The sequence below is a fragment of the Rhodococcus baikonurensis genome, from assembly GCF_040489275.1.
GTDB lineage: Bacteria > Actinomycetota > Actinomycetes > Mycobacteriales > Mycobacteriaceae > Rhodococcus_F > Rhodococcus_F baikonurensis.
This window is the reverse complement of the sequence record NZ_JBEUOQ010000008.1, coordinates 171,449-284,655: the sequence shown is the minus strand read 5'-3', so window position 1 is coordinate 284,655 and position 113,207 is coordinate 171,449. Positions and strand designations below refer to the sequence as shown.

Sequence of the window (113,207 nt, the reverse complement as noted above, 5' to 3'; positions counted from 1 at the left end):
GGAGAGTAGGCCCGACGCTGGCGTTCGCCGCGCGCAACTAGGACCCCGGTGGCGGCAATGCCCATGGCACCAGCGAGGCCGACCAGTTTCCAAACGTGCGAGGCGCGCAGAGGAGTAGGGAGTTTCATCCCTCTACGCTAGAGGCATGGACCGACGATTGCTTTCGCAGGTGAGTCTCGACGAGGCCGCCGCGGCGACCCGCACGGGCGACATCTGGATCTTCCGCGGAGAGTCGACGGCCGACCGGGCCATCCAGACGTTGACCAACAGTCCGGTCAATCACGTGGGAATGTCGGTGGTGATCGACGACCTTCCGCCGCTGATGTGGCATGCGGAACTCGGTCACTCGCTGCAGGACATGTGGACCGGACGCTTTCAGCGTGGTGTCCAACTGCACGATCTGAGGTCGGCGGTTCAGGTGTGGGGAGCCAAGTATGGGCAGCGCGGATGGTTGCGCCAACTCGACCACGAGATCACCCGTGAGCAGGAAGACGCTCTGCTCAAGACGATCGCGCGACTGGACGGCACACCGTTCCCGTCGACGGCCAAGCTCGCCTCACGCTGGTTCGGGGGCCGAATCCCGAAGCTGCGCAAGAAGTCCGACGTATCGGCAGTAGCCGCCGAGAGCGCCTACTGCGCCGAAGTGGTTGCCAAGACCTATGAAGCGATGGGTCTGCTTGTCGGTAATCGTCGGATCAACTGGTTCGACCCGGGCAAATTCTGGAGTGGAGATCAGTTGCCCCTCGCACCGGGAGTTGCGCTCGGTGACGAGATCTCGGTGACTCTCAGCCCAAGTGACCTCGAGGCCGGACGCAATCCCGCCGGGTACTCACAAGGTTCGTGACGGCTCGGCGACGACGCGGCCGCCGACTTCGAGCCACCCTTCGGGGGAGAAGGTGGTGTGAAGCACCGATCCGCGTCCCTGGGTGATGAGCAATGATTTCCTCAACCGGTCCGTGATGCGTAGCGCTGCCGATCCGGTGGCCTCGTCCTCGGCGATTCCCATCACCGGTGCGAACATGCGTGCGCGGATGGCAGCTTCGAGCTTGTCCTGCCATGCCCACAGATACGAATGATCCGCCTCGTAGTCGGACGGATCGGCGTCGATGACGTCGTCGACCGTGTCCATCGGATAGATCGCGAATTCCGGTGCCCACTCGGCACGCGCGCGTACCCATGTGAGAGCGCCGGATTGGCGGACGTCGACACTGCCGGCGGGAACGTCGAGGGCGGTCACGCGGCGGCCCTGCTCGCCCAGCCACCACGTGGCACCGACGGTCGGGTGCCCGGCGAAGGGGAGTTCTACTGCCGGAGTGAAGATCTGGACCCGGGCACGCGAGGCGCCGTAATCCGGAACGTCGATGAAGATGGTCTCGCTGTAGTCGAGTTCCTTCGCGACGGCTTGTCGATCCGATTCTGCAACCGTGGACGCGTCGACGATTCCCAGCGGATTGCCGTGCTTGCCGTTCTCGTCCGTGAAGACCCGGACCACACTCACCTCGATACCCATCGGTCCACCCTAGCGCGCGAAAAGCCCTCCCCACCTTCACGGTGGGGAGGGCTCGTCGAACTGCAGCCGGGTCCGAGTGATCAGACCTGTGCGGCAGAGAGGATCTCGTTGGCTTCGACAGCCTGTGCGACGCCCGCGACGATGGAACCGGCGCGGATCGCTTCGAAGATGACCTCGCGGTCGACACCTTCCTGGCGGAGGGTGTTTTCGTGAGCTTCGAGGCAGTGGTTGCAGCCGTTGATCGCGGACACTGCAAGCGACCACAATTCGAAGTCGGCCTTGTCGACGCCCGGGTTGCCGATGATGTTCATCCGCAGGCCGGCACGAAGGTCGTCGTACTTACCGTCGAGGTAGCCCTTGGTGCGGTAGAAGACGTTGTTCATGCCCATGATCGACGCTGCGCCGAGAGCGGCGTTGTACGCCTCTGCCGACAGGTTGTCGGCAGCCTCGGATGCAATCTCCTTGAGCGTGGACGCAGACTTGGTGGCTGCGGCCGTTGCGAGGAGCGTTCCCCACAACTGCTGCTCATTCAGGACCGTCGTGCGCGCAATGGAACTCAGGTTGAGCTTGAGGTCCTTCGCGTACTCGGGAAGCGAGTTCTTGAGGTTCTCGACGCTCATACTCAGACGCTCGCAGTCAGGAGTTCGCCGGCGTTGATGGTCGGGTCGCCCTTCTTCCAGTTGCATGCGCACAGCTCGTCGCTCTGGAGAGCGTCGAGGACGCGGAGAACCTCGTCGACGTTACGGCCGACGGAACCGGCTGTGACGGAGACGAACTGGATCTCGTTGTTGGGGTCGACGATGAACGTCGCGCGGTCTGCAACGCCGTCGGCGTTGAGGACGCCGGTGGCCTCGGCAAGCTCGCGCTTGAGGTCCGAGAGCATCGGGAAGGGGAGGGTCTTGAGCTCTTCGTGCTGTGCACGCCACTGGAAGTGCACGAACTCGTTGTCGACGGAAGCACCGAGAACCTGAGCGTCACGGTCTGCGAACTCGTCGTTGAGCTTGCCGAATGCAGCAATCTCGGTGGGGCACACGAAGGTGAAGTCCTTGGGCCAGAAGAAGACGATGCGCCACTTGCCTGCGTAGTCGTCGCTGGTGACGGTGGTGAAGTAGTCATCGGGCTGCTGGGCATCGACCTTGGACAGGTCGCCGCCGATGACAGCCGTGAGGTTGTAAGCGGGGAACTGGTCGCCGATTGTGAGCAGAGCCATGTGTCTCATTCTCCTACGTGTCTCGTGAACAGGAATTTCTTGCGCACACGATCCGGCTGTTCGGATTGTGACGGCCGAACGTGCTGGATCGAGAGGGTTTGTCACCGTCAGCGGGTCGGACGGTTTCGACTGGAGTGTCGAGGTTGTGACCGGCGCTTTTTGGTATGAGTCCATTCTGCATCAAACCGTTCAAAAGGTAAAGGTGATGGGTGGCACTACACTGATAGGCATGTCTGATCAGACTTATCAACCTTCCTTGTCACAGCTGCGTGCCTTCGTGTCGGTGGCCGAGTATCGGCACTTCGGTACTGCCGCAGCACGTTCCGGTGTGAGCCAACCCACACTGTCCCAGGCGCTGGCGGCGCTCGAGGCGGGCCTGGGGGTCAAGCTGATCGAACGGAGTACGCGGCGCGTGCTCGTGACTGCGGACGGGCAGCGCTTGCTCGGTCAGGCCAAGCAGATTCTCGAGGCTGCCGACGGTTTCGTCGCGAGTGCCGCCGGCTCCGGCGACTCTCTGACCGGACCGCTCCGCATCGGGTTGATCCCGACCGTTGCGCCCTACATTCTTCCGGGGTTGTTGCCGGAGCTGCGCGACAAGCTGCCGTCGTTGGCGCCGCAGATCGTCGAGGATCAGACGGCGCGCCTACTCGATGCACTGCGATCGGGAGCGCTCGACGTAGCTGTGTTGGCGCTTCCTGCCGGAACGCCCGGCCTGGTGGAAGTTCCTGTGTACGAAGAGGATTTTGTGATGGTCGTGCCGGACGATCACTCCTTGGCCGGACGTGTCGATCTCACGGTGGACGTGCTCGACGCGCTGCCGTTGCTCTTGCTCGACGACGGCCACTGCCTGCGCGACCAGACGTTGGATCTGTGCCGTTCCGTAGACGCTCATCCGCTTGCCGGCGACACGCGGGCGACGTCGCTCGCGACGGTCGTGCAGTGTGTGGCCGGGGGACTCGGGGTGACTTTGGTCCCGGAATCTGCTGTTGCAGTGGAGGTTCGACGCGGAGATTTGTCGACGGCGCGCTTCGCGTCGCCGGCTCCAGGTCGTACGATCGGCGTCGTGTTCCGCTCTTCGAGTGGCCGAGCAGAAGGATTCCGTCAGCTGGCCGAGTTGGTCCGTTCGGTCAGCCCGACAGTTCCTCGATGACGTAACTCGTTCGACGTCGACGTGAAAGCTAGTCGAGAGAGCCTTCTTTCACGGCAATGACGGCTCCGGGATTGAGAATTCCCAGGGGGTCGAGCGCATCCTTGACCTTGCGATTGAGGGTCATGACGTCGTCACCCAACTGTGACGGCAGCCAGTCGCGCTTGAGTCGACCGACCCCGTGTTCGCCGGTGATCGTGCCGCCCAGCGCGATGGCGAGATCCATCACCCGCCCGAATGCGATCTGTGCGCGTTCGGTCATGTCCGGATCGGCGGGGTCGAAAACGATGAGCGGGTGTGTATTTCCGTCTCCGGCATGCGCCACCGTGCAGATCAGGACATCGAGGTCGTCGGCGATGGCTTCGACTCCGGTTACGAGCTGGGGGAGTGCGCGCATGGGAACGCCCACGTCTTCGAGAAGCAGACTTCCCATCGCGAGCACTGCCGGGAACACTGCCCGCCGTGCCGCCGCAAAAGCGTCACCTTCGGCCTGGTCGTCGGTGGCGAATACCTCGGTGGCTCCGTTGTTTTCGCACGCCTGAACAATCGTCTCGATTTCCAGCACGCCTGCCGCGCCGGGTGCGTCGGACTGCGCGAGCAGCAGTGCGTGAGCCTTGCGGTTCAGACCCATGCGTACCGAATCCTCGACGGCATTGATGCTGGCATGGTCCATGAACTCGAGCATCGCCGGACGCATGTTGCCGGTGATCGCCAAGACCGCGTCGGCAGCCTCTTGTACCGAGTCGAACGACGCGACGACGGTTGATGCGGGCGGCTGCGCGGGAATCAAACGCAGGGTGATTTCCGTGATGATGCCGAGAGTTCCCTCACTACCCACGAACAGTTTCGTGAGTGAGAGTCCGGCGACGTCCTTGAGAAGGGGGCCACCGAGGCTGACCGCTGTCCCGTCTGCCAGCACGACCCGAAGTCCGAGAACGTAGTCGGTGGTTACTCCGTACTTGACGCAGCAGAGTCCGCCGGCGTTGGTGGCTGCATTGCCGCCGATGGAACAGATCTCGAAGGACGAGGGGTCCGGCGGGTACCAGAGTCCGTGCTCTGCGGCTGCTTTCTTGACCTCCGCATTCATCAAGCCGGGCTGAGTAACGGCCACACGGGCAACCGGGTCGATCGTGATCTGTCGCATTCGCTCGGTGCTGACCACGATGCAACCGTCGACGGCGCTGGATCCACCGGAAAGGCCCGAGCCGGCACCTCTGGGAACCACCGGTACGCGGTTGGCGGTTGCCCATCGCATGACTGCTTGGATGTCTTCCGTGCACGTTGCGCGAACCACGGCAGCGGGGTGGCCGGCGGTCGGATCGGCAGCCCAGTCCTGGCGGTAGCCCGCGGTCAGGTCAGGATCCAGCAGGACGGCTCCCTCGGGGAGTGCCGCTACCAATTCGTCGAGGGCTGAAGAACTCGCGGGAGTCATACTCTCATCATGCTCGACGGAGTTCGACGATGCGCCGTTTCGCGGCCCGCAGCGCGGTTCACTCGCGGCTGAACAGTTCAGCGATGTCAGGCAACGATCTTCCGAGTTGCCGGCTGAATCCCTAGCGGCCCTTCTGCTTTCCGGAGAACCGGCCACCCGAACTCTTGGTCCCACCGGACTTCCCGCTACCCGATTTGCCGCCGGCCTTGGCCTTACCGGAACCGGCGTTGCGTCCGGAAATGTTCTTCGCGGTGCCGGCGCCCTTTGCCTTCTGACCGTTCTTGGCAGCTTCTGCACGACGCTCACGGGCCGCGATCTTGGCTTTCACGGAACCCTTGATCTTCTCGGCCGGCTCGCCGTTCCGGCCGCGGGAACTTTGTGCCGTGCGGCCTCGCACGATGCCGATCAGTTCCTCGACGAGATCTGTGGTCTTGGACTCCATCCATGCCAAAGCCACGGGAGCCTCGGGCGCACCGTCCACCGGACGGTAGGTCAGGTCCTTGCGATGGTGGAACCGCGCCAGCGAATGTGGCACGACGACAACGCCGACGCCGGCGGCCACCAACTCGATCGCGTCAGCGATGCTCGCGGGCCTGTCGGCGGCAGCTTTTCCAGGACGTGTCGGCCAGCCGAGTCTGTCGTCGAGTGGATCGAGCACTATCTCGTCCGCCAAATCGTCGACGGAGATCTGATCGACAGTAGTGAATACGTGATCCTTCGGTATCACCACGACCGGGGTTTCCGCATACAGCGAGATGGCGCTGATGCCGGTCCGGTCGATCGGCAGGCGAACCAAACCTGCATCTGCTTCACCTGCGCGAAGTGCAGCTTCGAGTTCGAGAACCGGGAACTGAACAAGTTCCAGACGCACCTCGGGAAGCCGCTCGTGCCACACCCGGACCCACTTGGTGGGCGTCACCCCCGGGGCGTACGCGAGTCGAAAAATTGCCTGACTATCCGCGTCTGTCACCAGGCAAGGCTACCGCCTTGGTAAAAGCACCCGTATCGGCTGGTTACTCTTGTTGCATGACGTCGAACAAAACTCCCCAGACGATGAAGCCGACGACGGCTGCCAAGAAGCTGGGTGTGTACCTGGAAGCAACACCTGCGCAGTTCCAGGAAGGCGACGTGACTCGTGACGAACTGACCGCTCTGCAGACCGATCCGCCGGAGTGGCTGCTGGAGCTGCGACGCACCGGACCGCACCCTCGCCCGGTCATCGCTGCCAAGTTGGGCATCTCGATCGCCGGTCTCGCTCGCGGCGGCGTCGAAGAGGCACTCACCACGGATCAGATCGCCGCACTCCTCGAAGAGAAGCCCGACTGGCTCGAGAAGGAACGCGCTGTTCAGGCCGACGTGCGGGCCGAGAACGTTCGCATCAAGGAAAAGCGCGCTGCTCGTCGTAATCAGCCGCGGAAGGCTCGAAGGGGCTGAAAGCCCCCTGTGCGCCTCACTGGTAGCGACCACTATCAGAAAGGCGCACAGGCGCTAGCCTTCTACGACGCTCAGCTCGTCGAATACGATTTCACCCGCGGCATCCGATTCCGGGATGTCGACGACGGCAAGCAGTGCCCATCCGTGATCGCCCTCCGGGTCCTCGAGCACCTGCCGCACCCGCCAGAACTCACCCTCTTCGGTGACTTGGAAGAGCGCCGGCCCGCGCGCCGACGGTCCGGTTCCGATGGTTGCGTACTCCTCGAAGTACGGGAGTAGTTGCTCTTCCCACTCAGCGGCGTCGATACCGTCCTCGAGGTTTTCCAGCTCGTTCCACTGCCGACGCGATGCGAGATCGATGCGTCGGAACATCGCATTGCGCACCATGACGCGGAATGCGCGCGGGTTCGCCGAGATGGGCCGGGGAATGTCGGCGCCGAACGCCACCTCTTCGGTGTCTGCTTCGGCTCCGGGATCGGTAAGTGACTCCCACTCGTCGAGAAGGCTCGAGTCGACCTGACGGATCAGCTCGCCCAACCACTCGATGATGTCTTCGAGTTCCTCGGTGCGTGTCTCCGTCGGGACGGTTTGCCGCAGGGCGCGGTACGCGTCGGCGAGGTAGCGCAGGACGAGGCCCTCGGATCGGGTGAGTCCGTAGTGGCTGATCAATTCGGCAAACGTCATGGCGCGTTCGATCATGTCGCGCACCACGGACTTGGGGGAGAGGGCGAACTCCGTGATCCACGGGTGGCCGCCGCGATACATTTCGAAAGCCGGGAACAGCAAGTCCGACAACGGTTTCGGCCAGGTGACCTCTTCGAGAAGCTCCATGCGCTCCTCGTACTCGATGCCGTCGGCCTTCATCTGTGCCACCGCTTCGCCGCGAGCGAAGTGCTGCTGCGCCATGAGCACCTGACGCGGATCGTCGAGCGTCGATTCGATGATCGAGACGACATCGAGTGCGTAACTGTCGGATTCGACGTCGAGGAGTTCGAATGCCGCCAAGGCGAACGGCGACAGAGGCTGGTTGAGCGCGAAGTCGCGCTGCAGGTCCATCGTCAACCGTGCCATCCGGCCGTGCTCGTCAGGTTCGTCGAGGCGCTCCACGATGCCGGCGCTGAGCAATCCGCGATACAGCGAGATCGCTTTGAGGATGTGCTTGCGCTGCGCCGGCCGCGATTCGTGGTTGTCTTCCAACAGGTGCCGCATCGCGTCGAAGCAGTTGCCCGGTCGGGCAATGACATTGAGCAGCATCGAGTTGCTGACCGAGAATCGTGACACCAACGGTTCGGGCGATGCCGCGACCAATCGGTCGAACGTCGCTTCGCTCCAGGACACAAACCCCTCGGGAGCCTTCTTGCGTTGAATCTTCTTGATCTTCTTCGGATCGTCGCCCGCCTTGGCGACGGCCCGCAGATTCTCCACCTCGTGTTCCGGTGCCTGGACGACAACGGTGCCCATCGTGTCGTAGCCCGCACGACCCGCGCGGCCGGCGATCTGATGGAACTCGCGGGCTTTCAGATGCCGTGTGCGGACGCCGTCGTACTTGGCGAGACCGGTGAGCAGTACCGTGCGGATCGGGACGTTGATGCCGACGCCGAGGGTGTCGGTACCGCAGATGACCTTGAGAAGTCCGTCCTGCGCGAGAACTTCGATGAGCCGTCGGTACTTGGGCAGCATGCCAGCATGGTGAACGCCGATGCCGTGCCGGACCAGGCGAGAGAGTGTCTTTCCGAACCCGGTGGTGAAGCGGAAACCGCCCAGTGCCTCGGCGATCGCTTCCTTCTCTTCCTTGGAACAGAAGTTGACGCTCGTCAGTGCCTGGGCGCGTTCGAGAGCGGCGGCCTGCGTGAAATGCACGATGTAGACGGGGGACTGGTTGGTGGTCACCAGATCTTCGATGGTTTCACCGACCGGCGTGGTCGCGTACGAGAACATCAGTGGCACGGGGCGTTCCGTGCCGGAGACGACGGTGGTGGGCTTGCCGGTGCGACGCGTCAGATCTTCGGAGAAGAAATCGACCTCACCGAGGGTTGCCGACATCAAGAGGAACTGGGCGTGCGGCAACTCGATGAGTGGAACCTGCCATGCCCAACCTCGATCTGGTTCGGAGTAGAAGTGGAACTCGTCCATCACGACCTGGCCGATATCGGAGTTCGGGCCCTCTCGCAGTGCGAGATTCGCGACGATCTCCGCCGTCGCACAAATGATCGGCGCCGACGAGTTCACGGCGGCATCACCGGTCATCATGCCGACGTTCTCGGCACCGAAGACTTCACAGAGCGCAAAGAATTTCTCGCTCACCAACGCCTTGATCGGCGCGGTGTAATACGTACGCTTGCCGAGCGACATCGCATAGAAATGCGCGCCGATCGCCACCATCGATTTGCCGGACCCGGTCGGCGTCGCAAGGATCACGTTTGCACCCGAGACCAACTCCATGACGGCCTCTTCCTGGGCCGGATAGAGCGTCAACCCTCGTTCGAGGGTCCACGAGGAGAAGGCGTCGAAAACGGAATCAGGATCCGCGTTGTCGGGGAGAAGTTCCGTCAGCAGCACTCGTACAGGCTAGCCGCAACCGCGGATCAGGTTGCGCTTCGCTCGTCCGAGCCCATGGCGTCGAGCACCGCCATGCGGGTGGACGACGTTCCGGTGATGGTGTTCTCGCCGACCCCGGAGATCAGCATGTGACGCCAGCGGGCCTCGTCGAAGACGAGTGGTGCGGTGCTGGAAAGAAAATCTTCGACGATCTGCAGGAAACGCATCGGATCGTCGCGGAACGGGAAGTGGCCCGAGCCGCGGAAGACTTCGAGTCGGGAGTTGGGCATGGCCGCATGCGCGAGGTGCGCGTGGGAGACCGGAATGACGGAGTCGTCGTCGCCCCAGATCAGTTGAACGGGCAGATTCTCGGTCAGATAACAGCGGTCGAGCATCGTGACGACCTGTCCGCGCCAGTCCACCACCGCCCGCAGGGTACGAAGGTACGCCTCGTAGGCCGTGGGGTCGGGGAGATCGGCGAGCACACGAATCAGGTCGGGAGTGTCGTGCAGCATGGTGCCGGGACGCAGATTTGAACCGTGCACGACGCCGGCAAGGTTTCCGGCCATTCGGACGAGCGGCATCGCTCCAGGTATCCGGAGCAGTTTGACGACCTCGTTGACCACCGGAACGGACATGAGGCGCAGCAACGGGTGGACGTCCTTGGTGACGCCACCGGCCGAGACCAGCACGAGGCGATCCACCATGTGTGGGAATTGGTAGGAGAACTGCATCGCGACGCCGCCACCGAGTGAATGTCCGATGACAGTGACGTGCTCGATGCCGAGCGTCGACAGGAGATCACGCATGCCGTTGGCGTACGCGGCTACCGAATAGTCGGCGCGCGGCTTGTCGGAGCGGCCGTGACCCAACAGGTCAGGTGCGATGACGGTGTACTTCTTGGCGAGGTGGGGAATGATCTCGGTCCACGTCGACGAGTTGTCGCCGATTCCGTGCAGGAGCAGTACTGCCGGGCCCTCTCCGGCTATCCGAAATGCGCGTCGGTAGCCGTGAATGGTCCGGAACATCATCCGAGGTTCCTCGTCGGGGACCGGTCGGAGCTGACGGTTCCGTGGTCTGCTCATGTCGCCTCCTGGCTCAGCGTGAGACCACGTTGACTGTCTGCTCCAGTTGTTGAGCCGTCAACGAAAATCTCACAGAGTTCGAGGCTATCCGACGGATGTGTCCTGAACAACAGCCCAGGTAACGGAGGGGTTGCGGAATGCGCACAATGTCGAATTATGCGCCCCGCCCGTCACATTTTGGTCAGATGTCGCCTCGACCGGCGTCTCCAGCTGAGCCGAAGTCGTCGTTCCCAGCCTGTTCGGCCAGGAATTTTTCGAACTCCGCGCCGATCTCGTCGCCGCTGGGGAGGTCGGCTTCTCCAGCTAGAAGTGACGACTGCTGTTCCTGGGCGGCCACGAAAGTGTCGTATTGCCGCTCCAAAGCGTGGACTACAGTCTGAACTTCTTCGTTTCCGGCTATGTGCTCGTTAACCTGTTCTCGAACGCGTGCCGCGGCCTCACCCAGTGCCGCCAGCGGAAGTTCCAGTTCCGAAACCTCGGACACGTTTTCGAGCAAAGTCTCGGCGGCGCCGGGGTAATCGGTCTGCGCGAGGTAGTGGGGAACGTGAACAGAGAAGCCCATCGCCTCGTGCCCGTGTTGAGACATACGAAGCTCGAGCAATGACGATGCGCTGCCGGGAACCTGCAGTTCACCTGACCAGCGCTGATGGTCCTGGATCAGGTCCTTGTTGGTCGAATGTGCTGTCACGCCCAGCGGTCGGGTGTGCGGGATTGCCATCGGAATGGCGTTGAGCCCGATGGTTCGACGCACACCGAGCTGTTCGGACAACAGACGAACGGCTGTGGTGAACCGCTCCCACTTGAGGTCGGGTTCCATCCCGGCAAGCAGCAGGAAGGGCGTGCCGGCCGTATCGCGCAGCGCATACAGATTGAGCGCCGGAGCGTCGTAGTCGGAGAAATGATCGGCCTTGAACGTCATCGTCGGTCGGCGCGAGCGGTAGTCGATCAGCTCGTCGACAGCAAACGACGCGACAAGCTCGGTTTCCAGGCTTTCCCGCAGATGCGTCGTCGCCAATTTCACGGCGTGACCGGCGTCGGAGTAACCCTCGAGTCCGTGAATCAGGATCGGTCCCTGGCCGTCGGCAGCCGCCAATTGGGGCGCCGGAAATTCCAGCTCGTACATCCTCGACTGTTCGTCCATCGCAGTCCCCTTCGCTCTTCGGTCTTGATCTCAAGTGTCCACTATCGGCGCACGCTCGACAGCATCGGAGTCGGGTGCCCGACAGCACTGGATCAGACGTTCATCGGTAAGAACACCGAGTCGGTGACCGATCATTCCCGATCCGACGAGACGGGCGTTCGCCGAGAGCGAAGCCGAGCGGTATTTTTCGACACTTGTCCTGGGCGTTCGGTAGATGTCGGGTGCGCGGCTTCGGACATGGCAGAGTGGAACACAAGGTCGGCACGACTGATTTGTCCGAAATGGATTGGTCGATTGTCGGGATCGGTCGAGTGCGGAGGCTTACATGCGGGTGTGTCCACGATCGTCCAGGCGAGTGGCCGCAAGCTCCCTTGCAGCAGTGGCCGCCGTTGCACTACTCGCGGGCTGCTCCGGGTCGGTCCAAGGAGCACCCGTTCCGGACTCCGCGCCGGCGACTGCCGGTGTGACCGACAGCGGCTCAGCGGCGCCGAGTACGACGGCTGCCCCCAAATCCTCGTCGCCGAAATCTACCTCTCCGAAATCGGCGGCACCGTTGTCCGAACTTCTGCTGACTCCCGAGGAATTTCCCGAGCCCTTCGGCGCTGTTGTCCTGCCCCCGCAGGCTGTTCCGATGGCAGCGCCGGATCTGGTCGGCGTCCCACGCGGTGCCACCGTCGATCCATCCGAATGTGAGCCACCGGAACAGGATTACGGTCCGAACGGGACCGTGATGGCGGTCGGGACCGACAATGCGACGAGGGCAACGATTTCGGTCGAACTCACGAAGGTCGACGCACCGCTGGACGAGTTGGAAGCGCAAACTCGGCAGTGCCCGTCCATGACCGTCACTGCGAACGGCGTCACGACAACAGTGACGACGGAAATTCTTCCGCCCTCGCCGATCGATGCCGACAAGACGATGTCGCTGCGCCGCACTGTCGTTTCCCCCAAAGCTGCAGCCGGCGATCAGACGATGCTGACGTTGATCGCACAGGTGGGCGACGTGCGGGTAGCGACGACACTGATGACGTTCGGTTCGGCGACGCCGTCGACAGCACCTCTGGATCAGGCATTCACCGCCGCTGTCCAGAAGGTCAAAGCGGGTAAGTGATTCCGCAGCATACGGGTCCGACAAGGATCGGATCGCCCCGTTGTGTCGGGGCACTTCGTCCACAACAATCGCGGTAATCCACAGACGACTTCGACGTGGGTGTTTCCCCTGGTCGAGTAGATGGCGGCGTCGGGGTGATCGGCCAGGGTCTGTGCATGACCACATCACCTCTTCCGGGAGAATTCGAATTCTCCGACGACGACCTCACCCTTTTCGGATGCGTCGAACGTGTTTCCGATCCAGGCGAATTGATTACGGCAATACCCGCCCTCCTGGGATTTCATCCGTCCAACTCCGTCATTGCTCTGTCTCTGATGGGCATCGCCGCCTCGACGCTCGGCCCGGTGATGCGACACGACTACTTTCCCAGTGTCAGGGGAAAGCCCGCGAGGCAGATGAGTGCAGCGCTGCGCCAGTTCGCCTCCGTGTGTGACAGGGAAGGAGCGCGTGCGGTCGTTCTCGTGGTGATCACCGATTACTCGGCAGCTGAAACTCTGATCGATGAAACCATCGAGCTGGCCGAGGTATTCGACGACATGCTCGGCGGAACCTGCGTCGAGCTGGCTGACGTATTGTGCACGGCCGCAATAGAATCTGGCCAGCCGTGGACGAGCGTCACGCGTTCGATTCACCGGGGCACTCTGCCCGACCCGGCATCTTCGTCGGTTGCGGCGGCACAGGTGTTGGGCGGGAGGGTCATTCGCCGTTCGCGTGAGGAACTGGTCCGGTGGGTACACGGTGCCGCTCGCAATCACGAGGTGATTGCGGAACTGATCGCGAGCGGAAGGGAATCGGGTATGTACGGAGGGGGAGTCGACGGCGAGGACCCGGTCCAGGACCGGGTCGATCTGGTGCTGAAACATATTCGTCGTGTGGAGGGAGGAGATCACCCTGACCCGCAGGAATGCGCCGATCTTGTGGTCGCGTTGACGGACGTTCACGTGCGGGACGTGGTGCTGGGTCTGGCGATCACGTCAGTTGCGGCGGCCGCCGAGCAATTGTGGCTTGCGCTCACCCATGAAGTGCCTAGTCCCGAACGCGCTTGGCCGGCAACACTTCTCGGTTTCTTTGCATACGTTCGCGGTGACGGCCCTCTGGCCGGTGTGGCGCTGTCGGTCGCACTGTCGGCCGATTCGGAACACACCTTGGCCGGATTGCTGGACTTGTCCCTTCAATCCGGCGTGCACCCCGACGGGATCCGTGACCTTGCGGCCGTCGGATTGTCCATCGGGGAATCGCTCGGAATCGCCGGCTTGCCGCCGGCACTGCCGAGCGGAAGCTAGCGAGCAGCGTGTGAGCGATCGCCCAGATCCTGGAGGAACTGCCACGCATCGGCGACGATGACGTCGAGATCGGTACGCGTGGGCGTCCAACCCAACTCGGCAATCGCCTTGTCGCTCGATGCGATGAGGACCGCGGGATCGCCCAGGCGTCGTGACGCGTCTTCGACGTTGATCGGCAGGCCGGTGACCCGTGCACAGGCAGCGATCACCTCACGCACGCTGAAGCCGGCACCACTTCCCAGGTTGTAGATGCGGTGCTCGCCGGGAACCGAGGATTCGAGCGCCAGTAGATGCGCTTCGGCGAGGTCGAGCACGTGGATGTAGTCGCGTACTGCGGTGCCGTCCGGCGTGGGCCAGTCGGTTCCGAAGACCGAGATCTTGTCTCGCTGCTCGAGTGCGACCTGCAGCACGAGTGGAATCAGGTGGGTTTCGATCACCCGGTTCTCGCCGGCGGACTTGTACGCACCCGCGACGTTGAAGTAGCGCAAGCTGGTCGCGCCCAGGCCGTGGGCGATCGAGTACGAGGTGATCGCATGATCGATCGCGAGCTTGGTCGCGCCGTACGGATTGGTAGGGCGGGTCGGAGCCGTTTCCACGATGGGGGACTGCTCCGGCTCGCCGTACGTTGCGGCAGTGGAAGAGAACACGAGCCGGGGAGTGCCGGAGAGACGGATCGCCTCGAGCAACTCGATGGTCGTGACGACGTTTCCGCGCCAGTACTTTTCGGGGTGCAGCACCGATTCGCCGACCAACGACTGCGCTGCGAAATGCAGTACGCCGTCGAAAACGGGTGAACCCGCACTACCGAGGACCTCGGCGGCCAGCGCCCCGACGTCCCCTTCGATGAACTCGGCACCGGCGGGCACCGCGTCGGCATTTCCCGTGGAGAGGTCGTCGATGACGACAACCTCGTGTCCACGCTCGAGCAACACAGTGCTGCACACACTGCCGACGTAACCGGCGCCGCCGGTGACCAGGAGTTTCATCTACTACTTCCTCAGACCTGCTTGACCTGAACGGCGTGAGCCATTTCCTCGGACAGGTCGAACCCGCTGTGACCCGGCACGATGATGGTCACCGAGCCCGGACGGGTTTCGACCGTCACCCTGGCGTCGGGAACGACGCCGGCGTCACGCAGCTGCGCGATCACCTCGGGATCGGACTGCACGTGTTCGGCCAGTCGCCGAACGACCACCGCCGTCTGTGCGCCGTGCGGAATGTCGGTCAGACGCACCAACGTTTCGGTGGTGGCAACCGGGCCGTCGAGTCCCAACTGGTCCAAGCCCGGAATCGGGTTGCCGTAGGGCGACGTCGTGGGGTTGTTCAGAACGACGACGAGCCGACGCTCGACCTCCTCGCTCATCACGTGCTCCCAACGGCATGCCTCGGCATGTACGTCTTCCCATTTGAGACCGATGACGTCCACCAGCAGGCGCTCTGCCAGCCGGTGCTTACGCATGACAGAGATCGCGAGATCGCGACCCTTGTCGGTGAGTTCCAGATGTCGATCGCCGGCGACCATCAGCAAGCCGTCGCGCTCCATACGCGCAACTGTCTGGCTGACGGTGGGTCCGCTCTGTTCGAGCCGTTCGGCGATCCGCGCCCGGAGTGGGACTACGCCCTCTTCTTCCAAGTCGTAGATCGTCCGGAGATACATCTCCGTGGTGTCGACTAGATCCTTCACACTCAACCCCTTCGTCAGTTGATCATTCTACCGTTCAGTTCGTGGTTCCGGTGCCGCCTCCACTGCGGCGAGTCCAGCGCGTGTCCGAATTGGATTCGTGTCACTCGATCTCGGTCTCCGTAGCGGGCCACGAGTGTGGTGTGCAGCACGAAACGAGAAGGAAGTAGCGTGATCCCATGACCGCGTCGATCAGATCTGACGGGGACCCCGCGGCGTCTCGAGCGAATCGAGTCGTGGTGTGGAGTCCGGAGTACCTGAGCTATCGGTGGAGCGCCGATCACCCGATGAATCCCACTCGCCTCGATCTCACGATGGCACTCTCGCGAAGCCTCGGACTTCTCGAGGGCATCGAGTTTCTCGAACCGAGTGCCGCGTCCGATGCCGACCTCCTCAGAATCCACACACCGGCATATCTTGCAGCGGTCAAAGACGCGGGTAACTCTGCGAACAACGGTGTGAGCGGCCAGGATGTTCCCCACGGCCTCGGTACCGAGGACAACCCGGTCTTCCCGCACATGCACGAGGCAAGTGCCATCCTCGCCGGCGGCTCGCTGGCGGCAGCGCAGGAAATCGCTTCGGGGCGTACCAGGCGTGCGGTCAGCATCGGCGGTGGCATGCACCATGCGATGGCGGATTGGGCTTCGGGATTCTGCGTCTACAACGATGCGGCTGTTGCGATTTCGTGGCTGCTCGACAACGGCTACGACCGCATCGCCTACATCGACGTCGACGCTCACCACGGCGACGGTGTGCAACATGCGTTCCTCGGGGACCCTCGGGTGCTCACCGTCTCGCTACATCAGCATCCGGCTACGTTGTGGCCCAACACCGGATGGTCGAGCGAGGTCGGTGACGGCGCGGCCGAAGGTACAGCGGTGAACATCCCGGTGCTTCCCGGAACCGTCGACGCGTTGTGGCTGCGTGCATTTCACGCCGTAGTTCCGGGAGCCATTGCAGCCTTCCGCCCGCAGATCATCATCAGTCAGTGCGGTGTGGACTCGCACCGCGAGGACCCGCTCGCGGACCTCGCCCTCACCGTCGACGGTCAGCGTGCGGCGTTCCTGGCAATGCGCGATCTCGCCGACCGCTACTCCGAAGGACGGTGGCTGGCGGTCGGCGGTGGGGGATACGGACTGGTTCGCGTCGTGCCCAGGGCATGGACTCACCTGATCGCGGCCGCACTCGATCGCGAGATCGACGTCGACACCGCTGTCCCCGAGGACTGGAAGGAATCGACGAAACTGCGGGCACCGAGCGTCGACCTCCCGCCGACCATGGGTGACGGCGGCGATGTCGCCTACACACCGTGGGACGGCCCGGGTGGTACACCGGAGACAGGCGTCGCGTCGGTGGACCGTGCACTCACCCGAATCGACTCGGCGATCATTGCCACACGCCGCGCTTCGTTCCCGCTACTCGGACTCGACCCGGAGGATCCCCGTGACTGAACAGTCCGATACCGATGCCGGCGGCGCGAGCGAGCAGGCGCCGAAGACCGACCCCGCTCACACCTATCCCCATTCGTGGGTAGTCGATGTTCTCGCCTCCGACGGCGGCGCGGTGGCGCTGCGACCCATCGTTCCCGAGGACGCGGACAAACTCGTCGAATTCCACGGCAAGCTCTCCGAGCGCACCCGTTACCTGCGCTACTTCGGCCCGTACCCCACGATGTCGGCGCGCGACGTCAAGAACTTCACGACGGTCGACCACCACAACCGCGTCGCGTTCGTGATGATGCTCGGCGACGAGATCATCGCGGTGGGTCGATACGAGCGCCTCCTCGACGTCGGTGACGGGAAGTCTGCCGAGGTCGCCTTCGTCGTCGCCGACGCACACCAGGGGCGCGGCCTCGGCCCGATCCTGCTCGAATACCTGGCAGCAGCAGCGGCCGAGAACGGTCTGACGATGTTCGTCGCCGAGGTCCTCTCCGAGAACCGCAACATGGTGACGGTGTTCCGTGAGGCGGGTTATCAGGTGAGCCGCTCGTTCGACGGTGGCGTGCTGCGACTCGAATTCGCGATCGACCCGACGGAAGCGCTTGTTTCGGTACGTAATTCGCGGGAGCGGGCAGCTGAGGCCCGCAGCATGGGAAACGTGCTGAGTCCACGATCGGTGGCAGTGATCGGTGCATCGGCGGACCCGGCCAAGGTGGGTAACGCGGTGTTGACCAACCTGCTGCGCGGCGGATTCACCGGACCGGTCTATCCCGTCAACGCGGAGCATCGTTCGGTGCACGGTGTTCGGGCATATCCGACGGTTCGTGACATCCCCGACGACGTCGATCTGGCCGTCGTGGCTGTACCTGCGGAATCGATCAATTCGGTTCTCGACGACTGCCTCGACAAGGGCGTCAAAGCGCTGGTGGTGGTCTCGTCAGGCTTCAGTGAGAGTGGTCCGGACGGACGATCGTCCGAACGCAAACTGGTCCACGCGGCCCGCGCTCACGGAATGCGCCTCATCGGTCCGAACGCCCTGGGTGTCGCGAACAACGACCCGGCGATTTCGTTGAATGCGACGTTGGCGCCGGTTTTGCCGGTGGCAGGCAACGTCGGCTTCTTCTGTCAGTCCGGCGCACTCGGTATCGCCATTCTCGACGAGGCCGCGCGTAGTCGAATCGGGTTGTCCGCCTTCGTTTCTGCGGGTAACCGCGCGGACGTCTCGGGCAACGACCTTCTGCAGTACTGGGATTCCGACCAGTCCACCGAAGTGGTTCTTCTCTATCTGGAGAGCTTCGGCAACCCACGAAAGTTCTCCCGCATCGCGCGTCGAGTTGCGCGCAAGAAGCCGATCGTCGCGGTCAAGAGCGGTCGGCACGCGGTTCCGCCGGTGCTCGCCGCCACCGGAGTCGAGATCGACGATTCCATCGTCCGGGCCCTTTTCGAACAGGCCGGCGTCATCCAGGTCGGCTCCATCTCTCAGTTGTTCGACTGCGCACTGCTCTTCGGCTACCAGCCGTTGCCGGCCGGTCCACGGCTTGCAGTCATCGGCAACTCGACCGCGCTCGGTGTCCTTGCCGCGGACGCTGCCCGCAGTGAAGGATTGCAGGTCAGCGACCCGGTCGACCTTGGCGCACAGGCCAGTCCGGAGCTGTTCGCTACCGCCGTGCGTGACGCGTTGGCGTCGTTCGACGTCGACGCCGTCATCGCCGTCTTCGTTCCTCCGGTTGCCATTCCGGTCGAGCCGTTCGCGAAAGCACTCAAAGACGCCGTCGCGGGCTCGGACAAGCCGATTCTCACGACGTTCCTCGCAGCCGAGGGTGTGCCGGACGTCCTTGCGGTCCGCGACGAAGTCGGTAACCCGACCCGCGGTTCGGTGCCGTCCTACCCGGGGCCGGAGCGCGCCGCACTGGCGTTGGCGAGGGCTTGGCGTTACGCGGAGTGGCGCAGCAAGCCGGCGTCGAAGGTTGTTCGCCCGGCGGGGATCGACTCCGAGCGAGCTCAGAAGATGGTGGCCGACTGGCTCGAGAACTCTTCTGGCCGTTGGCTGTCGGACGTGGAGGCAGCCGCTCTTCTCGAGTGCTACGGGGTCGCGGTCGTCGAATTCCGTTCGGTCCTGAGCGAAGACGAAGCTGTCGAGGCAGCGAATGCTGTCGGCTATCCGGTCGCGGTCAAGGCAACCGGCGAAATGTGGCGCCACCGACCGGATCTGGGCGGCGTCAGGCTGGATCTGAGTGGACCGGAATCGGTACGCCTCGCTTACCGAGATCTTGCGGCCGCGTCGGGTGAACCGCTGCTCCACGTGCAGAAAATGGCAACCAAGGGCATCGGGTGTGTGGTCGGAGTCCAAGACGACCCGTCGTTCGGTTCGCTGATCTCGTTCGGCCTCGCCGGTGTGATCTCCGACCTCCTCGGCGACCGTGCCTATCGCGTACTGCCTCTCACCGAAGACGCTGCTACGGAGTTGATCGACGCACCCAAGGCTGCGCCGCTGCTCTCCGGATATCGAAACGCCGTTCCGGTCAACAAGGGTGCCTTGGTTGATCTGGTCCAGCGCATCTCGGCGCTGGCCGACGACATTCCGGAAGTCCGCGAACTGGCCTGTGAGCCGGTACTCGCTTCGGCTACCGGCGCGGAGATCACCGATTCGCGAGTACGCATAGGGCCCGAGCCGAGCGCAATCGACCTGGGGCCCAGACGGTTGCGGTAGTCACAGCGTTCGAGATGGACACAGCGAACAACACCGGCCACCGCACATTCCCGAGGGGGAGGGAAGTAGCGGTGGCCGGTGCTTTGTGCGGTGCGTCAGCGCGAGTGGTGTGGCGCGCTGACGCACGTGCTGTGTTGTTTGATCAGCTTGCGTAGGACCGCAGTTTCTCGGCGCGGTCACCGACGCGGAGCTTGCCCATGACCTCGCGCTCGATCTGACGAACCCGCTCACGGGAGAGGCCGAAGAGCTTGCCGATCTGATCGAGGGTGCGAGGCTGGCCGTCGTCGAGACCGTAGCGAAGTCGGATGACTTGCTGCTCTCGCTCGTCGAGGGTCCCGAGCACGCTGCGCACATCGCTGTGCAGCAGACCGGCGATGACGGCGTTCTCCGCCGAAGTCGCCTCGGAATCTTCGATGAAGTCGCCCAACGGCGCTTCTTCGTCGTTACCGACCGGCATGTCGAGGCTTACCGGGTCACGGCTGTGATCGAGCAGGTCCGCGATCTTGTGGGCCGGGATGCCCGACTCTTCGGCCAACTCGTCGTCGGTCGCTTCGCGTCCGAGCTGCTGGTGCAGTTCGCGCTTGATGCGTGCGAGCTTGTTCACCTGCTCCACGAGGTGGACTGGGAGCCGGATGGTGCGGCTCTGATCAGCCATTCCGCGGGTGATCGCCTGACGGATCCACCAGGTGGCGTACGTCGAGAACTTGAAGCCCTTGGCGTAGTCGAACTTCTCCATGGCACGGATGAGTCCGAGGTTGCCTTCTTGAATGAGATCGAGGAGCGGCATGCCGCGGCCGGTGTAGCGCTTGGCCAGCGACACGACGAGTCGCAGGTTCGCTTCCAGGAGGTGGCTACGCGCCGACTGTCCCTCGCGAACGATTGTTGCGAGATCCCTCTTCTTGGCGACTGTCAGGCGCTTTCCCGTGGCAAGAACGTGGCTGGCGTACAGCCCCGCTTCGATTCGCTTCGCCAGTTCGACCTCGTCTGCTGCTGTCAGCAGTGCAGTACGACCGATCCCGTTCAGGTAGACGCGGACCAGGTCTGCGGCCGGGCTCTGGGCGTCCAGATCTGCGGCGCTCGGACGAATGCGAGTAGTGGTGCTGGGGCTTGTCATGACTTGCCTCCCTATCGGCGGTCTCTCACACAGTTCAACGTGTGAGAGTTCCGGGAAAGTTCCCGTGCCGATTTCCGCTAAATCGCCGTGACCTGCAGTTATTTCCCAGTCGTCCTGAGAAGTTGCTGAGAACACAAAAATCTGCAACTCACCGGGAACTCAGTTCGTGACGGGAAGCACCAACCCGTGCCGGACGAGCGAGACCAGCAATGTGACGACGGCCTCACGTAGTTGGTCCGGGTCTTCGTCGTTCGCCGCGGCGAGAAGTTCGACCAGCTCGTCGACCACCAGTCCATCCGCTCGAAGGCCGGCCAGCAGCGCAGCGCCCAGTTCGTCGATCTCGTGTTGCCAATGCGGTCCGTTTCCGCGGTGCACGCGGGTGACGACCGGCCGCCATCCCTCGTCGCCGGGGAGATAGACGCGTTCGAGTGCGGTGTCCGAATCGAGAACGAATCGTTCCTCGAGGACGTCGTGTTCACGCAACCAGGCAAGACGGTCGAAGTATGCGAGCGCCTCGGCCCCGAGCGGGTCCGAGAAGCCGTGCATGAGGTCCTCGGCCATCAGGTCGGTGGGGGAGTCGGTGCGGCGAAGGAACACGAAACCGAAGCCGACGCCCTCGACATCGGCTTCTTCGAGGTGATCCAGCCAGGCGTTTGCTCTCGATGCCGTTTCCGGATCTCGCGGATCCTGCCCGCCGTCCTTGAGCCACGTACCGACGTACAGAGCTGGATCCGCCACGTCGCGCTGCACCACCCAGGCGTCGACGCCGTGCGCCGGCAGCCACGACGCGATCCGCGAACGCCAGTCCTGTCCTTCGATGTGCACCCACGATGCCAACAGTGCTGCCGTGCCGCCGGGGTTCAGGTAGTCGATCGAGCGCGAGATCATCAATTCGCTCGCACCGTCGAGATCGAGTCCGGAATCGCGGTACGTGTGATGCACGCGTGCCTCGCCGACGACAAACGGGGGATTGGCGACCACCTGGTCGAAAGTTCGACCCTCGACGGGTTCGAACCAGGACCCTTGAAGCAGTTCGACGTCCAGTCCGTTGAGGGCCATGGTTGCTGCCGTGAGGTCGACGGCGCGTTGATTGATGTCGGTTGCGGTGACCGAATCGGCGTACGTGTTCGCGTGCAGGGCTTGGATGCCGCATCCGGTACCGAGGTCGAGCACGCTGCCGACCTTCGCGGTGGGAGTGGCCTGTAGCAAGGACAGTGACGCGTGCCCGACTCCCAGCACATGATCGGCCGTGGCCTTCTTGGGACGGATTCCGCCGTCGAGATCCGAGATCACCCAACGATCGCCGTCGCCGACATCGATGGGACGAAGATCGACCGCGGCCCGCACGAGCGGATTCTCACTGTCGAAGTTCTCACCTTCGAGCAGACCGGCGTCGACACACTGCGCAATCGTCAGTGGAGCCAGCGCCGCGGCGACGTCGCCTGCGGGGCAATCATCGGCGAGAAGGAACAGTCTGACGAGAACGCCCAGATCCCCGAGTTCCCGGGTGGCGCGGCGCACGGGTACCGGCTCACTTCGGCCGAGAGCGGCGTGAACTTCAGGACCCAATGCCTCGAGCATGGTTCCCGTGTCGAATCGATTCCGAAGCAGAGCCTCACGCAGCGCAGGGGTGATGGACAGGAGCGTTTCGCTTCTCACCCCGTCATTCTCGCAGGCGGAACTTGTCAGCCTTCGATGGTGTGGTGCGTCGCGGATTCGATCTCGCCTGCGGTCTTCTTTCGCCCGTCGTATCGACTCGGTTCGTCCTTGGTGCGCGGTGGTCGGTCGTTGGCGATCAGGACGGCGATCCAGGGAAGCGGAATGGATGCACCGATGATGAGCATCGAGATCCAGGCGTTGGCCCAGATGCCGTACGCGATCGCCGCGAGGATCAACGCCGGGAACCGGAAGGACATGATGATCATGTACTTGCGCACTCGGGCTTTGTGCTGTTCTTCGACGGACTGCTGCGCTTCGGTGATCAGTACGGGATTGTCGGGAGTCCCGGCCTCGTCGGACCTGCCGAACGCGCCATTTCGTGCCATGACTCCACTGTTCCACTCTCGGCCGACAATTGCACACGACCCGTGGGTCGCACCGCTGTGACGGAGACGGCATTATTGGAGGGGTGAGCACTCAAACCAAGGAACGTCCCGACGTCTCCACCGACGAAACGACCGACGACGACACCCCGAAGTTCTTCCACTACGTGAAGAAGAACAAGATCGCCGAGAGCGCCGTCATGGGAACCCATGTCGTCGCGCTGTGCGGTGAGGTGTTTCCCGTGACGAAGTCCGCCAAGCCGGGATCACCGGTGTGCCCGGACTGCAAGAAGATTTACGAAGGACTCCGTAAGGGCGACTGACCTCGGGTCACGCGAGCGGCAGTACTTCCAGAGCTCGGCGGATCGACAGCCTCGACGCAGTCGGTCGCCGGGCTCTTCGCGTCTGCCTGCGGGTTGTCGCAGGGATCCTGGTCGACGCAGGAGTTCTGTCGCGACTCCGTTTGTCTGCTGCGCGGCCGCCCGTACGAGGGGACAGTGGCCGGATCCGCTTTGTCGCCCGAGATGCGGATCGGGCTGGTGGCCAGGTGCCAGGTCAGGTTGGTGACCGGGCCGGTTTCGTCGTCGGTCTTCTGAGCCGCGAGCCACTCTCGCATCTGCTCCATCCGGGTGGCTCGAGCCGGCCAGAACTCCTGCACGGTCGCGTTGAACTCGGCGCCGAGCACGACGGCGAAACCGAGGAAGAACGTGAAGAGCAGAAAGGCGATCGGCGTTGCCAACGCTCCGTACGTGTAGCCGGTGCTGGTGACGAATCCCAGGTACCAGCGCAATCCGGTGCTCGCAGCCATGAAGAACACACCGGCGACCAGAGCGCCGGCGAGGAGCCGATGCCACGGCAGCGACTTCGGCAGAGCGACCTTGTAGAGCGTCGTGAGGCCGATGATCACCAGCAGGCCGACTGCGGGGTAGTAGAACGTGTCGACCAGATTCGATCCGACCACATACCAGGATGCGGGTAGTGCGCGCCCGACGAGCGTCGGGCCGAGAGCTACCAGCGGGAGGATGAACACCGCCATCACCAGGAACATCACGTAGAGCAGCAGGGCGAAGATGCGCTGCCAGATGGGATTGCGGGCATCCTGCTGACCGTGTGCCTCCACGATCGAGTCGACGAACGTACTGATCGCCGACGACCCCGCCCACAGTGAGAGCAGGAAGCCGACCGAGATGATCTCCGGTCGTCCGCGCTGGAGCACGTCCGTCACTGTCGGACGGATGATCTGGTCGACGACGCTTTCGCTGAAGATCGTCCCGCTGAAGGTGACGATCTTGGATTCGATGATCTCGACGGTGTTGGGTCCGAACCACCCACCGATATAGCCGATCATTCCGAGAAGACCGAGCAGCAGAGGAGCCAGTGACAGCGTTTGCCAGAACGCGGCCGTAGCCGCCTTTCCGAAGATGGAATCGTCCCAGGCCTTGCTCAGGGTTCGACCGATCAACTGCCCGGTGCGGCGTAGCGGATGCCATCTGCGGTGGTGCAGATCACTTCCGCTCGACTTCTCGCCTCGCGCTTCACTCATGATGTCTCCAGCATCCCTGACGACACACCCGGTTGCCCAACCATGGCGCCGACGTGTCGCACATTTCTGAGACAATTCGCGTGCAGGTCGGCAGGATGCGAGAGCAGCGAAACCTCGCCGGCCGGAGTGAGAACGACCATGAGTACGCGCTTCGAGTGCGGCTTTCGTCGGTGGCGACGGCTAGGCTCGTCGCCGGACATTGATGAAAATTCGAGGAGCGCGAGACAACAGTGCGATTCCAGTGGAGGCGCGGCCTATGACGTCTGAGACCGTGGCAGCCGAGTTCGGCAATTCGCCCGAACCCGCCGGAGCTCAATCCGCGGGAACCCAACCTGGCGCCCCTACCGGTTCCCTTCGTGCATGGCAGCGCCGTGCACTGACCAAATACCTTTCCAGCAGTCCCCGTGACTTTCTGGCAGTCGCAACTCCGGGAGCAGGTAAGACCACCTTCGCTCTGCGGGTAGCTTCGGAATTGCTCCGCGACCGGACGGTCGACCAGATAACCGTCGTGGCGCCGACCGAGCACCTCAAGCATCAGTGGGCGGAGTCCGCTCAGCGCTCCGGACTGGCATTGGACTCGCGGTTCTCCAACTCGACCGGCCAGACCTCGAGTGACTATCACGGCGTCGTGCTGACCTACGCTCAGGTTGCCTCGCACCCGTCGAAGCATCGCGTGCGCACCGAGGGCCGCAAGACGCTGGTCATCCTCGACGAGATCCATCACGGCGGCGACGCCAAGAGCTGGGGCGACGCCATTCGTGAGGCGTTCGGCGACGCGACCAGGCGTCTCGCACTGACCGGAACCCCGTTCCGCAGTGACGACAGCGCCATTCCTTTCGTCGAGTACGAGCCCGACAAGGAAGGCCTGCTCCGCTCGAAAGCCGATCACTCCTACGGATATTCGGATGCACTCAAGGACGGCGTGGTTCGACCCGTCGTGTTTCTCGCCTATTCGGGCGAAGCGCGGTGGCGAAACAACGCGGGCGAGGAATTCACGGCTCGCCTCGGCGAGCCGCTGAGCGCCGAGCAGACGACTCGCGCCTGGCGTACGGCCTTGGACCCTGCCGGGGACTGGATTCCTGCCGTGCTGCAAGCAGCAGACACCCGTTTGGCGCAGCTGCGCAGTACCGGTATGCCCGATGCCGGCGGACTTGTCATCGCAACCGACCAGACTGTCGCCCGTGAGTATGCGAAGGCGCTCACCGCGATCACCGGCGAACAACCGGCCGTCGTGCTGTCCGACGACCCCACCGCGTCCAAGCGAATCGCCGAATTCGGTGCGAGCGACCAGAAATGGATGGTCGCGGTCCGCATGGTGTCCGAGGGCGTCGACGTTCCTCGCCTGGCGGTCGGTGTGTATGCAACCAGCGCGTCCACCCCGCTGTACTTTGCTCAGGCGATCGGGCGCTTCGTGCGTTCACGGCGTAAGGGCGAAACCGCCAGCGTCTTCCTGCCGTCGGTGCCGGTGCTTCTCGACCTTGCCGCGCAGCTCGAGGCCCAGCGTGACCACGTACTCGGGAAGCCGCATCGTGAGAAGGACGGCCTCGAAGACGACCTGCTCGCCGATGCGAACAAGCAGAAGGACGAGCTGGGCGAGGAGGAGAAGGCGTTCACATCCCTGGGCGCCGACGCCGAACTCGACCAGGTGATCTACGACGGATCGTCCTTCGGTACCGCGACATTCGCCGGAAGTGACGAGGAAGCCGACTACCTCGGGCTCCCCGGCCTACTCGACGCCGATCAGATGCGGGCGTTGCTGCGTCAACGTCAGCAGACGCAGGTCGAGGCCAACTCTGCCAAGGCTGCCGCCCCGCAACCGACGGCGGCAGTGGTATCCGATCGAGCGGCCACGGCAGATCAGCTCGGTGCGCTCCGCAAGGAGCTCAACGGGTTGGTGGCGATGAACGTTCACCGCACCGGTAAGCCGCACGGCATCATTCACGCGGAACTGCGCCGAGTGTGCGGCGGCCCGCCGACGGCCATCGCGACTGTCGATCAGCTGACCGAACGCATCGCGATTCTCCGCAGCTGGTAGCAGCCGATAACGCTCCTCCAGGGCCCGCGAACGACAGAAGACCCCTGGACGGCAGAACGGGCGATCACAGTGAATGTGATCGCCCGTTCTGGCGTTCATGGCGCGCCTCGTGAAGAGGCCACCCCCGGCTGACAGGTCAGATTGCGGGTTCGCTTTCGGAGACGACGGCATTCATCTCGCGAAGTCGATCCGCGTGTTCGGTTGCGTGGTGTCCACAGAAGAGAAGCTCGCCGCCGGTGGGAAGCACAGCGCGTACGCGTGCTCCGGCACCGCACCGGTCGCACCGGTCGGCAGCGGTCAACTGTGGGCTGGTCAGTGTTCCGGGCATGACTCCTCCGTACTGGCTTTGCGGCATTCGGGCCGCGTGCCTGGGGCCTGGTCCGCCGCGTCGGAATGGCGCGGTAGATCCACTCTTACAGACGTTTGGGGTTTACGGGTTGTTCCCGAAGGCGTTTCTTAGTGTTGTGTCTCACTGGAAATGCGCTGGGCAGGCATTCTCCGGTGAAGATTGTTCGCTGACAGCTGATTCGGATCGCCGACCTCAGCCCGATATTCTGGGCTGATGAACCCCGGACGCGAACCACTTGTCGACGCGAGCGTCGAGTTGCTCCACATGTGCACGCGCGAGGAATGGGCGCGGGCACAACAGATCGGTGAACGCATCCCCGACGGATTCGAGGCCGAGGGCTTTGTTCACATGTCGACTCCGGCGCAAGTTCATCTCCCGGCGAATCGGATCTTCGCCGGCCGGGACGACATCGTGCTTCTCGCCATCGATCCGGCCTTGCTCGGCGGTGAGGTGAAGTACGAACCAGGTGTTCCCTCGGACCCGGAATCGATGCGATTCCCGCATTTGTACGCCCCGATTCCGGCCGCAGCCGTCACCGCTGTCGTCGAGTATCTTCCGGACGCGAACGGCGTGTTCGCGCCGGTTCGGTAGTTCGCCGATTCGCCCGCCGTGGACTGCGTTCGGCGGATTACGGCCCTCACGCGATGCGGGTCGCCGATCGGCGCTACCGTTGGTATATGAACGTAGAAGTCACCCCACTACCGGGGATCGGGACGCGCAAGGATTTTGTTCTGTCTTCCGGTCGTCGCGTGGGTGTCGTCACCCATCGGGACGGTCATACCGACCTCATCGTGTCCAAGGCAGACGACCCTGACGCGTGTGCTGCCTCACTGCCTCTGACCACAGAGGAAGCGGCAGCGCTCAGCAATCTCCTGGGTGCCCCACAGCTGGTTGCACAGCTCGAAGAAGAGCACCGTGACCTTCCGGGAATTCGAACCAAACAGCTCTACATCAAGGACGGGTCGCGCTACGACGGGCAGACACTCGGGGACACCGGCATGCGCACCCGTACCGGGGTCTCCATCGTCGCCGTCATGCGCGCGGGACAGGTGAGCCCGTCGCCGAACCCCGACTTCACCTTCACCGGGGGAGACCTCCTCGTCGCAGTCGGAACGCCGGACGGTTTGGCCGCAGCGGCAAAAATCTTGGCCAACGGCTGACTGGCGCGTGGACACAACCACCCTCGCACTGATCGAACTCGGCGCGGTCTTCTTCGCGCTCGGACTGCTCGGACGGCTCGCTGCTCGCGTCGGCATGTCGCCGATCCCGTTCTATCTGATCGGCGGCCTGTGCTTCGGACAGGGCGGTTTCATCCAGCTCGGCGACATCGGCGAGTTCTCCCATCTGGCAAGTGAGATCGGGATCGTCCTGCTCTTGCTGCTGTTGGGGCTCGAATACACGGCGGCCGAGCTCGTCACCGGTCTCAAACGCTCACGGGTAGCGGGCATCGTCGACATCGTCCTCAACGCGACTCCCGGCGCGGTGGTCGGCTTGATTCTCGGCTGGGGCGTCGTGGGGGCGACGGTCATGGCCGGCGTCACCTACATCTCGTCTTCGGGAATCATCGCCAAGGTGCTCAGCGACCTGGGGCGCCTCGGTAACCGCGAAACACCGGTCGTGCTGTCGATTCTGGTGTTCGAAGACCTGGCAATGGCGCTGTACCTACCGATTCTGACCGCAATGCTGGCGGGCGTCAGCTTCATGGGCGGGCTCGAAGCGGTCGGAATCTCGTTGCTGGTCATCACCGTGGTTCTCGTTGTGGCTCTGCGATACGGACGGTACGTCTCCGCGCTCCTCGACAGCCCCGACAGCGAGACGCTGTTGCTCAAGCTGCTCGGTGCCGCACTGTTGGTTGCCGGTATCAGCTCTGCGATGCAGGTGTCGGCGGCGGTGGGTGCGTTCCTCCTCGGAATCGCGATCTCGGGGTCGACGGCGCACAATGCCAGTCGCGTGCTCGAGCCCCTACGAGATCTGTTCGCCGCGATGTTCTTCGTGGTCTTCGGTCTCAACACCGATCCCAGTTCCATTCCGCCCGTCCTCGGGTGGGCGGCAATTCTGGCCGTCGTGACCGCGATCACGAAGCTGATCACCGGAGCCTGGGCGGCCAGACGTCAGGGTGTCGCGCGAATGGGTCAGGCGCGTGCCGGTGCTGCTCTGATCGCCCGCGGTGAGTTCTCCATCATCATCGCCGGCCTGGCGGTGTCCGCGGGTGCCGTCGACGCCGAACTTGCCGCATTGGCAACGGCTTACGTGCTCTTGATGGCCGTGATCGGTCCGGTGGCGGCAAGAGTTATCGAACCCGTTGCCTCGTTGTACATCAAGGTTCGTACGAAGTCCTGAATGCGGCCCTATCCTGTCCGGATGTCGAACAGAATCGCCCGTCCCGCCGCGACAGTCCTGTGCGCGGTGATCCTCTCGTGCGCTCCGGTACCGGCGCTTGCCGGTGGAATTCCCACGCTCGAACAAGCCGGACCCTCAGCTGCGCAGGTTGCCGCGGATCGATCGCTGCACCTCGAGGGTGCGTCGAACGCGCGTGACATCGGCGGCTACGTCACCGAGGACGGGCAGACCGTTCGGTGGGGGAAGGTGTTTCGCTCGAATGCCCTAGACAAGCTGACACCGTCGGATCTCGCGTCGTTGAGCGAACGCGGAGTGGAATCGGTCGACGACTTCCGCACAGTCGTCGAACGGACGCTCTCGCAGGACCGTATTCCGAGCGGGGCGCGAAGCAACTGGTTCGACGTCGTCGGAACCAACCCCGCCAACCTCCCGGCGCTGGTGGACATGCCGACGATGTACGCGTTGATGGTGACCGATCCGGGGGCTAGCCGCGCATTCCGCGACGCACTGGTGAACGTCGCGGACACTGACGGTGCAGTCCTCTACCACTGCTCGGCGGGCAAGGACCGTACCGGCTGGATGACTGCAGTTCTCCTGACCGTCCTAGGCGTGAGCCGCTCGGATGTGAATTCCGATTACATGCTCAGCAATCAGTACCTCACCGGACCTCGCACGGGGAGCGCGTTCATCGACGGCGTCGAACAGTCCTGGCTGGACACGTCTTTCGCCACGGTGGATCGGGTGTACGGCAACTTCGACAACTACGTCCGGGACGGTCTGCAGTTGAGCGAGGACGATATCGCACAACTCCGGGACACACTCTTGGTCTGAGGCGGCAAACGCAGAAGAGCCGCTCTCCGGAAATCCGGAGAGCGGCTCTTCTTCGCGTAACTGGTGTGACTAGTCGAGGTAGTCGCGCAGAACCTGCGAACGCGACGGGTGGCGCAGCTTCGACATCGTCTTCGATTCGATCTGGCGGATACGCTCACGCGTGACGCCGTAGACCTGTCCGATTTCGTCTAAAGTCCTCGGCTGACCGTCGGTGAGACCGAAGCGGAGGCGAACCACGCCGGCTTCGCGCTCGGACAGCGTCTCGAGTACCGACTGCAGCTGATCCTGCAGCAAGGTGAACGAGACGGCGTCGACTGCGACTACAGCTTCGGAGTCCTCGATGAAGTCACCGAGCTGGCTGTCGCCCTCGTCGCCGATGGTCTGGTCGAGAGAGATCGGCTCACGCGCGTACTGCTGGATTTCCAGCACCTTTTCCGGCGTGATGTCCATTTCCTTGGCGAGCTCTTCCGGCGTGGGCTCACGGCCCAGGTCCTGGAGCAGCTCACGCTGGATACGGCCGAGCTTGTTGATGACCTCGACCATGTGCACCGGGATGCGGATGGTGCGAGCCTGGTCGGCCATTGCGCGGGTGATGGCCTGACGGATCCACCACGTGGCGTAAGTCGAGAACTTGTAACCCTTGGTGTAGTCGAACTTCTCGACTGCACGGATCAGACCGAGGTTGCCTTCCTGGATGAGGTCCAGGAACGCCATGCCACGGCCCGTGTAGCGCTTGGCCAGCGAGACGACCAGGCGAAGGTTGGCCTCGAGGAGGTGGTTCTTGGCACGGTTGCCGTCGCGGCAGATCCAGCTCATGTCGCGTCGCTGAGCCGCAGGCAACTTCTCGCCCTTGTCGGCGAGGTCCTGCATGATCTGCACAGCGTAGAGGCCTGCTTCGATGCGCTTGGCCAGTTCGACTTCCTCTTCGGCGTTGAGGAGTGCGACCTTGCCGATCTGCTTGAGGTAAGCGCGAACCGAGTCGGCGGACGCCGTCAGTTCGGCATCCTTGCGTGCCTGACGGAGAGCTTCGGACTCTTCCTCGTCCCAGACGAAGTCGCCGGAAGCCTTGTCCTTCTCGGACGGCTCTGCAGCGGTCTCTTCGTCTTCGCCGACTGCTACGACCTCGACGACATCGGACTCGACCTCGGCAAGGTCGCCGTCCGTGATGTCGATGTCTTCCAACTCGACATCGCCGTCTTCGGCGTCAGGATCGCCGGCCTTCTTGGGGCTGGCCTTCTTAGCTGCTGCCTTCTTGGCCGGAGCTTTCTTGGCCGGAGCCTTCTTTGCTGCTGCCTTCTTGGCGGGGGCCTTTTTCGCCGGAGCCTTCTTGGCTGCCGGAGCGGTGACGGTGGCCGCCTCCACGGCTGGAGATTGTGGCTCTGACTCTGATGGAGAATCAGCAGTCTGACGTGTATCGGTGGCTGCCACGTACGCCCTTTCGTGACGGTGTCGTGCGGCGTCACGCCAGAGTGGTGATCCGGCGGAGAGGTCAATGGTTGTTGGCCGGCGCGCAGCCGGACTTCACCATTGTAACGACTCTCAGGAAACTCTTACGTCACGGCGGGCCGTAACAGGTAGATTTTCCGCTTTTCACGTGCGGGTTTTCTCATCCGGCGACGGGAGCCGGCCTGGTCAATCCGACCGACGCGAGTGCAGCTCCGGCGATTCCCGCAGTGTTCAGCAGGGTGGCGGGGACGACCTTCGTGCGGTTGGTCAGATGCGGAATCCACTTCTCGTGTTTGCGGCTGATGCCGCCGCCGGCGATGAAGAGGTCGGGCCAGAGCAGGTTCTCGAAGGTGGTCAGAACTCGCGAGACCTCGACCGCCCACTCCTTGTAGCTCCAGTCCTTCTTTTCCTTCACCGACGAGGCCGCTCGATGCTCGGCTTCCTTGCCGTCGACCTCGAGGTGACCGAACTCTGTGTTGGGCAACAGAACTCCGTTGTGCAACACGGCAGATCCGATTCCGGTGCCGAAGGTCAAGAGGATCACGACGCCGGAGGTGTCCTTGCCCGCCCCGAAGGAGTCCTCGGCGATTCCCGCAGCGTCGGCGTCGTTGAGGACGGTGACCTCGCGGCCGCCCAGGGCCTTGCCGAAGAGCGCGGCCGCGTCGGTGTCGATCCAGGACTTGTCGATGTTCGCGGCGCTGCGCGCGACGCCGCCGGTCACGACAGCGGGCAAGGTGATGCCGACCGGACCGGTCCACTCGGCCTGCTCGACGATCTCGGCCACAGTGCCCGCGATCGCATCGGGAGTGGACGGCTGCGGGGTCAGGATCTTGATGCGGTCACCGATCATTTCCCCGGTACTCAGGTCGATCGTGCCGCCCTTGACGCCGCTGCCGCCGACATCGATCCCGAAACCTGTGGTTGTCATCGTCCTGCGCTCCTGAGTGTCGAATTCGAGGTCACGATCTACCGTTGCAAACACTAACCCGAACAAGGACCCGGGCGCGTGCGACTCGAGGCGTTCGAGTGGTGCCCCTCGGTAGAGATGTGTTGCGATGGTCCGGTGCGCCCTTCAGAAAGAACGTTGCCCGACTTTTCCTCCGATTCTCTGGATCCCGCACACTTGCGGGCAGTTGCCGTAGCCGTCGCCGAACGCGCAGCCGAACACGTCCGCTTGCGTCGGCCCGAGGTATTCGGCCTGGTGGGTTCCGGTGCCGCCGAGGGTGGTTCGGTTGCTGCGAAGAGCACCCCCACCGATCCCGTCACGGTGGTCGACACCGAAACCGAGCAGGTGATTCGCGATCTTCTGGCGCAATTGCGGCCTGCAGATGCGATCTTGGGTGAGGAAGGTGGCGGAGACACCGACGATTCCGCGGGAGTGCGATGGGTCGTCGATCCCATCGACGGCACGGTGAATTTTCTCTACGGAATCCCCGCGTTCGCCATTTCGGTGGCCGTGCAGATCGACGGAATCTCGGTAGCTGGCGCTGTGGTTGACGTGTCGATGGAAACAACGTATTCCGCGCATCGGGGCGGCGGTGCAACCATGACAACGGCTGACGGCGTCGCCAGCGACCTACGCGCCAATGAGGTGACCGAGCTGTCAATGGCGCTGTTGGCCACCGGTTTCGGTTACGGAGCGGATCGCCGGAAGGTGCAGGGCGCGTTGATCGGGCAGATCCTGCCGCAGGTTCGCGACATCCGACGCATCGGTTCGGCTGCTTTGGATCTGTGCATGGTGGCCACCGGCCGGGTCGACGCCCACTTCGAGCACGGACTGAGTCCGTGGGACTGGGCAGCGGGCTCGCTGATCGCTTCCGAAGCGGGCGCTGTCATCAACGTCCCGGCGCCCGATTCCACTTCGGCAGACGGCGATGTCGTCTACGCGGTGGCTCCGGCAATTGCCGAGCAGTTCGCCCGCATGCTCAGTTCGATCGGTGCGGATCAGCCGATTCCGAGCTGAGGCTTGTCAGCAGCGTGCGGTGCGGGCCGCTTTGAGCAGCGCGATGTCCATCGGGGCGACTTCGGCGTTCGCGGGCTGCTCGGCCAGGGCATGCAGGATCGCGGTGGCGTCTGTGTTGGGGGTGAGGGCGCCCTTGTTGTAGGTGCCGAGAGCCAGGTCGACTGTGTCGTCGCCGCGACCGTCCTGGACCAGTTCGGCACAGGGGGCGACCAGCCAGACGGAACTGGCGGCGGCGAGGCCGTTCGCTCCGAAACGGATCTGACCCTGGCACTCCATGTTCTGGTCGACGTAGACGGGGTCGTTTCCGACCTGAACGTCCGGCGCGCTGGAGAAGCCGAATTCGCTCAGTTGCGCCGCCACCTGGGCCGCCTGACCGTGTTCACCGTTGGCGTTGAACACGCGAACCTTGGTGGCCGCCAGGGGAGCGGGGTCGACGTCGAGCAGCTTCGACCGGTCGACGACGGTTCCCAACGGCAGTGGCGCCGCTGCCGACGGATCGGAGGAAGGCTGCGGGAGGTTGCAGGCCACGGTGTCACTGACTTCGGCCTCGGCGCTCAGGATGCGAACCCACAACACACTGCCGATCAATGCGAGTACCGCGAACACGGCGATCACCGGCCACGCGCGCCGACGGCGGAACGGACGTCCCTGGTCATCGGTAGAGCTGCCTTCGGTGATCAGAGAAACCACGGTATCCCTCGACTTTCTTGACGAAACTTCTACTTCGCCATCGGGCCGAGCGGTGCCGGCATGACGTTCGGTGCCTACCTTAGAGGGCATGTGTGACGACACAGCCGAAGCGAGGCTCGACGCGTCGAACTGCTGTCGATCGCCCACCGCCAGTTGGCCGATTACCGGCCTGTTTCTACCCGGATTCGGCCCGAAAACATCGCCGAAAGGTCACAGCTTGCTCTTGCCTTGGTGACAATTCGCAGTCATTTTTCGGAAATTTCCGATTCGGTTACTACTTTCGTGCTCACGTCGGCTACTGTCTGGCGGCCCAGGTCGTTCAACTGGGCATCGGCAGGACGCCGAAATGACAACCAAATGAGGCGCAGATCACGTTCTTGGAAGGAACTTCCGGGCACTAATTCCAGTCCTGCAGCGTTATGCAGCGACAGGGAATGATCTGGATGCCACGGCGGTTTCCATGCGCATCAAGGATCTACCGGATTCTCGGCGCACACGGGACCGGGATACACGAAGAGGATGGGGTAGACGAGATGGCAACTGACTACGACGCACCGAGGCGTACAGAGTCCGACGAGGTTTCGGAGGACTCGCTCGAGGAGCTGAAGGCGCGACGCAACGAAGCGCAGTCAGCCGTCGTCGACATCGACGAGACGGACACCGCGGAGTCCTTCGAGCTGCCGGGTGCCGACCTTTCCGGCGAGGAACTCTCGGTTCGAGTGGTTCCGAAGCAGGCAGACGAGTTCACATGTTCGAGCTGCTTCCTGGTTCATCACCGCAGCCGCCTGGCCAGTGATGCCAACGGACAGCTCGTGTGCATGGACTGCGCTGCCTGATCTCCCTTCCCGGTGGTCGACCCGTCAGCTCGAGGGTCGACCAAGGGTCGGGTAGTACTGCTTTGCTGTGACCGCGCTGGTCAGCGATCCAGCGCAGCCAGCAGATCAGCGGGACGACGTGTGCTCACCAACCAGTACGGCGTGGGATCCTCCGGGTCGTCGAGCACGATCAACACCATTGTCTTGACCCAGGGGCGATGTTGGACGAACGCCGACGGATCGAGTTGGCGCCCCATCGCCGCACTCTTCGCGGATGCCGGCACTGCTGCCGCCCGCGAAATCAGTTCGACCGGCAGGTGGGCTCTACCCACGTGCAGTTCTTTCACCCCTGCTGTCTCGACCACCTCGACGCGCATCCGGCTGAGCCAGAATGCCGCCCAGATCGGGATGGGGAGCAGCACGACGTAGGCCAGGTACGAGAGAAGCCCCGGGCGGCCCATGTGGACCTCGGCCGCGAGGAGTCCGGCTACGGCCAGCCCGGCGATCCACCACCAGATCGGCACCCACAGGCGCTCGGAGTACAGCGTCGTGGACGGGGGCGTTGTGGTGGCGACGTCAGGTCGAGATGTTTCGGGCACCTGTCAAGGATAGTCCGTCGCTACGAGTAGTCTTGGCCCACGTGAGCGACCATCTCTCCATCGCCTTGAAGCGACTGGATCCAGACCTGCCCGTTCCACAGCGTGCGCATCCCGGAGATGCGGGTGTGGATCTGTGCTCCACCAGCGACGTCACCATCGAACCCGGCCATAGAACACTGGTCGGAACGGGGATCGCGATCGCGTTGCCGGTGGGCACCGTCGGGTTGATCCATCCGCGTTCCGGACTCGCCGCCAAATCGGGACTGTCGATCGTGAATGCGCCCGGAACCGTGGACGCGGGATACCGGGGCGAACTCAAGGTCTGCTTGATCAATCTCGATCCGGCCACAGCCATCGACATCCGCCGCGGTGACCGAATCGCTCAGCTCGTGGTTCAACGAGTCGAACTCCCTGTTTTCGAGGAAGTCGAGTCGCTGGACGACACGACCAGAGGAACCGGAGGCTACGGTTCCAGCGGCGGTCACGCGATACTCGATACCGATGCGCCTGGCGCGGTAGTCGGAGAGGGAGTCTGAATCATGTTCGGACGCAAGAAGAAGACAGACGTCGACGAGGAACCCACCAGCTTCTTCGGTGACGAGAACGACGAGTCGGTGGAGGTCGACGAGGTCGACGACGATCTCGATGCCGCCGGCGACGAGTTCGGTGACGAATCGGAAGGCCCCTACGACATCTCGGAGATCGATTCCGACGATCCGACGGCAGGCCGTGACGGTCAGCGCCTGGATCTCGGATCCGTTCTGGTGCCGATGCCGACCGGCGGACAGTTGCAGGTCGAGATGGCGCCCAACGGTTCGCCGCAGGCCGTGCACCTGGTCACCGAGCACGGTCGCGTCACCGTAGCCGCTTACGCCGCCCCGAAATCACCCGGTCAGTGGCGAGAGGTCGTGGCTGAGCTCGCGCAGTCGCTTCGCGACGACAATTCCGCGGTGAGCGTCGAGAACGGGCCGTGGGGCCGGGAACTGGCTGCTGTGACGGCCAACATGGACCTGCGGTTCATCGGCGTCGACGGTCCGCGGTGGATGGTGCGCTGCGTCGTCGCGGGTCCGAGCGGATCCACAGCCGCGAACGCCCCGCTGGTCGCAATCGCACGCGACATCCTGCGCGACACCGTCGTCAACCGAGGATCGGAGCCGCATCCGGTGCGGACACCGCTGCCCGTCGTGCTCCCGCAGGTACTCGCCGAGCAGTTGGCCGCCGCACACGAGCAGCAGCTGGCGGCAGCTCAGCAGCAGCAGGTCGCCGCCCAGCAGCAACAGCAGGCAGCTCCACCCGCTCCGCCGGCGCGACCGACCCCGCCGCCTCGTAGCGGCGAATCCGGTTCTGCCATGCAGCAATTGGGTCAGTAACAGAGTTTTCTTCAGGCGCTCGCGGTGGTATCGGATTCGATCGCCGCGAGCGCTTTGATGCAGGTGGCCCCCAGAACAGCGGGATCGCGCCCGATCATGTCGAGCGTCGTCGTGGCCACTGCGCCGCGGGGCAGTGCCGCCGCCCAGCTTTGCGCTACCGCCGCGGGATGAACCGGATCGTCCACCGCTGACGCAATGCCGACCGGAACGCCCACCGCCCGTAGCTCGCTCTCGCCGAGCGAGTGGTACGACGCAGCCTCGTCGAGTGCTGCCGGGAGATCGGGCCACTGCGAGCGCCAGGAGCGCTCGAGTTCGGCTCCGAGCCATGCCGGACTCGACGCGAGCATTGCCGCGATCACCGCCTCCAAACCTTCGGAGCGCAGTTGCCCTGCGGTGAACTTCGCGCTCGCCGCAGCGGGTGCGTCGTCCGCCGACCCGATCCAGGCCGGAAGCGCTGCCAACACGCTCGCGGTTCGATCGGGGTTCGCGGCGGCCCACTGGAGCGCAACGGCCGCCCCGATCGAGACCCCTCCGACGATGATTCGGCCGTACGTGTCCGCGGCGCTGTTCATCGCGTCCAGGTAGCCGTCCACGACACGCCGAGGGTCCGGTTCAATTGCGACGATGCGCACACCCAGAGCCGCCAGCGGCGCCCGGAATGCGCGGTCCGCGAAGTGGGCGTCAGAGCCTGTACCTGGGAGAACGACGGCAACGGTCGCCGATTCTGAGTTCTGCATCTTTTGATCTTGCCCGGTGCCCCCGAGACGCGGACTGACCGGTGTGGTTACACGCTCGTAATGGGTCTACAGTGGCGATCACACAGCCCTTCACGTGACGCGAAACCCTTGCGTCACACATGTTCGCAGGAGCGCGCAATGGCACCCGCCGCCGCAGGATATTTTCGTCGACTGACCCAGCGTCTGACCGAGGACGTCGACCAGTTGGACGCCCAGGAAATGGCCGAGTCCAACAAGGCTTCCGGAGGTCAGAAGGCGTGCGATTGTCGTCGCGGTGAAGAAGTCACGATGGTGGGCCGACTCCGCAGCGTCGACGCGTGTCCCAAGTCGGGAAATGCCAGTATCGAGGCCGAGTTCTTCGACGGCACCGAGGTGATCAATCTCGTCTGGATCGGGCGTCGCCGGATCCCGGGTATCGAGACCGGTAAGACCCTGCTGATCCGCGGTCGTGTGGGCGAGCGTGACGGTCGCAAGGCGATCTTCAACCCTTACTACGAACTGCGCGGCGAATAGGCGCGTTTCCCGCATTTACCGTGCAACTCGGTGACTGTGGCACCCTCGACAGGTGACTGAAACACAACAGCGATCGGTAATAGACCAACTCGGCGGGCTGAGTGGTCTGATCTATTCGTCTTTGCCGATTCTGATTTTTGTCCCGGTCAACAGCATCTGGAACCTCACTGCGGCAATCTGGGCCGCATTGGGCGTCGCTGTCGCTATCGCGGCCTGGCGACTCTTTCGCAAGGATTCCCTCCAACCCGCTATTTCCGGGTTTCTCGGAGTCGGAGTTTCCGCGTTCATCGCCTATCGCACCGGCGATGCCAAGGGATATTTCCTCTTCGGTATCTACACGAGCCTCGCCTACGGTGCGGTCTTCCTGATTTCCATCCTCGTGCGCTGGCCACTCGTCGGAATCATCTGGGGCTATCTCAACGGGCACGGCAATCTCTGGCGCAAGCACAGCTCCGCCGTCCGCCTCTACGACATCGCGACGGCGGCGTGGGCACTGGTCTTCGGTGCGCGGTATCTCGTGCAGTCACAGCTCTACGACACCGACCACACCGGATGGCTCGCAGTCGCCCGCATCGGTATGGGGTGGCCACTGACCGGTTTGGTGCTGCTCGTGACGGTCTGGGCGGTGCGTAAGGCCGATCGCATCGTCGAGCCGGAACCTGTTGTGGGGCCCGAAGGCAGCGAGCCCACCACAACGGACGAAGGGTCCGAAGAGGTGGGCTCGGTGAATCCGACGAAGCCGCGCGAAGACCGCGATCTCAGCTGATCAGGTCCTGGTACTCGGGGTGCTTGTCGAGAAACTTCACGACGTACGGGCAGACCGGGTGAACCTTGAGGCCGCGCGCGCGTAGGTCGTCCAAGGCTTGGCGGACGAGAACCCCGGCCAACCCGAAACCTTCGAAGGCCGGGTAGATCTCGGTGTGGTTGAACGAGACGACGTCTCCGGACGTGGTGTAGTCCTCGATGCCGGCGAGGTCGCCGTCAGCATGGATCTCGTACCGGCTCTGGCTTGGATTGTCGGTGACTACGGTGTTTTCGGGTGCCTGTGCCATGAGTTTCCCTTTCGTGTCGGTGTGCTCGTGTCAGTTTTCGAGACGGAGTGCTACGCGCAACTGATCCTCGGCGTCGACGGCCGCAACGAAGAGCAGTTCATCCCCGCCTTCGATGGGATCGTCCATCTGCGGGACGATCACGCGTCCGCCACGCAGAATGGTGACCAGTGCGCAATCTCGCGGCAGTTCGAGTTTCTTGACGGCCTTGCCGGCGAGCGGTGTGTTGTCGGGCAACGTGATCTCGACGAGGTTGGCCTGTCCCTGCCGCAGCGTCATCAGTTTGACCAGGTCACCGACGGAGACGGCTTCTTCGACGAGCGAAGCGAGCATCCGTGGTGTCGAGACGGCGACGTCTACGCCCCACGACTCGTCGAAGAGCCATTCGTTGCGGGGATCGTTGACGCGGGCGACAACTCGGCGAACACCGAACTCGGTTTTCGCGAGCAGACTGAGAACCAGGTTGGCCTTGTCGTCTCCGGTCGCGGCGATCACGACTTCGTACGACTCCATCGACGCGTCCTCGAGCCGGCTGAGTTCGCAGGCGTCCGCATGTACCCACTTCGCCTCGGGCACCGACTCCGGTTCGATGTGATCGAGCTTGCGTTCGATCAGCATGACGTCGTGTGAGCTTCGAATCAGCTCACGCGCAATGGAGCGGCCTACGGCGCCGGCTCCGGCGATGGCGACCTTCATCGAGAACTTCCAATCACGTTGTAGTGCAACACAGTCGCAGATTTGTTGTGAGGGACGGCGTGCGGTTCAGTCATCTGCGGCCTCCCTCAGTCGTCGCTCGGCGGTGGGTTGCCGGCCAGCGCGACAGCTTCGGCGACGGTTCCCGATACGGCCGCGATGTAGACCTGGTCGTCGGCTTGGATGACGGTCTTGCGATCGGGGAGAACGCCGGTCCCGAAGCGGATGACGAAGGCGACTCGCGAACTGGTCGCGCTCTCGAGGAGGGAGATCGGCTTTCCGGCCCAATCCTCGTGCAGGGCAAGTTCGGTGATGGCAACGGTGCCCGAAGGATCGCGCCACTTCGCGGTCTGGCTTTCCTTGGTCAGCGTGTGCAGGAAACGATCCGTCGACCACGGCACGGTGGCGACCGTGGGGATGCCGAGCCGCTCGTAGACGGCGGCACGCTTGGCGTCGTAGATACGTGCGACGACGCGCTCGACGCCGAACGTCTCGCGCGCGACGCGTGCTGCGATGATGTTGGAATTGTCTCCCGAGGACACCGCGGCAAAGGCGTCCGCGCGCTCGATGCCTGCCCGGACCAGCACGTCACGGTCGAACCCCATTCCCAGAACCTTGGTTCCCGGGAAGTCGAGATCGAGACGCAGAAACGCACTCTGATCGCGGTCGATGACGGCGACCTCGTGTCCGATCCTGGTCAGAGATGCGGCGAGGGACGAACCCACCCGACCGCACCCCATGATGACGACATACACGCCCTACTCCGTTCATGGACCCTCATGGCGCGATTGCACGCCGAATCGAACGGTACAGCCCCTCACGGGAAGAGCAAGTACAACGGTCGCCTGCGTGCCGGTTGTCACGACAAAAGGTGAAGTTGGGGCGCTGATGACTCCGAATCGGGCGAGACGGCTTACGCTTTGCACGTGTCTAAGCTCTCGACCGCTACCAAGCGGCTCCTGCTCGGTCGGCCGTTCCGAAGCGACAAACTCGGGCACACGCTGCTACCCAAGCGAATTGCACTACCGGTCTTCGCGTCCGACGCGATGTCATCCGTCGCGTACGCCCCCGAAGAAATCTTCCTGGTTCTCTCCGTCGCGGGTATTTCCGCGTACGCGTACACGCCCTGGATCGGATTGTCCGTAGCCATCGTCATGGCTGTGGTGGTGGCGAGTTACCGCCAGAACGTCCACGCCTACCCGTCCGGTGGCGGCGACTACGAGGTCGCAACGGTCAACCTGGGCCCGACCGCCGGTCTGACCGTCGGTAGTGCGCTGATGGTCGACTACGTGCTGACGGTCGCGGTGTCGATATCGTCGGCGGCGTCGAACATCGGTTCGGCTCTGCCGTTCGTCGCGCAGCACAAGGTGCTGTTCGCGGTCGCCGCGATCGTGTTGCTGACCGCGGTCAACCTTCGCGGTATCCGTGAATCCGGCACGGCGTTCGCGATTCCGACGTACGCGTTCATCGTCGGTATGTTCCTGATGCTCGGGTGGGGATTCTTCCGGATCTACGTCCTGGGTGAGGACGTGCACGCGGAATCGTCGTCGTTCACGCTGAACGCCGAAGACTCGCATCTGTACGGAATTGCCTTCGCGTTCCTGATAGCTCGCGCATTTTCCTCGGGCTGTGCCGCCCTGACCGGCGTCGAGGCCATCAGCAACGGCGTACCGGCGTTCCAGAAGCCGAAGTCGCGCAACGCCGCCACGACCTTGCTGCTGCTCGGGTCGATCGCCATCGTCCTGCTGATGGGCATCATCATCCTGGCTCAGAAGATCGGCATCGTCTACGCCCATAACCCGCAGGAACAGCTGGTCGGAGCCCCGGAGGGCTACCACCAGAAGACCTTGATCGCGCAGATCGCCGAAGCCGTGTTCAGTGGTTTCCCGATCGGATTCTTCTTCATGGCGATCGTCACGGCACTGATCTTGGTTCTGGCCGCAAACACCGCGTTCAACGGATTCCCGGTACTCGGATCGATCCTGGCGCAGGATCGGTACCTACCGCGTCAGCTGCACACCCGCGGCGACCGGTTGGCGTTCAGCAACGGAATTCTCTTCCTCTCCGGTGCCGCTATCGCATTCGTCGTGGTGTTCGGGGCCGAGGTCACCAAGCTCATCCAGCTGTACATCGTCGGCGTCTTCGTCTCGTTCGTGCTCAGCCAGACCGGCATGATCAAGCACTGGACTCGGCATCTGAAGTCCGAGACCGACAAGTCTCAGCGCGCCCGCATGCAGCGTTCGCGAGTGATCAATTCGATCGGTCTGGCAATGACCGCCACAGTCTTGATCATCGTTCTGATCACCAAGTTCGCGGCCGGCGCGTGGATCGCCATCGTCGCGATGGTCGCGATCTTCATCGTGATGAAGATGATCCGCAAGCACTACGACAGCGTCGCGGCCGAGCTCGAGGAGCAGGAGTGGGACGGTGTGCTGCCCAGCCGCACGCACTCGATCGTGCTCGTCTCGAAGCTGCACATGCCGACCATGCGAGCTCTCGCCTACGCGCGAGCCACGCGACCGGACACCCTCGAAGCCATCACGGTCAACGTCGACGAGCCAGACACCCGTGCACTTGTGCGTGAGTGGGAGAAGAGCGACGTGACGGTTCCGCTCAAGGTGATCGAATCGCCGTACCGCGAAATCACCAAGCCGGTTCTCGACTACGTCAAGCGTGTACGACGCGATGCCCCGCGTGACGTCGTCACCGTGTTCATCCCCGAGTACGTTGTCGGACACTGGTGGGAGCAGATCCTGCACAACCAGAGTGCGCTCCGCCTCAAGAGCCGCCTGCTCTTCCAGCCCGGCGTGATGGTGACGAGCGTTCCGTGGCAGCTGAGTTCGTCGGCCAAGGCGAAGCCGCTCGACATCGAGAAGACCGCAGGCGCCACGCGTCGCGGTTACGACACCGGCGAGAAATGATCACCCGCGAGAAATGATCGGCAACATCGAAATGGCAGGCGTAGTTCGTTGAGTGAGAATTGGACCGGGCAGACCTTCGAGGTCGATCTGGGCAACCCCGGTCACGGCGGGTTCGTCGTCGCCCGGCACGAGGGGCGGGTCGTGTTCGTCCGTCACGGTTTACCGGGGGAGCGGGCGCTGGTCCGGGTGACCGAGGACAAGGGCGGATCGTTCTGCCGCGCCGACGCTATCGCCGTTCTCGACGCATCTCCGCATCGCATCGATCCGACCTGCCCGATCTCCGGCCCGGGCGGGGCAGGCTGCTGCGACTACTCGCACGCGGATCTGAGCGTCCAACGTGAGATGAAGACCTCGGTCGTGCGGGAGCAGCTTCTGCGACTCGCTCGCGTCGAATCGGACGTCGAGGTGGAGGAACTGCCCGGAACCGGAGACGGAACGGGTTGGCGCACGCGAGTCCGGTTGGCGGTGGACGGGCACGGCGTCGCCGGATACCACGCGTACCGCAGCAGCCGGATCGTCACCGACTTGCGGTGCACTCAGATCGATCAGAGCGCCTACGACGGTCTCGGCGGCCAGCAATGGACGCCGGGCAGTGAGCTGCAGGTCGTTCTCGACGCCACCGGCGAGCGGCACGTCGTGGAAATCGCCGCGCCCGCTGTGTCCAAGACGGGACGACGGACTCCGGGGCGTCGCGGCGCCATGGCACGCCGAGCGGCAAGCGGCGGTCCGCGAAAGACCCGCGTGGCCATCGGGTCGGACACAGTGATCGAGCGCGTCGGCAATCGAGAATGGGCGTTGTCCGCCACGGGTTTCTGGCAGGCCCATCGCAGTGCTGCGAACGCGTACTCACAGGTGGTCGGAGATTGGGCCGGAGCCGCTACCGACGACACGGCCTGGGATCTCTACGGCGGAGTCGGGGTTTTCGCAGCTGTGCTCGCCGACCTTGTCGGGCCGTCCGGGGTCGTGGAGTCCGTCGAATCCTCGGCGCGAGCAGTCTCCGACGGACGGGAAGCGCTCTCGGATCTCGGTCAGGTGCGCTTCCACAGTGCACGAGTCGAGAACGTTCTCCCGGATCTGGAGCGATCGCCTGCCGTCATCGTGCTCGATCCACCACGGGCGGGGGCGGGTCGTCCGGTCGTCGAAGCGCTCGCCGCAACCGGCGCCGAGCGGATAGTGCACATCGGCTGTGACCCCGCGTCGTTCGGTCGCGATATCGGTCTCTACCTGGAGCAGGGCTTCGGAATCGGCGGCCTCCGGGCGTTCGACGCCTTCCCGCAGACTCACCACATGGAGTGCATCGCGCTCCTCGAACGCTGACGCGTACCGAATTCTTTCCCCGAACGGGTGTGACGCTTCTCGCGTTCACAACAGTTGCTTGCATTACGCAACTAATCGTATAGTTTCGTTCTGCAAGTAGTTTTCCGTTTTCAAGTCACGGCTCGTTCGGGCCACTCGAATTCAGGGGTAGGCAATGTCGGTACAGCCGGAGACGGCCCAGGCGCTCGTCGACACGATCTTCATGTTCGGCAGATCGCTGCGAGCCGCGGTCACCACCGGCGCAGACAGCCTGCTGCCGCCTGCACTGGTCAGCGTGTTGTTCATGCTGGCAGCGCGGGGGGAGTGCCGACAGAACGAATTGGCTGTCGATCTGTGTGTCAGTCAGTCGTCGCTCAGCCGACAAATGTCGGATCTGGTCGACGCGGGGTATGTCGAGAGAAATCCCGATCCGGCTGACAAACGGGCGTTCCGCATCCGAGTATCGGAAGAGGGACACGACGTTTTAAGGAAAACCACGCAGCGGCGTGCGGCGCGTTTGCGCAACATGCTCGAAGACTGGAGCCAGGAAGAGGCCATGGCCGCAGTGACATCGCTGCAACGTCTCAACGAGACGTTCGGCGCATCGAATCGGCAGGCCTCACCGGCAGTTCCGCACACGGGCGTAGAAAGTATTGGGAGATAAGGCACATGGCAGCAACAGTTGGAGAAACCCGGGCAAGTACCGGAGGTGACGGATCGCCCCGCGAAGCGGCCGCGATGACTCACCGCGAAATCCTCGAGGCACTCACCGGCCTCATCGCAGCGCTGTTCACCGCGCTGCTCAGCAGCACCATCGTTTCGACCGCGCTTCCCACGATCATCGGCGAATTGCACGGAACGCAGACTCAGTACGCCTGGATCATCACCACGGCACTGCTCGCCACCGCGGCATCGACGCCGATCTGGGGCAAGCTGGCCGACCTGTACAACAAGAAGGTCCTGGTCCAGACCGCGATCGTCATCTTCGTGATCGGTTCCGTCATCGCCGGCGCGGCACACAACGTTCCGTTGCTGCTCGGTGCACGTGTCATCCAGGGCATCGGTATGGGTGGCCTGACCGCACTCGTCGTCGCCATCATCGGCACGATCATCCCGCCGCGAGATCGCGGTCGCTATTCCGGATACATGGGTGCGGCCATGGCCGTCTCGATGTCCGGCGGACCGATCCTCGGCGGCGTACTCGTGGACACTGCCGGCTGGCGCTGGTGCTTCTACGTGTGTGTCCCGTTGGCAGTCATCGCACTGTTCCTGCTTCAGCGCACACTGCACGTCGAGACCGTGAAGAAGGACAACGTCTCCATCGACTGGATGGGCGCCACCCTGCTCACCGCCGGTGTCAGCGTCCTGCTGATCTGGGTGTCGTTTGCCGGCCAGGACGACTACTACGCCTGGTTCTCGAAGGAATCTGCCTTCTTCGTCATCGGTGGTCTGGCCCTGCTCGGCCTGACGATGTTCGTCGAATCCAAGGTCAAGGATCCGATCCTGCCGATCAAGATCATCACCGAGCGCACCACGGCTCTCGCCATCATCGCCTCGATCGCCGTCGGTGTCGGCCTCTTCGGCGCGACGACCTTCCTGACGCAGTACTTCCAGACCGCACGCGGATTCGATCCCACCGAAGCCGGATTGCTCACCATCCCGATGGTCGCCGGTATGCTCGTCGCTTCCGTCGGCTCGGGACAGTTGATCACCAAGTTCGGCCAGTGGAAGCCCTTCATCGTCGCCGGCGCAGTCCTGCTGCTTGTCGGTTTCGGACTGCTGTCGACGATCGACCACGCCACCAGCCTCTGGACCATCGGAATCTTCATCGCCATCGTCGGTCTTGGTACCGGCATGTTGATGCAGAACATCGTGCTCGCGGTGCAGAACACGGTCAGCGTCGAGAACATCGGTGCGGCCAGCAGTATCGTGGCGTTCTTCCGCACCTTCGGCGGCGCGATCGGTGTTTCGGTGCTCGGGTCCATCCTTGCGACCCGCGTCAAGACACTGACAGTCGATTCGGTGTCCACCTTGCCGCCCGAGCAGCAGGCGGTTGCCGGAAAGAGCCTGCAGGACGGCCTGGATCTGAGCAACATGCCTGACTTCGTCTCGCAGATCGTCCGGTTCGCTTACGGCGACGCAACAGGACGGATCTTCCTGGTCGCAGCCGTAGTCGCGGTGGTCACGCTCGTGTCGGTCATCTTCATTCCGAACCGTCCGCTGCGCACCACGATCGACCTGGCAACCCCCGACGCAGAGCAGAAGTTCGAGGAAGAGCGCGAAGAGAAGAACCTCACTCGCTGATCCGCATGCCCGGCTGGTCTACTGCCGGCTGCGTCTTCTGAATTACTTCTGTCACGCCATAGCCCATCGAACGCGGACCGAGATCGATTCTTCGATCTCGCCGCGTTCGACGGCTAGCGGGGCGGAATTCGCTTTCATCGCCGCGACACGCCCGCGCATCGGCGCGATCTGGTCGAAGTCCTCGAGCACCTCGAGGACTTCGACCAGATCTTTGTCTGCGAGGTCTGCGAACTGCCTGGCCTTCGATTCGGCTGCCGTCCACGCCAACTCGCGTGCTCTTGTCGCCAGATCGCTGCGATCGTCGAGATCGAACTCCAGTCCGTCCAGCCGGATCGCATCGCCGCCCACCGATACACATGCTGCGATGACGGCTGCAGGTGAGTTCGCCGCTGCCGGCTCCAGTTCTCGCAGGACGACTCGAAAAGTTGTCGAGGCCGTGAATCCCGTTGTCTCCTGGCGGCCTCCGTCACTCCAATGAGTTTGCGGATGGACGCTCAGTCCGGCGGTGGTGAGGTCCGCTCCGCGTACGCCGCGCGAGTGCAGGGTCTCGGTCAGAGCGCTGGACAGCCGCGCGACGGCGTCGAAAGCGTCGGAAACGGCTGTCTGTGTCACCGATACTCCGATCGTCAGCCGCACGATGTCGGGAACAGCTGTAGCAGTGGCGGTTCCGGTGACCGTGACAGTGGACGGCTCCGAGGTGAGGGCGGTGGTCGGCATGTGTACTTCCTATCCGATTCGTCCGGCGGATATGACACTCCGCAACATCAGGTCCAGTTGCTCGTAGGCTCCTGCCGCAAGTCGTTCGAGCAGTGCAAGTTTCAACTCGGGTGCCTGCGCGGTCAGTTCTGCGTATCGCTCCGGTGTCAGGACGGCCACGGTGACCGTGGAATCGGCGCGAATGTCGTTGAGGAAGGGGGTGTCGAGGAACATCGTCATCTCGCCGAACGTCATTCCGGCGGAGAGCGTCGTGATCCGGTGCTCGACCCCGTGTGCGTCCGTGAACATGGTGCTGACCTGGCCACTGAGAATCAGGTAGAACCCCGAGGCCGATTCACCTCGGCGGGCGATCTTCTCACCGCGGGCATAGGTTCGCGTCTCCAATTCGGCCGAGAATCCCTCGATCTGTGCCGCGGACAGAGCATCGAGAACAGGGTGGTCCTCGATCGAGATCGTCGACGCCTGCCGATCGGCTTCACAATGCACCGCGAGCAACGTGTCTTCGCACCACTGCATGGCGGAATCGAGGTCCGCAAAAACCCGACCACTTCTTCTGGCGGGGTCGATGCTCGAACTCCGTTGTCCCAGTAGTCCTTGCGGATCGACGACCGCCACTGCGCAGGCTTGTTCGGCCAGCTGAACCTGCAGCGCAGTGATCATCCGCACCGCGACGTCGCTCGCGTCGTCGACGCGGCGGACGTCGATGACGACAACTTCGAGACCTTCGTCCACCGAGCCGATTTCGCGGACCGCCGATTCGGCACCGGTGAAGAGGAGGTCGCCGTGCAGTTCGTAGACTCGGCTGCGCTTGCCGACGTCGTCGAGCACAGCCTGTTCGGTCGGGGTGCGTCGTACTCGCGACGGCGCTTCGATGACGCTGTATCTGGCTCGGATCGAGGAGCGTGACGCCCGCGTCACGTGGAGGAAGTGCAGTTCGAGTTCCTTCGACAGTGCCCGGGCGGAAGCAACTCCGCGAACGCTGTTTCCGTGAACGTCGAGCCGGGGGGAGTACACCGCGATGCCGATCTGGCCCGGCAGAACGGCCAGGACTCCGCCGCCGACGCCGCTCTTGGCCGGTAATCCGACCTCTACCAGCCACTTTCCGGCGCCGTCGTACATTCCGCAGGTTGCCATGACACTGAGGACCTGTTCGACGCCCGCGGGAGCCAGCGCACGCTCGTGGGTGAGCGGATTGACACCGTTGTTCGCCATCGTCGCAGCCATCAGACTCAGATCGCGGCAGGTCACGTCGATCGAGCATTGACGGAAGTACAGGTCGACGGCCTCGTCTGGATTGCCGGTGATGACGTCGAACGATCGCAGCATGTGTCCGATCGCGCGGTTGCGGTGACCGGTGCGCGCCTCGGAGGTGTAGACCGACTCGTTGAATGCCAGCTCGCGGCCTGCGTACCTCGAGTACGCCGAGCGGATGCGCTCGAAGCGGGCCTCGGGATTCGGGCCGGCAACCAGTGATGCAGCGGTGATCGCCCCCGCATTGATCATGGGGTTTCGTGGCCGTTCGGTGAGCGGGTCGAGGCTGATTTCGTTGAACGGCTCGCCGGATGGCTCGACGTCGATTTTCGCGGCAACCGCCTCGCTTCCCCGATCGGCGAGAGCCAAGGCGTAGGTGAAGGGTTTCGAGATCGACTGAATGGTGAACGGGATTCGCGAGTCACCGATCTCGTAGACGTAACCGTCGACGGTGGCGATGCAGATTCCGAACGAATCGGGGGCGACCGCCGCGAGTTCGGGGATGTAGTCGGCCAACTCGCCCTCGTCGAGTGATCGGACTTCGTCGAACACTCGCGTTATCAGGTCGTCGACCACAGTTCCCATACGTCGACCTTAAGCTGACATGGCGGTCGTTTTGTGGAACAAGAGTTGTCGAGTCGATTGCGACGGATCCCATTTGTCTGTGATTGCGATCACGAGCGATCCGTGGGATTTCGCTGTTACGCGAAGTCACACCGGAATCGGGCCGAGTCCGCGTGTCGGTTCGCCGGAACGCTCCGTAGACTGGCAGCACTGTCGCGAAGACAGCCGCGGCGCGCACCGGTGCAGCTGTGAAGCACGGAGGGAGCGATCTCGTTGGGTGTTCTTGCCCGCATTCAGGGTCCTGACGATCTACGTCAGTTGAGCCACGCCGAGATGACGGAGTTGGCCGACGAGATTCGTGAGTTCCTCGTGCTGAAGGTCGCTGCGACCGGTGGTCACCTCGGGCCCAACTTGGGCGTCGTGGAGTTGACCCTCGCACTGCACCGAATTTTCGACTCGCCGCAGGACGCGATCATCTTCGACACGGGCCATCAGGCCTATGTGCACAAGATCCTCACCGGCCGTCAGGATCAGTTCGACACCTTGCGTAAGCAGGGCGGACTGTCCGGATATCCGTGCCGCGCCGAGAGCGAACACGACTGGGTCGAGTCCTCTCACGCTTCCGCCGCTCTGTCCTATGCCGACGGACTCGCCAAGGCCTTCGCGTTGACGGGTCAGAATCGCCACGTTGTCGCCGTCGTCGGTGACGGCGCGCTGACCGGCGGAATGTGTTGGGAAGCCCTCAACAACATTGCGGCCGGCAAGGACCGTTCGGTGGTGATCGTCGTCAACGACAACGGTCGCTCGTACGCGCCGACCATCGGCGGGCTCGCCGACCATCTCTCGGCACTGCGGACCGCACCGAGTTACGAGCGCGCGCTCGACAGCGGCCGACGCCTGGTCAAGAGACTGCCCTGGGTCGGGCGCACCGCGTACTCCGTTCTGCACGGAATGAAGGCCGGTCTCAAGGACGCGGTCAGCCCTCAGGTCATGTTCACCGATCTGGGTATCAAGTACCTCGGACCGGTGGACGGACACGACGAAGCCGCCATGGAATCGGCGTTGCGCCGAGCGAAGGCTTACGGCGGGCCGGTCATCGTTCACGCCGTCACGCGCAAGGGCAATGGTTATGCACACGCCGAGAACGACGTGGCCGATCAGATGCACGCCACCGGCGTCATCGATCCCGTCACCGGTCGCGGCACCAAGTCGTCGGCGCCGGACTGGACGTCGGTCTTCTCGGCCGCATTGATCGAGCAGGCTTCGCGTCGTGAGGACATCGTCGCCATCACCGCGGCCATGGCCGGGCCCACTGGACTCGCGGCCTTCGGTGAGAAGTTCCCCGATCGGATGTTCGACGTCGGGATCGCCGAGCAGCATGCGATGACCTCGGCCGCCGGCCTGGCGTTGGGCGGACTTCACCCCGTCGTCGCTATCTACTCGACGTTCCTCAATCGAGCTTTCGATCAGTTGTTGATGGACGTCGCTCTGCTCAAGCAACCGGTGACGGTCGTGCTCGACCGCGCCGGGGTCACCGGAGTCGACGGCGCCAGCCACAACGGCGTCTGGGATCTTTCGCTCCTCGGAATCATTCCCGGGGTCCGCGTCGCGGCACCGCGTGACGCAGACACGCTGCGCGAAGAACTGGACGAGGCGCTTCTCGTCGACGACGGCCCGACGGTCGTACGGTTCCCGAAGGGTGCTGTACCCGAAGCTATTCCGGCAGTGAAGCGACTCGACGGAATGGTCGACGTTCTCAAGGCCAGCGAGGGTGAGCGCGGCGACGTGCTCCTCGTCGCGGTGGGCCCGTTTGCATCCTTGGCGCTCGAGATTGCCGAGCGCCTCGACAAGCAGGGCATCTCGGTTGCCGTCGTCGATCCGCGGTGGGTTCTGCCGGTCGCGGATTCGCTGGTGAAGATGGCGGACAAGTACGCGCTCGTGGTCACCATCGAAGACGGCGGTCTGCACGGCGGCATCGGTTCGACGGTCTCGGCTGCGATGCGTGCCGCCGGCGTGCACACGTCCTGCCGTGACATGGGCGTTCCCCAGCAATTCCTCGATCACGCCAGCCGCGAAGCCATCCACAAGGAACTCGGACTCACGGCTCAGGATCTCTCGCGCAAGATCACCGGCTGGGTGGCGGGGATGGGCAGCGTCGGCGTCCACGTCCAGGAAGACGCGTCCTCGGCGTCGGCTCAGGGTGAAGTCGCGCAAGGCTGACAGCTCGTCTCGCAATAATCTCGAAAAGCGGTGGCCCTCGGATCAATCCGAGGGCCACCGCTTTTCGGTGTGAAACCGTGAGATCTCGCTACTGGACGGATTCGAGCGTGCTGCCTCGCGTTTCCTTCACGAACCTCAGGACGACGAACAGCGACAGTAGCGCCATGACGGCGTATCCGGCGTAGGTGTAGGACAGATTCCAATCGGCCAGGGCCGGGAATGTCCAGGACACCAGGAAGTTCGCGACCCAGTTGGTGGCGGTCGCAATTCCCACCGCTGCAGCACGCACGCGGTTGGGGAACATTTCGGAGATCAACACCCAGACCACCGGGCCCCAGGACAGAGCGAAGAAGAAGACGAATGCGTTGGCTCCGATGAGTGCGATCGTGGCGTTGGCCCCGGTCAGCGTGGCCACGGATTCGCCGATCTCGTTCTTCGTCACTGTTGCCGAATGGAAACAGAAGGCTGCGGTACCCAGTGAGATGGCCATACCGGCAGAACCGACCAGCAACAGCGGCTTTCGCCCGACCCGGTCGATGACGGCGATGGCCACGAACGTGCCGACGATGTTGACCAGAGCGCTCACGACACTGATGAGCAGCGAGCGATCGGCCCCGAATCCGACTGCCTGCCAGAGCGTGCTCGAGTAGTAGAAGATCACGTTGATGCCGACCAACTGCTGCAGTGCAGCCAACGCGATGCCGACCCACACCAGATGCGAGACGCCGAGCCGCTTCGAGAAGAGTTGGCGGACTGTGGTCTTGGCCTGCTTCTCCGTCAGTGATTCACGAATCTCGTTCATCCGTTCGGTGACGGCGTCGTGATCTCCGCCTTCGAGGTCGGAGATGATCTTGCGAGCTCGATCGTCCTTGCCCTGCGCCACGAGGAATCGCGGAGACTCCGGAATCGTGGTTGTCATGATCAGGTACAGGACTGCGGGAACAGCCTCGAGCATCAGCATCCACTGCCAGGCTTCGAGGCCCGCGATCTGATTGCGATCACCGCCGGCCGCTGCTTGGAGGGCATAGTTGACCAACTGCGACACGGCGATTCCGAGGACGATCGCCAACTGGTACATCGAGCCGAGGCGTCCTCGAATCGCGGCGGGGGAGATCTCCGCGATGTATGCCGGGGCGATAACTGATGCGAAACCCACGGCCAGGCCGCCGACCACGCGCCAGAACGTGAGGTCGTAGACGCTGAACGGAATTGCGGAACCGACGGCGCCGATGATGAACAGCACCGCAGCTATCTGCATGACGCGGATGCGGCCGAGTCGGTCTGCGAGTGTGCCTGCGATCCAGGCGCCGAGTGCTGCGCCGAGCAGAGTCAGTGAGACCGTGAGCCCGGTGCCCGAGGCGCCGATGTCGTACTTGTCTCGGATCGCACCGACTGCCCCGTTGATGACGGCGGTGTCGTATCCGAACAGAAAACCGCCGAGCGCGGCGGCGCCGGCGAAGAGCACTGCGTGTCCGACGTCGGCGCGAGTAGCGCCGGATCCACCGCCGGAGGCGGTTCCGCTGAATGCCATTCCTGCCCCCTCAAAGGCCCTACGGTCGACACCCCGATGCGCCGATCCATCCGCGAGCACTCTGCACGCTACGCCCACCGGAGGAGATTTGGCGGGGACTCACGCGCCGTTATCCAGCTGAGTCCATTCTCGCGTCGAATCAGGCCGACTCAGAGATGCGGTATTGATTGCAGTGACTATGCAGACAATCAGGCAGGCGCAGGTGAGATGGGTTTATTCGCCCGCGAGACGCTCGGCTCTGGCCGCGATGTCCTCGAGATCCTTTGCCATGAATTTCCCGGTCACCCGCGCGCCCAATCGACCGAATACTGCTGTGAAGATCTTCGAGATACGTGACGTGGATTCGGATTCACCGGAGAAGTGCATCTCGAGGATCGTCCCTGCGGCGTCAGGCTTCAGAGTGAACCCACTCGTGTAGTTCATGCCGTGGGAGTTGGCTTTGACGACCGTGCGGGTAGGAGCGTCGACTTCGGTCACCCACATGTCCTCGGTTGCTTCCTTGCCCATCATCTTCCGAGTCTCACGCCACTTGGTGCCGACGGCGTAGCCCTCTCCGGCGAGCCGTTCGATACGGATCACGCCGGAGAGGGTCTCGGCAGCATTGTCGAGGTCCGTGAGGACCTGCCACACGGTCTCTGCCGGTGCTTTGACGTGCCTGGTTACGGAGATCGAAAGTTCAGCCATGCGGGTGAGCATAAAGACCGTGACCGACACTGCATCTTTTCTAGGTGGTTGCGCGCTTCGCGGCTTCGCTCAAGGTCGGTGTGATCTGGCCGAGGACCCACGGCGTGCTCAGGACGTTGACGTTGCTCAGTCCGCCGATGACGCGGGTGTCGCTGAGGAATGCGGTGGATCCGCGCTTGACCGCGTCGAGTCCACCGACTGCGGGTATGCCGGACGGATCACCGGAACCGTCGGTGAAGCCGACGATCACATCGGCGTCGATGTCGGCGATGTTCTCGTAGGAGATCGTCTTGAAGAACGATCCGCCTGCGTTGTCCGCGGCGAGCTTCTCGACGCCTGGTGCGTTGACGAACCCGAGTTCGGTCAGCACCTGGACGCGCGGATCGGTGGGCAGGTAGACGTTGATGTTGCTCGAGTCGGTGTCGAAGTTGACCACTGCCAACGTCTTCCCCGCGAACTCCGGGTGGGCTGCGGCGGTATCGGCGAGAGTAGCGTCGAGGCCGTCGACGAGCTTGTCGGCCTCTTCGCTCTTGCCGACTGCCTCGCCGACGATGCGGGTCTGGTCCTGCCAGGATGTCTGCCAGGCAGCGCCGGGGTAGGCGGCCGTCGGTGCGATCTTGCTCAGTTGGTTGTAGACGGATTCCTCGAAGCCCTCGTACGGCGCGAGGATGACGTCGGGTGTCAACGACGCGATGGACTCGATCGGCGGTTCTCCGCTGGCCGGCATGTCGAAGAGCGTGGTCTTGTCCGCGTCGAAGTAGTCCTGCGCCCAGGGCATCACGCCGTTGTCGTCCGCACCGTAGGTGTACTTGGGCTGTCCGACCGGAGTCAGATCGAGTGCGTACAGGATGTCCTGCGCGTTCCATCCGAGAGTGACGAGGCGCTCGGGCTTCGATTCGATGGTCGTGGTGCCGAAGGTGTTCTCGATACTGACGGGGAATCCGTCCGTACCTTGTGCGGTCGTCGAGGTGTCCGTATCCGAGGAGCACGAGACAAGGGCGGTGACTGCAATTGCAGCGGCACCGAGGGCGGCAAAGCCTCGAACAGAAGTTTTCATGAAGGGCAGCCTAACCTACTGATTTTCGGCAGCCAAACGAAACCGAGTGCGCTGTTTATGCAGGTGGGGGTGAGATGTGGGCCGGGTTTCGCGGGCCCCCGTTTCGGTGGGCGATACTGTCCCGGTGCGATCACAGCAAAAGATTCTCGCCGCCGCTCTCGGACTGATCGAAGGCGGCGGATTCGAGGCTGTGAACATTGCCGCGGTTGCCACCGCGGCCGGTGTCTCGCGTCAGACGGTGTACTCGATTTTCGGAACGCGAGAAGAGGTCGTCTCCCAGGCGATGGGCGGTCTTGCCATCGAGGTGCTCGGGGAGATCACGGCACAGGTGGAGTCGGTCGACACGGCGTGTGACTATGTCGTCGAATTCATCGTTGCCGCGCGAACTGCCGTGCGTGCTCACCCGGTTCTGGCGACACTGCTTCTCGCAGAACGGGGAAACCCCGTCTTCGACGTCGAAATGATGAGTCGAGCAATACCTTTCGCTACTCAGATGCTCACTCCGATGGTCGAACGTGGTCTCGCCACGGACGTGGAACTCGACGAGATAGTGGAAATTGCCGTGCGTCTCGGACTTTCGGTTGTCGCCTTCGACAGTGAACTCGTCCATTCCGACGACTCCCTGCGCGCCTTTCTCGCGCGGTGGCTCGGGCCCGCAATTCGGTCGACCTCGTAGTTCCTCGCCTACTTCGTCAAAACCTTGACACTAGATCGTCAGAGTGTCTAGTTTTGGCGTGCCCGGAATTCTCTGGCGACATTCTTCGAGGGAGCACCAGTCATGTCCGGAGTGAAACGTAGGTCATTTTTGGCCGGTACGGCTGCCGTGGGAGTCGCGATGACGGCGCCACGCACTGCCAAGGCTGCAACAGGGATTCCGCTGACCCGTGAGGAACACCGTGTCGTCGTCGTGGGATCGGGATTCGGCGGCGGGGTCACGGCTCTTCGCTTGGCCGAGGCAGGGGTTCCGGTCACCCTGCTGGAGAGAGGGATTCGGTGGCAGACCGGACCGAATGCCGAAACTTTTCCGCATCCCGCCAGCCCGGACAAGCGCATCCTCTGGCATCAGTCCAACCCGACTCTGTTCGGTAGGCCGGCGATCTTCGAGCCCTATGCAGGCTTGCTGGAGACGGTGACGGGCGAGAACATGACAGCGATCTGCGCAGCCGGTGTGGGCGGCGGATCGCTTGTGTACCAAGGGATGACGCTGCAACCGGAAGAAACGGTCTTCAACGCACACTTTCCGGAGGAACTCGACTACGCACGAATGGACCGCGTCCATTACCCGCGGGTGGCGCGGATGCTGCGGGTGGAAACTGCACCCGACGAACTGATTTCCAGCCCCAACTACGAGGCGGCACGCGTATTCGCGCGTAACGCAACGCGTTCCGGTCTACCCGTGTCGAAGATTCCGATGCCCATCGACTGGAACTACGCGCTGGCCGAACTGCGGGGTGAGATGAAGCCGTCGTACACCAACGGTGACGGCGCACTCGGGGTCAACAACGGCGGCAAGCATTCGGTGGACGTCACCTACATTGCGGCTGCGGAAGCGACCGGATTGGTCGAAGTGGAGACTCTGCACCAGGTCACCGATGTCGAGCGGGCGGCCGACGGGCGGTGGCGCGTATACGTGGACCGGACCGATATTTCGGGCAAAGTTCTCGAGAACAAGATTTTGACGACGGATGCGCTCGTCATGGCTGCCGGCAGCATGAACACCACCAAACTCCTGGTCCGCGCAGCGAAAACGGGGCGGATCACGGATCTGCCCGAGGAACTCGGCGCAGGATGGGGGACCAATGCCGATCGGATCTACATCTGGTCGGATCTCGCCGAGAATTTCGGTGCGACCCAGGGTGGACCGGTCGTCTACGGCAGTCGGAATTGGGAGGACCCGCACAACGCGTTCACCGTCATTCAGGCGTCGTTCCCGCCGGTGGCGTTCGACGCTCACAGCACGGTGATGGTCGGATTCGGTGTCAGTACCGACCGAGGTCGGTTCGTGTACGACTCGGTGCGGGGTGAGGCGGTGCTCCATTGGCCGAAGGACGGGGATTCGGCGATCCAGCAACGCCACATCGGGCCGGCGGCCCATCGGATCGCGGCCGGAGGTCTCCTGACCGACACGAACGCGATACTGCCGTCCACCTGGCATCCTCTCGGCGGCGCCTGCATGAACTCGGTGTGCGACCTCGATGGCAGGGTTCTCGGTCAGCGTGGGTTGTACGTGCTCGACGGTGCTCTGCTGCCGGGCAACTCCGCCGCGTGCAATCCGTCGATGACCATTGCCGCCGTCGCGGAGCGTGCGCTCGAGAACATCGTGAAAGACGATGTGGGAATCCTCTTCTGAGTCTGCACAAACGCCACGGACGGCGTACCCGAAGGCACGCCGTCCGTGACGGTTCGATCGACTTTCTCAGACGCTGGCAACGCCAGGCGCGAGGAAGCGCTTGCCGTTGACGGCTTCGGAGGTGCCGGTCCGGTCCAGGTACGGCGTGATGCCGCCGTTCCAGAATCCGAATCCGCCGCCGAGCAGCAGGCAGAGGTCGATGTCCTCGGCTGCCGCTACGACGCCCTCGTCGAGCATGATCTGAATTTCCTCGGCGAATGCACGACGTGTGCGCTCGAGGACCTCTTCCGAGGTGGACACCTTGTCACCCTGCGGCCACAGCGCGGCGACCTCGGGATCGACGGCCTGACCGTTCTCGCCCCAGGTCCACACGCCGGGCTTGCGAGCCTCGACGAGTGCTTCGAGTCCCGGTGAGCTCTTGAACCGGTCAGGGTACGACTCCTGCAGGGTCTCACCGGTGTGCAGAGCCACTGCGGGTCCGACGAGGGCCAGCAGCGTGAACGGCGACATGGGCATGCCGAGTTCGGCGATGGCATTGTCCGCGACGTCGAAGGGTGTGCCTTCGTCGACGGCGGACATGACCTCACCCAAGGTGCGGGTGACGAGGCGGTTGAAGACGAAGCCGGCCTTGTCGCCGCAGAGGACGGCGGACTTCTTCAGCGACTTCGCGGTAGCGAAAGCCGTTGCGAGAGTGGCATCGTCGGTCTTGCTGCCCTTGATGATCTCGAGGAGGGGAAGAACGGCCACCGGGTTGAAGAAGTGGAAGCCGACCACGCGCTCGGGATGCTCGAGCCCGGACGCCATCTCCGTGATGGAGAGCGAGGAGGTGTTGGTCGCGAGGATGGTTTCGGGAGCGATGAACTGCTCGAGTTCCGCGAAGACCTTCTTCTTGACGTCCATGTTCTCGAAGACGGCTTCGATGACGAAGTCGGTCTTGGCGAACGCGGCCTTGTCGAGGGAACCGGAAACGAGTGCCTTGAGGCGGTTCGCGGCGTCGGGGGACAGACGCCCCTTGCCCTGGAGCTTCTCGATCTCGGTGTGGACGTAGCCGACACCCTTGTCGATGCGCTCCTGGTCGATGTCGGTCAGGATGACCGGCACCTTGAGCTGGCGGACGAAGAGCAGCGCGAGCTGGCTGGCCATGAGGCCGGCGCCGACGATGCCGACGCCGCTGACCTTACGAGCGAGCGAGCGGTCGGGTGCTCCCGCGGGACGCTTGGCGCGCTTGTTCACCAGATCGAATGCGTACAGACCCGCGCGGAGTTCGTCCGTCAGGAGGAGGTCGGCAAGAGCCTCGTCCTCGGCCGCGAAGCCCTTGTCGAGCGAAGCGGCATCGGTGATGTCGGTGCTGCGAGCCAATTCGAGCAGCTCGACAGCCTTGACCGCGCCGGGAGCGTTGCCCTTGGTCTTGCCGTCGACGATTGCCTTCGCACGAGCGATCGCGTCGTCCCAGCCCTGGCCACGATCGATCTCGGGACGAGCGGGGGTGACGGTGCCGGCAAGAACCTGCGACGCCCAGGCGAGAGACTGCTCGATGAAGTCGGCGGAGTCGAGAACGACGTCGACGACGCCGAGTTCGAGTGCCTTCTTGGGGGAGAGCACCTTGTTCTGGTTCAGTGCGTTTTCGATCACCACGGTGACGGCGTTGGACGGGCCGACCAGGTTGGGGAGCAATTGCGTTCCGCCCCAACCGGGGACCAGACCGAGGAACGCTTCCGGGAGACCGAGTGCGCCCGCGTTGGCGGCAACCGTGCGGTAGTGGCTGTGCAGGCCTACTTCGAGTCCGCCGCCCAAGGCGACGCCGTTGATGAAGGCGAACGTGGGAACCGAGGACTCACGCAGGCGTCGGAACACCTTGTGGCCCAAGCGACCCAGTTCGAGTCCCTGCTCACGTGAGGTGATCGCGGGAACGCCCTTGAGGTCCGCGCCGGCGGCGAAGATGAACGGCTTGCCGGTGACGGCGATGGCAACCGGGTTGGCGGCAAAGGCTTCGTCGAGGGCGGCGTCGAATGCTGCGAGTCCGCCGGGACCGAAGGACGACGGCTTGGTGTGGTCGAAGCCGTTGTCGAGGGTAATCAGTGCAAACGGGCCCTCGATGCCGGGGACCGAGATGATCTTCGTGTAGGCGTTCGTCACGACCTCGTCGGCGAATGCTGTTGCAATATCAGACATTTAGTTAACTCCTGCCTGGTAGTCAGCGTGGTTCGGGTTCTCCCAGATGACGGTTCCGCCCATGCCGAGGCCGATGCACATGGTGGTCAAGCCGTAGCGCACGTCGGGACGGGTCGCGAACTGGCGGGAGAGCTGCGTCATCAGGCGAACGCCCGAGGAAGCGAGGGGGTGGCCACACGCGATGGCGCCGCCCCACTGGTTGACGCGCGGGTCGTCGTCGGCGATGCCGTAGTGCTCGAGGAATGCGAGGACCTGAACGGCGAACGCCTCGTTGATCTCGAATAGTCCGATGTCCTCGATCTTCAGGCCGGTGCGTGCCAGCAGCTTCTCGGTGGCGGGAACCGGGCCGATTCCCATGACGGCGGGGTCGACGCCCTGGTAGGCGAAGCCCACCATGCGCATGCCGACCGGCAGTCCGAGCTCGGCTGCGGTGTCCTCACCGGCGAGCAGGGCGGCGGTGGCGCCGTCGTTGAGTCCGGCGGCGTTACCGGCGGTGATGCGTCCGGCCGGGCGGAACGGCGTCTTGAGCTTCGCGAGATCTTCGACGGTGGTTCCGGGGCGCGGCGGCTCGTCCTCGGTGGCCAGGCCCCAGCCTGCAGAACTGCGGGTGGCGACGGGGACCAGGGTGTCGGCGATGAAGCCTGCTTTCTTGGCAGCGTCGTACTTGTTCTGGCTGTTCACGGCGTAGGCGTCCGTGCGTTCCTTGGTGATGGTCGGGAACCGGTCGTGCAGGTTCTCGGCGGTGTTACCCATCACGAGGGCGCTCGGGTCGACCAGGCGATCGGCGAGGAAACGAGGGTTGGGGTCTGCGCCCTCACCCATCGGGTGGTGACCCATGTGCTCGACGCCACCGGCGATCACGACGTCGTACTGGCCGAAGCCGATGCCCGACGCGGTGGTGGTGACAGCGGTCATCGCGCCGGCGCACATGCGGTCGATGGCGAAGCCGGGAACGGTTTCGGGGAGACCGGCGAGGATCGCGGCCGTGCGGCCGATGGTCAGGCCCTGATCACCGGTCTGCGTGGTGGCTGCGACGGCCACTTCGTCGATCCGCGCGGGATCGAGCTGCGGGTTACGACGAAGCAGCTCACGAATCGCCTTGACGACGAGATCGTCTGCGCGTGTGTCGGCGTACATGCCTTTCGGGCCGGCCTTGCCGAACGGGGTGCGAATGCCGTCGACGAAGACGACGTTGCGTTGGTTGTTTGTGGATGGAGCCACGCGAATTCCTCCTGATGGAGCTGCCCACCGCACCGAAGGGCGGTGAGACGTTGGTTCGGCGATCACGGCCAGGCGTCCGGCCTCGTATCGAGCGTACTACTGCCCATTACTGACCGGTAACTTAACGTGCCGAATTGCTCCAACTTCACACCGGGGTCAGGTCAGGATTCAGGCGCTTCGGCCTCGGGTTCGGCCGGGACCACGGAGTTCAGTGCCTCGGCGAGGACAGGAACCGTCAAAGTGCGTTGCCAGCCACGTGCGCCTCCCGAAGTGAGCTTGGTCTCGATCGCGCTCTCGACTTCGGCGATGTCCGAATCGGGTTCCAATTTCCAGTCCCAGCACAGGCGCCTGACCAGGTCGGGTTGGAGCAGATTCTCCACCGGTACCGACACTTCTTTGCTCAGGTCCGACAGTGCGGCTCTGGCCGCCGTCAAGCGGTCCGCTGCCGCCGGATCCTGGCGGGCCCAGCGACCGGCGGCCGGAGGTCCGACGATGGGCGGGGTCTTCGGCGGAAGCTCGCTGTCGGGGAGCCTGCGCGCAGCTTCCAATGCGTCCATCCAGACACGTGAATACCGGCGTTGACGTGGCCCGCCGAAGACGGGAAGCGAGCGGAGCGCGTCCAACGACTGGGGATCTTTGAGGGCAGCATCGATGATCGCGGAGTCGGGAAGAACTCGGCTCGGCGACACGTCACGCTTGCGTGCGAGATCCTCACGGGCTTGCCACAACGCCCGCACCGCCGCCAACTGGCGCGTGGTCTTGAGCGAGGTGATGTGCGACGTACGACGCCAGCGGTCCGGTTTGGGCTTGGGTGGTCCGGCCAGACGGATGTACTCGAACTCTTCCTTCGCCCATTCGAGCTTGCCTTGGGATTCGAGTTCGGCTTCCATTGCGTCGCGCAATTCGAGAAGCACTTCGACGTCGAGGGCGGCGTAGTTCAACCAGGCGTCCGGCAGTGGACGTGTCGACCAGTCCGCAGCCCCGTGACCCTTGCGAAGTTCCACTCGCAGAGTTCGTTCCACAATCGCGGCGAGTCCAACTCGCTCGAATCCGGCCAGTCGCCCGGCAAGTTCGGTGTCGAACAGCTCGGCCGGTGTCAGGCCCAGTTCGGCGAGGCCGGGGAGATCCTGATCGGCAGAGTGCAGCACCCATTGCAACGGGTTGATCACCTCGGCCAACGGCTGCAGGTCTTGCGCTGTCGGAATCGGGTCGAGCAGGAACGATCCTGCTCCTTCGCGTCGGAGCTGGATCAGGTACGCCCGTGCCGAATAGCGGAATCCGGATGCCCGCTCGGCGTCCACCGCGAGCGGGCCGTGACCGGAAGCCAGCGCGGCCGCGGCACCGGAGACGCCGGCGGCAGTGGTGATGACTTCCGGAACTCCGTCACGCGGTACGAGCAGCGGAACTACGTCGGAGGTGGGCTCGGTCGCATCATCGGTGACTTCGGACATGGTCATTGACTCTACGTCGCAGTGGGGACAGTGGTTGTCACCTCAGCGTCGAACAGTTCGTCGAGAGCTGCCCCGAAACCTTGCGCGAGCTGGTCCAATTCGGGTGCCAGATCGGAGCAACTGACGATGCCGACGTCGAGTTTTCCGTCGAGCGACATCACCGTGACGTTCAGGCCCGCCCCGTGGAAGATCGGGCCGAGCGGGAACATTCCTTTGATCTGTGCACCGAGGAAGTAGAGCGGGACCGGCGGCCCGGGCACGTTGGAGACCACCAGGTTGGACACGACCGGATGACGCTCGGCGAGCTTGAGTGACGAGTACACGCGCATGGCGGCGCCGAATACCGCCGGTGATGCGAACTGTGACCAGTCCTGGAGCATGTTCGCGCCCAGGGCTTCGTTGTGGTCCTTCGAGGTGGCGTTGTAATCGCTGATCGCGTGCAGGCGTTCGACGGGATCGGCGATCTGGGTGCCCAGTTGCGTGAACATGCCCGAGATCTGGTTCGTGCCCGGCCGGTCGGACTTGCCGTGAACCGAGACGGGAACCATGGCGACGAGGGAGTCCTCCGGTAGTTCGTCCCGGTCCTCCAGATACTTACGCAGAGCTCCGGCGCAGAGCGCCAGGACCACGTCGTTGACCTTCACGCCGTGGCGGTCTTTCACGGCTTTCACCTTCGCGAGATCGAGTTGGCTGAACGCGACGTTGCGGTGGCCGGTGATAGCGCCGTTGAACGAGGTTCGCGGCGCGGTGAACGGCGCAGGCATGGCTTCACCCTTGCGTGCACGCGTCACCCACTTGGGGAGCATGGCGATTCCGCCGGGGACCAGACGGGCAATTCGCGCGGGCCGTGCGATGACAGCCATGAGTCCGCCGATCGCGATGTCGAGAGTTCCGGCGTCGCCCGCGCCCTGGGCATCGGGATCCACGAGAGCCGGCGAATCCGGTTCGAGGCTGCACAGCTGAGCCAGGATGTTTGCGCCGGTGACACCGTCGGCGGCGCTGTGGTGGATTTTCGACATGACGGCGATCTGCCCGTCGGCGAGGCCCTCGATGACCCACATCTCCCACAGCGGGCGGGACCGATCCAGCGGCTGGCTGGCGATGTGTCCGGCAAGTTCCGCCAGTTCTGCGTGCGTTCCCGGCGCGGGTACCGCGGTCCGATGGCAATGCCGCTCGATGTCGAAATCGTGGTCGTCGACCCAGACCGGGTAGTCGAGATTGAGGCGAGAATCTTTGAGTTTGCGCCGGAAGGTCGGCATGGTGGCCATCCGCGAGTCCAACTCGCGGAGGAGCTTCCGGTAGTCGTAGCCGCCCGGAATGGTTGTCGGGTCGAGCAGGACAAGTCCACAAACGTGCAATAGCTGGGTCGGTGTTTCCAAGTAGAGGAAGGTCGCGTCGAGTCCGCTGAGACGTTGCATGACTCATTCTAGAACAGGTTCTAGTAATTTTCCGGGGAAATGCGTAAACGAGTAGCGGAGTCAGTCGCTCTGCCGCGACAGCGTGGTTATCCCGGCGGGCGGAAGCCCTGCCGCGTATGCCAGGACTTCGCAGAAGGCCTCCACGTGGTGAGCCAGTTCGGAAGAAGTTGCAGTCCAGGACGCTCGCAGCTCGAGCTGATGGGCCCGGGGAGGCCCGGCGATGTCGCCGTACCGCACCGACGTGGTGGCCGTGACCGTACCGCCCAGGGCGACAAAAGGTTCCGGGCCGGCCTCGAGCGCGTCCACCAGCCAACTCCAGGCTACTTCGGGAAGCAATGGATCCGCGGCGACGGCTTCGTCGAGATCGGCTTGGATGTAGGCCACCAATCGCATGGTCCCGTTCCACGCCTCGTCGCCGTCCGGATCGAACAACAGGATCAGACGGCCGAAGGCGTCACCTTCGGACTGCTCTGCCACGACGTCGGAGTCCGGGTGCAGAACCTCGGCTCCCACGGCGTGACTGTACGGAGCGAGACGCTGCGGCGGGCGGATGGGACCGACCTCTATCTCGGGCCGAACCCGCGCAGCGGTCATCGCCTCCACGGCGGCACGGAACTCGGCCGGGTCGGCTGTCGATCCGGATGTCGTCACAGGTCAGGACGTTAGTCCGGGATGTGGGCGGGGAGGTGGAGGCGCGCCGACCGAGAGTGGCCCGGGTGTGTGGCCGCTCACGAACCGCTCGGGTGTCCGATCCGGGGTGTCGGGCATGGCAGCATTGAGTCGATCGAAGACATACGTTGGCGGAGAGCGCGAGGACTGATGAGCGGGTTGGACAACATGAATTCAGGCACCACCGGGTCGGCGGAATACAGCGCTCGGCGAGTCTTGCCCGACGCACCGTTGCTTGCCGCGGCGACCGGACGCACTCCGAGTCGGCGGCCGGTGTGGTTCATGCGCCAGGCCGGGCGTTCGTTGCCCGAGTACCGCGAGATCCGCGCAGGGATCGGCATGTTGGAATCGTGCTTCGATTCGGCGCTGGTCTGCGAGATCACGATGCAGCCGGTGCGTCGTCACGACGTGGATGCGGCAATTCTGTTCTCGGACATCGTTGTTCCGCTCAAGGCCGCGGGAATTGATCTCGACATCGTTGCCGGTGTCGGACCCGTGGTTGCCAATCCGATCCGTTCGATCGCCGACGTCGCAGCGCTCCCGCGACTGGTCCCCGAAGAGGTCGGGGCGATCGCGCAGGCCGTTCGACTTCTCACCACCGAGTTGGGCTCCACGCCGCTGATCGGCTTTGCCGGAGCACCGTTCACCTTGGCGTCGTATCTGGTCGAGGGTGGTCCGAGCCGGAACCACGAGAAGACCAAGGCGCTCATGCACTCCGATCCGAAGACCTGGCACGCGCTGCTCGGAAGCCTGGCCGACACCACGATCTGCTTCCTGCAGGCGCAGCTCGAGGCTGGTGTCGACGCGGTTCAGCTGTTCGACTCGTGGGCGGGCGCCCTCTCGCTCGCGGATTACCGGGAATTCGTACTTCCGCATTCCGAGCGAGTGTTCGCCGAGGTTGCCGCTGCCGGCGTTCCGCGTATCCACTTCGGTGTCGGTACCGGTGAACTCCTCGGGGCGATGGGGGAGGCGGGCGCCGACGTCGTGGGTGTCGACTGGCGGATTCCGCTCGACGTCGCCGCCGGTCGTGTCGGCCCTGGCAAGGCTCTGCAAGGCAATCTCGACCCCGCCGTCCTGTTCGCCGGCCCCGAGGTGATCGATCGCGAGGTGCGTCGGATCGCCGCCGAAGGTGACCGCGCGATCGAAGCCGGCGCGATCGGCCACATCTTCAATCTCGGCCACGGCGTTCTGCCCGACACCGATCCGTCGGCGATCACGTCGGCGGTGGAGCTGGTGCACTCGCTGTGACGACCACTCGGCCGTCGGTCGCGGTGATCGGAGGCGGAATCTCCGGTCTGGTTGCCGCGTACCGGCTTCGGCGCAGTCTGGGCTCCGACGCCGACATCACGGTTGTCGACGACTCGCCGAGACTGGGCGGGAAGCTGCGGACGATCGATTTGGGCGGCGGCCCGGTCGACATCGGTGCCGAGGCGTTCATCGCCCGGCGGCCGGAGGTGCCTGCGCTTCTCGCCGAGCTGGGACTGACCGATCAGATCGTTCATCCCGCTGGGCTGAGCCCGTTGATCTGGTCTCAGGGCTCGCTGAATCGGTTGCCGGCCGGAACCCTGATGGGAATCCCTGCGTCGGCCGAGTCGGTGAGAGAACTTGTCGACGGGCAGACCTTCGCGCGCATAGCCGCCGAGGCAGGCGTCCCGTTCGAGTGGACCCGTGGTTCCGATTGCAGTGTTGCCGAACTGGTTTCAGGGCGATTCGGCGATCAGGTGGTCAGCCGATCGGTGGATCCACTGCTGGGCGGGGTGTATTCGGGGCTGGCGGACACCATCGGCGTGCGAGCAGCATTACCGACGCTCGCTGCGGCGCTCGATGCCGGGGCTCGTAGCCTCACGGCTGCAGTCGCCGCGGCACTGCCGACGCCTGCACCCGGACCGGTATTCGGAGCGCTCAGGAACGGTTACGGCATCCTGCTCGATGCGCTGCGGGAGGCCGCCGACGCGAAGTTCGTCCGAGGAGAGGCCTCGGGGTTACGCAGAGACGGGACGGGGTGGAACGTCGATCCGCTCGGCAGCGTCGACGCGGTGATTCTGGCTGTCCCGGCTCCGCGGGCAGCGACGTTGTTGGCCGGAGTCGATCCGGGGATCGCGAGTATCGCGGCGCGGATCGAACTGGCGTCGTCCGTGGTGGTCGCGCTCCGCTTGTCCGGGCAGGTCGAACTTCCGCAGAATTCGGGGATCCTGGTTGCCACCGACGCCGACCTGACCGCCAAGGCGTTCACGCTGTCGAGTCGAAAGTGGACGCACCTCGCTGATCGCGGCGAGCATCTCGTTCGGGTCTCGTTCGGTCGATTCGGTGCAGCGGAGATCGTCGATCGGCCGGATGGGGAACTCATCGAACTCGCGCGCGCCGATCTCGAGACCGTGACCGGAATCACCGAGGTGCCAACAGCGAGCTTCGTGCAGCGGTGGCACGGAGGTCTTCCCCAGTACGCCCCAGGTCACACGGAAATCGTGGCCGAAATCGAGTCCGGGATGGCGCAGTTCGACGGCCTCGAAGTGGCCGGGTCGTGGCTGCACGGCGTCGGGGTTCCGGCGTGTGTCGCAGTCGGCACGACGGCGGCTACACGGATATTCGAGCGAGTGGCACGATAGACCCATGGCACGCCTTGATTTCGACAAACTGAACTCTGAAATCCGTTACCTCATGTTCTCCGTGTTCCAGGTGGAACCCGGTGTGCTGGGCGATGATCGGGAAGCTGCGGTCAAGGACGCCCGCTTGTTCTTCGAGGGTCTCGAAGACAAGGGCGTCGTGGTTCGCGGTATCTACGACGTCGCCGGCTTGCGCGCCGACGCGGACTTCATGATCTGGACCCACGCGGCCAGCATCGAGGAACTGCAGGCCGCGTACGCGGATTTCCGTCGCACCACGGTCCTCGGTCAGGCGAGTGCCCCCATCTGGAGCAACTCGGCGGTGCACCGCCCCGCGGAGTTCAACAAGAGCCACGTGCCCTCTTTCATCGCGGGTGAGGATCCGGGCGACTACATCTGCGTCTACCCGTTCGTCCGCTCGTACGAGTGGTACCTGCTCCCCGACGAGGAGCGTCGCAAGATGCTCGCCGATCACGGTATGGCTGCTCGTTCGTACAAGGACGTTCGCGCCAACACGGTCCCGGCTTTCGCTCTGGGGGACTACGAGTGGATTCTCGCGTTCGAAGCACCTGAGCTCATCCGTATCGTCGATTTGATGCGCGACCTGCGTGCCACCGAAGCGCGCCTGCACGTTCGCGAAGAGGTGCCGTTCTTCACCGGTCCGCGCGTGGACATCGAGAAGTTGGTTCTTTCCCTTCCCTGACCTACCTCGAAAGTAGTTTCTGTGACAACTGCACCGAACCGGCGTCGTCAACACATGTCCCATTGGGGAATGTTCAGCGCCGAATCGGTCGCCGGCGAGGTGACCGCCGTGCATCCGTACGAGGGTGATTCGAATCCTTCGCCGATGCTCGGCAACCTCGCCGGTTCGGTGCGCAGCCGGTCACGCGTCACGGGTCCGGCGGTGCGTCGGGGTTGGCTCGAGAATGGGCCGGGTCCCAGCGACCGGCGTGGAGCCGACGAATTCGTCTCGGTCACCTGGGACGAGCTGACAGAACTGCTCGCGCGTGAATTGCGTCGCGTGGTCGACACGCATGGAAACAACGCGATCTTCGGCGGCTCGTACGGCTGGGCCAGCGCCGGTCGATTCCATCACGCGCAGAGCCAGGTTCACCGATTTCTCAATCAGCTGGGTGGATACACCAAATCGGTCCACAGTTACTCGCTCGGAGCCACCGGCGTCATCATGCCGCGAGTGGTGGGAACACACTGGAAGTTGTTCGCGCGCTCCACGTCGTGGGACGTCATCGCGAAGCATTCCGATCTCCTCGTCTCGTTCGGGGGAGTTCCGATCAAGAACACCGGCGTCAATGCCGGTGGTACGAGCGGTCATCCGACACTCGGGGCGCTCGACGCGTTTCGGGCTCGCGGCGGAAAGATCGTCTCGTTCAGTCCGCTGCGTGACGACGTCGAGGGTGACTGTGAATGGATCGCACCCGTCCCGGGAACCGATGTGGCGATCATGCTCGCCGTGGCTTTTGTCCTGGCGTCGGAGGGTCTGCACGATCGCGAATTCCTGAACCGCTTCTGTGTCGGTTACGAACGCTTCGAGGATTACCTGCTGGGACGCGCCGACGGTGTACCGAAGGATCCGCGCTGGGCGCAGGAGATCTCCGGGGTGCCCGCCGAGTTCGTCACCGACTTGGCTCGGCGAATGGCGTCGGGCCGGACGCTGGTCACGGTCACGTGGTCGTTGCAGCGCATCAAACACGGTGAGCAGGCGCCGTGGATGGGGGTGACCCTCGCCGCGATGCTCGGCCAATTCGGGCTTCCGGGTGGCGGTTTCGGGCACGGCTACGGTTCGATGAACGAGCCGGGTCTGGCTCCGGTGCCGTATCCGTTGCCGACCTTATCTCAAGGTGTGAATCCGGTGTCGGATTTCATTCCGGTAGCCGCGATCTCCGATCTGTTGCTCTCGCCCGGTGAGGAATTCGACTACGACGGCAGGCGCCTGACCTATCCGGATATTCGGTTGGTCTACTGGGCTGGTGGCAATCCGTTTCACCACCACCAGGATCTCCCGAGGCTGCGACGGGCATTTGCGCGTCCGGACACGATCGTCGTTCACGATCCCTACTGGACGCCGATGGCTCGCAGCGCCGACATCGTCGTCCCGTCGACCACTTCGCTCGAACGAAATGACCTGAGTTGCACGCGAAATGATCCGCTTCTGGTCGCGATGCAGCAGGTCGTTCCTCCCTTCGCGAACTCGCGTGACGACTACGACACGTTTGCCGATCTGGCTTCCGCACTCGGATTCGGGGAGCAGTTCACCGAGGGGCGATCCTCGCAGGAGTGGATCGAGCATCTCTACGATCAATGGCGCCCGTTCGTCGATGCAGACGGCGGCAACACACCGACGTTCGAGGATTTCTGGTCCGACGGGCACTACCGGATGCGAACCGAGGACAACCTCGTGCTCTTCGGTGACTTCCGCGAGGACCCCGAGAAGTATCCGCTCTCGACTCCGAGTGGGAAGATCGAGATCTTCTCCGAGACCATCGAGTCGTTCGGCTACGCCGACTGCGCCGGCCATCCGCGCTGGTACGAGCCCGACGAGTGGTTGGGCGGACCGCGGGCCTCGCAATACCCGCTTCACTTGATCGCCAACCAGCCCAAGACGCGACTGCACAGCCAACTCGATCACGGTGATGTCAGTCAGGCGTCGAAGATCAAGGGACGCGAGCCGATTCGTATGCACCCCGATGCCGCCGCCGCGCGCGGCGTCTCGGCTGGGGACGTCGTGCGCGTGTTCAACGATCGCGGGGCATGCCTGGCTGGTGTGATCGTCGATTCGGATTTGCGGAGCGACGTCGTCCAGTTGTCGACCGGTGCGTGGTACGACCCACTCGATCCTGCCGATCCCGACTCTCTGTGTGTTCACGGAAATCCCAACGTTCTGACGCCGGACATCGGTACGTCTTCGCTTTCGCACGGGTGCACCGGCCAGCACGTTCTGGTGCAGATCGAGAAATTCGAAGGGGTACTGCCACCGGTCAAGGCGTTCGATCCGCCGGTGCTTGGTTCGCGCTGACGGAACCGATCGGCCACCTCCCGCGTCGAACCTCGTGAGCGCCTGAATCAGGCGTCACGATCTATCGAAGGTGGGGGCCATCGTGAATGCAACGGATGTTGGTTCGATGCGGGGGCGGGTCGAAGTTCTTCGGGCCCAGATCGATTCGATGCAGGTCGAACTGTTGGAGCGAACACGATCGCTGGCGGACTTGCAGGAGAAGATCGCTCGAGCGACGGCGACCGTGCATTCGAGCGACGGTAGCGTGGAAGTGGTCGTGGACGCTTCGGGTGCGACCGTGGGAGTCACCCTCTCGGCGAGCGCCTACGGCAAGCATTCGCCGGCAGCGTTGGGGAATCTGATCCTGGCTACCGCCACATCCGCGGCGGAGGACATGCGCCGACAGGTCGCCGAGATGTCGAGTCCGTTCACGGAAGCGGCCGGAATCGATTTGCCTGACCTCGTCCCCGGTGTGCTCGGATTGCGTGAGATTCTCGCGCCTCGTCCGGCGTCGGTGCCGGCAGGCGGCGACGAGAACTGGGACCGCACCGTTCTGAGGAGCTCCGGCAATGTCTGAACTGGGCGTGGACGTAGCCGCAATGAAAAGTGCTGCACCTGCATTCGAGGCAGTTGCGGCCGATCTCGACGAGGCGCGGAGTGCTCTGGAAACAGCGGCAGGCGCCGAAGAGGGTTGCTGGGGAGCTGACCAGTTCGGAACCGCATTCTCGGACGCATATGTTCCCGGTGCGTCGTCAGCGGTCGGTGGGATGACATTGATCGCGGGTGCGCTTCGAGAATTGACCGCCGCGCTGATCGATATCACCGATCGGTTCGAAGCGATCGACACCTCGCTTGCCGACGACCTGGCGGGTGGGCTCTGATGGGACTCGAGATTCCGGGCTGGTTACAGGCGGTTGCGTCGGTCGCGGTGGGCAGTGACTGGCCGCAAGGAGACGAAACGGCACTGTGGAGGTTGGGTGATGCCTGGTCAGACGCGGCTGATCGGATCGAGGCTTCGGCCGCTGCCGGTGGTTATGGTTTGCAAGCAGTACTGGCTTCGATCGACGGTCGAGCCGGCGACTCGTTGTCTCGGTATTGGTCGGAGGCCGGGGGAGTTGCGGAGGTCTTCGAGCGGTTGTCCTCTGCTGCAGCCGAACTGGGGCAGTCATGCACCGATACGGGCACGGACATCGAGTACACCAAACTGTCGATCCTCGCGGCGCTGAGCGCACTGGCGCTCGAGATTGCCGCCATGGTGGCGGCCGCTGTCCCGACACTGGGTGCGAGTACAGCCGGAATCGTGGCGGCTGAGGTCGCAACAACACTCACGGTCCGAATGTTGTTGCAGCAATTGTTGATACGAGTGATCGAGGCTGCAGCAGTGGAAGCTGCCGCAGCCGTCTTCTCCGGTCTCGCCATTCAACTGGGTCAGATGACGATGGATCATCGCCAGTCGATCGACGGTGGCAAGGTCATGACCGAAGGGCGCGACGGTTTCGTCAAAGGACTGGCGAACGGGGGGTTGAAGACGACGCCGGATCGTGTCGGGCCTGACCCGAACCCGCTCCCGACCGGTTCGAGGTTGCAGGAGATCGCACGGGGCGCTTTCGACGACGCGGTGTCGGGAGCGTCCGCTGCGATCGTGACGAAGGAAGTCACGGGCGGCGATGCCTCGTTGACGGACATCACGTCCGGCGCGATCGGTGGTGGGATCGGGTCAGTCAAGGACGGTCTTGTCGCTCGCAACGAGGACCTGAACGCGGCCGGTCTGAGCCCGACCGCGCTGAACTGGGACTTCTGAGTCGAAGTCTCGATCCGTGGGCTACTCCCGTGATTGGGGGGTAGCCCACGACCCGGCTACTGAGCGGGCTTGAGAACCAGCGAGATCGAGTTGATGCAGTACCGCTGATCGGTGGGCGTCGGGTATCCCTCACCCTCGAAGACGTGACCGAGGTGGCTGTGGCACTTCTTGCAGATGACCTCGACGCGGCGCATCCCGAGTGAGCTGTCTTCCTTCAGGATCACGGCATCCGAATCCGCCGGATCGAAGAAGGACGGCCACCCGCAGTGCGATTCGAACTTCTCGGTGCTGCGGAACAGCTCGGCTCCGCACGCCCGGCAGGAGTAAACACCTTCCGTGGTGGTGTCGGTGTACTCGCCGACGAAGGGGCGTTCGGTGCCGGCTTGTCGCAGGACGGCGAACTCCTCCGGAGTCAGCTTTTCGCGCCACTCGCTCTCGGTGTACGTGACCTCAGGTGTGCTGTCGATGCCATCGTGTGAAGAACTCATGCCTCCACGCTAATGCTTTGTCGCCGTTTCGGCTTCGTCGGCAGGTGAGACGGTATCGAGCGGGGGATCGAGGAGGTACGCGGGATCGATTCCCTGATCCAAGCGGCCCTCTCGACGCGCGACCAGATACCGGTATCCGAGGACACAGAAGATCACGATCAGCAGAAGGCTCCAGCCGAGGGTGCTCTTGGTGTATTCGGCTGCTCGGCCGAAGGTCGGCCAGCGGTTCGACCACCAGTTGTCGAACGTCATGAAGCCGTAGACGGCGAGCCACGCCGGCCAGTTCCGCATGACCGAGTTCTTGAGCACCACGGACATCAGGAGTGGCAACAGCATCATCGAGTAGTACATCTGGCCGAGCGAGGGCAGTAGGAACGACGCGGTCATGATCACGCCGGTCGCGGTGGTGAGGAAGAAGAGTTCGTCGTTGCGGTAGTAGCGGTACAGAAGCCACAGAGAGACGACGACCATGGCGGCAAACACGACGCGCAACAGCAGGATCAACCATTCGGGCAGACCGAAGTACGCGCCGTTTCCGACAATCGAACTGTTGAAATAGTCACGGGATTCGAGCAGGTACGGCACGGTGCGGCGGACGAAGTCCATCGGATCCGACGCAAGTGGCCATGCGACGACCGTGAGAATGAACGGGATGCCGAGGGCGGTGACGAACACCTTCCACTGACCGCGAACGAGTGGCAGCAGGAGCAGCGGCGCGAGAGTGGGTTTCACTGCGATGGTGAGACCGATCGCGGCGCCGGCCCACAGATCCTTCTTGCGCATCAGCAGCAGGAGGAAGGCAACTTCGCCGAGCAGGACGAGACCGTTGATGTTGGTGAACACCAACGTGTTGGTGACCGTCTCCGACATGAAAGCGCCGAGAACCAGAATCGGCGCGGCGATGGAACTGATCGTCAGGTCGAACAAGCGCAACAGCAGGTAGAGAGCCACGAGGATGGCGACGGCATTGACACCGATGAACAGCCACCGTGAGCGCTCGGGATCGAGGATCGCCAGGGGCGCCATCAACAACGAACCCGATGGTGGGTACAGGTAATGGGGGTCTACCGAGTTGAAATCTGCGGTGTAGACGTCGCGACCGTTCCAGAACGCCAGCGCGGCGTTGTAGACCGGTCGGAAGTCATCGGTGATGGCGCCGTTGACGGCTGTGACGATGACACGATTGAGCACGGTCATCACGGCGATCGGCCACAAAACGAAGTTGACGACTTGTTGGGTTGTCCGCCCGGTACGCGGCTCGAGCTGTCGAAGGAACACTTCGGCACGGTACACCGGAGCAGGGTGTGATCGGGGGATGCACCCCTTTTCGGTCGTGGTGGACGAGCGCCCGAGTCAGGCCGGGCACACGCTTCCGTTGCTGGGCAGGGAGGCGTCGGTGAGGTATGCCCTCATCGCCTGCTGCGCACAGGTGGATTGTGCCGCGGGGTGACCCGCACCCTGCCAGTCCAGGGTTGCGAAGCGCGACCCTGCGTTGGTGACGACGCCGGTGACGGTCGAGAGTCCGGAGTTTCCGACGGCCGGGTCACCCTGACCGCTCAGCACGAGGACGGCGGGCTTCAACTGGTTGGGCAGGGGAGAGTTGGCGGTCGACGGCCAGCTGGCGCATGCGAGCAAACCGAGCGCGGCTTCTCGCCCGAATACCGGATAGTTGGTGCCCCACGTGTCCGCCAGTTCGCGGGCACGCCCGATCCCCGGCCACTGCGTGCCGTCGGTGCATCGTCCGATGAACTGGCCGTCACCGTCCACCTCGTTCTCTGCCCGGGCGGCGCGCTCTCGAATCGGCGAAGCGTTGCCGGTACCGAGCGCGGACAGAGCGTCCGACAGTGAGCGGGTCTCTTGCTCACGGTTGGTTCCGGCAGTCCACAGACTCGCCGAAATCGCGTTCGACACCGCAGCGGCGGACAGCGGCTGGAATTCATCGGCCCGCGCGCGTTCCATCAAATCCGTGACCGATTTCTTCGGATCAGGTCCGAGCGAGCACCCCAGCGCCACACATCGCTGAGCAAATGCGGTCAACGCGGCTTCCTCGCCCTGCACGCGGCTCTCTGCCTCGGTGGCAGCGTCGGTGGCCACCGGAGCGGGAGAATCGAGGATCAACCTCGCGAGGTTGTCCGGGTGGGCCGCCGCATAGCTCAGCGCGATGTCCGAGCCGGACCCTGCCGACCACAGAGCGATGGTCTCGACGCCCCACCGTGTACGTAGAGCGTCGATGTCCTCGGCAGCGGAGTCCGCGCCGAACTTCAGTTCTTGAGGATCGAGGTAGTCGGTACACGCGATGGTCGCGTCGTGACCGAGTGCGGAGACCGCGTCGGCGGCATCGCCGGTGGAATCCGTGTCGTACTGGCCCAGATCGTGAAGGCCGCGCCGAATCTCCGGCGTCATGCAGTCGATTGCGGTGGACCTGTCGATTCCGCGTCGATCCAGGGCAACGACGGGGTGATCCGCAAGTACCGTCGTCAATCCGGTTGCAGCGAGCATGGCCAGAGACTCTCCCGATGAACGGTCGGTGCCGGAAGTGAACACGATCGGATACGCGTTTGCAGGTGTCGACGAGGTCCGCGCGCGGGTCAAGCCGGCAGTGAAGTTGCCGTCGATGGCACCGGTCACGTCGATGGGGGCACTGAATTCCGCGCATTCGAGGATGACGCCGGCGCTCGACGCCGCGAGAGCCTGGTCCGCTAGTGACGTGCCGGTGCAGTCCCGCCACGGTAGGTCGTCGGTCGGGACGCCAGGGTCAACCGGCGGCGCATCGGGCGACGGCCCCTCGCTCTGGGCGGGGCTGCCGTCGGTGCGGCCTTCGACCGCGACGGCGGGCCGAAGCGACGGTCCGGCGCCGCACGCACAACACGTCGCGAGGACGACGGCCATCAAAGCAACTCTGCGCATGCCGACCAGAGTGCCAGGTTCACCGACGTGGCTGCTGACGAACCCATCGAGTGAGAATTGTGCCGTCCGAATCGCCGAGGATGTGTGCGGGACGCATCGCTGTGGGCATTGCGTTGGGGGAGAGCGAGATTCGGCCGACTTTGCTCCCCACCAGTTGAGGTGAGGTGGTGACGCAGAGTTCGTCGACGGCATTGTCCTCGATCAACTGCCCGAAAAGTGACGGTCCGCCCTCGCACAGCACGCGACGGAGCTTGCGAGCCGACAAGGCCCTGTCGATGTCGTCGCTGCTGACGTTCGGCGAGTCCGTCACCTCTACCTGCGCTCCGGCGGATCTCAGCGCCGAAATCGCTGCACTGTCCGCGGCGCTACCGACAACAAGAATCGGCGGAATGTCGGTATCTCGCAGGAGACGACTTTCAGGGTCGATCGACGCGTGCGCTGAGACGACGAGGATCGGTGGGACCGGGGCGAGTCCGTCGGCGGTGCGTCGCACGCGGGCTTCGTTCGAGATCTGCACACCCCCGTAGTTCTCGGCTCGCGCTGTGCCGGCGCCGACCACGACGACGTCACAGAGTTCGCGCAAGATCCCGAAGACCGACTTGTCGGCAGGTGTGCCCAGTCCATGGCTCACGCCGTCGACGGAGACGCACCCGTCGATGCTGGAAACGAAGTTCACACGCATCCAGGGTTGCGAGAGATTCTCCGGATAGGCGTACAAGCTGCGGAGCTCGTCTTCTCTGCCTGGTGTGAAGTAGGTCGCAATATCCATACGGTGCACATGAGAGATCACATCACGTAGATACCCTTGACGGATGCATGAACGTCTTGTCGATCGCAGCCCGGTGGTACCCGCCGATCAACTGGTAGCTCAAATGGTGCCTCCCGCAATGTTCGACGAGGTGAGTTTTGCGTCCTACATTCCCGATCCTAAGGAACCGAGCCAGGCAGCTGCTGTCGCCAAGGCCGAGGAATTCTCCAAGCGCGTCACCAAGATCCGCAGTGGTGGACGCCGCGGCCTGTTCGGCAAGAAGACCCAGGCAACCGGCGCCGGCCTGTACCTCGACGGCGGATTCGGTGTCGGCAAGACTCACTTGCTGGCGTCGATCTTCCAGAGCGTTCCGTCGCCCAAGGCGTTCGGAACCTTCGTCGAGCTGACACACGTCGTCGGCGCTCTCGGCTTCAACAAGGCCGTCGAAGCGCTCGCCGACCACAGCGTTCTCTGCATTGACGAATTCGAGCTCGACGATCCGGGCGACACCATGCTCGTCTCCCGCCTCCTCTCGGAGCTCTCCGCACGCGGCGTATCTATCGTCGCGACCTCGAACACGCTTCCCGGCCAGCTCGGTGAGGGCCGCTTCGCCGCGCAGGACTTCCTGCGCGAGATCAAGAAGCTCGGCTCGATCTTCGAGACGATTCGCGTCGACGGTCCCGACTACCGTCACCGTGACCTTCCGCCCGCACCGGAGCCCATTTCCTCGGAGGAGTTGGTCTCTCGGGCCGACGCCATCGACGGCGCCACGCTCGACAACTTCGACGAGCTGTGCAAGCACCTCAGCACACTGCATCCGTCGCGCTACAACAAGCTGGTCGAGGGTGTGAAGGCAGTCTTCATCGACGGCGTTCACCCCGCAACGGATCAGTCGGTCGCTTTGCGCATCGTGGTTCTCGCCGACCGCTTGTACGACGCGAGCATCCCGGTCACCGTTTCCGGCGCACGCCTCGACGAGATATTCACTCCCGAGATGCTCGCAGGTGGGTACAAGAAGAAGTACCTGCGCGCGACCTCGCGTCTGCTCGCGCTTTCTCGTTTCGAGGTCGCGGCCGGCTGATCGGCAGGCCTGTCAGCTGACGGGGCGCTCCATCACGAAATCGTGGTGGAGTTGTGCGCCCACGAGAAAAGTCTTGGTGCCGACCTGCGTGAAACCGTGCTTGGCGTAGAACTTCTGGGCGCGCAGATTCTCCTGATTGACACCCAGCCAGATCCCGGCACTTCCGCCGCGTCGTGCATGGTCGACAACCGCGTCCATCAAGGATGCCGCCGCGCCGGTTCCGTGGTTTCCCGGAAGTACGTACAACTTGCTCAGTTCCGTCGTCGGGCGAAGTGTCACAGCAGCTTTGACGTCGGGATCGGCGGGCTCGTCGTCGACAAGCATCGCGTAGCCGACGATCGAGCCGTCGCGAATGACCTTGAGAACCGTTCGTGTCGGGTCCGTCAGATACTCGGAGAACTTGTCGACCGAGAGAACGTTGTCGATGAAGGCGCTGATGTCGTCGTCGGATGCGTCCGGTGGGCAGGCCAGCGGAAAAGTCACCGCAGCCACATCGGCGATTGCTTCGGAATCCCAGATCCCGGCCCGGTCAACGGTGATCGTCACGTCAGTTTCTACCTCTCGCGCACATGATTCGGTCGATCAAGTACACCACTTTCCTCGGGCACAAAGCTCAAGCGGCGTTCTCGGTGACCGGCGTCGTGGCTCGTTTCGGAGCGAACGCGGGAGCAAGAACTATCAAGATCGCGCAGAACGCCAGCGGAATCAGGAACCCGATTCGAAGGTCACTGAAGGCAGCGACCGCGCCGACGATGCCGCCGCCGACTACTGTGCCGACGTAGTTGAAGAGGTTGATGCGTGCGATAACCGCATCGACCTGATCCGGGGGTGCCATTCGCCCGGCGGCGCTGAAGCAGATCGGGGCGATTACCGGTACGCCGAGGCCGACGATCAGGAAGCCGGCGATGGCAACGGCGGGAGATTGTGCGAGGACAACGATCGTCATGCCGAACACGCCGATGAGAGAGCCGATCCGCACGACGGTGGTCTCACCGAACTTGCCGACCCAGTAGTCGCCGGTCAGTCGTGCGATCAGTGCCGCGATTTGGTATGCCGCGACGGAGAGTGCCGCCGTCCCGGCGTCGGCTAACAGTTCGTCCTTGACGTACAGAGTCGACCAGTTTCCGACGCTGAAGTCGACCGCGTAGAACAGGGCCATCGCGACGCCGAGGAGGACGAAGGCGCGGGTGGGGACGGTGAATTTCGCGGTGCTCGTGATGTTTGCATCGGCAACCGGAGACTCGGAGCGATCGAGCAGTTGCGGACCGAAGGCCAGAAGCATCAGTCCGACAACAACTCCCGCGATCACCTGCGTCACGCGGATCGAGACGTCGAGACCTGCGGTAGCAGAGATGAAGAGAGCGCCGACAATCGCTCCGACGCTCCAGGAAGCATGGAAGGAGGAGAGGATGAAGCGGCCCTTGGCGTGTTGGATCGAGACCGCCTGCATGTTGGCGGCCGCGTCGACCATGCCGAGTCCGATGCCGTAGATCGCCAGGAAGACGAAAAACATCGCCGCGTTTGGCGCAATTCCAGTTGCCCCGCCGAAGACTGCGATGACGGCGAGTCCGGTTCGCAGAGTCATCTTGCTCGACGTCCGTACGGCCAGCATCTCGGCGAGCACGCTGCCGAGCCCGGCGATGACGGACACGGTGACAACCGCAACCACAACCAGTGTCTCGCTCAGCTCGAACAAGTCCTTGTACTGCGGAAGCTGCGTCAGTATGGCGGCGAGCAGGAATCCTTGAAGTCCGAAGGCCACCGAAGTGGCGATCCGGGCCCTCGTCAGGGTGCGGGTGTTATCCGTCATCAAGCAGGGCCTTTGTCTCGTTCGTTCGGGTAGGCCGAACGGTACTGGATCTTGATACTGGTCGAGTGTCCAACAAACCTGCGTGTTTTGCACGGTTCTTTGATTAACTGACCGACATGACTCGGCAGCCGACACCAGAATTTCCGTCTTCTTTCGTCTGGGGAACCGCAACTGCGGCCTATCAAATCGAAGGAGCTGTGGCCGAAGACGGTCGCGGGCCGTCGATCTGGGACGAGTTCTGTGACCGTCCCGGTGTTGTCGTCGGGGGCGACACCGGGACGGTCGCTGCCGATCATTACCACCGCTGGGAATCGGACATCGACCTGATGCAACAGCTCGGGCTCGACGCTTATCGGCTGTCCCTGTCGTGGTCGCGAATTCTGCCCACCGGATCGGGGGCAGTGAATGCGAAAGGGCTCGACTTCTACGACCGACTCGTCGATCGACTGTGTGCGGAGGGAATTACCCCCGCTGTGACGCTTTTTCACTGGGATCTGCCCCTCGCATTGCAGGAGCAGGGCGGCTGGATGAACCGCGACACCTCGTATCGACTGGGGGAGTACGCGCAGGTAGTCGGTGAGCGACTGTCGGATCGAGTCGGAATGTGGATGCCGCTCAACGAACCGGTGGTGCACACGCTCTACGGACATGCCTTGGGAGTTCACGCCCCCGGACTCGCTCTGGGGTTCGAGGCTTTCCAAGCCGCACATCACCAACTGCTCGGGCACGGCCTCGCTGTCGAAGCGCTTCGGGCAACCGGATGCACGAACATCGGAATCGCCTCGAACCATGCGCCGGTGCGGGCCGCTTCGGATTCCCCGGAAGACGCGATGGCTGCCGACATCTACGACCACGTCGTCAATTGGATGTTCGCCGACCCGGTTCTGGTCGGGAAATACCCCGCCGACGAATTCGCTCAGCTGCTCAGCGGTCCGGTCGACGAGGACTTGAAGATCATCGGGGCGCCGCTCGACTGGTACGGGATCAACTACTACGAGCCGACGATGATTGCCGCTCCGGTGGAAGGCCAGGGGACCGAAGGTGTGCTCGAAGTCGACCTGCCGCCGGGCCTGCCCTTTGCCCCCGTCGCGATTACCGGTTATCCCACAACAGATTTCGGTTGGCCGATCGTTCCGGAGGGACTAGGTGAGATATTGCGGACGTTCCAAGCACGCTTCGGTGACGCACTGCCGCCGATCTACATCACGGAAAGCGGGTGTTCGTTCCACGATGCTCCGGATGCCGCAGGAGTTGTCGAGGACGAAGCACGAATCGACTACCACGATGCGCACCTTCGCGCCCTCCGATCGGCCATCGACGACGGTGTCGATGTACGCGGCTATTTCGTGTGGTCGCTTCTCGACAATTTCGAATGGGCTGCGGGGTACAAGGAGCGTTTCGGCCTGGTACACGTCGATTTCGGCACCCAGAAGCGCACACCGAAGGCCTCGTTCGAGTGGTATCGCGCTCTGATCGCCGAGCACAAAGCGGCTCAGGTCTGACCTGCAGCGGAGGCGGTCTGAGTTGCTTTATGGAACCAGGCCGCCTAGCCTCGTCTCTCATGAAGCGAATTCTCGTAGTAAGCCGCCGTAGCGGGGTCTGAATCGGACCGACCCCTCGCTGCGGGTCGTCTTGCTACCAGTTGGTCCTCCATTTCATTCCAGGAAGACCACGATCATGACTTACAACTTCGCTTTCGCTTCTGATTCTTCTTCCACCGCTGCTGATCCCTTCGCGGCGCGTCACGGAAAATCCCTGCCCGCCGGCCTGCGTGCCGAATGCTCAGCGATGTCGTGGACCGAGTTCGAGTCCACGTATGCGGCTATGAGCGGCCCGATCCGTCTGGGTGCGTGGTCCTCCGAGAAGATCGCACCGGGTCGTTGGACCTTCGAAGCGACACTCGGGCTGGGGGAGCGCATCCAGAAGGCGTCCGCCACCTCGACCGGCGCGATCTCGGCCATGACGTCGATGCTGCACGACGCGGGAATCTCGCTCGAGATCCTGTCTTTCCATCAGCACCAGATCGGCCACCGCACGGCGACGTTCATCTTCACCGAGTGCGACGGTCGTCGGAGCTGGGCGATGGGTATTGCGGAGTCGTCGACGGAGTCCTCGCTGCGCGCGATGACTTCGGCAGCGAACCGCTTCTCTCACTGAGCAGTGACAACGATCTGATCAGCTACATCAACCGCGGTACTGACGCGGAGCTCCCGAGGGGCCCTGCGTCAGTACTGCGGCCCAGTATGTTTGGCGCTCGAACGCAAAAAGCCGGAACCCTGAGGTCCCGGCTTCTTGCATTCTCAAATGGTGCGCGATACTGGGATTGAACCAGTGACCTCTTCCGTGTCAGGGAAGCGCTCTCCCGCTGAGCTAATCGCGCGGGTTCTGGAGAAAAATGGAGCGGACGACGGGATTCGAACCCGCGACCCCAACCTTGGCAAGGTTGTGCGCTACCAGCTGCGCCACGTCCGCATGAGCAATGAACTCCGTTACCGGAACTCAGTACTTTTCTAACTTATCAGACCTGCAAGCAGGTCTTGACCATCAGGCCCGAGGGCCTGACGTGGTGCGCGATACTGGGATTGAACCAGTGACCTCTTCCGTGTCAGGGAAGCGCTCTCCCGCTGAGCTAATCGCGCGAGGTGGAGACGGGAATCGAACCCGTGTGCACGGCTTTGCAGGCCGTTGCCTCACCACTCGGCCACTCCACCGTAAAAGGTTGAGTCACACCTCTCGAGCGGACGACGGGATTCGAACCCGCGACCCCAACCTTGGCAAGGTTGTGCGCTACCAGCTGCGCCACGTCCGCATCGCACCGTGTTGCTTGGGGAGCTGCTCGCTCTCCTCGGTGCGTTGGAAACATTAGCCGACCGTGTCGGATACACACAAATCACCAGCTCAGTGGCGTGTTCGACGTCGAATCGACCCGTCGCGGGCGTTGCAACAGTCCGACTTGGCGATGAATACGGCCTGAAATCGGCTCGAATTCGTGGATTTCGGGGTCGCCTAGGGCAAAACGAATGCCAACCTGGTGATTCGTATTCGCCGCGCAGCCGTGTTAATGTTCCAACTCGTTCGAGCGCATGCGTTCGGATGACTTACGGTCCCGTGGCTCAGTGGGAGAGCGTCCGCTTCACACGCGGAAGGTCGCTGGTTCGATCCCAGCCGGGACCACAGAAAAGCACTGAAGGCGTTCCCGATCATCGGGGACGCCTTCAGTCGTTTGAGAGCACAGCTGTTCGAGGGCGCGGTTGTTTCGGCATGCGGACCGTCGTCGCAGGTCGCCGGGCGACGATTTCGGTAGCCTGGTCGAAGAGACATTTCGCGACCGAAAAGGTGACTGACTTGAGTACCGAAAAGGTCGATTCTTCCGTCGACGATTCAGACCTGTCCGTCTTTCAAGAGGCAGAGTCCCGTTGGGAGCGGTGGCGTGCTGGAATCGCCGCGCGGCCCACACTCAATCTTGCGTACCGCATCGGCGTCGGAGTCGTGGGCACGATCGTGTTCGCCGCAGGCATCGTGGCTATTCCGTACCCGGGACCCGGTTGGCTCATCGTCTTCGCCGGCCTCGGCATCCTGGCGTCGGAGTTCGCGTGGGCACATCGACTCCTTCATTTCGCGAAGGCTCGATACGACCGGTTCATGGAATGGTTCGGCAAGCAGTCGTTGTTCGTCAAAGGATTGGGCGTTCTGTTCACCACAGTGATCGTCTTGGCGACTTTGTGGGTGCTCGGCACCTTCGGCCTGATCGGGACATGGGTGGGCCTGGACTACTCGTGGCTCGAATCGCCACTGTGAGCTGAACGCGGCCGATTTCCTTCACTCGGTTGTCTCGACATGTCGGTAGGGCCGATAACATGATCGTGCGCGTGCTCGCAGTGGGTACGACGCCTGTCTTACTTGTCGCAATACCTTAGGAGCACATCGCCGTGACCAGTCCCGCGCCAGAGCACTCAGCCGCCCCACTTCGGGTGCCCGCGGGGACGACCGCCGGGACTGCAGTGCGCGAAGCCGGATACCCCACGAAGGGGCCCGACGTGATCGTCGTTGTCCGCGATGGCGAGGGGACGCTGAAGGATCTGTCGTGGACACCTGAGGTCGATGTCGACGTCGAGCCGGTGGCGGCTTCCACCGAAGACGGACGCAGCGTCATCCGGCACTCCGCGGCCCATGTCCTCGCGCAGGCGGTCCAGAAAGAATTCCCCGACGCGAAGCTCGGGATCGGTCCGCCGATCAAGGACGGCTTCTACTACGACTTCGCGGTGGATCGTCCGTTCACTCCGGAGGATCTGGCCAAGCTCGAAAAGCGTATGAAGCAGATCATTAAGGGATCGCAGCGTTTCTCGCGTCGAGTGGTCGATTCGATCGAGGACGCTCGGGTCGAGTTGGCCGACGAACCTTTCAAGCTCGAACTCATCGACGACAAGTCCGGTATCGACGATCCCGAGATCATGGAGGTGGGTGGCAACGAGCTGACCATCTACGACAATCTCGATCCTCGTACCGGCGACAAGATCTGGTCCGATCTGTGCCGCGGCCCGCATATCCCGACCACCAAGCACATCCCGGCCTTCAAGTTGACCCGAAGCTCCGCCGCCTACTGGCGTGGCAACCAGGACAACGCCGATCTGCAGCGTGTCTACGGCACCGCGTGGGAGTCCACCGAGGCTCAGGACGAGTACCTCGAGTTGCTCGCCGAGGCAGAGCGTCGTGATCACCGCAAGCTCGGGACCGAACTGGACCTCTTCAGCTTCCCCGACGAGCTCGGTTCGGGTCTGCCGGTGTTCCATCCCAAGGGCGGCATCATCCGCACGGAGATGGAGAACTACTCGCGCAGCCGCCACATCGAGGCGGGTTACGAGTTCGTCAACACTCCGCACATCACCAAGGGGCATCTGTACGAGGTCTCCGGTCACCTCGACTGGTACCGCGACGGCATGTTCCCGGCGATGCACGTCGACGAGGAGCTCAACGAGGACGGCACTGTGCGCAAGCCGGGCCAGGACTACTACCTCAAGCCGATGAACTGCCCGATGCACAACCTGATCTTCCGTGCTCGCGGACGTTCGTACCGTGAATTGCCGTTGCGGCTCTTCGAGTTCGGCTCGGTCTACCGCTACGAGAAGTCCGGCGTCATCCACGGACTGACCCGTGTGCGTGGCATGACTCAGGACGACGCTCACATCTACTGCACCCGTGAGCAGATGCGCGAAGAGCTGACCACCACGCTGCAGTTCGTGCTGAACCTGCTCAAGGACTACGGCCTCGACGACTTCTACCTCGAGCTGTCCACCAAGAACCCGGACAAGTTCGTCGGTAGCGACGACGTCTGGGAAGAGGCGACCGCAACGCTCGCCGAGGTCGGCGAAGCTTCGGGCCTGACACTGGTTCCGGATCCGGGCGGAGCCGCGTTCTACGGTCCCAAGATCTCCGTTCAGGTCAAGGACGCCCTCGGCCGCACCTGGCAGATGTCGACCATCCAGCTCGACTTCAACCTGCCGGAACGGTTCGAACTCGAGTACACCGGCAGCGACGGCGTCAAGACTCGTCCGGTCATGATCCACCGCGCGCTGTTCGGCTCGATCGAACGGTTCTTCGGTGTGCTGACCGAGCACTACGCCGGAGCCTTCCCAGCGTGGCTGGCACCGGTGCAGGTCGTCGGAATTCCGGTGGCCGAGGCGTTCGCCGATCACCTGTTCGACGTCACGAAGAAGCTCAAGGCAGCCGGTGTGCGCGCCGAAGTCGACTTCAGCGACGACCGTATGCAGAAGAAGATCCGTAACCACACCACGCAGAAGGTCCCCTTCATGCTCCTCGCGGGCGAGCGTGACGTGGAGGCCGGCGCGGTCAGCTTCCGTTTCCGCGACGGCACGCAGATCAACGGAATTCCCGTCGACGACGCCGTCCGGATCATCACCGAGTGGATCGGCCGCCGCGAGAACGCCTCGCCGACAGCCGAACTGGTGCAGCCAAGTGTGGCGCAGTGAGCGCCCCCGGTGACGAGGGGCCAGGTTCGCTGATCGACCACGGTGTCGGCGACCCTGACCATTTGCAGCGCATCTGGTCGCCGCATCGGATGTCGTACATCACCGAGGCGCCCAACACCCCGGGTACGACGGGTGAACCGTTCATCGACATTCCGAAGATGTCGGACGAAGAAGGGCTCATCGTTGCCCGCGGTGAGCATGTCTATGCGGTTCTGAACCTGTACCCGTACAACCCGGGGCACCTGATGGTGGTTCCGTACCGCAAGGTCGCGGCACTCGAAGACCTGACGCCGGAGGAGAGTGCCGAGTTGATGGCGTTCACCCAGCAGGCGTTGCGGGTGATCAAGAGCGTGTCGAATCCTCACGGATTCAACGTCGGTCTGAATCTCGGTGCGGCTGCGGGCGGTTCGCTGTCCGAGCACCTTCACCAACACGTAGTGCCACGTTGGGGCGGCGACGCCAACTTCATCACCGTGCTCGGTGGGGTCAAGGTGATGCCGCAATTGCTGCGGGAGACCAGGGGACTACTCGCCGGTGCCTGGCAACAATAGGTTGACGCATCCGGCTTCATGGCAGGATGCATTGCTGCAACGAGTTCCGAACCGGAACTCACGACGGGGAGGGTTCCTGCGGTGTTGAGCTTCTTCGGGCGCGCATCGGTGTCCAAGGTGACGGCACCTATGGGGAAGGCGCTGGTCAAGACCGGTCTGACGCCGGACTCGGTGACAGTGATCGGCACGGTGGCAAGCGTCGCCGGTGCGGTGACGCTGTTTCCGTCCGGACATCTGTTCTGGGGAACCATGTTCATCTGGTTCTTCGTCATGTTCGACATGCTCGACGGCGCAATGGCTCGTGCTCGCGGCGGCGGAACGCGGTACGGGGCGGTACTGGACGCGACCTGCGACCGCGTGGCCGACGGCGCGATTTTTGCCGGCCTCGCCTGGTGGGCGGTCTACCACGAGAACAGCAAGTGGCTGCTCGTCGCGACGCTCATCTGCCTCGTCACCTCGCAGGTCATCTCGTACGCGAAGGCGCGCGCGGAGGCGAGCGGGCTGACTGCGGACGGCGGGTGGATCGAGCGCCCGGACCGACTGATCATCGTGCTGGTCGGATCTGGCCTGACGGGTATGGGTCTACCGTGGGCGATCCACATCGCGATGTGGGTACTTGCCGCCGGAAGCATCGTGACGGTCTTCCAGCGAGTGCTCGCGGTGCGCAATTCCCCTGGCGCCCGGGAACTTCTGCCGATCGCCCCGGCCGCATCAACGGTCGAAGGCGCGCCGAACACCGACGGCGAGCCTAAAACGGACGGCGAGGCAGAGAAATGAGCTTTGCCGAGCGTGCAACCGATCTGGGATACGCCGCGGGTTGGCGTCTGGTGCGAAGCCTGCCGGAATCGTTGGCGGTCAAGCTGTTCGACGCCGGAGCGGATTTCGCGGTACGCAAGGGCGGTCCCGAACAACTCAGGAAGAACCTCGCGAGAGTTCTGGGCACGACACCGGAGCAAGTTCCGGATCAGTTGATCAAGGATTCGATGCGCTCGTACGCCCGGTACTGGCGTGAGGCGTTCCGACTTCCGTCGATGGACCTGGTCGCCACCGGTAAAGCGCTGCATGCACTGGTCGAAGGCCAGGAACATCTGGAAAAAGCGATGGCGGCAGGTCATGGCGCAGTGCTGGCGTTGCCGCACAGTGGCAACTGGGACATGGCCGGGGTGTGGTGTGTTCAGCAATGGGGTGGGTTGACCTCCGTTGCCGAGCGGCTCAAGCCCGAATCCCTCTACGAACGGTTCGTCGACTATCGCGAGAGTCTCGGCTTCGAGATTTTCCCGCTCAGCGGCGGGGAGCATCCTCCGTTCGTCGAACTCTCCAAGCATCTGCGTGAGAACAAGATCGTGTGCCTGTTGGGGGAGCGCGATCTGGCGAAGAAGGGTGTACCGGTCACGTTCTTCGGAGAACCGACTCGCATGCCCGCCGGCCCGGCGAAGCTCGCGATCGACACCGGCGCGCCGCTGCTACCGGTTCACTGCTGGTTCACTCCCGACGGATGGGGCTTCAAGATCGACCCACCGATCGACGTTTCCGGCGGCGTCGGCCCGGCCACACAGGCACTCGCCGACCGTTTCGCGGTCAACATCGCAGCGCACCCCGCTGACTGGCACATGCTTCAACCTCTGTGGCGCTCGGACCTCTCCGAATCGCGGCTCGCCCGCATGGAGGGTGAATGAAAATCGGCATGATCTGCCCGTACTCCTTCGACGTCCCCGGCGGCGTGCAGGCGCACGTGGTGGATCTGGCCGAGGTGCTGATCGAACGTGGCCACAAAGTGAGTGTGCTGGCGCCGTCGTCCGACGACGACGAGTTGCCGGATTTTGTGGTTTCCGCCGGTAAAGCCGTCGCGATTCCCTACAACGGTTCTGTTGCGCGGTTGTCTTTCGGCCCGACGGCGAACGCCCGCCTCCGCAAGTTCATCGCGGAAGGTGACTTCGACGTTCTGCATATCCACGAACCCAATGCGCCGAGTCTGTCCATGCTCGCGTTGCGTATCGCGGAAGGCCCGATCGTCGCCACCTTCCACACGTCGACCACGAAGTCCTTGGTGCTGAGCACTTTTCAGGGTGTCTTGGCTCCGTATCTCGAGAAGATCAGCGGCCGGATCGCAGTCTCGGAGTTGGCGCGTCGTTGGCAGGTCGAGTCCCTCGGGTCCGACGCGGTCGAAATTCCCAACGGCGTCGACGTCTCAGCGTTTGCCGAGGCCGACATGTTGCCCGGTTACCCGCGCGAAGGTGGAACCATTCTGTTCCTCGGTCGCTACGACGAACCGCGGAAGGGGATGGCTGTCCTCCTCGGTGCGCTGCCGGAGTTGGTCGAGCGTCATCCGGATCTCGAAGTGATCGTGGTCGGACGCGGCGACGAGGAAAAACTCCGCAAAGAGGCGGGCAAATACTTCAAGCATCTCCGCCTGCTCGGGCAGGTCAGCGATGAGGAGAAAGCGTCGGCGCTTCGCAGTGCGGACGTCTACTGCGCGCCCAATCTCGGTGGTGAGAGCTTCGGGATCGTGCTGGTCGAGGCCATGGCGGCGGGCACTGCCGTCGTGGCGAGTGAGTTGGACGCTTTCCGCCGTGTTCTTCGCGACGGTCAGGCAGGCTTGCTGGTCCCCATCGGGAACTCCGATGCCTTGGCCGAGGCAATCGATTCCGTTCTCGGTGACCCGGATCGACGACGCGCGCTCGTCAACACCGCGACAAGTGTTGTTGCCGAATACGACTGGCCGGTGGTGGCCGAACAGATCCTGCGTGTCTACGAGACCGTCACGGTTGGCGGCACCGGCGTACGCGTGGTGGGTTCATGACCTTCTCCGCTCTGACGATCTTCATTCTCGGGCTCGTCGCTGCCGTCGTCCTGGTCGTCGGACTGTGGGCGTACGGGACGGCGAACCGACTCGATCGACTGCATGTGCGTTCGGATCAGTCGTGGCTGGCGCTCGATGCGGCACTGTCTCGTCGTGCCGCGGTTGTCCGCGCTGCGGCGGTGGACATGAGCGCCGACGACGCTCGCAGATTCGTCACCTTGGCGGACGCTGCCGAACGAGCGGATCGTCAGGATCGCGAACTGGCCGAAAACAGGCTCTCCAACGCTCTTGCCGCCTATGGCACGACGTCGCTGCGACCTCAACTGGTGGCCGAGTTGGCCGATGCAGAGGCGAGGGTGCTGATCGCTCGGCGGTTCCACAACGACGCGGTGCGAGACACTCTCGCGTTGCGTACACGTCGACTTGTTCGCTGGTTGCACCTCGGGGGAACGGCACCGCTGCCTCAGTACTTCGAGATATCGGAGCGCACGACCGCGGCGGCGGTGCCCGAGGGCATCACCGTCGACACGTCGCGGACCTCCGCCCGGGTGGTGATGCTGGACGAGGAGGATCGGGTGCTGCTGTTGCGCGGCCACGATCCCAAGATCCCGAACACTTACTTCTGGTTCACCGTCGGTGGCGGGCTCGAACGCGGCGAACATCTGCGAGCGGCCGCGGTTCGTGAGATCGAGGAGGAAACGGGGTTCAAGGTAGCGCCGGAGAACCTGCGAGGTCCGCTCTGGCGTCGCGTGGCGATCTTCCCGTTCGACGGTGAGCTGATCCGTTCGGAAGAGCTGTTCTTCGCCACACGCACTCATGGCTTCGAGCCGGTGTTCCAAGGCCACACGGAATTGGAGCAGCGCGCGATCACCGGCCATCGCTGGTGCAGCGCCGACGAGATCCGCCGGCTGGCCAAGTCCGGTGAGCCCGTCTACCCGTTGGATCTGGCAAACCTCCTGGTGGAGGCGGCGACGATCGCGGACGGTTCCGAGGATCCGGAAGTGCGTTCCATCCGTTGAACCGGTCGGCCGTTCAGCGGTCGCGGCCGTTTAAGGCCAGCAATGCCAAATTGGATACGGAATCGAAGGCCGGTTAGTCCTAGAGTTCTGGCCAGAGGCCTCCGAGCGAACGAACTCGTGTGTTCGCCGTGCCTCGTTTCTTTTGTCACGCCACTACTGCAGGAGTTTGCTGTGAGCACCCCCGACTCTGCCCCCACCACCGCCGTCGGCACCGCACGCGTCAAGCGCGGCATGGCTGAAATGCTCAAGGGCGGTGTGATCATGGATGTGGTCACCGCTGAGCAGGCCAAGATCGCCGAAGACGCAGGCGCCGTCGCCGTCATGGCACTCGAGCGGGTCCCCGCGGACATTCGCGCGCAGGGCGGCGTCTCCCGCATGAGCGACCCGGACATGATCGACAGCATCATCTCCACCGTCAGCATCCCCGTCATGGCGAAGGCACGCATCGGTCACTTCGTCGAAGCGCAGATCCTGCAGAGCCTCGGCGTGGACTACATCGACGAGTCCGAGGTCCTGACCCCGGCCGACTACGCCAATCACATCGACAAGTGGAAGTTCACCGCTCCCTTCGTCTGTGGCGCCACCAACCTCGGCGAAGCGCTGCGTCGCATCAACGAAGGCGCGGCCATGATCCGCTCGAAGGGTGAAGCCGGCACCGGCGACGTCTCCAACGCCACCACCCATATGCGCACTATCCGCGGCGAGATCCGCCGGTTGACCTCGCTCAGCGAGGACGAACTGTACGTGGCCGCCAAGGAACTGCAGGCCCCGTACGAACTGGTCGTCGAGGTCGCCAAGGCCGGCAAGCTGCCTGTCACCATGTTCACCGCCGGCGGCATCGCCACCCCGGCAGATGCTGCGATGATGATGCAGCTCGGCGCCGAAGGCGTGTTCGTCGGATCGGGCATCTTCAAGTCCGGCAACCCGAAGCAGCGCGCCGAGGCCATCGTCAAGGCCACCACGTTCTACGACGACCCGGACGTGCTCGCCAAGGTCTCACGCGGACTCGGTGAGGCAATGGTCGGCATCAACGTCGACGACCTGCCCGTCGGGCACCGCCTCGCAGAGCGCGGCTGGTGACACCAGGCTCGATGACCGGGCTCAACGCCTGAAGGTCTTCACAGACGAAGGGGCGACGGTTGCATTGGCAACCGTCGCCCCTTCGGCGTATGGCAGACCGGGTCAGATGCTGTCCGATACCTCGAACACGAACTCGACCTCGACGGCACTGTTTCGGGGGAGTTCGGCCACACCGATCGCAGAGCGGGCATGTTGTCCGGCCGTACCGAAGATCTCGGCCAACAGGTCGGATGCGCCGTTGATCACCTGCGGCTGCTGCGAGAATCCTGATCCCGAAGCGACAAATCCAACGACTTTGACGACGCGAACGATGCGGTCGAGCCCGACCAATGCATCGACGGATGCGAGTCCGTTCAGAGTGCACAACCGCGCCGCCTGGGCTGCGTCTTCGACGGACACGCCTTCGCCCAACTTGCCGATACACGTCGTGGTGCCGTCGACGAGAGGCAATTGCCCCGACGTGTAAACGTATGACCCCGTCTGAACGGCAGGGAGATAAGAACCTGCGGGGGCGGCAACCGGCGGGAGGGTCAGGTCGAGCGCGGCGAGTCGTGCGGTCCAGGTACTTGCGTCGTTCATCGGTTCCTCAATGGGGTCTTTTGTCCGGGAATGGTGTTCGAGTCTGTCATCGGCGGTGTCTGCGAGTCCAAGTCGTATTTGCGCCCACCCCATCACTTTTGGTGATACTCACTGTCGTCGGATTCAAAATGGTGTTCGATTCGGCCACCTAAGCTTTGTTGTATGTCGTCAATTCGCAACATCTCGCTGGGGCTACCTGTCCGTTCCGGTCACGTACTCATGCTCGACGGCACGGACTCTGTCACGGGGGAGAACTTCCATCGTTTGATCGGTGGCGGTATCGAGTTCGGTGAGACGGCCGAGGCAGCGCTGCGACGCGAGTTCGCGGAGGAACTCGGCGTCACGTTGGGGAGCGCCGAGTTGCTCGAGGTCGTCGAGAACATCTTCGAGTTCGAGGGGCGACTTGGGCATGAGATTGTCCATGTCTTTGCAGTCGACTCGGCTGACATCGATGCGATTCCGCTCGACGTGCAACTCCGAGTCCTCGACGAAGGTAGTCCAGTCCACTGGGTACTGGCAGGTGGGTCCGACCGCCCCATCTACCCGGCCGGAGTCGCTCGCATTATCGACGCCCTGATTCAGTAGTGGAATCCGTTGCCGAAACAAGAGTGGCCGCAAATGTTGCTCCGCAACAATTTTCGGTCAATCGGGATTCTTCGGACTGATTTCCGGAAACCATAGCGATTCGAACAGAGTTTCGAATATGATTGAGGAATGTTCGATGACGGAGTAGGAAGTTCAGGTACCGCAGCGCAGCTGCCCGGTGCCGAATCCGACTGCGCCCTCATCGATCTCATCGCCGACCTGCAAGCGCGTGAATCGATGCTCGTGGAACGGAAACTCGCCGCCATTGCCGAGTTCTTCGAGCGTCGCAGCGCTGACCACTCCGATGCCGGCGCGTGGTCGTCCACCGCTCACGAACTGGCTGAGGCAGAGCTCGGCGCGGCGTTGACCATGGGTCGTGCCGCGGCGGGAAAGTTGATCGGTCTCGGCTTTTCTCTCAAGACTCGCCTCCATCGCACGCGTGCCGCTATGGCGCGTGGAGAACTCGATCTCTATCGAGTGGGCTTGATCGACTCCGCAACGGCCAACGTCGCCGACGATGTGATCGACGAGGTGGAACGGCAACTCCTCGAGAAGATTTCGGCCCCACCGATTCCCGGCGGTACGGGCCTGACCGGTCGCCGATTGACAGCGGCTATCGACCGGATCGTCGCCGTGGTGGATCCCGAGGGAATGAGGGAACGTCGACGCCGCGCCCTGTCCGATCGGTTCGTGGGTGTGAGCGCTGCCGAGGACGGAATGGCCCGGATCTTGGGGAGTATTCCGGCGGAGGACGCGCGGGCTTTCGACGGTCGGTTGCGGGGGTTGGCACTGTCGGTGTGTCGACATGATTCCCGTAAGTACGAGCAGCGACGAGCCGACGCATTGGGAGCGTTGGTAGCCGGGTCGACGATTCTGCCGTGTGATTGCGGCCGGGCCGACTGCCCACAACATCGAAGCGGGATTGTTGTGGTGCGTCGGCCGTTGGTTCATGTGGTCGTGCTTGAGTCCGCGCTTCAAGGTGGTGAAGCACCAGGCGCAGACGAACCCGCTCACCTCGACGGGTACGGAGTGATCAGTGCGGAGCATGCGCGTGACATCGCTGCGGGTGCGGTGATTCGGAAGGTGAAGGTTCCAGCCGACGCGGAGCGTGAGTCTGCCGGTGCGAGCGAGCAAGCACCTTCGCCCGTAACCCCTTCGGCGTTCGTGTACCGCCCGGGCGCGTTCCTCGACACCTGGTTGCGGGTGATCGCAGGAAGCTGCCAGTGGTTGCACTGCGATGTCGCGGCATGGAATTCAGATCTCGATCACACTGAACCTTTTGATCATCGTGATCCCACTCGTGGTGGAAAGACCGTGGCGTCGAATATGAGTGCTTACTGTCGAAACCATCACCGCCTCAAGCATTCCGGTCAGTGGATGCACACCTCGAACCCGGACCGCAGCGTCATGCTGACCTCGCCGACCGGACATTGCTACCGAACGAGGCCGTCAGGTCTGATGTCGGGAATGCTCGAGCCAGTACCGCCCGAGGGCGGTCGGCGTCGGCGCACACGTCTGGAAAACAAGGCTGTGCGCGTCAAAGGTGAACGCCGGCGGCAGCGGTTACGAATGCACCTGCGAATGAAGAAGAGGGGCCGACGGAAGACCGTCGATCACGGAGACGATCCACCACCATTCTGAGTAGATCGGCGTGTCACTCCTTGATTTTGGATGCCCACTTTGGTGGCGGGGGGTGCGTCAGGCATTGTGTGAAGGTCGGTAGACGTCGGTACACGGGAAGATGTGGAGCATCGATGGCGAGGATCGAAGAAATTCTGGAGTTGGAACGCCTCGAGCGGGACATCTTTCGAGGAATCATCGCGGAGACCACCCTGACCCGCACTTTCGGCGGCCAGGTCGCCGGCCAGGCATTGGTATCGGCGGTACGCACAGTCGATCCGGCCTACTCGGTACATTCGCTGCACGGGTACTTCCTGCGTCCGGGCAATCCGATGGAACCGACGGTCTTTCTGGTGGATCGAGTTCGAGACGGTCGATCGTTCGCGACCCGACTCGTCACCGGAATCCAAGACGGACAAGCCATTTTCACGATGTCGGCATCCTTCCACGTCCAGGACGAAGGCATCGAGCACCAGGACGAGATGCCACCGGTCCCCGACCCCGAGACCTTGGCCATCGCCCAGGATTCGGAAGACCCCGAAACTGCGTGGTTGGCGCGCGAGTGGTCCGACTGGGACCTGCGAATGGTGCCGAAGGCCGACATCAACAAACGTCCGGGCGCTGCCGCGCAGCAGCAAGTGTGGTTCCGTTCCCGCGAGGCTCTCCCGGACGACCCGGTATTTCATGTGTGCACGCTTGCGTACATGAGCGACATGACGCTGCTCGGATCTTCCCGCGGCCCTCACATGGACGTCGCCATGCAAAGCGCGTCGCTCGATCACGCCATGTGGTTCCTGCGTCCGTTCCGGGCCGACGAGTGGCTGTTGTACGACCAGACGTCGCCGTCAGCGGGCTTCGGTCGCGCACTGACGCAGGGACGAATCTTCGACAGCCGAGGAAATATGGTTGCTGCAGTCGTCCAGGAAGGCCTGACCAGGCTCTATCGGCCGAAGTGACGTCGCCTGAAGTGAGGCCCATCGCAGTGAGACCCTTCAGGGGCGAGACCGCACCGCAGGCCGAGCCGGATGGTCGTACCTGACCTCGAAATCGACCTCCTCGGACACCTCTGATCGGTGTTCGAGAAGTGCGTCGACGGTCCACAGATCCGCCTCCGGCGTGTGCCGTCGCATGGCAGCCTCGCTCATGTCCAGGCGGACGCTGACGTCGAACTCCAGCCCACGCCCGAGCAACATCGGACCGGCGATCACGATGACCGCGCGCTCATGGACAGGGACCCGGATCGAGCGAGCCGATCGATCGGTGGGTTCGTCCCAGAGTTTCGGCAACAGCGTTCGTTTGGTGCGGGCCGCGGTGATCACTTCGCGATCGAGTGCCGGATAGTCGAACCAGATGGTGCGGTAACTCAACCCATCCTCGTGCCCGAACTCGTATCGCAGCGAGGCCGGTCGCACGTAGTCGTGCAGTGACACAACAGCACTCGGTCTGTTGTGGGACTCGACGGCGGCGCCGACCAGTTCCGCGAGCCGAGACGGCTGCGCACAATCAGGTCCGTCGATCGCTACTACCGCCACCGACGGAAGGGATCCGCTCAGCCTTGCAATCTGCTCGGCCAGGGCGAGGGGAGTGGACGGGATGAATGTACTCACGCCCACCATGGTGCCGTGCCCGCTCGCCGAGGCGATATTGTGAACCGTCATCGCGCCCAGTGCGGCGGTCTATGTTTTCGGAGGACTCATGGTTGGTATCGAGGAGATCCTCGCGCTCGAACACCTGGAGAAGGACATCTTCCGTGGTGCGGTCCATCCCACCGCCCTTCAGCGGACGTTCGGCGGGCAGGTTGCCGGGCAGTCGTTGGTTTCTGCCGTGAGCACCGTTGACGAGAGCTACCACGTGCACTCGTTGCACGGATACTTCCTACGTCCGGGCAACCCCAAGATTCCGACGGTCTACCTGGTGGACCGCATCCGCGACGGACGCTCGTTCTGCACCCGCCGGGTGAACGCAGTCCAGGACGGCAAGACGATCTTCACGATGTCGGCCTCGTTCCACGTCGACGACGAAGGTATCGAGCACCAGGATCGGATGCCCTCCGTCCCGGCGCCGGAGGACTTGCCGGACGCCCAGACTGTTCCCAAATTGGCTGAATCGCAGTTCTACCAGGAGTGGAAGAACTGGGACATCAGAATTGTGCCCGCTGAGCAGAGCGCGTCAGCGCCGGATCTCGCCGCGCAACAACGCGTGTGGATGCGCTACCGCGAGGCTCTGCCGGATCGTCCGCTGCTGCACATCTGCACGCTTGCGTACCTCAGTGATATGACCCTGCTCGGAACTTCGAAAGTCCCGCACCGGGGCGTGAAGACGCAGACTGCTTCGCTCGATCATGCGATGTGGTTCCTGCGTCCGTTCCGGGCTGACGAGTGGTTGCTCTACGACCAGACCTCACCGTCGGCAGGTTTCGGTCGCGCGCTCACTCAGGGGCGTATCTACGATCGCGATGGCAACATGGTGGCAGCGGTGGTTCAGGAGGGTTTGACGCGTCTGGAACGCGAACCCGACAGCCATGAGAGCAAGAACAGCCGTGCGAACAAGACAGGAACTGTGTGATGACGCGTCCGTTGATCGGTGTACTCGCTCTCCAGGGTGATGTTCGCGAGCACCTTGCCGCACTTGATGATTCGGGTGCCGATGTCGTGGGTGTCCGTCGGCCGGAGGAGTTGGACAAGGTAGACGGAATCGTGATTCCGGGTGGCGAATCCACCACCATGAGCCGGCTTCTGCAGGTGTTCGAACTGTTGGAACCGCTTCGTGAGCGACTCCGCGGCGGGCTGCCGGCCTACGGTTCGTGTGCCGGCATGATTCTGCTCGCCAGCGAGGTACTCGACACCCGGCCGGACGCCGAACATCTCGGCGCCATCGACATGACGGTGCGCCGCAACGCTTTCGGCAGGCAGGTCGATTCTTTCGAGTCCGACCTGGAGTTCGAGGGCATCATCGGTGATCCCATCCGCGCCGTCTTCATCCGCGCCCCGTGGGTGGAGCGAGTCGGTCCGGGCGTGGAGGTCCTTGCGCAGGTTCCCGCCGCTGCGGGAGAGGCCGCGGGCCGGATCGTCGCGGTTCGGCAGGGCTCGGTGATCGCCACGTCATTCCATCCCGAGGTGACCGGTGACCGTCGGGTGCACGAGTTGTTCGTCGATCTGGTGCGCGGATAACGACGCATACTCAGCCTCGGCCGAACCTACAGCTCCAGTTCGCGGGCAAGGATCGCCGCCTGGACGCGTGAGGTGAGGTGCAACTTCGACAGAACTCGCGATACATGCGACTTCACCGTCGGAGCACCGACACCGAGTTCCCGCGACAGTTCGGCATTCGACAGACCGGTCCCCAGCAGCGCGAGCACCTCACGTTCACGGTCGGTGAGCTCGCTCAATCCCATCGGTTCGGTGGGTTTGGGTGCACGCTGGACGAACTCGCCGATCAGTGCACGCGCCGCGCGAGGAGCGAGCACTGCATCTCCGGCTGCGACATTCCGGATAGCGCTGGTCAGCTCGTCCGCGGTCGCAGTCTTGAGCAGGAATCCCGACGCACCAGCGCGCAGGGCCGCGAAGACGTATTCGTCGAGATCGAAGGTGGTCAACACCAGTACGTGGCTTCGGGTAGTGCCGACGATCTGACGTGTCGCTTCGATGCCGTCGGTGCCCGGCATCCGGATGTCCATCAGCACGACGTCGGGTTGGTGCGTGCGAGTGACGGTGATCGCCGACGCTCCGTCACCGGCCTCCGCGACGACTTCGATGTCGTCGTGCTGCCGCAGGATCATCGACAGGCCGGAACGGATCGCGGCGTGGTCGTCGACCAGAGCGACGGTGATCACCGATCCGTTCCGCTCGGTGCGGGGACCGGTAGCTGCGCGCATACCGTCCATTCTCCGTCGACAGGAAGTGCGTCGAGTGAACCGCCCAGCAGCTCGGCGCGGTGACGCATGTTTGCAAGTCCATGCGTTCCTACCCGCGGATTGGATGTGCCGCGACCAACGGGGTTTCGGATCTCGATCTGTAATGCATTGTGCTGGAGAGAGATCGACATCGAGATCGGCGCTCCAGGCGCATGCTTGAGTGCATTGGTCAACGCCTCCTGGGTGATCCGATACGCCGTGTGATCGACGACGCTCGGCAGGTCGGCAGCATCGATGTCGATCGCAACGTGCACGGCGGCGCCGGCTGCCCGAACTGCGTCCAGGACGACGGGCAACTCGGTCAGCCTCGGGGGAGAGGAACGCGGGTCCGGGGTCTCGTCGTCTCCGGCGTGGAGCAGTTCGATCATCGACCGCATCTCGGAAAGTCCCGCGAGACTGCTCGATCTGATCGCTCCGATCATCTCCCTCAAGCCAGTTTTTCGTTCATCGTCGGGTTCGCCCCGTTCAGCGGAGAGAGCTGCGGTGGAGAGTGCGGCCTCCGAGTGGATTGCGATGGCGGAGAGATGGCTCGCGATCACGTCGTGCAGATCGCGCGCCATGGTCGCGCGTTCGTGAGCGACTGCGGCCTCGCGGTCCAGAACGGCGAGTGCCTCGTGGACTCGGGAACGCTCACGTTCGGCCTCGGTCAGTTCGACCTGTCGACGGATGACCAGTGCCCACCACACCGGCGTACCGAAGAACAGAGCGGTCACGACGCCTGCTCCGGCTGCAGCGCGGACGTCCTGGGTGGACAGGTAAACGAGGGCAGTGAGCGCGGCAACCGTCACCGCGGTCAGAGAACACACCACGCGGCCCAGCCGAGCCGTCCCGTACAGAACTGCGGCGTAGGTGAGATCCGAGAGAACCAGCCACATCGGCAGAGTGGGGCCAAGGGCGGCGTCGACCGCGACGATGACGGTCCCCGCCGCCAGGGCCGTGGCCGGGCGCACCCGCCGGAACGAGTCGATTGCACACAGCAGAGCCAGCATCCCGATCCGGACTCCGACGGGGACGTCGGCGACAGCTCCGACATCGGTCCACATTTCGTACAAGCCGACGAGGTAGAGGAGCGCCCCGATCGCGAACAAGCCGAAGGCGATGAGCGGATCGTTCCACTTGCCGACACTCCGACTTCTGGTCACCACAGACTTATCAGAGCACATCGGGGCGCTCGACTTGTCATACCAAATGATGAGATCGGCGTTGTTCCGATGACTGATGTGCGGATTCGAGAGAGAAGACACGCTGGAGGCATGAAAATTCGATTCGAGTTGATGATCGGCATTCTCTTGGTCGTCGGTGGCGGCTGCCTGTGGCTGTTCGCGCGTGACGCCGAGTTCTTCTGGTTTCGCGGCGGGCCACTCGGCGTGATCCTCGCGATCATCGGTGCTTTCGACATCGTGAATGCAGTCCGAACGAGGGAGACGACGATACCCGAGCGCCGAAACGACTGACGTGGACCTCGTCCTACTCGTGACCCTGGGCGGACTCGCCCTGCTGGACAGTACGAGCATCGGAACGTTGGTCGTCCCGGTCTGGATGTTGTTGATGCCGGGACGACCGCACGTTCGCAGGCTGCTGATCTATCTGATGGTCATCACGACGTTCTATTTTGTTGTCGGGGTGGCAGTCTGGACGACGGCACGGGCAGGCATGCCTGTCGTCGCCCCGCTGCTCGAAACCCCCGCAGCCCGCGGTGTGCAGTTGATTCTCGGTATCGCGTTGTTCGCGTGGAGCTTTCGATTCGATTCCGAGAAGAGGCGCACATCCGGTCAGGCCGATCGAACTCATGTTTGGCGAGAGCGGGTGCTGGGCTCGGCGAGTTCCGCGAGAAGTGTTGTACTTCTGGCGATTGCTGCCGGGACTGCTGAATTGGTGACGATGCTGCCTTACTTGGCGGCAATCGCGATGATCACCGCTGCTGGGTTGTCCGCAGTCACGTCTGCGTCGATACTTGCCGGTTACTGTCTGATCATGGCCGCGCCAGCGGTCCTTCTTCTGTTCGGGCGGGTCGTGGCCGGCCACCGCCTCGACAAGCCGCTGCGCCGAGTGGATTCGTTCATCTCTCACCACGGCGACAGCGCAATGGGTTGGGTGTTCGGCATTGCCGGCTTCTACCTCGCCGGCAATGCCGCTGCCGTGTTGTTCGTGAATTGACGTCGTTCGTGAATCAACCAGCCTGAACCAGCGAATTGATCAGCTTCACACCGTCTTCCGGGTGATCGACGGTCACGGCGAACAGTCGTCCGTTCTCGAGAGTGACCACGATGGCCTCACCCGAGCGGAGCGTGACGGCTGTTCCACGAGGGGTGATCCGGTACCCCCATCCACCCCATTCGGCTGGACGTATCGCGTCGACCGACGCGGACTTCACCTTCGAAATGGGGATCTTCTTCCATCGAACGCCCCAGGAACTGATGCCGACACCGTGACGGTCGACGCGCACGGTGACCGACGCGAATGCTGTGACGGCGAGGGTGGATACACCCAGGATCACGGCAACCCACCAATCCGAGTACGCGGCAGTCGCGATGACGAGAACTACGAGGCCGGCGGTAGCGATCCACGGCCAGACGCTGCGGACCTGCCCGACCCACACTGCACGTTCGGAGGACGTCAGCGGAGTGTCGAGCGTCGGAGTCGGCAGGGGCGACTTCGGGCCGTTTCGTTGCTGGTCAGGCAGCGCGTATGCCAGAACTCCCACGAGTACCGCCGCGATCGGCGCAAGAATCCACCAGCCGATACGTGCGTCTTCCGGCGTTCCGGCATCGATAGTCAGGGCAACGCTCAGAATCCAGATCGTCGCCAGCGTTGCACTCGAGATCGAGGTGACGGCGAGAAACAGGGGGGCGTTGTCACTCGAACGGGCCGCGACAACACACGCGATAACGACTGCCACCAGTGATATCGCCAGCGCGATGGAGAAAAAGGTCGTCGTGGTGCTGAACCCGTCCGGGATCGATCCGGACCAATGGCTCGCGACGGTCTCGGGTAGGCGGTCACCCCACGCGAAGCGTGCGAGAACCAGGATCAGGGTCGGGATCAGAGTCAGCGAAGCTGCTGTCCAGAGTCGGATCTTGCTGGTCGTCATTGTGTGCTGGTCTCCTTGATGAGGTCGAGCATGTGCGCGGTGTCGAGTCCGAGATTTCGGGCTTGCCGTACGAACTCGCGCGCAGATTCGTTGAGAGCTGTTCTTCCCGAGTCGAATTCGGCGCGAATGACGGCGCCACGTCCGCGTCGGAGGTCGAGCAGGCCTTCGTCGCGCAGTGTTGCGTACGCACGAAGAACCGTATGGAGATTGACGTCGATCGACTCGGCGAGGGCGCGAGCGGACGGCAGGCGGTCACCTGGACCGATCTCACCGCGGATGACCGAGCCACGAACCCCGGCTGCAATCTGCTCCGCGAGTGGAGTTGTGGAGGCGTGATCTATTCGGACCAACATGTTTGCATTCTATGCAAACAATGCGAGGTTTGACTAATTCGTGTCGGGGGATGCAGCGAGTTGTGACGTGGGACGGGTAACATCGGCAGAGCTGAAAGACGCGCATTCGGCGTGCGCAACGCAGCAGGAAAGGGGCTTGAATCGCATGAGCGGCCACTCAAAATGGGCCACCACCAAGCACAAGAAGGCTGTGATCGACGCACGTCGTGGCAAATCCTTCGCGAAGCTGATCAAGAACATCGAGGTGGCGGCACGAACCGGCGGTGGCGATCCCACGGGCAACCCCACCTTGTACGACGCCATCCAGAAGGCGAAGAAGACGTCAGTTCCCAATGACAACATCGAGCGTGCGCGCAAGCGCGGCGCCGGTGAAGAAGCGGGCGGCGCAGACTGGCAGACCATCATGTACGAGGGTTACGGACCCAACGGCGTCGCCGTTCTGATCGAGTGCCTCACCGACAACCGCAACCGCGCAGCCGGTGAAGTTCGCACCGCGATGACCCGCAACGGTGGAAACCTCGCAGACCCGGGTTCGGTGTCCTACCTGTTCGCTCGCAAGGGCGTCGTCACGCTCGAAAAGAACGGCCAGTCGGAGGACGACGTCCTGATGGCTGTGCTCGACGCCGGCGCCGAAGAGGTCACCGATCTCGGTGAAACCTTCGAAATCGTCAGTGAGCCACAGGATCTGGTTGCAGTGCGTTCGGCGCTGCAGGAAGCCGGCATCGACTACGACTCAGCCGAAGCTGATTTCCGCGCTTCCGTCGAGGTTCCCCTGGATGTCGACGGCGCACGCAAGATCTTCAAGCTCGTCGACGCGCTCGAGGACTCCGACGACGTGCAGAACGTCTACACCAACATCGATCTGTCCGACGAGGTTCTCGCGGCTCTCGAAGACTGATTGCTCTTCAACGCAACCCGGCCCTGACGTCCGCGTCTGGGCCGGGTTGCGTGTTGATGCGGGGTAGTAGTACCGCACACCGCTAAGCTATCGAACAGCTGTTCGGTATGGAGAGGTGTGACAAAGTGCGCGTGCTCGGAGTGGACCCAGGGCTGACTCGCTGCGGGTTGGGCGTGGTCGACGGGAGCAACGGCAGGAAAGTGCGCCCGATTGCAGTCGACGTGGTGCGGACCCCGGCAGAGATGGACCTCGGTTCTCGGCTCCTGCGGATTTCCGATGCGGCCGAACTGTGGATCGAGCAGTACAAGCCCGAGGTGGTTGCGATCGAGCGTGTGTTCGCGCAGCACAACGTCAGTACCGCGATGGGAACGGCGCAAGCGGGCGGTGTTGTGGCACTCGCGGCAGCCAGGCGCGGAATCCCGGTGTGTTTCCACACGCCCAGTGAGGTGAAGGCTGCCGTCACCGGTAGCGGTAACGCAGACAAGGCGCAGGTCACCGCGATGGTGACTCGAATCCTGAATTTGAAGACTGCGCCGAAACCTGCTGATGCCGCCGACGCGCTGGCGCTGGCGATCTGTCACTGCTGGCGAGCTCCCATGATCGAGAGAATGGCCCGCGCCGAGGCGATGGCCGCTGAACAAATGCGTAAGTATCAGGCAAAATTGGCCGAGACGAAGAAGGCAGGTTCACGATGATCGCGTCGGTACGCGGCGAGGTACTCGATATTGCGCTCGACCATGCGGTCATCGAAGCGTCGGGCGTCGGATATCGGGTCAATGCCACCCCGGTGACCCTCGGTGCGCTGCATCGGGGAAGCGAAGCACGACTGTTCACGACGATGATCGTTCGCGAAGACTCGATGACGTTGTACGGCTTTTCCGATACCGAGTCGAAGGATCTGTTCAGCCTTTTGCAAACGGTCTCGGGTGTCGGGCCGCGCCTGGCGATGGCAACTCTCGCAGTTCTCGAACCCGACGCATTGCGGCGGGCACTTTCGGAAGGCAACCTGACGGCGTTGACGAGGGTCCCCGGTATCGGAAAACGCGGCGCTGAGCGCATGGTCGTCGAATTGCGCGACAAGGTCGACGCGGTCGCGACGACGGCCGGCGCGGCTTCCGGTGTGGTCGCCGGCAGTTCGATCCGCGATCAGATCGTCGAGGCTCTGGAAGGTCTGGGCTTCCCGATCAAGCAGGCCGAGCAGGCCACGGACTCGGTTCTGGCGGAATCACCCGAGGCCACCACGTCGGTCGCGCTGCGTTCTGCCCTGTCGTTGCTCGGTAAGACTCGATGAACTTCGACCCGATCGACGATTTCGAGGACGAGTCGCAGGTCTCCGCCGAATTGGTGGCAGGGGACGGCGACGTCGAAGCGAGTTTGCGTCCCAAGAGTCTCGACGACTTCATCGGGCAACCTCGTGTTCGTGAGCAATTGCAGTTGGTGCTCACCGGTGCAAAACTTCGTGGCAGCACGCCTGATCACATCCTGATGTCCGGTCCGCCCGGGCTGGGTAAGACGTCGATGGCGATGATCATCGCGGGGGAGTTGGGCTCTTCACTGCGGCTGACGTCCGGGCCCGCACTCGAACGCGCTGGAGACTTGGCCGCGATGCTGAGCAATCTCGTCGAAGGCGACGTGTTGTTCATCGACGAGATTCACCGCATCGCGCGTCCGGCGGAGGAGATGTTGTACCTGGCGATGGAGGACTTCCGTGTCGACGTCGTCGTCGGCAAGGGGCCGGGTGCCACGTCGATTCCACTGGAGGTTGCACCGTTCACGCTGGTCGGTGCGACTACCCGATCCGGTGCGCTGACCGGTCCGTTGCGCGATCGTTTCGGATTCACCGCGCACATGGATTTCTACGAACCCGAAGAGCTGCAACAGATTCTGATGAGGTCGGCCGGAATTCTGGGCGTCAATCTCGAAGTTGACGCCGGGGCCGAAATCGCGCGACGCTCGCGCGGGACGCCGCGTATCGCGAACCGCTTGCTGCGCCGGGTTCGTGACTTCGCCGAGGTCCGCGCCGACGGAATCGTCACCATGGACGTCGCTCAGGCAGCCTTGGCCGTCTACGACGTGGACCAGTTGGGCTTGGATCGTCTCGACCGATCCGTTCTGAGTGCGTTGGTGCGGTCGTTCGGCGGCGGGCCTGTCGGCGTGTCGACGCTTGCGGTGGCCGTCGGCGAGGAACCGTCGACGGTGGAAGAAGTGTGCGAGCCGTTCCTGGTCCGTGCCGGGATGATCGCCCGGACGCCGCGAGGACGTGTGGCTACCGCCGCTGCCTGGACGCAACTCGGAATGACACCGCCGCCGGATGCCGCAGCGGGCGGTATCGAGGTTCGTGTCAACGAACCGCAGGCCACGTTGTTCGATCCGAACGGAGAGTGAATTTCGACTGGAAAGGCCTACTTGAACGGCCGATCTGTCAGGAATCCTCAGCAACTAATGGCACACTGGTGTATTGCGTAGGTCCATCCGGGACCATCGCGGCGTAAAACGTGCAACACAACCGAGGTTGATCAACACATGTCGAGTTTGCTTTTCCCACTCTTGATCCTCGCACTGCTGGTGCCCATGTTCCTGGGCATGCGCAAGCAGAAGAAGGCTTTGGCTGCCACTTCCGAGATGCAGGACTCGCTGCAGGTCGGCGATCGAGTGCAGACCACGGCCGGGCTCTATGCCACGATTGCTTCTCTGGACGACGACACCGTGGACCTCGAGATCGCCGACGGCGTCATCACCACCTGGTCGCGTCTGGTCATCCGTGAGCGCGTGGTCGAGACGACCGAGACCGACGAGTACGACGACGACTCGATTTCGGAGATCGAAGAGTCTGCTGCCGACACCGAAATCCGGCTCACCAAGGAGTCCTGACTTCGTCGACCTGGTACGTGTTCTAGAGTTGTGAACTCGGACACACGTCCAGATCAGTTTGTCCGTGGTAGTTCTTTCGTGAGAATGGTTATTTCGTCAGAGCCGTTCTTTGACCAGCAGCTCAGTTCATCCCGTTGATCAATCGTTGCAGTTCGAACGCCGCAGCTCGGGTGGTCGTCGACCGCCCGAGCCCTGCATTTACTGAAGCTCTGCACCTACTGAGGAGACTTAAAGATCGTGGCACCTTCCACCGGAACGGTGCATCCGGTCCGCTACCTGGCCCTTTTCGGGGTCCTGGTGGTGGCACTGTATGCCCTGGTGTTCTTCACTGGCGACAAGTCGACTACGCCGAAGCTCGGTATCGACCTGCAGGGTGGAACGCGCGTCACGTTGACCGCTCGTACCCCGGACGGCAGCGCTCCCAGTCAGGACAGTCTGAAGCAGGCTCAGGAAATCATCGAGACCCGCGTCAACGGTCTCGGCGTTTCCGGCTCCGAGGTCGTCGTCGACGGTGACAACCTCGTCATCACCGTTCCCGGCGACGACAGTGCGCAGGCTCGCTCGCTCGGCCAGACCGCCCGTCTGTACATCCGCCCGGTGACGGGTTCGATCGATGTCGCCACCCGTGACGCGAATCGGACAGCTACGCCCGAGGCGCCGGCGGCCGAAACTCCGGCCACCGATGCTCCGGCTCCCGAAGCGCCCGCTGACGGGACCCAGACTCCGCAGAACCGTCCGTTCCTGGCTCAGGACCCGACTACCCCGGAGGCCACCCCGGCGCCGGGGACGACAACGCCGGCTCCCACCGGAGACGCGCCGAGCGACGGCACCGACGAAGGCGACGCAGCAGCAGCGGAAATCGCCGCAGCGCGCGCCCTTCGACAGAGCACCGACCAAACTGTGCAGCAGCAGGCACTGGCCAACCTCGACTGCTCGGTTGCAGATCCACTTCGTGGCAACGACGACCCGACCCTGCCGCTGGTCGCATGCTCGCAAGACGGACTGAACATCTACCTTCTCGGTCCCTCGATCATCGACGGCCAGGAGATTGCCGACGCGTCGTCGGTCTTCAACTCGCAGCAGTCGCGCCACGAGATCAGCCTCTCGTTCAAGACGACCGGCAGCAACACCTGGGCCGAGTTCACCTCAGCCAACATCGGCAAGCAGGCAGCGTTCACCCTCGACTCGAAGGTCGTCAGCGCTCCCACGATTCAAGGCGCAACGCCTGCGGGCAGTGCCACTTCGATCACCGGCAGCTTCACTGCAGAAAGCGCGAAGGAGCTGGCCAACACACTGAAGTACGGTTCGCTTCCGCTGTCGTTCGCAGCCTCTGAGGCGGAGACGGTCTCGGCCACGCTCGGCCTGGCATCACTGCAGGCGGCGTTGATCGCCGGAGCAGTCGGTCTCGTACTCGTGCTGCTGTACTGCCTCGTCTACTACCGCATGCTCGGCGTCCTGACGGCGTTGTCGCTGATTCTGTCCGGAGTCATGGTCTACGCGATCATGGTTCTGCTCGGTCGATACATCGGCTTCACACTCGACTTGGCCGGCATGGCCGGTCTGATCATCGGTATCGGTATGACCGCCGACTCCTTCGTCGTGTTCTTCGAACGCATCAAGGACGAAATGCGTGAGGGTCGTAGCTTCCGCTCGGCGGTGCCACGCGGTTGGGCGCGAGCGCGCCGAACCATTCTTTCCGGCAACGCGGTGAGCTTCATCGCCGCTGCAGTTCTGTACGTACTGGCGGTCGGACAGGTGCGAGGATTCGCCTTCACCTTGGGTCTTACCACCATCCTCGACGTGATTGTCGTGTTCCTCGTGACGTGGCCACTGGTCAGCATGGCGTCCCGTTCGGCGTTCTGGTCCAAGCCCAGCGTCAACGGTCTCGGCGCAGTGCAAGAGGTTGCCCGCGAACGTAAGGTTGCCGCCGCTGCGTCGGCTAAGGAGACACGAGCATGAGCGAGTCCAACAACTCCCCGATGGGGTCCGACAACAGTTCCTCGGCCGCGTCCTCCGATGCCGCAGCCCGATCGGAGATCACCGACTCCGGCGTCGACCAGGGCGCGATGCCCAAGCACAGCTGGCTCTCGCGTCTGTACACCGGAACGGGTGCGTTCGAGGTCGTCGGCAAGCGTCGCTTCTACTACGGACTGACCGGCGCTCTGGTCGCGATCGCGTTGCTGAGCATCATTTTGCGCGGCTTCACCTTCGGTATCGACTTCGAAGGCGGATCGCGCATTCAGTTCCCGGCCGAGGGTGGAGTCGAGACGTCGGCGGTGGAAACCGTGTACTCCGACACACTCGGCTTCGAGCCCGTCAGCGTGCAGACGGTCGGCTCGGGTGCCAGCGCCACCGTGCAGATCCGGTCGGAGACGTTGAACGCGACGCAGATCAACGATCTTCAGTCTGCTCTCTTCGACGAGTTCCAGCCCAAGGACAAGAACGGGAACCCGTCGGCGCAAGCCATCAGTTTCGCGGACGTGAGTGAAACCTGGGGCGGCCAGATCACCAAGAAGGCGCTGATCGCGCTGATTGTGTTCCTGGTGATCGTGAGTATCTACATCGCCATCCGCTTCGAGCGCGACATGGCGGTAGCAGCCATCGTCGCGTTGTTCTTCGACATCATCGTCACTGCCGGCGTCTATTCGCTTGTCGGTTTCGAGGTGACGCCCGCGACGGTGATCGGTTTGCTCACCATTCTCGGCTTCTCGCTGTACGACACAGTGGTGGTGTTCGACAAGGTCGAAGAGAACACCCGCGGTGTTCTGCATCTGACGCGTCGTACGTACGGCGAGCAGGCCAACCTCGCGGTGAATCAGACCTTGATGCGATCGATCAACACGACCGTCATCAGTGTGCTTCCGGTGATCGCGCTGATGGTCGTCGCGGTATGGATGCTCGGCGTCGGCACGCTCAAGGACCTTGCGCTCGTTCAGCTCGTCGGCATCATCGTCGGTGCGTACTCCTCGATCTTCTTCGCGACGCCGCTCCTGGTGTCGATGAAGGAACGCTGGGGACCCGTCGCCGCACACACTCGTAAGGTGCTCGCTCGCCGGGCTACGCTGGCCGAGAAGGGTACGCAGGCGGTTGCCGTCGGCGCACCAGTTGCACGTCGTGTGCCGGTTGCTCCGCAGCCGGGTGCGCGGCCGACCGGAAAGCGAAACAAGAAGGGGCACTGAACATGCTCCCAAGGACACGCACACTGGTTCGATCGATGACGTTCGTTGCAGCCACTGCGGTGGCTGCGGGTTCGTTGGCGGCCTGCTCGGAAAGCTCCGAGCAGGTTCCCTCCATCGGATACGCCATCGACAACTCCATCTCCACGTACAACGCCAACACGACAGCCGGATCGGTGTCCGGGGCGATGGCCGCGTTCGGCCGGGTGCTTCCCGGCTTCACGTTCACGGGCCCGGCCGGGGCACCGGTATCGGACACCGACATCGGAACGGCGTCGGAGTTGCCCGGTGACGTCCTCACGGTCTCGTACAAGCTCAATCCGGCGTCCGTGTACTCCGACGGGATTCCGATGTCCTGTGACGATCTGGTCCTCACCTGGGCGGCGTCGAGTGGCAAGTTCACCAAAGACGTCGATGGGGTCGTGAAGCCCATGTTCGACACGGCGAACAATCTCGGATATGCGGACATCGACCGGATCGACTGCCAGAGCGGGTCGAAGGACGCGACTGTCTTCTTCAAACCCGGGCGATCGTTCACCGATTGGCGATCCTTGTTCGGTGCGACTGCATTGATGCCTTCACACATCGTGACGCAGCGCGCCGGCGTCGGCGACGTCGTGAGTGCGGTGAATGCCGGTGACACCGAAGCGTTGTCGAAGATCGCGGACTTCTGGAACACCGGGTGGAACCTGACTCCCGGGCAAGTGGACACCTCCGTACTGCCTTCCGCTGGTCCGTATCGAATCGACTCGTACAGTGCCGATGACGGTCTGGTACTGGTCGCGAACGAGCGGTGGTGGGGTAACAAGCCGGCGACCGATCGCATCGTCGTCTGGCCACGTGGTGTGAATCTGACCGAGGACCTCGACAAGAACTCGATCGAGGTCGTCGACGTCGCTTCCGGGTCGGCAGGCGAACTCGGCACTCCGTCCGGGTTCGATGTCCAGCAGATTCCGTCGCGGTCGATCGAGCAGTTCGTTCTCGCGACTTCGGGCGCGCTGGGGGACGAGGCCGCGCGCCGTGCCTTCGCGCATTGTGTTCCGCGGACAACACTTTTCGAGAAGTTCGGACAGACGGAGAATGCGCCGCAGGCCGGTCTGGGTTCCGGCGTGGTTGATTCACGACTGATGGCGCCGGATTCACTGGTCTACGGCGACGCCGCCGCGGTCGACGGTGATCGGTACGCCAATGCCGACGTCGAGGCCGCGAAGACGTCGTTGTCGGAAGCCAACCTCGATCAGTTGACCGTCCGGGTCGGGTACCTCGCACCGGACCCGGTGCGGGCGCAGATCGTCTCCGAGGCGAAAGCCGCGTGTGCTCCGGCGGGAATCACGATCGAGGACGCGAGTAGCGACAGCTTCGATCCGGCGAGTCTGCAGTCCGGGGGAGTCGACGCTGTGCTTTCCGGCATGGCAGGCAAAGTCGGTGCAGGCGGCACAGCGAGCATGATCGACGCGCGCGGAGCATTGCGATCGGGCAACGGCGCAAACCTCGGAACGTACGGAAACGCAAGGATCGATCAGATCATCGATCAGTTGAACGTGGATGCGAGCACCAGTGCGCAATTGGGACTCTCGGTGGAGGCGGAGAACATCCTGTGGACCCAGGTGCCTACGATTCCACTGTTCAATCAACTACGAACTGTCGCTGTAGCCCCAGGCATGTCGGCAGTGTTGGTCAATCCGACTCGGGCCGCTACCGGCTGGAACATGGACAGATGGGTACTACGCAGATGAGCGTCTCGAACGGTGTTGCCTTGCACACGACTGAAGAATTGATCGCAATCCACCGGGCTGCCGGAGACGCCGTTGTTCGGCTGACCCGCTGGGCGGACAACTTTCCCGGTCCCGGTGTTCGGTTCGCCGATCTGACTCCGGTGTTCGCCGACGCCGAGGGATTCGGAGCCGTGCTCGACGCTCTTGTCGCCTGCGCTCCGGAAGCCGACACGATCGCCGCCGTCGATGCTCGCGGTTTCCTGCTCGGTGCCGGCGCGGCCGCGAAGATGGGCGCGGGAGTAGTTGCCGTGCGGAAGGTCGGCAAACTGCCGCCACCCGTGCTCTCTCGTTCGTACAGCCTCGAGTACGGATCGTCGACACTCGAGATCCCGGCAAACGGCTTCGATCTCACCGGACGGAATGTTCTGGTGATCGACGACGTTCTGGCTACCGGAGGGACACTCGAGGCGGCTGTACAGTTGGTTGAGTTGGGTGGAGCTAACGTCGTCGGCGTCGCAGTGGTGCTCGAGATCGAGGAATTGCGCGGCCGTGATCGCTTCTTGAAGTACCCACTGACATCCCTGGTGAAGGTCTGAGTATTAAAGTTGTCTCCTGGGGGTCGAGTTAGACCTCCAGGGCAATTACCCGATGCAGGGCGGTTGCCTCATCCAACTCGGTGGTAGGAGGTGGCGACATGACGTCGAATCTTGATCGATCACAGAACTCGGGTGCAGTGTCGCAGGAGACGGGTGCAGTTCCCGCTCCGGAGACGACACCATCGAAGTCCGCGGTTCCTGACGTTTCGGGATCAGCGCAAACTCCCGGCAATCGGGGTGGGCAGAATCTGGCCGTGCCCGCTTCGGCCTCCCGTAGGGTGCGTGCCCGGCTTGCGCGGCGCATCACCGGTCAGCGCAATGCCACCATCCGCCCGGTACTCGAGCCGTTGGTCAGCCTCCACCGTGAGCTGTATCCGAAGGCCGACCTCGCGCTGCTCCAGCGTGCGTACGACGTCGCCGAGGACAGACATTCGAGCCAGCGGCGCAAGTCCGGCGATCCGTACATCACGCATCCGTTGGCCGTCGCGAGCATTTTGGCCGAGTTGGGTATGGACACCACCACCCTCGTCGCAGCCCTTCTGCACGACACCGTCGAGGACACCGGTTATTCGCTCGAAGAGTTGACCAAGGACTTCGGTGACGAGGTCGCTCACCTCGTCGACGGAGTCACCAAACTCGACAAGGTCGTTCTGGGCACCGCAGCCGAGGGCGAAACCATCCGCAAGATGATCATCGCGATGGCGCGGGACCCGCGCGTGCTCGTGATCAAGGTTGCGGATCGTCTGCACAACATGCGCACGATGCGATTCCTTCCGCCCGAAAAGCAGGCACGTAAGGCCAGAGAGACTCTCGAAGTCATTGCGCCACTTGCGCATCGGCTCGGAATGGCGACCGTCAAGTGGGAACTCGAGGACCTCTCGTTCGCAATCCTGCACCCGAAGAAGTACGACGAGATTGTTCGACTGGTCGCTGACCGCGCGCCTTCTCGAGACACCTATCTGGCCAAGGTTCGCGCCGAGATCAACTCGACTCTGTCCGCCTCGCGGATCAATGCCATCGTCGAGGGCCGGCCCAAGCATTACTGGTCGATCTATCAGAAGATGATCGTCAAGGGCCGCGATTTCGACGACATCCACGATCTGGTCGGCGTGCGCATTCTGTGTGAGGAAGTGCGTGACTGTTACGCCGCGGTCGGCGTTGTCCACTCGCTGTGGCAGCCGATGGCCGGACGCTTCAAGGACTACATCGCGCAGCCGCGCTACGGCGTCTACCAGTCGCTGCACACCACCGTCGTGGGACCGGAAGGCAAGCCCCTGGAGGTCCAGATCCGGACCCAGGACATGCACCGGACCGCGGAGTTCGGTATCGCCGCGCACTGGCGGTACAAGGAGACCAAGGGCAAGCACGCCGGCGACATCGCCGAGGTCGACGACATGGCGTGGATGCGTCAGCTACTCGACTGGCAACGTGAAGCGGCCGATCCGGGGGAGTTCCTCGAATCGTTGCGTTACGACCTCGCCGTCAAGGAGATCTTCGTCTTCACGCCGAAGGGTGACGTCATCACGTTGCCTGCCGGATCGACTCCCGTTGATTTCGCGTATGCGGTGCATACCGAGGTCGGCCACCGATGCATTGGTGCCAGGGTCAACGGCCGACTGGTCGCGCTGGAACGAACTCTCGAGAACGGCGAAGTCGTGGAGGTCTTCACGTCGAAGGCTGCCACCGCCGGGCCGAGCCGAGATTGGCAGACATTCGTCGTCTCGCCGCGCGCCAAGGCGAAGATCCGTCAGTGGTTCGCGAAGGAACGCCGCGAAGAGGCGCTCGAGTCCGGCAAGGATCAGATCGCGAAGGAAGTCCGCCGTGTGGGACTTCCGTTGCAGCGGTTGATGAATGCCGAATCGATGAGCACGATCGCGCACGAACTTCGCTATCCCGACGTCTCGGCGTTGTACACGGCGGTAGGCGAGAGCCAGGTGTCGGCGCACCACGTCGTGCAGCGTCTCGTTGCTCATCTGGGCGGCGTCGGCGCCGTCGAGGAGGAATTGGCCGAGCGTTCGACGCCGTCGACCATGCCGGTACGCACCCGCAGTACGGGCGACTCCGGAATTCTTGTTCCCGGAGCGCCGGGCACGGTGGCAAAACTTGCAAAATGTTGCACGCCGGTTCCGGGCGATTCGATTCTGGGCTTCGTCACGCGCGGCGGAGCGGTCAGCGTGCACCGTACCGACTGCACCAACGCCAACTCGCTCCACGATCAGTCGGAGCGAATCATCGACGTCGAATGGGCACCGTCAGCGACGTCGGTGTTCCTGGTCGCGATCCAGATCGAGGCGCTCGATCGTCATCGGTTGCTTTCCGACGTCACCAAGGCGTTGGCCGACGAGAAGGTGAACATCCTGTCCGCCTCGGTCACCACGTCCGGCGACCGAGTGGCGATCAGCAAGTTCACCTTCGAGATGGGCGACCCGAAGCATCTGGGTCATGTGCTGAATGTGGTTCGCAATGTGGAAGGCGTTTACGACGTCTACCGCGTGACCTCTGCTTCGTAACTGCTGTGCGCCTTTATTAACCGCGGGCGGTTAATAAAGGCGCACAGTGGGTCAGGCGACTACTGCAGTCTCAATGGTGATCGGGGTGTTGGGTGCACCGCCGCCGGTTGCGCCCATGCCACCGTCGTCGCCGTCGGCTGCGATCTTCTCGATTGTCGCCAGGCCGGCGTCGTCGATCTTTCCGAAAACCGTGTAGTCAGGCGGCAGCATCGAATCCTCGTAGACGAGGAAGAACTGGCTGCCGTTGCTGTCAGGTACGGACGAATGAGCCATCGCCAGAGTGCCACGGGGGTAGACGACCGGCAGCGACAGCGCCGGGTCGTTCCCAGCGTATGTGGTCGTGGGGTACTCATTTGCAAACTGGTACCCCGGTCCACCGGTGCCCTTACCCGACGGGTCGCCGCATTGGAGAATCTGCAGACCCGGCATCGTCGAAAGTCGATGGCACGGGGTGTCGTCGAAGAATTTCTGCTCGGTCAGGCTCTCGATGCTGTTGACAGTGCAGGGGGCTGCTGCGCGATTCAGTTCCATCCCGATCGGGCCGGCCGTAGTCGTGAGCGCGACGTTGACGGTTCCCTCGGTGGACACGCCCGTGGAGTTTGGCGGATTGACGGTCTTTGCAGCGCCCGCTGCGCTCGGGTACGAGCAGTCGACGGTCGCCGACGCCGGAGTCGGGACAGGTGGGAGTGCGTCGAACTGTGACATGTCGAGCGGCGGCATGGCAGCCGTTGTCGTCTTCGCCTTGGAGGTACTGGACGGCGAGTCCGAGCTACCGGAATCACTGGAACAACCAGCCAGAAGCAGCGCCGCGGCGCTCGCAGCGGCAATGACTACAGGAAAGCGCATCACGGGATTGCGTCGCATCAGTCGAGCCTTACTGTCTTGATGTCGGTGGTCAGATTCGGCTTGCCGTCGCCTTCTGGCGTCGATCCGCCGGCCGCGACCTTGTCCAAAGTGGAGAGCCCGGTTTCGTCGATCGTGCCGAAAACCGTGTACTGCGGCGGGAGTTGTGAGTCGCCGTAGACGAGGAAGAACTGGCTGCCGTTGCTACCGGGTGCCCCGGTGTTGGCCATCGCAACCGTGCCGCGCGCGTAGGTGACGGGCTCTTGCGCTGCCGGGTCGGTGGTGGCGTAGGCCGTGGTGGGGAACTCGTTGTCGAATCCGTAACCCGGCCCGCCGGTGCCGGTGCCCGACGGGTCACCGCACTGCAGAACCTGGAGCGAGGGGCTCGTCGTCATACGGTGGCAGGTGGTGTCGTTGAAGTAGTCCTGCTGCGCCAAGCTCACGAAGCTGTTGACCGTGCACGGAGACTTCGTTCCGTCGAGCGTGAGCCCGATGTTTCCCTGCGAGGTCTCGACGCTGATGCTCGGCGTCGCGTCGGGCGCGGTGGTGGGGATGCCGTCGGTACGAGGCGGATTGTTGGCCTTGGACGCGGTAGCGCCGTCAGCCGGGTACGAGCAGGACACCGTGTCGGCGAGCGGCGTCGACAGCCCGGCAGGCATGGCACCCGCAGTCTGTGGCGTGAGGCTCGAGTCGTCGGCAGCAGTGTTGGTGGTGTTCGCGTCGTCGTCACTGCGGTTGCTCAGCCAGATGAGTCCACCGACGACACCGACCACGACAACCACGCCGAGCGCGGTTCCGGCGATCGTCATCTGCTTGCGCTTGCGGGCACGTTCTGCGCGGCGTTCGAGCTGACGCTCGAGCTTGCGTTTCGCCGCCTCGCGGCGTTGCTCGTT

At 63.4% G+C, this 113,207-nt stretch carries 109 protein-coding genes and 6 tRNA genes (2 of these 115 running past the window's edge); 62 read left to right on the top strand and 53 right to left on the bottom strand.

Annotated features, from left to right (window positions below):
- Window positions 1–128 carry the 5' end (the start) of a hypothetical protein gene (locus tag ABWI03_RS20495; RefSeq protein WP_095970552.1) on the bottom strand. 139 nt of this gene lie to the left of the window's left edge, so the window shows 128 of its 267 coding nt (coding positions 1–128); it begins with the start codon at window positions 126–128; its stop codon lies off the left edge, out of view.
- 17 nt (window positions 129–145) lie between these two features.
- Between ABWI03_RS20495 and ABWI03_RS20490 the strand changes: the two genes are divergently transcribed.
- Window positions 146–844, top strand: a complete 699-nt coding sequence (locus tag ABWI03_RS20490) for a hypothetical protein (protein WP_283376336.1) — start codon at window positions 146–148, stop codon at window positions 842–844.
- Here ABWI03_RS20490 and ABWI03_RS20485 read toward each other — a convergent pair.
- From ABWI03_RS20485 to ABWI03_RS20475, 3 genes are all read right to left on the bottom strand, one after another.
- Complete coding sequence (locus ABWI03_RS20485) at window positions 830–1,510, bottom strand: PhzF family phenazine biosynthesis protein (RefSeq protein WP_298783603.1); 681 nt, start codon at window positions 1,508–1,510, stop codon at window positions 830–832. The genes ABWI03_RS20490 and ABWI03_RS20485 overlap by 15 nt on opposite strands.
- Before the next feature lie 80 nt (window positions 1,511–1,590).
- Window positions 1,591–2,130, bottom strand: a complete 540-nt coding sequence (gene ahpD, locus ABWI03_RS20480) for an alkylhydroperoxidase, AhpD family (protein WP_003942122.1) — start codon at window positions 2,128–2,130, stop codon at window positions 1,591–1,593.
- Between the two features lie 2 nt (window positions 2,131–2,132).
- On the bottom strand, window positions 2,133–2,720 hold the full coding sequence (locus ABWI03_RS20475) for a peroxiredoxin (RefSeq protein WP_095970549.1): 588 nt from the start codon (window positions 2,718–2,720) through the stop codon (window positions 2,133–2,135).
- Between the two features lie 229 nt (window positions 2,721–2,949).
- Between ABWI03_RS20475 and ABWI03_RS20470 the strand changes: the two genes are divergently transcribed.
- Entirely contained in the window at window positions 2,950–3,870 is a 921-nt protein-coding gene (locus ABWI03_RS20470; protein ID WP_095970736.1) for a hydrogen peroxide-inducible genes activator, read from the top strand.
- A gap of 28 nt (window positions 3,871–3,898) precedes the next feature.
- Here ABWI03_RS20470 and ABWI03_RS20465 read toward each other — a convergent pair whose 3' ends face one another.
- Window positions 3,899–5,299, bottom strand: a complete 1,401-nt coding sequence (locus ABWI03_RS20465) for an FAD-binding oxidoreductase (RefSeq protein WP_298783683.1) — start codon at window positions 5,297–5,299, stop codon at window positions 3,899–3,901.
- 121 nt (window positions 5,300–5,420) lie between these two features.
- The gene (locus ABWI03_RS20460) at window positions 5,421–6,269 is read right to left on the bottom strand and encodes a LysR substrate-binding domain-containing protein (RefSeq protein WP_298783703.1); all 849 of its coding nucleotides are present in this window, start codon (window positions 6,267–6,269) and stop codon (window positions 5,421–5,423) included.
- A 56-nt stretch (window positions 6,270–6,325) separates the two neighbouring features.
- On the opposite strand from ABWI03_RS20460, the gene ABWI03_RS20455 reads away from it, so the two are divergent.
- On the top strand, window positions 6,326–6,733 hold the full coding sequence (locus tag ABWI03_RS20455; RefSeq protein WP_095970546.1) for a DUF5997 family protein: 408 nt from the start codon (window positions 6,326–6,328) through the stop codon (window positions 6,731–6,733).
- Between the two features lie 54 nt (window positions 6,734–6,787).
- On the opposite strand, the gene ABWI03_RS20450 is transcribed toward ABWI03_RS20455, so the two are convergent.
- The 3 genes from ABWI03_RS20450 to ABWI03_RS20440 form a co-directional block, all read right to left on the bottom strand.
- On the bottom strand, window positions 6,788–9,292 hold the full coding sequence (locus ABWI03_RS20450; protein WP_298783737.1) for a DEAD/DEAH box helicase: 2,505 nt from the start codon (window positions 9,290–9,292) through the stop codon (window positions 6,788–6,790).
- 26 nt (window positions 9,293–9,318) lie between these two features.
- Window positions 9,319–10,356 (bottom strand): alpha/beta fold hydrolase, encoded by a 1,038-nt coding sequence (locus tag ABWI03_RS20445; protein WP_007732813.1) that lies wholly within the window; start codon window positions 10,354–10,356, stop codon window positions 9,319–9,321.
- A 181-nt stretch (window positions 10,357–10,537) separates the two neighbouring features.
- Window positions 10,538–11,497, bottom strand: coding sequence for a proteasome assembly chaperone family protein (locus ABWI03_RS20440; RefSeq protein WP_283376339.1), 960 nt, complete (start codon window positions 11,495–11,497; stop codon window positions 10,538–10,540).
- 355 nt (window positions 11,498–11,852) lie between these two features.
- On the opposite strand from ABWI03_RS20440, the gene ABWI03_RS20435 reads away from it, so the two are divergent.
- Both ABWI03_RS20435 and ABWI03_RS20430 read left to right on the top strand, forming a co-directional pair.
- Window positions 11,853–12,608: a sensor domain-containing protein gene (locus ABWI03_RS20435; protein ID WP_124569738.1), complete on the top strand. Its 756-nt coding sequence runs from the start codon at window positions 11,853–11,855 to the stop codon at window positions 12,606–12,608.
- 155 nt (window positions 12,609–12,763) lie between these two features.
- The gene (locus tag ABWI03_RS20430; RefSeq protein WP_298783794.1) at window positions 12,764–13,891 is read left to right on the top strand and encodes a DUF4192 domain-containing protein; all 1,128 of its coding nucleotides are present in this window, start codon (window positions 12,764–12,766) and stop codon (window positions 13,889–13,891) included.
- Here the strand turns inward: ABWI03_RS20430 and galE are convergent.
- Entirely contained in the window at window positions 13,888–14,877 is a 990-nt protein-coding gene (galE, locus tag ABWI03_RS20425) for a UDP-glucose 4-epimerase GalE (protein ID WP_095970541.1), read from the bottom strand. The genes ABWI03_RS20430 and galE overlap by 4 nt on opposite strands.
- 11 nt (window positions 14,878–14,888) lie before the next feature.
- Window positions 14,889–15,575, bottom strand: coding sequence for an iron-dependent transcriptional repressor DtxR (locus ABWI03_RS20420; RefSeq protein ID WP_003942150.1), 687 nt, complete (start codon window positions 15,573–15,575; stop codon window positions 14,889–14,891).
- Between the two features lie 176 nt (window positions 15,576–15,751).
- Here ABWI03_RS20420 and ABWI03_RS20415 point away from each other — a divergent pair, with 176 nt between their 5' ends.
- Complete coding sequence (locus ABWI03_RS20415; protein WP_003942159.1) at window positions 15,752–17,023, top strand: acetoin utilization protein AcuC; 1,272 nt, start codon at window positions 15,752–15,754, stop codon at window positions 17,021–17,023.
- On the top strand, window positions 17,016–19,721 hold the full coding sequence (locus ABWI03_RS20410) for a bifunctional acetate--CoA ligase family protein/GNAT family N-acetyltransferase (RefSeq protein ID WP_124569736.1): 2,706 nt from the start codon (window positions 17,016–17,018) through the stop codon (window positions 19,719–19,721). The genes ABWI03_RS20415 and ABWI03_RS20410 overlap by 8 nt, the downstream gene beginning before the upstream one ends.
- 142 nt (window positions 19,722–19,863) lie before the next feature.
- Here ABWI03_RS20410 and ABWI03_RS20405 read toward each other — a convergent pair whose 3' ends face one another.
- From ABWI03_RS20405 to ABWI03_RS20395, 3 genes are all read right to left on the bottom strand, one after another.
- Complete coding sequence (locus tag ABWI03_RS20405) at window positions 19,864–20,835, bottom strand: sigma-70 family RNA polymerase sigma factor (protein WP_003942639.1); 972 nt, start codon at window positions 20,833–20,835, stop codon at window positions 19,864–19,866.
- A 159-nt stretch (window positions 20,836–20,994) separates the two neighbouring features.
- Complete coding sequence (locus ABWI03_RS20400; protein ID WP_298783875.1) at window positions 20,995–22,494, bottom strand: DUF7782 domain-containing protein; 1,500 nt, start codon at window positions 22,492–22,494, stop codon at window positions 20,995–20,997.
- A gap of 26 nt (window positions 22,495–22,520) precedes the next feature.
- A complete protein-coding gene (locus ABWI03_RS20395; protein WP_003942638.1) occupies window positions 22,521–22,880 on the bottom strand; it encodes a DUF3099 domain-containing protein in 360 nt (119 codons plus the stop codon).
- A gap of 83 nt (window positions 22,881–22,963) precedes the next feature.
- On the opposite strand from ABWI03_RS20395, the gene ABWI03_RS20390 reads away from it, so the two are divergent.
- Window positions 22,964–23,200 carry a DUF3039 domain-containing protein gene (locus tag ABWI03_RS20390; RefSeq protein ID WP_003942602.1) on the top strand — a complete coding sequence of 79 codons (237 nt, stop codon included), beginning with the start codon at window positions 22,964–22,966 and terminating at the stop codon, window positions 23,198–23,200.
- On the opposite strand, the gene ABWI03_RS20385 is transcribed toward ABWI03_RS20390, so the two are convergent.
- Window positions 23,173–24,420, bottom strand: coding sequence for a YihY/virulence factor BrkB family protein (locus tag ABWI03_RS20385; protein WP_298783920.1), 1,248 nt, complete (start codon window positions 24,418–24,420; stop codon window positions 23,173–23,175). The genes ABWI03_RS20390 and ABWI03_RS20385 overlap by 28 nt on opposite strands.
- 256 nt (window positions 24,421–24,676) lie before the next feature.
- Here ABWI03_RS20385 and ABWI03_RS20380 point away from each other — a divergent pair, with 256 nt between their 5' ends.
- Window positions 24,677–26,455, top strand: coding sequence for a DEAD/DEAH box helicase (locus tag ABWI03_RS20380; protein WP_020907558.1), 1,779 nt, complete (start codon window positions 24,677–24,679; stop codon window positions 26,453–26,455).
- A 136-nt stretch (window positions 26,456–26,591) separates the two neighbouring features.
- Here ABWI03_RS20380 and ABWI03_RS20375 read toward each other — a convergent pair whose 3' ends face one another.
- Complete coding sequence (locus tag ABWI03_RS20375) at window positions 26,592–26,783, bottom strand: DUF7455 domain-containing protein (protein ID WP_003942643.1); 192 nt, start codon at window positions 26,781–26,783, stop codon at window positions 26,592–26,594.
- Window positions 26,784–27,017: 234 nt separating this feature from the next.
- Between ABWI03_RS20375 and ABWI03_RS20370 the strand changes: the two genes are divergently transcribed.
- The 4 genes from ABWI03_RS20370 (at window position 27,018) to ABWI03_RS20355 (ending at window position 29,975) form a co-directional block, all read left to right on the top strand.
- Window positions 27,018–27,395, top strand: a complete 378-nt coding sequence (locus ABWI03_RS20370; protein ID WP_124569734.1) for a DUF952 domain-containing protein — start codon at window positions 27,018–27,020, stop codon at window positions 27,393–27,395.
- A gap of 86 nt (window positions 27,396–27,481) precedes the next feature.
- Complete coding sequence (locus tag ABWI03_RS20365) at window positions 27,482–27,964, top strand: cation:proton antiporter regulatory subunit (RefSeq protein ID WP_021344116.1); 483 nt, start codon at window positions 27,482–27,484, stop codon at window positions 27,962–27,964.
- A 7-nt stretch (window positions 27,965–27,971) separates the two neighbouring features.
- On the top strand, window positions 27,972–29,144 hold the full coding sequence (locus ABWI03_RS20360) for a cation:proton antiporter (RefSeq protein WP_003943778.1): 1,173 nt from the start codon (window positions 27,972–27,974) through the stop codon (window positions 29,142–29,144).
- A 21-nt stretch (window positions 29,145–29,165) separates the two neighbouring features.
- A complete protein-coding gene (locus ABWI03_RS20355) occupies window positions 29,166–29,975 on the top strand; it encodes a tyrosine-protein phosphatase (RefSeq protein WP_298781484.1) in 810 nt (269 codons plus the stop codon).
- Window positions 29,976–30,044: 69 nt separating this feature from the next.
- Here the strand turns inward: ABWI03_RS20355 and ABWI03_RS20350 are convergent, their stop codons facing one another.
- On the bottom strand, window positions 30,045–31,469 hold the full coding sequence (locus ABWI03_RS20350; protein WP_370333980.1) for an RNA polymerase sigma factor: 1,425 nt from the start codon (window positions 31,467–31,469) through the stop codon (window positions 30,045–30,047).
- A gap of 112 nt (window positions 31,470–31,581) precedes the next feature.
- Window positions 31,582–32,349 carry a polyphosphate--glucose phosphotransferase gene (gene ppgK / locus ABWI03_RS20345; RefSeq protein ID WP_200315060.1) on the bottom strand — a complete coding sequence of 256 codons (768 nt, stop codon included), beginning with the start codon at window positions 32,347–32,349 and terminating at the stop codon, window positions 31,582–31,584.
- A 156-nt stretch (window positions 32,350–32,505) separates the two neighbouring features.
- On the opposite strand from ppgK, the gene ABWI03_RS20340 reads away from it, so the two are divergent.
- Window positions 32,506–33,384, top strand: a complete 879-nt coding sequence (locus tag ABWI03_RS20340; protein ID WP_298781489.1) for an inositol monophosphatase family protein — start codon at window positions 32,506–32,508, stop codon at window positions 33,382–33,384.
- Window positions 33,385–33,390: 6 nt separating this feature from the next.
- Here ABWI03_RS20340 and cei read toward each other — a convergent pair whose 3' ends face one another.
- Window positions 33,391–34,074 (bottom strand): envelope integrity protein Cei, encoded by a 684-nt coding sequence (gene cei, locus ABWI03_RS20335; RefSeq protein ID WP_003942618.1) that lies wholly within the window; start codon window positions 34,072–34,074, stop codon window positions 33,391–33,393.
- A 533-nt stretch (window positions 34,075–34,607) separates the two neighbouring features.
- Between cei and ABWI03_RS20330 the strand changes: the two genes are divergently transcribed.
- Window positions 34,608–34,910: a DUF4193 domain-containing protein gene (locus ABWI03_RS20330; protein WP_003942593.1), complete on the top strand. Its 303-nt coding sequence runs from the start codon at window positions 34,608–34,610 to the stop codon at window positions 34,908–34,910.
- Window positions 34,911–34,990: 80 nt separating this feature from the next.
- Here the strand turns inward: ABWI03_RS20330 and ABWI03_RS20325 are convergent, their stop codons facing one another.
- Complete coding sequence (locus tag ABWI03_RS20325) at window positions 34,991–35,488, bottom strand: DUF3093 domain-containing protein (protein ID WP_075833062.1); 498 nt, start codon at window positions 35,486–35,488, stop codon at window positions 34,991–34,993.
- A gap of 41 nt (window positions 35,489–35,529) precedes the next feature.
- On the opposite strand from ABWI03_RS20325, the gene dut reads away from it, so the two are divergent.
- A complete protein-coding gene (gene dut, locus ABWI03_RS20320; protein ID WP_003942635.1) occupies window positions 35,530–36,024 on the top strand; it encodes a dUTP diphosphatase in 495 nt (164 codons plus the stop codon).
- 3 nt (window positions 36,025–36,027) lie between these two features.
- Window positions 36,028–36,858, top strand: a complete 831-nt coding sequence (locus tag ABWI03_RS20315; protein ID WP_298781495.1) for a DUF3710 domain-containing protein — start codon at window positions 36,028–36,030, stop codon at window positions 36,856–36,858.
- A gap of 11 nt (window positions 36,859–36,869) precedes the next feature.
- Here the strand turns inward: ABWI03_RS20315 and ABWI03_RS20310 are convergent, their stop codons facing one another.
- Window positions 36,870–37,595 (bottom strand): alpha/beta fold hydrolase, encoded by a 726-nt coding sequence (locus tag ABWI03_RS20310; protein WP_200315051.1) that lies wholly within the window; start codon window positions 37,593–37,595, stop codon window positions 36,870–36,872.
- A 138-nt stretch (window positions 37,596–37,733) separates the two neighbouring features.
- Here ABWI03_RS20310 and ABWI03_RS20305 point away from each other — a divergent pair, with 138 nt between their 5' ends.
- Window positions 37,734–38,108 carry an OB-fold nucleic acid binding domain-containing protein gene (locus ABWI03_RS20305; protein ID WP_003942613.1) on the top strand — a complete coding sequence of 125 codons (375 nt, stop codon included), beginning with the start codon at window positions 37,734–37,736 and terminating at the stop codon, window positions 38,106–38,108.
- 52 nt (window positions 38,109–38,160) lie between these two features.
- The gene (locus ABWI03_RS20300) at window positions 38,161–38,874 is read left to right on the top strand and encodes a DUF3159 domain-containing protein (protein WP_095970531.1); all 714 of its coding nucleotides are present in this window, start codon (window positions 38,161–38,163) and stop codon (window positions 38,872–38,874) included.
- Here ABWI03_RS20300 and ABWI03_RS20295 read toward each other — a convergent pair.
- From ABWI03_RS20295 to ABWI03_RS20285, 3 genes are all read right to left on the bottom strand, one after another.
- Window positions 38,867–39,160, bottom strand: coding sequence for a GNAT family N-acetyltransferase (locus ABWI03_RS20295; RefSeq protein WP_095970530.1), 294 nt, complete (start codon window positions 39,158–39,160; stop codon window positions 38,867–38,869). The two genes, ABWI03_RS20300 and ABWI03_RS20295, sit on opposite strands and share 8 nt — an antisense overlap.
- 30 nt (window positions 39,161–39,190) lie before the next feature.
- Window positions 39,191–39,853, bottom strand: a complete 663-nt coding sequence (locus ABWI03_RS20290) for a potassium channel family protein (RefSeq protein ID WP_003942632.1) — start codon at window positions 39,851–39,853, stop codon at window positions 39,191–39,193.
- Window positions 39,854–39,939: 86 nt separating this feature from the next.
- Complete coding sequence (locus ABWI03_RS20285) at window positions 39,940–40,605, bottom strand: potassium channel family protein (RefSeq protein ID WP_095970529.1); 666 nt, start codon at window positions 40,603–40,605, stop codon at window positions 39,940–39,942.
- A 171-nt stretch (window positions 40,606–40,776) separates the two neighbouring features.
- Here ABWI03_RS20285 and ABWI03_RS20280 point away from each other — a divergent pair, with 171 nt between their 5' ends.
- The 4 genes from ABWI03_RS20280 (at window position 40,777) to ABWI03_RS20265 (ending at window position 46,371) form a co-directional block, all read left to right on the top strand.
- On the top strand, window positions 40,777–42,771 hold the full coding sequence (locus tag ABWI03_RS20280) for an APC family permease (protein ID WP_095970528.1): 1,995 nt from the start codon (window positions 40,777–40,779) through the stop codon (window positions 42,769–42,771).
- 48 nt (window positions 42,772–42,819) lie between these two features.
- Complete coding sequence (locus tag ABWI03_RS20275) at window positions 42,820–44,088, top strand: class I SAM-dependent RNA methyltransferase (protein WP_298781503.1); 1,269 nt, start codon at window positions 42,820–42,822, stop codon at window positions 44,086–44,088.
- Window positions 44,089–44,242: 154 nt separating this feature from the next.
- Entirely contained in the window at window positions 44,243–44,731 is a 489-nt protein-coding gene (locus ABWI03_RS20270; protein ID WP_095970526.1) for a MarR family winged helix-turn-helix transcriptional regulator, read from the top strand.
- A 5-nt stretch (window positions 44,732–44,736) separates the two neighbouring features.
- Window positions 44,737–46,371 (top strand): MDR family MFS transporter, encoded by a 1,635-nt coding sequence (locus ABWI03_RS20265; protein WP_185564972.1) that lies wholly within the window; start codon window positions 44,737–44,739, stop codon window positions 46,369–46,371.
- Between the two features lie 51 nt (window positions 46,372–46,422).
- Here the strand turns inward: ABWI03_RS20265 and ABWI03_RS20260 are convergent, their stop codons facing one another.
- Both ABWI03_RS20260 and glsA read right to left on the bottom strand, forming a co-directional pair.
- Window positions 46,423–47,088: an SIMPL domain-containing protein gene (locus ABWI03_RS20260; RefSeq protein ID WP_298781507.1), complete on the bottom strand. Its 666-nt coding sequence runs from the start codon at window positions 47,086–47,088 to the stop codon at window positions 46,423–46,425.
- Window positions 47,089–47,097: 9 nt separating this feature from the next.
- A complete protein-coding gene (gene glsA / locus ABWI03_RS20255; protein ID WP_095970523.1) occupies window positions 47,098–48,924 on the bottom strand; it encodes a glutaminase A in 1,827 nt (608 codons plus the stop codon).
- Window positions 48,925–49,176: 252 nt separating this feature from the next.
- Between glsA and dxs the strand changes: the two genes are divergently transcribed.
- Complete coding sequence (dxs, locus tag ABWI03_RS20250) at window positions 49,177–51,123, top strand: 1-deoxy-D-xylulose-5-phosphate synthase (protein WP_296553626.1); 1,947 nt, start codon at window positions 49,177–49,179, stop codon at window positions 51,121–51,123.
- 88 nt (window positions 51,124–51,211) lie between these two features.
- On the opposite strand, the gene ABWI03_RS20245 is transcribed toward dxs, so the two are convergent.
- From ABWI03_RS20245 to ABWI03_RS20235, 3 genes are all read right to left on the bottom strand, one after another.
- The gene (locus ABWI03_RS20245; protein ID WP_124569724.1) at window positions 51,212–52,654 is read right to left on the bottom strand and encodes a sugar porter family MFS transporter; all 1,443 of its coding nucleotides are present in this window, start codon (window positions 52,652–52,654) and stop codon (window positions 51,212–51,214) included.
- Between the two features lie 213 nt (window positions 52,655–52,867).
- A complete protein-coding gene (locus ABWI03_RS20240) occupies window positions 52,868–53,338 on the bottom strand; it encodes an SRPBCC family protein (protein WP_298781510.1) in 471 nt (156 codons plus the stop codon).
- A 40-nt stretch (window positions 53,339–53,378) separates the two neighbouring features.
- The gene (locus ABWI03_RS20235) at window positions 53,379–54,395 is read right to left on the bottom strand and encodes an iron-siderophore ABC transporter substrate-binding protein (RefSeq protein ID WP_124569723.1); all 1,017 of its coding nucleotides are present in this window, start codon (window positions 54,393–54,395) and stop codon (window positions 53,379–53,381) included.
- Window positions 54,396–54,519: 124 nt separating this feature from the next.
- On the opposite strand from ABWI03_RS20235, the gene ABWI03_RS20230 reads away from it, so the two are divergent.
- Both ABWI03_RS20230 and ABWI03_RS20225 read left to right on the top strand, forming a co-directional pair.
- Window positions 54,520–55,071 (top strand): TetR/AcrR family transcriptional regulator, encoded by a 552-nt coding sequence (locus tag ABWI03_RS20230; protein ID WP_095970519.1) that lies wholly within the window; start codon window positions 54,520–54,522, stop codon window positions 55,069–55,071.
- Between the two features lie 102 nt (window positions 55,072–55,173).
- Window positions 55,174–56,745, top strand: coding sequence for a GMC oxidoreductase (locus tag ABWI03_RS20225; protein ID WP_298781514.1), 1,572 nt, complete (start codon window positions 55,174–55,176; stop codon window positions 56,743–56,745).
- A 66-nt stretch (window positions 56,746–56,811) separates the two neighbouring features.
- On the opposite strand, the gene ABWI03_RS20220 is transcribed toward ABWI03_RS20225, so the two are convergent.
- From ABWI03_RS20220 to ABWI03_RS20200, 5 genes are all read right to left on the bottom strand, one after another.
- Window positions 56,812–58,917, bottom strand: a complete 2,106-nt coding sequence (locus ABWI03_RS20220) for a 3-hydroxyacyl-CoA dehydrogenase NAD-binding domain-containing protein (RefSeq protein ID WP_235172138.1) — start codon at window positions 58,915–58,917, stop codon at window positions 56,812–56,814.
- Entirely contained in the window at window positions 58,918–60,138 is a 1,221-nt protein-coding gene (locus tag ABWI03_RS20215; protein ID WP_095970517.1) for a thiolase family protein, read from the bottom strand.
- A 161-nt stretch (window positions 60,139–60,299) separates the two neighbouring features.
- A complete protein-coding gene (locus ABWI03_RS20210; RefSeq protein ID WP_095970733.1) occupies window positions 60,300–61,589 on the bottom strand; it encodes an HRDC domain-containing protein in 1,290 nt (429 codons plus the stop codon).
- 11 nt (window positions 61,590–61,600) lie between these two features.
- Entirely contained in the window at window positions 61,601–63,007 is a 1,407-nt protein-coding gene (locus ABWI03_RS20205; protein WP_166809531.1) for a WS/DGAT/MGAT family O-acyltransferase, read from the bottom strand.
- A gap of 60 nt (window positions 63,008–63,067) precedes the next feature.
- Entirely contained in the window at window positions 63,068–63,658 is a 591-nt protein-coding gene (locus tag ABWI03_RS20200) for a DUF3000 domain-containing protein (RefSeq protein WP_095970515.1), read from the bottom strand.
- A 168-nt stretch (window positions 63,659–63,826) separates the two neighbouring features.
- Here ABWI03_RS20200 and hemE point away from each other — a divergent pair, with 168 nt between their 5' ends.
- The 7 genes from hemE (at window position 63,827) to ABWI03_RS20165 (ending at window position 71,093) form a co-directional block, all read left to right on the top strand.
- Entirely contained in the window at window positions 63,827–64,924 is a 1,098-nt protein-coding gene (gene hemE / locus ABWI03_RS20195; RefSeq protein WP_298781520.1) for a uroporphyrinogen decarboxylase, read from the top strand.
- Window positions 64,921–66,282 carry a protoporphyrinogen oxidase gene (locus ABWI03_RS20190; protein WP_298781523.1) on the top strand — a complete coding sequence of 454 codons (1,362 nt, stop codon included), beginning with the start codon at window positions 64,921–64,923 and terminating at the stop codon, window positions 66,280–66,282. The genes hemE and ABWI03_RS20190 overlap by 4 nt, the downstream gene beginning before the upstream one ends.
- A gap of 4 nt (window positions 66,283–66,286) precedes the next feature.
- On the top strand, window positions 66,287–66,982 hold the full coding sequence (gene hemQ / locus ABWI03_RS20185; RefSeq protein ID WP_019748269.1) for a hydrogen peroxide-dependent heme synthase: 696 nt from the start codon (window positions 66,287–66,289) through the stop codon (window positions 66,980–66,982).
- Window positions 66,983–67,036: 54 nt separating this feature from the next.
- Window positions 67,037–69,313, top strand: coding sequence for a molybdopterin guanine dinucleotide-containing S/N-oxide reductase (locus ABWI03_RS20180; RefSeq protein ID WP_298781640.1), 2,277 nt, complete (start codon window positions 67,037–67,039; stop codon window positions 69,311–69,313).
- Window positions 69,314–69,395: 82 nt separating this feature from the next.
- Window positions 69,396–69,869, top strand: a complete 474-nt coding sequence (locus ABWI03_RS20175; RefSeq protein ID WP_298781527.1) for a YbaB/EbfC family nucleoid-associated protein — start codon at window positions 69,396–69,398, stop codon at window positions 69,867–69,869.
- Window positions 69,862–70,173, top strand: coding sequence for a hypothetical protein (locus ABWI03_RS20170; RefSeq protein WP_200315027.1), 312 nt, complete (start codon window positions 69,862–69,864; stop codon window positions 70,171–70,173). Before ABWI03_RS20175 ends, ABWI03_RS20170 begins: the two co-directional genes overlap by 8 nt.
- Complete coding sequence (locus ABWI03_RS20165; RefSeq protein WP_124569713.1) at window positions 70,173–71,093, top strand: WXG100-like domain-containing protein; 921 nt, start codon at window positions 70,173–70,175, stop codon at window positions 71,091–71,093. The genes ABWI03_RS20170 and ABWI03_RS20165 overlap by 1 nt, the downstream gene beginning before the upstream one ends.
- A gap of 56 nt (window positions 71,094–71,149) precedes the next feature.
- Here the strand turns inward: ABWI03_RS20165 and msrB are convergent, their stop codons facing one another.
- Genes msrB through ABWI03_RS20145 form a run of 4 tightly spaced genes read right to left on the bottom strand, consistent with a single transcriptional unit; the run spans window position 71,150 to window position 75,257 of the window.
- Window positions 71,150–71,581, bottom strand: a complete 432-nt coding sequence (gene msrB, locus ABWI03_RS20160; protein WP_003942631.1) for a peptide-methionine (R)-S-oxide reductase MsrB — start codon at window positions 71,579–71,581, stop codon at window positions 71,150–71,152.
- Between the two features lie 9 nt (window positions 71,582–71,590).
- Window positions 71,591–72,874, bottom strand: coding sequence for a glycosyltransferase family 87 protein (locus ABWI03_RS20155; RefSeq protein ID WP_124569708.1), 1,284 nt, complete (start codon window positions 72,872–72,874; stop codon window positions 71,591–71,593).
- A gap of 60 nt (window positions 72,875–72,934) precedes the next feature.
- Window positions 72,935–74,488: an alpha/beta fold hydrolase gene (locus ABWI03_RS20150; protein WP_298781538.1), complete on the bottom strand. Its 1,554-nt coding sequence runs from the start codon at window positions 74,486–74,488 to the stop codon at window positions 72,935–72,937.
- Between the two features lie 19 nt (window positions 74,489–74,507).
- The gene (locus tag ABWI03_RS20145; RefSeq protein WP_298781541.1) at window positions 74,508–75,257 is read right to left on the bottom strand and encodes a pyrimidine reductase family protein; all 750 of its coding nucleotides are present in this window, start codon (window positions 75,255–75,257) and stop codon (window positions 74,508–74,510) included.
- A gap of 43 nt (window positions 75,258–75,300) precedes the next feature.
- Between ABWI03_RS20145 and zapE the strand changes: the two genes are divergently transcribed.
- On the top strand, window positions 75,301–76,317 hold the full coding sequence (gene zapE, locus ABWI03_RS20140) for a cell division protein ZapE (protein WP_298781544.1): 1,017 nt from the start codon (window positions 75,301–75,303) through the stop codon (window positions 76,315–76,317).
- 12 nt (window positions 76,318–76,329) lie between these two features.
- Here the strand turns inward: zapE and ABWI03_RS20135 are convergent, their stop codons facing one another.
- Together ABWI03_RS20135 and ABWI03_RS20130 are read right to left on the bottom strand one after the other, a co-directional pair.
- The gene (locus ABWI03_RS20135; RefSeq protein ID WP_095970505.1) at window positions 76,330–76,863 is read right to left on the bottom strand and encodes a GNAT family N-acetyltransferase; all 534 of its coding nucleotides are present in this window, start codon (window positions 76,861–76,863) and stop codon (window positions 76,330–76,332) included.
- A 67-nt stretch (window positions 76,864–76,930) separates the two neighbouring features.
- Window positions 76,931–78,127, bottom strand: coding sequence for an MFS transporter (locus tag ABWI03_RS20130; protein WP_095970504.1), 1,197 nt, complete (start codon window positions 78,125–78,127; stop codon window positions 76,931–76,933).
- A 116-nt stretch (window positions 78,128–78,243) separates the two neighbouring features.
- Between ABWI03_RS20130 and ABWI03_RS20125 the strand changes: the two genes are divergently transcribed.
- Both ABWI03_RS20125 and ABWI03_RS20120 read left to right on the top strand, forming a co-directional pair.
- Window positions 78,244–79,629 carry a GH1 family beta-glucosidase gene (locus ABWI03_RS20125; protein ID WP_298781551.1) on the top strand — a complete coding sequence of 462 codons (1,386 nt, stop codon included), beginning with the start codon at window positions 78,244–78,246 and terminating at the stop codon, window positions 79,627–79,629.
- A gap of 175 nt (window positions 79,630–79,804) precedes the next feature.
- The gene (locus tag ABWI03_RS20120; RefSeq protein WP_166809520.1) at window positions 79,805–80,284 is read left to right on the top strand and encodes an alpha-isopropylmalate synthase regulatory domain-containing protein; all 480 of its coding nucleotides are present in this window, start codon (window positions 79,805–79,807) and stop codon (window positions 80,282–80,284) included.
- 148 nt (window positions 80,285–80,432) lie between these two features.
- On the opposite strand, the gene ABWI03_RS20115 is transcribed toward ABWI03_RS20120, so the two are convergent.
- The 5 genes from ABWI03_RS20115 to ABWI03_RS20095 form a co-directional block, all read right to left on the bottom strand.
- Window positions 80,433–80,507: transfer RNA gene (locus tag ABWI03_RS20115), tRNA-Val, on the bottom strand.
- A 16-nt stretch (window positions 80,508–80,523) separates the two neighbouring features.
- Window positions 80,524–80,599: transfer RNA gene (locus ABWI03_RS20110), tRNA-Gly, on the bottom strand.
- 92 nt (window positions 80,600–80,691) lie between these two features.
- Window positions 80,692–80,766, bottom strand: a tRNA-Val gene (locus ABWI03_RS20105).
- A 1-nt stretch (window position 80,767) separates the two neighbouring features.
- Window positions 80,768–80,838, bottom strand: a tRNA-Cys gene (locus ABWI03_RS20100).
- A gap of 25 nt (window positions 80,839–80,863) precedes the next feature.
- A tRNA-Gly gene (locus tag ABWI03_RS20095) sits at window positions 80,864–80,936 on the bottom strand.
- 293 nt (window positions 80,937–81,229) lie between these two features.
- Here ABWI03_RS20095 and ABWI03_RS20090 point away from each other — a divergent pair.
- From ABWI03_RS20090 to pdxS, 9 genes are all read left to right on the top strand, one after another.
- Window positions 81,230–81,301 (top strand) — tRNA-Val (locus ABWI03_RS20090).
- 171 nt (window positions 81,302–81,472) lie between these two features.
- The gene (locus ABWI03_RS20085; protein ID WP_296556108.1) at window positions 81,473–81,925 is read left to right on the top strand and encodes a TIGR02611 family protein; all 453 of its coding nucleotides are present in this window, start codon (window positions 81,473–81,475) and stop codon (window positions 81,923–81,925) included.
- Between the two features lie 131 nt (window positions 81,926–82,056).
- A complete protein-coding gene (gene thrS, locus ABWI03_RS20080) occupies window positions 82,057–84,114 on the top strand; it encodes a threonine--tRNA ligase (RefSeq protein WP_298781556.1) in 2,058 nt (685 codons plus the stop codon).
- Window positions 84,111–84,665 carry an ATP adenylyltransferase gene (locus tag ABWI03_RS20075; protein ID WP_095970499.1) on the top strand — a complete coding sequence of 185 codons (555 nt, stop codon included), beginning with the start codon at window positions 84,111–84,113 and terminating at the stop codon, window positions 84,663–84,665. Before thrS ends, ABWI03_RS20075 begins: the two co-directional genes overlap by 4 nt.
- A gap of 81 nt (window positions 84,666–84,746) precedes the next feature.
- Window positions 84,747–85,442, top strand: coding sequence for a phosphatidylinositol phosphate synthase (gene pgsA, locus ABWI03_RS20070; RefSeq protein WP_166809518.1), 696 nt, complete (start codon window positions 84,747–84,749; stop codon window positions 85,440–85,442).
- The gene (locus ABWI03_RS20065; RefSeq protein WP_235172154.1) at window positions 85,439–86,341 is read left to right on the top strand and encodes a phosphatidylinositol mannoside acyltransferase; all 903 of its coding nucleotides are present in this window, start codon (window positions 85,439–85,441) and stop codon (window positions 86,339–86,341) included. The genes pgsA and ABWI03_RS20065 overlap by 4 nt, the downstream gene beginning before the upstream one ends.
- A complete protein-coding gene (locus ABWI03_RS20060; protein WP_095970498.1) occupies window positions 86,338–87,465 on the top strand; it encodes a glycosyltransferase family 4 protein in 1,128 nt (375 codons plus the stop codon). The genes ABWI03_RS20065 and ABWI03_RS20060 overlap by 4 nt, the downstream gene beginning before the upstream one ends.
- The gene (locus ABWI03_RS20055; protein ID WP_042951805.1) at window positions 87,462–88,484 is read left to right on the top strand and encodes an NUDIX hydrolase; all 1,023 of its coding nucleotides are present in this window, start codon (window positions 87,462–87,464) and stop codon (window positions 88,482–88,484) included. The genes ABWI03_RS20060 and ABWI03_RS20055 overlap by 4 nt, the downstream gene beginning before the upstream one ends.
- Window positions 88,485–88,655: 171 nt before the next feature.
- Window positions 88,656–89,564, top strand: coding sequence for a pyridoxal 5'-phosphate synthase lyase subunit PdxS (pdxS, locus tag ABWI03_RS20050; RefSeq protein WP_124569700.1), 909 nt, complete (start codon window positions 88,656–88,658; stop codon window positions 89,562–89,564).
- Window positions 89,565–89,666: 102 nt separating this feature from the next.
- Here the strand turns inward: pdxS and ABWI03_RS20045 are convergent, their stop codons facing one another.
- Window positions 89,667–90,143 (bottom strand): RidA family protein, encoded by a 477-nt coding sequence (locus ABWI03_RS20045; protein WP_298781564.1) that lies wholly within the window; start codon window positions 90,141–90,143, stop codon window positions 89,667–89,669.
- Between the two features lie 162 nt (window positions 90,144–90,305).
- Here ABWI03_RS20045 and ABWI03_RS20040 point away from each other — a divergent pair, with 162 nt between their 5' ends.
- The 3 genes from ABWI03_RS20040 to ABWI03_RS20030 all read left to right on the top strand — a co-directional run bounded on the left by ABWI03_RS20040 (window position 90,306) and on the right by ABWI03_RS20030 (window position 93,304).
- Window positions 90,306–90,728, top strand: a complete 423-nt coding sequence (locus ABWI03_RS20040) for an NUDIX domain-containing protein (protein WP_298781567.1) — start codon at window positions 90,306–90,308, stop codon at window positions 90,726–90,728.
- Between the two features lie 129 nt (window positions 90,729–90,857).
- Entirely contained in the window at window positions 90,858–92,369 is a 1,512-nt protein-coding gene (locus ABWI03_RS20035) for an HNH endonuclease signature motif containing protein (RefSeq protein WP_298781570.1), read from the top strand.
- 113 nt (window positions 92,370–92,482) lie between these two features.
- Window positions 92,483–93,304 (top strand): acyl-CoA thioesterase, encoded by an 822-nt coding sequence (locus tag ABWI03_RS20030; protein WP_019748291.1) that lies wholly within the window; start codon window positions 92,483–92,485, stop codon window positions 93,302–93,304.
- Window positions 93,305–93,340: 36 nt separating this feature from the next.
- Here the strand turns inward: ABWI03_RS20030 and ABWI03_RS20025 are convergent, their stop codons facing one another.
- Complete coding sequence (locus ABWI03_RS20025) at window positions 93,341–94,006, bottom strand: nucleoside/nucleotide kinase family protein (protein ID WP_350491604.1); 666 nt, start codon at window positions 94,004–94,006, stop codon at window positions 93,341–93,343.
- 37 nt (window positions 94,007–94,043) lie between these two features.
- Between ABWI03_RS20025 and tesB the strand changes: the two genes are divergently transcribed.
- Window positions 94,044–94,913, top strand: a complete 870-nt coding sequence (gene tesB, locus ABWI03_RS20020; protein WP_298781574.1) for an acyl-CoA thioesterase II — start codon at window positions 94,044–94,046, stop codon at window positions 94,911–94,913.
- Window positions 94,913–95,518, top strand: coding sequence for a pyridoxal 5'-phosphate synthase glutaminase subunit PdxT (pdxT, locus tag ABWI03_RS20015; protein WP_298781577.1), 606 nt, complete (start codon window positions 94,913–94,915; stop codon window positions 95,516–95,518). The genes tesB and pdxT overlap by 1 nt, the downstream gene beginning before the upstream one ends.
- A 26-nt stretch (window positions 95,519–95,544) precedes the next feature.
- Here the strand turns inward: pdxT and ABWI03_RS20010 are convergent, their stop codons facing one another.
- Together ABWI03_RS20010 and ABWI03_RS20005 are read right to left on the bottom strand one after the other, a co-directional pair.
- Window positions 95,545–96,222: a response regulator gene (locus ABWI03_RS20010; RefSeq protein ID WP_298781581.1), complete on the bottom strand. Its 678-nt coding sequence runs from the start codon at window positions 96,220–96,222 to the stop codon at window positions 95,545–95,547.
- The gene (locus ABWI03_RS20005) at window positions 96,177–97,403 is read right to left on the bottom strand and encodes a sensor histidine kinase (protein ID WP_353798877.1); all 1,227 of its coding nucleotides are present in this window, start codon (window positions 97,401–97,403) and stop codon (window positions 96,177–96,179) included. Before ABWI03_RS20005 ends, ABWI03_RS20010 begins: the two co-directional genes overlap by 46 nt.
- A gap of 111 nt (window positions 97,404–97,514) precedes the next feature.
- Here ABWI03_RS20005 and ABWI03_RS20000 point away from each other — a divergent pair, with 111 nt between their 5' ends.
- Window positions 97,515–97,715 carry a hypothetical protein gene (locus tag ABWI03_RS20000; RefSeq protein WP_298781588.1) on the top strand — a complete coding sequence of 67 codons (201 nt, stop codon included), beginning with the start codon at window positions 97,515–97,517 and terminating at the stop codon, window positions 97,713–97,715.
- A gap of 1 nt (window position 97,716) precedes the next feature.
- The gene (locus ABWI03_RS19995) at window positions 97,717–98,418 is read left to right on the top strand and encodes a GAP family protein (RefSeq protein WP_298781590.1); all 702 of its coding nucleotides are present in this window, start codon (window positions 97,717–97,719) and stop codon (window positions 98,416–98,418) included.
- A gap of 13 nt (window positions 98,419–98,431) precedes the next feature.
- Here the strand turns inward: ABWI03_RS19995 and ABWI03_RS19990 are convergent, their stop codons facing one another.
- Together ABWI03_RS19990 and ABWI03_RS19985 are read right to left on the bottom strand one after the other, a co-directional pair.
- Window positions 98,432–99,352 carry a hypothetical protein gene (locus ABWI03_RS19990; protein WP_298781593.1) on the bottom strand — a complete coding sequence of 307 codons (921 nt, stop codon included), beginning with the start codon at window positions 99,350–99,352 and terminating at the stop codon, window positions 98,432–98,434.
- Window positions 99,349–99,705, bottom strand: coding sequence for a GntR family transcriptional regulator (locus ABWI03_RS19985; protein WP_030536855.1), 357 nt, complete (start codon window positions 99,703–99,705; stop codon window positions 99,349–99,351). Before ABWI03_RS19985 ends, ABWI03_RS19990 begins: the two co-directional genes overlap by 4 nt.
- Window positions 99,706–99,850: 145 nt before the next feature.
- On the opposite strand from ABWI03_RS19985, the gene ABWI03_RS19980 reads away from it, so the two are divergent.
- The 10 genes from ABWI03_RS19980 to ABWI03_RS19935 all read left to right on the top strand — a co-directional run bounded on the left by ABWI03_RS19980 (window position 99,851) and on the right by ABWI03_RS19935 (window position 111,471).
- Window positions 99,851–100,603, top strand: a complete 753-nt coding sequence (locus ABWI03_RS19980; RefSeq protein ID WP_007732951.1) for a YebC/PmpR family DNA-binding transcriptional regulator — start codon at window positions 99,851–99,853, stop codon at window positions 100,601–100,603.
- 125 nt (window positions 100,604–100,728) lie between these two features.
- Window positions 100,729–101,298 (top strand): crossover junction endodeoxyribonuclease RuvC, encoded by a 570-nt coding sequence (gene ruvC / locus ABWI03_RS19975; RefSeq protein ID WP_003943325.1) that lies wholly within the window; start codon window positions 100,729–100,731, stop codon window positions 101,296–101,298.
- Complete coding sequence (ruvA, locus tag ABWI03_RS19970) at window positions 101,295–101,894, top strand: Holliday junction branch migration protein RuvA (RefSeq protein ID WP_003943318.1); 600 nt, start codon at window positions 101,295–101,297, stop codon at window positions 101,892–101,894. Before ruvC ends, ruvA begins: the two co-directional genes overlap by 4 nt.
- A complete protein-coding gene (ruvB, locus tag ABWI03_RS19965; protein WP_095973598.1) occupies window positions 101,891–102,988 on the top strand; it encodes a Holliday junction branch migration DNA helicase RuvB in 1,098 nt (365 codons plus the stop codon). The genes ruvA and ruvB overlap by 4 nt, the downstream gene beginning before the upstream one ends.
- Before the next feature lie 138 nt (window positions 102,989–103,126).
- Window positions 103,127–103,474 (top strand): preprotein translocase subunit YajC, encoded by a 348-nt coding sequence (gene yajC / locus ABWI03_RS19960; protein WP_003943339.1) that lies wholly within the window; start codon window positions 103,127–103,129, stop codon window positions 103,472–103,474.
- Between the two features lie 237 nt (window positions 103,475–103,711).
- The gene (gene secD / locus ABWI03_RS19955; protein ID WP_283376367.1) at window positions 103,712–105,433 is read left to right on the top strand and encodes a protein translocase subunit SecD; all 1,722 of its coding nucleotides are present in this window, start codon (window positions 103,712–103,714) and stop codon (window positions 105,431–105,433) included.
- A gap of 20 nt (window positions 105,434–105,453) precedes the next feature.
- Entirely contained in the window at window positions 105,454–106,653 is a 1,200-nt protein-coding gene (secF, locus tag ABWI03_RS19950) for a protein translocase subunit SecF (protein ID WP_411742227.1), read from the top strand.
- Between the two features lie 2 nt (window positions 106,654–106,655).
- Window positions 106,656–108,386 (top strand): ABC transporter substrate-binding protein, encoded by a 1,731-nt coding sequence (locus ABWI03_RS19945; RefSeq protein ID WP_298781603.1) that lies wholly within the window; start codon window positions 106,656–106,658, stop codon window positions 108,384–108,386.
- Window positions 108,383–108,961, top strand: a complete 579-nt coding sequence (locus tag ABWI03_RS19940) for an adenine phosphoribosyltransferase (protein WP_435054158.1) — start codon at window positions 108,383–108,385, stop codon at window positions 108,959–108,961. The genes ABWI03_RS19945 and ABWI03_RS19940 overlap by 4 nt, the downstream gene beginning before the upstream one ends.
- Before the next feature lie 98 nt (window positions 108,962–109,059).
- A complete protein-coding gene (locus tag ABWI03_RS19935) occupies window positions 109,060–111,471 on the top strand; it encodes a RelA/SpoT family protein (RefSeq protein WP_124569688.1) in 2,412 nt (803 codons plus the stop codon).
- Between the two features lie 51 nt (window positions 111,472–111,522).
- On the opposite strand, the gene ABWI03_RS19930 is transcribed toward ABWI03_RS19935, so the two are convergent.
- Both ABWI03_RS19930 and ABWI03_RS19925 read right to left on the bottom strand, forming a co-directional pair.
- Window positions 111,523–112,335 (bottom strand): peptidylprolyl isomerase, encoded by an 813-nt coding sequence (locus ABWI03_RS19930; protein ID WP_435054181.1) that lies wholly within the window; start codon window positions 112,333–112,335, stop codon window positions 111,523–111,525.
- Window positions 112,335–113,207: the 3' portion of a peptidylprolyl isomerase gene (locus tag ABWI03_RS19925; protein WP_095973603.1), read on the bottom strand. 9 nt of this gene lie beyond the right edge of the window; the window shows 873 of its 882 coding nt (coding positions 10–882); its start codon lies beyond the right edge, outside the window; the stop codon is at window positions 112,335–112,337. Before ABWI03_RS19925 ends, ABWI03_RS19930 begins: the two co-directional genes overlap by 1 nt.

Excerpts from the sequence above, each read along its gene's own strand:
- ABWI03_RS20490 (WP_283376336.1), top strand. The coding sequence starts at position 146 with ATGGACCGACGATTGCTTTCGCAGGTGAGTCTCGACGAGGCCGCCGCG.
- ABWI03_RS20485 (WP_298783603.1), bottom strand. The coding sequence starts at position 1,510 with ATGGGTATCGAGGTGAGTGTGGTCCGGGTCTTCACGGACGAGAACGGC.
- ahpD (WP_003942122.1), bottom strand. The coding sequence starts at position 2,130 with ATGAGCGTCGAGAACCTCAAGAACTCGCTTCCCGAGTACGCGAAGGAC.
- ABWI03_RS20475 (WP_095970549.1), bottom strand. The coding sequence starts at position 2,720 with ATGGCTCTGCTCACAATCGGCGACCAGTTCCCCGCTTACAACCTCACG.
- ABWI03_RS20470 (WP_095970736.1), top strand. The coding sequence starts at position 2,950 with ATGTCTGATCAGACTTATCAACCTTCCTTGTCACAGCTGCGTGCCTTC.
- ABWI03_RS20465 (WP_298783683.1), bottom strand. The coding sequence starts at position 5,299 with ATGACTCCCGCGAGTTCTTCAGCCCTCGACGAATTGGTAGCGGCACTC.
- ABWI03_RS20455 (WP_095970546.1), top strand. The coding sequence starts at position 6,326 with ATGACGTCGAACAAAACTCCCCAGACGATGAAGCCGACGACGGCTGCC.
- ABWI03_RS20445 (WP_007732813.1), bottom strand. The coding sequence starts at position 10,356 with ATGAGCAGACCACGGAACCGTCAGCTCCGACCGGTCCCCGACGAGGAA.
- ABWI03_RS20440 (WP_283376339.1), bottom strand. The coding sequence starts at position 11,497 with ATGGACGAACAGTCGAGGATGTACGAGCTGGAATTTCCGGCGCCCCAA.
- ABWI03_RS20430 (WP_298783794.1), top strand. The coding sequence starts at position 12,764 with ATGACCACATCACCTCTTCCGGGAGAATTCGAATTCTCCGACGACGAC.
- galE (WP_095970541.1), bottom strand. The coding sequence starts at position 14,877 with ATGAAACTCCTGGTCACCGGCGGCGCCGGTTACGTCGGCAGTGTGTGC.
- ABWI03_RS20415 (WP_003942159.1), top strand. The coding sequence starts at position 15,752 with ATGACCGCGTCGATCAGATCTGACGGGGACCCCGCGGCGTCTCGAGCG.
- ABWI03_RS20405 (WP_003942639.1), bottom strand. The coding sequence starts at position 20,835 with ATGACAAGCCCCAGCACCACTACTCGCATTCGTCCGAGCGCCGCAGAT.
- ABWI03_RS20395 (WP_003942638.1), bottom strand. The coding sequence starts at position 22,880 with ATGGCACGAAATGGCGCGTTCGGCAGGTCCGACGAGGCCGGGACTCCC.
- ABWI03_RS20385 (WP_298783920.1), bottom strand. The coding sequence starts at position 24,420 with ATGAGTGAAGCGCGAGGCGAGAAGTCGAGCGGAAGTGATCTGCACCAC.
- ABWI03_RS20380 (WP_020907558.1), top strand. The coding sequence starts at position 24,677 with ATGACGTCTGAGACCGTGGCAGCCGAGTTCGGCAATTCGCCCGAACCC.
- ABWI03_RS20375 (WP_003942643.1), bottom strand. The coding sequence starts at position 26,783 with ATGCCCGGAACACTGACCAGCCCACAGTTGACCGCTGCCGACCGGTGC.
- ABWI03_RS20370 (WP_124569734.1), top strand. The coding sequence starts at position 27,018 with ATGAACCCCGGACGCGAACCACTTGTCGACGCGAGCGTCGAGTTGCTC.
- ABWI03_RS20365 (WP_021344116.1), top strand. The coding sequence starts at position 27,482 with ATGAACGTAGAAGTCACCCCACTACCGGGGATCGGGACGCGCAAGGAT.
- ABWI03_RS20355 (WP_298781484.1), top strand. The coding sequence starts at position 29,166 with ATGTCGAACAGAATCGCCCGTCCCGCCGCGACAGTCCTGTGCGCGGTG.
- ppgK (WP_200315060.1), bottom strand. The coding sequence starts at position 32,349 with ATGACAACCACAGGTTTCGGGATCGATGTCGGCGGCAGCGGCGTCAAG.
- ABWI03_RS20330 (WP_003942593.1), top strand. The coding sequence starts at position 34,608 with ATGGCAACTGACTACGACGCACCGAGGCGTACAGAGTCCGACGAGGTT.
- ABWI03_RS20315 (WP_298781495.1), top strand. The coding sequence starts at position 36,028 with ATGTTCGGACGCAAGAAGAAGACAGACGTCGACGAGGAACCCACCAGC.
- ABWI03_RS20310 (WP_200315051.1), bottom strand. The coding sequence starts at position 37,595 with ATGCAGAACTCAGAATCGGCGACCGTTGCCGTCGTTCTCCCAGGTACA.
- ABWI03_RS20305 (WP_003942613.1), top strand. The coding sequence starts at position 37,734 with ATGGCACCCGCCGCCGCAGGATATTTTCGTCGACTGACCCAGCGTCTG.
- ABWI03_RS20295 (WP_095970530.1), bottom strand. The coding sequence starts at position 39,160 with ATGGCACAGGCACCCGAAAACACCGTAGTCACCGACAATCCAAGCCAG.
- ABWI03_RS20290 (WP_003942632.1), bottom strand. The coding sequence starts at position 39,853 with ATGAAGGTCGCCATCGCCGGAGCCGGCGCCGTAGGCCGCTCCATTGCG.
- ABWI03_RS20270 (WP_095970526.1), top strand. The coding sequence starts at position 44,243 with ATGTCGGTACAGCCGGAGACGGCCCAGGCGCTCGTCGACACGATCTTC.
- ABWI03_RS20265 (WP_185564972.1), top strand. The coding sequence starts at position 44,737 with ATGGCAGCAACAGTTGGAGAAACCCGGGCAAGTACCGGAGGTGACGGA.
- ABWI03_RS20260 (WP_298781507.1), bottom strand. The coding sequence starts at position 47,088 with ATGCCGACCACCGCCCTCACCTCGGAGCCGTCCACTGTCACGGTCACC.
- glsA (WP_095970523.1), bottom strand. The coding sequence starts at position 48,924 with ATGGGAACTGTGGTCGACGACCTGATAACGCGAGTGTTCGACGAAGTC.
- ABWI03_RS20245 (WP_124569724.1), bottom strand. The coding sequence starts at position 52,654 with ATGGCATTCAGCGGAACCGCCTCCGGCGGTGGATCCGGCGCTACTCGC.
- ABWI03_RS20240 (WP_298781510.1), bottom strand. The coding sequence starts at position 53,338 with ATGGCTGAACTTTCGATCTCCGTAACCAGGCACGTCAAAGCACCGGCA.
- ABWI03_RS20235 (WP_124569723.1), bottom strand. The coding sequence starts at position 54,395 with ATGAAAACTTCTGTTCGAGGCTTTGCCGCCCTCGGTGCCGCTGCAATT.
- ABWI03_RS20225 (WP_298781514.1), top strand. The coding sequence starts at position 55,174 with ATGTCCGGAGTGAAACGTAGGTCATTTTTGGCCGGTACGGCTGCCGTG.
- ABWI03_RS20220 (WP_235172138.1), bottom strand. The coding sequence starts at position 58,917 with ATGTCTGATATTGCAACAGCATTCGCCGACGAGGTCGTGACGAACGCC.
- ABWI03_RS20210 (WP_095970733.1), bottom strand. The coding sequence starts at position 61,589 with ATGTCCGAAGTCACCGATGATGCGACCGAGCCCACCTCCGACGTAGTT.
- ABWI03_RS20205 (WP_166809531.1), bottom strand. The coding sequence starts at position 63,007 with ATGCAACGTCTCAGCGGACTCGACGCGACCTTCCTCTACTTGGAAACA.
- hemE (WP_298781520.1), top strand. The coding sequence starts at position 63,827 with ATGAGCGGGTTGGACAACATGAATTCAGGCACCACCGGGTCGGCGGAA.
- hemQ (WP_019748269.1), top strand. The coding sequence starts at position 66,287 with ATGGCACGCCTTGATTTCGACAAACTGAACTCTGAAATCCGTTACCTC.
- ABWI03_RS20180 (WP_298781640.1), top strand. The coding sequence starts at position 67,037 with ATGTCCCATTGGGGAATGTTCAGCGCCGAATCGGTCGCCGGCGAGGTG.
- ABWI03_RS20170 (WP_200315027.1), top strand. The coding sequence starts at position 69,862 with ATGTCTGAACTGGGCGTGGACGTAGCCGCAATGAAAAGTGCTGCACCT.
- ABWI03_RS20165 (WP_124569713.1), top strand. The coding sequence starts at position 70,173 with ATGGGACTCGAGATTCCGGGCTGGTTACAGGCGGTTGCGTCGGTCGCG.
- msrB (WP_003942631.1), bottom strand. The coding sequence starts at position 71,581 with ATGAGTTCTTCACACGATGGCATCGACAGCACACCTGAGGTCACGTAC.
- ABWI03_RS20150 (WP_298781538.1), bottom strand. The coding sequence starts at position 74,488 with ATGCGCAGAGTTGCTTTGATGGCCGTCGTCCTCGCGACGTGTTGTGCG.
- ABWI03_RS20145 (WP_298781541.1), bottom strand. The coding sequence starts at position 75,257 with ATGGATATTGCGACCTACTTCACACCAGGCAGAGAAGACGAGCTCCGC.
- zapE (WP_298781544.1), top strand. The coding sequence starts at position 75,301 with ATGCATGAACGTCTTGTCGATCGCAGCCCGGTGGTACCCGCCGATCAA.
- ABWI03_RS20130 (WP_095970504.1), bottom strand. The coding sequence starts at position 78,127 with ATGACGGATAACACCCGCACCCTGACGAGGGCCCGGATCGCCACTTCG.
- ABWI03_RS20125 (WP_298781551.1), top strand. The coding sequence starts at position 78,244 with ATGACTCGGCAGCCGACACCAGAATTTCCGTCTTCTTTCGTCTGGGGA.
- ABWI03_RS20120 (WP_166809520.1), top strand. The coding sequence starts at position 79,805 with ATGACTTACAACTTCGCTTTCGCTTCTGATTCTTCTTCCACCGCTGCT.
- ABWI03_RS20065 (WP_235172154.1), top strand. The coding sequence starts at position 85,439 with ATGAGCTTTGCCGAGCGTGCAACCGATCTGGGATACGCCGCGGGTTGG.
- ABWI03_RS20060 (WP_095970498.1), top strand. The coding sequence starts at position 86,338 with ATGAAAATCGGCATGATCTGCCCGTACTCCTTCGACGTCCCCGGCGGC.
- ABWI03_RS20055 (WP_042951805.1), top strand. The coding sequence starts at position 87,462 with ATGACCTTCTCCGCTCTGACGATCTTCATTCTCGGGCTCGTCGCTGCC.
- ABWI03_RS20045 (WP_298781564.1), bottom strand. The coding sequence starts at position 90,143 with ATGAACGACGCAAGTACCTGGACCGCACGACTCGCCGCGCTCGACCTG.
- ABWI03_RS20040 (WP_298781567.1), top strand. The coding sequence starts at position 90,306 with ATGTCGTCAATTCGCAACATCTCGCTGGGGCTACCTGTCCGTTCCGGT.
- ABWI03_RS20035 (WP_298781570.1), top strand. The coding sequence starts at position 90,858 with ATGTTCGATGACGGAGTAGGAAGTTCAGGTACCGCAGCGCAGCTGCCC.
- ABWI03_RS20030 (WP_019748291.1), top strand. The coding sequence starts at position 92,483 with ATGGCGAGGATCGAAGAAATTCTGGAGTTGGAACGCCTCGAGCGGGAC.
- ABWI03_RS20025 (WP_350491604.1), bottom strand. The coding sequence starts at position 94,006 with ATGACGGTTCACAATATCGCCTCGGCGAGCGGGCACGGCACCATGGTG.
- tesB (WP_298781574.1), top strand. The coding sequence starts at position 94,044 with ATGGTTGGTATCGAGGAGATCCTCGCGCTCGAACACCTGGAGAAGGAC.
- pdxT (WP_298781577.1), top strand. The coding sequence starts at position 94,913 with ATGACGCGTCCGTTGATCGGTGTACTCGCTCTCCAGGGTGATGTTCGC.
- ABWI03_RS20010 (WP_298781581.1), bottom strand. The coding sequence starts at position 96,222 with ATGCGCGCAGCTACCGGTCCCCGCACCGAGCGGAACGGATCGGTGATC.
- ABWI03_RS20000 (WP_298781588.1), top strand. The coding sequence starts at position 97,515 with ATGAAAATTCGATTCGAGTTGATGATCGGCATTCTCTTGGTCGTCGGT.
- ABWI03_RS19990 (WP_298781593.1), bottom strand. The coding sequence starts at position 99,352 with ATGACGACCAGCAAGATCCGACTCTGGACAGCAGCTTCGCTGACTCTG.
- ABWI03_RS19985 (WP_030536855.1), bottom strand. The coding sequence starts at position 99,705 with ATGTTGGTCCGAATAGATCACGCCTCCACAACTCCACTCGCGGAGCAG.
- ABWI03_RS19980 (WP_007732951.1), top strand. The coding sequence starts at position 99,851 with ATGAGCGGCCACTCAAAATGGGCCACCACCAAGCACAAGAAGGCTGTG.
- ruvA (WP_003943318.1), top strand. The coding sequence starts at position 101,295 with ATGATCGCGTCGGTACGCGGCGAGGTACTCGATATTGCGCTCGACCAT.
- ruvB (WP_095973598.1), top strand. The coding sequence starts at position 101,891 with ATGAACTTCGACCCGATCGACGATTTCGAGGACGAGTCGCAGGTCTCC.
- yajC (WP_003943339.1), top strand. The coding sequence starts at position 103,127 with ATGTCGAGTTTGCTTTTCCCACTCTTGATCCTCGCACTGCTGGTGCCC.
- secF (WP_411742227.1), top strand. The coding sequence starts at position 105,454 with ATGGGGTCCGACAACAGTTCCTCGGCCGCGTCCTCCGATGCCGCAGCC.
- ABWI03_RS19945 (WP_298781603.1), top strand. The coding sequence starts at position 106,656 with ATGCTCCCAAGGACACGCACACTGGTTCGATCGATGACGTTCGTTGCA.
- ABWI03_RS19940 (WP_435054158.1), top strand. The coding sequence starts at position 108,383 with ATGAGCGTCTCGAACGGTGTTGCCTTGCACACGACTGAAGAATTGATC.
- ABWI03_RS19935 (WP_124569688.1), top strand. The coding sequence starts at position 109,060 with ATGACGTCGAATCTTGATCGATCACAGAACTCGGGTGCAGTGTCGCAG.
- ABWI03_RS19930 (WP_435054181.1), bottom strand. The coding sequence starts at position 112,335 with ATGCGACGCAATCCCGTGATGCGCTTTCCTGTAGTCATTGCCGCTGCG.